The organism is Janthinobacterium longum, from assembly GCF_051380735.1.
GTDB lineage: Bacteria > Pseudomonadota > Gammaproteobacteria > Burkholderiales > Burkholderiaceae_D > Janthinobacterium.
On the sequence record NZ_JBNYXQ010000001.1, the window covers coordinates 396,316 to 510,809 of the forward strand.

Sequence of the window (114,494 nt, forward strand, 5' to 3'; positions counted from 1 at the left end):
GATTGCGTCAGGAACGCCGCCCATGTCCTTGATGCCGCCGATCGATTTTTGCAGCTTGATCATTTCGCGCGAGAACATCAGCGCTTCTTTTTTCGACAGCTTTTCGATCGAACCGTCTTCAACCATGACTTCCATGTCTTTCAGACGCTTGATCGACGTTTTGATCGTCTTGAAGTTGGTCAGCATGCCGCCCAACCAGCGTTGATCAACGAAAGGCACGCCAGCGCGTTGTGCTTCAGCAGCGATGATTTCGCGAGCTTGACGCTTGGTGCCAACCATCAGAATGGTGCCACGGTTTGCAGCCAGTTGACGCACGTGCTTCATTGCGTCCTGGTACATCGCCATGGTTTTTTCCAGGTTGATGATGTGGATCTTGTTGCGATGGCCGAAGATGAACGGTGCCATTTTTGGATTCCAAAAACGGGTTTGGTGACCAAAGTGGACACCGGCTTCCAGCATTTCGCGCATTGTTACGGACATTATTAACTCCAGGGTTGGGTCTGGAATCCGATCAGTCACCATACAGGCACCCTTGTCGACCGGATTCGCTTGTTTAAATAATCAAATTCAGCCCAGCTACAGGCTGCTTGTTGCATTGCCAGAAAGGGAATTCAAGCAACCCGGGATTCTACACCGGAATGCCCGGCACATCAAGGACACTCTGGCAAATCGCGCACCCCAATTGAAAAAGCCCGCCAGGCGAACCTGGCGGGCTTTGCTCAGACCTTCAATCTCGCGCCCCTTGCGGAGCGGTCAATCAGAACGACTGGTTGTAGCGAACGTAGACGAAACGATCGATAGGCACGTCTGGATCCACCACACTGCTCGAAGCCTGGCCACGACGAACCACGCGTGGTGCCTTGTCGAACACATTGTTGGCGCCAACAGTGATCTGGCCTTTCCAAGGCGTCTTGTAGCCAACGCTCAGATCGCTATAGGTCAGCGAACCGATCTTGTTGTAGCGACCGAATGTGGCATTGCCGTTCGGGTTGCTGCAATCCTGAGTGGCGGAGTAGCAACCGTCTTTCGTGCCACTGACATAGCGCGAGGTGAAGGTTGCATTCCAGTTACCCAGAGCCCAGTCCAGCGACAGGTTCGATTTCAAGCGGTTGTACAGGTATTCACCGTTGTACTCGTCCCACTCGGCGCCTTCTTCACTCTGGATGCGGTACGACTTGACCCAGGTCGAATCGGAGCGCAGCGTGAAGTTACCGTACGACGAACGTGGGAAGCGGTAGTTGAAGCCGAAGTCGACGCCTTCAGTTTCCAGCTTGCCCAGGTTGGCGTTGCCGAGGCTCATGTTGATGATCTCGCCGCTGGCGTTACGCTGCAGTTGGTTGCAGAACGAACCAACGTTGTTCAGGTAGCACTGGCCCAGAACGTAATCGGCATCGATCGCGGTGATCTTGTTGTTCACCTGGATGTTGAACCAGTCGATCGTGGCGGTCAGGCCTGGCACGAACGAAGGGCTGTACACCAGACCAACGGTCTTGGTTTTCGCGGTTTCAGGCTGCAGTGCATTGTTGCCCGCACCTTGACGGAAAGCCACGTTGGACTGACCACCGGTAGCATCGACTGGCTGGCCCGACTGATTCACCTGGCGATAGTTAGCTGGCACACCAGCATTGGCGCAATTGGTGCGGACGGTGGCATTGGTAGCCGCCTGGCCGTTGACCGAATCGCAGATATCCATGTAGTCGACGAACGACTGCGAACCGCCACCGAAGGTATCGCCCAGCGACGGAGCGCGGAAGCCCTCTGCCCAAGTGCCGCGTACCAGCAGGTCGTCGACCGGCTTCCACATTACGCTGACCTTGCTGTTGGTGGTCGAACCGAAGTTGCTGTAGTCCGAATAGCGCGAAGCGATATCGAGCGACAGGTGCTTGGCCAGGAAAACATCCTTGAGCAGCGGGATGTTTGCTTCGAGGTAAGCCTCACGCACTGTGTAGCTGCCGTAGGTAGCGTTCGATGCCAGGTCGGTCGAATAACCGGACTGTTCGAACAGGCCTGGCTGGTCAAACCCGCGCACCGTACGGTGCTCCAGACCACCGGCCACGCCTACCGAGCCGGCTGGCAGCTTGAACAACTCGCCCGACAGGTCGGCGGTAGCGCTGTTGATGGTGCTGCCGTAGGTCGACAGGCCGGTTGCATTGACATAGGCCAGTGCTTCAGGAGTCGAAGCCGATGGACCGCCGAGAATGTTGAACGGGGTGCACGAGTTCAGCGCGATCGGGTTGGCAGCGGTACCACACTGTACCTGACCGGAAGCGTTCATGAACGATGGACCCAGCGCCTTTTTCAAGTTCAGCAGATTGAGGTTGCCGGTGCTTTTCTGGGTGCCGCTGACGCGGTTGTGATTATAGGCAACGCTCCAGTTCCATGGCAGGCCGCGCAGGTTGAAGTCGCCTTCAATTGCAGCATCGACGTGGAAGGTCTGGCTGGTGTTTTCAGTAATACGCGGCATTTCGATGGTACGGCGGTAGAAATACATGTCCTGGCCATTACCAGCGCCGGCGACCGAGTTGCCGTAAGGATTGAAGTAGCTATCCTTGTCGATATAAACAGGGTAGTCAGCCTGCGATTCGCTGTTCAGAGGGTAACCGGCGATCTGGCGGCTCGATTTACGCTCGGAGTACATTGCCGTCGACTTGAAACGCAAGTCCCAAGGCAGCGCAATCTCGCCTTTGGTGAAAGCGGTAGTCAGCTTGTTCGGCGACTGGAACATCATCTGGCTTGCCGAGTTGAAATTGTCTTCGGCACGACCATCGTAGTCGTGGTAGTTGGCAGGGTTGCGCGAATCGGCGCCAACGCCTACGCCGTTCGGGCCGCCAGTGTGATTGAGCACTTTGTCAATCTTGCCGTCCAACGAGGTGATTTCACCCCAAGGGCCAACGCCCAGGCCGGCGGTCGGGTTTTTCGGTCCGCGCGGGAACGAGGTGATGGTACGGTCGCGCGCCCATACTGGCGCGGTATTGCTGTGCGACAAACCGAACATCAGCGAGGCTTTTTCGTCGCCAGCGCCGTATGCAAAGTTGTAATCGTTAGTTTCGCCGTCGCCTTTGGCGTTCTGGCCGGTGTAAGCGCTGAAGCTGCCGCCTACCATGGTTTTCTTCAGAATAATGTTGACCACGCCTGCGATTGCGTCCGAGCCGTAGATCGAGGAAGCGCCATCTTTCAGGATTTCGATGCGCTCAACCATCGAGGTTGGCACGGTCGAGATGTCGGTGTAGCCGTCAACCGATTGGGTCCAGCGCTTGCCATCAACCAGCACCAGCAGGCGGTTCGAGCCCAGGTTGCGCATGTCGATGTACTGGCCGCCCTGCTCGGCGTTCGAGGTCAGGGTCGCGCCCTTGCTGAACGATGGGGGCGCCATGCCGGTCATCTGATTCAGCACGTCGCCGATATTGACCAAGCCGGTAGCCTGAATCTGCTGCGAAGTCATTTTGAACACTGGCTGTGCAGTTTCCAGGTCCACTTGACGAATGCGCGAACCAGTAACCTCTACGCGCTGCGGCGCTTCGGCTTCAGCCTGGGTCTGGGCGAAAGCGGTCAGCGAATTCAATGCCATTGCCACTGCGACGGCAATCTTGGTGCGTTGATGCATAATTTCTCCGGTTTGATATTTTTACCGACCGATTTGGTCAGCCTCTTGTAAACATAGGTATGTTTAATGTCTTATCGAATCAATACTGCCGGCCATGTGCCTGACCGTTGTTCGCTTTGTAAGCGAGCCAGCTGGATTGCCCTGGACATGACGACATCAAACCATTTTAAAAGTGGCACTGTCAATGTTGTGCAAAACTAAATTCAACAAAGAAACAACACTTTCGATACGCAGGAATATTTCGATTTCCATATCAAAAGAACGTTGTTATTCTTCAATGCAGAGATGCGTGCCATTCTTCGGTGCAATGGCCTCGCTGCCGCATGGCGCAATGCGCTTTTCCGGTGCATGCACCATTGAAACTGTGCAGATGCCAGCCACGCCAGTACGGGCCGCAAAAAACACGGCGGATGACACAGAAAAAAACGGTTTATTTCGTTTGCCTGTTTCTCCTGATGCACCAATCTGGCGCATTTCGCGATTACCTCCTCCCCCACTCTGAAAGCGCCGCCGCGCAGCGCTACTGCCTCGTTTATAATTTCGGCATATTTGCAGATTTTTTTTGTCCACCAGGACTGTTCTGCGCTTTTTCACCGAATATCTTGCAGATTGCGATACCCATCATGTCCACTATCCGTATCAACTCCGCCGCCGACATCGAAGGCATGCGCGTCGCCGGCAAGCTGGGCGCCGAAGTGCTCGACTACATCACGCCGTTCGTCAAGGTCGGCGTCACCACCGGCGAACTCGATCGCCTGTGTCATGAATACATGGTCAATGTGCAAGGCACCATCCCGGCCCCGCTCAATTACTGTCCGCCTGGCTACACGCCTTATCCAAAGGCCATTTGCACCTCCGTCAACGACGTGATATGCCACGGCATTCCGGGCGACAAGGTGTTGAAAAGCGGCGACTCCGTCAATCTCGACATCACCGTCATCAAGGATGGCTACCACGGCGACAACAGCCGCATGTTCCTGCTCGGCACGCCCACCATCCTCGCCAAGCGCCTAGCGGAAATTACCTATGAATGCATGTGGCTGGGCATCGACCAGATCAAGCCGGGCGCGCACCTCGGCGATATCGGCCACGCGATCCAGCAGCACGCGGAAAAAGCCGGCTACAGCGTGGTGCGCGAATTTTGCGGCCACGGCATCGGCACGGTGTTCCATGAAGAGCCACAGGTGCTGCACTACGGCAAGCCGGGCACCCTGGAACGCCTTGAAGCGGGCATGATCTTCACGGTCGAACCGATGATCAATGCGGGCCGCCGCGAGATCCGCGAAATGAACGATGGCTGGACCATCAAGACCAAAGACCGCAGCCTGTCGGCGCAATGGGAGCACACGGTACTGGTGACCGAAACCGGTTACGAGGTGCTGACAGTCTCGCCGCAAATGCCGCCACCGCCGGCCTTTATCCTGAACAAGGCCTGACCTTCCCTTTCCCGCAGCAACCCAGGGCACCGATGAAAAAGCACGTACGCGAAGAGCTCAAGCAGCAACTGAAAGCCGACCGCCAGGTCGTCATTGCCGCCTTCCAGGCCGACGGCAAGCCCGAAAAGCTGCTGCGCAGCTTGCGCCAGAGCGTCGACGGCGTGCTGGCGCAAGCGTGGGCAGAGGCGGCGCTGCCAGCGGGCACGGCGCTCGTTGGCGTGGGCGGCTATGGGCGCGGCGAACTGTTTCCATATTCCGATGTCGATCTGCTGATCCTGCTCGAACGGGCACCCGATGCGCCGACCACGGAAAAACTCGAGGCACTGGTGCAACTGCTGTGGGACCTGGGCCTGGAGATCGGCCACAGCATCCGCACCGTCGATGAATGCCTGAGCGAATCGAAGGCCGACATTACGGTGCAGACCAGCCTGCTCGAAGCGCGTCTGGTGTGCGGCAATGAGACGTTGTTTGCGCAACTGCAGCAGCGCTATGCGGCAGCGATGGACCCGCAGGCGTTTTTCCAGGCCAAGACGGCGGAAATGCGCCAGCGCCACGCCAAATATGAGGACACGGCCTTCAGCCTGGAACCGAACTGCAAGGAAAGCCCCGGCGGCCTGCGCGACTTGCAAGTGATTTTATGGGTCGCCAAGGCGGCCGGCCTGGCCACATCGTGGCGCACCCTGGCCACCGGCGGCCTGATCACGCTGACGGAGGCGCGCCAGCTGATGGAAAAGGAGCGCGCCTTCAAGGATATCCGCGTGCGCCTGCACCTGCACGCGGGGCGGCGCGAAGACCGGCTGGTGTTCGACGTGCAGACGGCAATCGCCGAATCGCTGGGCTTGCAGGCCACCGGCAGCGGCCCGCACATGCGCCGCGCCAGCGAATTTTTGATGCAGCGCTATTACTGGGCCGCCAAGACCGTCACGCAACTCAATACCATCCTGTTGCAGAACATCGAAGCGCGGCTGTTTCCGCAAGACGACGTGGCCATCGCCATCAATCCACGCTTCAATGAAGTCAACAGCCTGATCGACATCAGCGCCGACGACACCTTCGAGCGCTACCCGTCGGCGATGCTGGAAATTTTCGTCCTGATGACGGAACGCCCGGCCCTGAAAGGCATGACCTCGCGCGCCACCCGTGCGCTGTGGCATAGCCGCTTCAGGATCGACACGGCGTTCCGCCATGATCCGGGCAACCGCGCCCTGTTCCTGCGCATCATGAAGGCGCCGGTAGGCATTATCCATGCGCTGCGCCGCATGAACGAGATGAGCATTCTGGGACGCTACCTGCCGAACTTTCGCCGCATCGTCGGCCAGATGCAGCACGACCTGTTCCATGTGTACACGGTGGACCAGCATATCCTGATGGTGGTGCGCAATATGCGCCGCTTCACGATGAGCGAACATGCGCATGAGTACCCGTATTGCAGCCAGCTGATGGCCAATTTTTCGCAGCCCTGGCTGCTGTACGTGGCGGCCCTGTTCCACGATATTGCCAAGGGCCGTGGCGGCGACCATTCGAAGCTGGGCGTGGCCGACGCCACCCAGTTCTGCGAAGAGCACGGCATGTCGGCGGAAGACACGGAACTGGTGGCCTTTTTGGTCGAAAACCACCTCGCCATGTCACAAGTGGCGCAAAAGCAGGATTTGTCCGACCCCGACGTGATCGAAGCGTTTGCCAGGGTGGTCAGGGACGAGCGCCACCTGACGGCGCTGTACCTGCTGACGGTGGCCGATATCCGTGGCACCAGTCCGAAAGTATGGAATGCCTGGAAGGGCAAGCTGCTGGAAGACCTGTACAAGGTGACCTTGCGCGTGCTGGGCGGCGAACCGCATTCGGCCGACCGCGAACTGAAGAACCGCCAGCAGGAAGCGCTGTCCACCCTGCGCCTGTACGGCCTGCCGCCGGACGCGCACGTCAAATTGTGGCAACAGCTCGACGTCGCCTATTTCCTGCGCCACGACGCATCCGACATCGCCTGGCAGACGCGCTCGCTGTACGACAAACTCGACAGCAAACTGCCGGTGGTAAAATGCCGCCTCGCACCGATCGGCGAAGGCTTGCAGGTGGCCGTGTATGTGCCCGACCAGCCCGATTTGTTCGCGCGCATCTGTAGCTATTTTGACAGGAAGAATTTCAGCATTCTCGACGCCAAGATCCATACGACGCGCAACGGCTACGCGCTCGATACCTTCCTGGTGACGGAGCAAAGTTTTGCCAAGAGCTACCGCGACATCATCAGCCTGATCGAGCATGAACTGGGCGAACTGCTGCTGTCGCAGTCGCCGCTGCCGCCGCCCGGCAAGGGACGGCTGTCGCGCCTGTCGCGCACTTTCCCGTTCCAGCCAACGGTCGATCTGCGGCCCGACGAACGGGGCCAGTACTACCTGCTGTCCGTGGCCGCCAATGACCGCACGGGCTTGTTGTATTCGATCGCCAATGTGCTGACCAAATACCGCGTCAACCTGCATACGGCGAAGATCATGACCTTGGGCGAGCGGGTCGAAGATGTGTTCCTGGTCGATGGCCCTGCGCTCAACAATGCCCGCAACCAGATCTTGCTGGAAACCGATTTACTCGATGCGCTGAAAGTGTAATGAACTGACATCTCCAGCGCCTCGCTTTCCCTTTACCGAAACAAAGACCATGACCGAAGAATTATTACGCCTGTCCAAACGCATGTCCGAACTGGGCTTGTCCTCCCGCCGCGAAGCCGATGAATGGATCGCCCGCGGCTGGGTACGCGTGGACGGCAAGGTGGTGTCCGAACTGGGCAGCAAGGTGCACCCGAGCCAGCGCATCACCGTCGAGCGCCAGGCGGCCGCCGAGCAGTCCAAGCGTGTTACCGTGCTGATCAACAAACCGGTCGGCTATGTCAGCGGCCAGGCCGAAGACGGCTACACGCCGGCCGTGGCACTGATCAAGGACGAGAACCGCTGGGCTGAAGACCGCAGTCCGGAACAGTTCCACCCGACCCAGCTGCGCAGCCTGGTGGCGGCCGGCCGGCTCGACATCGACTCGGTCGGCTTGCTGGTGCTGACCCAGGACGGCCGCGTGGCCAAACAACTGATCGGCCACGATACCGATGTCGACAAGGAATACCTGGTGCGTGTGCAATATACCAAGGGCGACAAACTGCCGGACAGCGAATTGAAGCGGCTGAACCACGGCCTGTGGCTAGACGGCAAGCCTTTGCTGCCGGCCAAGGTGCGCTGGCAGAATGATGACCAACTGAGTTTTACCCTGCGCGAAGGCAAGAAACGCCAGATCCGCCGCATGTGCGAACTGGTCGGCCTGAAAGTGCTGGGCCTCAAACGGGTACGGATCGGCAAGGTCAAGTTGGGCGACCTGCCCACCGGCCAGTGGCGCTACCTGAGCGCCGACGAGCAGTTTTAAGCGAATAGACGGCGCGCATGGTGTCATGGCGACAAGTGCAATATTTACTTAGTAAATATTGCCGTAAACCTATACACTGTTGCCCAATAGAACTCAAGAGATAGCCGTTGTGAACGATCCCATTCCCAATCCCCTGCGCAAAGGTGCGCCCAGCCTGGCCGATGTCGCCGAACTGATGGCGCCAGGCACCAAGCCGCACCACATGAGCGACCCGTGGGATATCGGTGAAACACTATGCAGCCTGGCCGACAATGGCGACGCCATTTCGGTGTATGCCAATGGCAGCGAACAGGCCATCATGGCGCGCGTGCTGTCGGTCGACGATGACCTGCCGCAATTCGTGCTGGAACTCAATGAAGGGCAAAGCTTGCCGCCCGGCAGCGCCACCTTCGTGTCGTGGGTGCAAAGCGCCAAGCTGCAATTTACCATCAATGGCGAGTGGGAGGCCTATCCCGAGCGGCCCAACGTCTACCTGGTCAATTTCCCCGCACACTGCCTGGTGCTGGAACGACGCGAATCGGCGCGCCTGGAAACGCCGCTCGGTGTCTACTACCTTGCCGCCTTCGTGCTTGAAGGCCGGCCGTATGAACTGCAGCTGTATGACTTTTCGGCCGGCGGCATCGGCATGCGCGCCCACCCGCGCGACAGCATTGGCCTGTACGTGGGCCGCAAGCTGTCGCGCGTGCGCCTGGAGCTGGGACCAAACAAGGTCATGATCGCCGACCTGGAAATCCGCCTCTCGCGCACCTTCCGCTCGTTTTTGCTGGGCGAACAGGTACAGATCGGCTGCCGCTTCCTGAACCTGTCCGACACCATGCGCGACGAGCTGGTGGCCTTGCTTGACACAATGGGCAGCGGGCGCAAAGTGCGCTAGACTCACTGCTGGGGTCAGACCCCCTCGCCCGCGTGCGCAAGCCTATGAGTTAGCGGCATTGAGGGTCTGACCCCGGACTTCGACTGCTTTGCCCCTCAATCGTCGTCGTTCGGATCCATATCCGGGAACATCACCTCGGTATAGCCAAACTGCGTGAAATCAACAATCCGCATCGGATACAGGATGCCATGCAGATGGTCGACTTCATGCTGCACCACCCGTGCATGAAAACCGTCGCAGTCCCGGCTGATGGGCTTGCCGAACTGGTCAAAGCCTTCATAGTGCAGCTCGCTCCAGCGCGGCACGCTGCCACGCAGGCCAGGCACCGACAGACAGCCTTCAAAGCCCTCTTCCTTGCGCTCCGACAGGGGCGTCAGTACGGGGTTGATCAGCACCGTTTCCGGCACCTGCGGCGCGTCGGGATAGCGCAGATTCTGCTTGAAACCATAGATCACCAGCTGCAGGTTGACGCCGATCTGCGGCGCCGCCAGGCCCGCGCCATTGGCAGCGTGCATGGTGTCGAACATATCGGCGATCAGGGCGTGCAACTCGGGCGTATCGAAGTCACGCACCGGCTCGGCCATCCGCAGCAAGCGCGGATCGCCCATTTTCAGAATTGCCCTTACGGTCATTTTGCTTCCAGGTTCGCCGCTTCCAGCTTCGATTGCATTTGGTCAAGGTAGGCACGGAAAGCAGGGCCCGTTTCCGGATGCTTGAGACCCATGGCGGTCATGGCCTTCAGGTAGCCCAGCTTGGAGCCGCAGTCATAACGCTGGCCCGAATAACGATAAGCGAGCACGCGTTCTTCGCGCATCAAGGCAGCGATGCCGTCGGTCAACTGGATCTCGCCACCGGCGCCGGTGCCGATCTTTTCCAGATGATCGAAAATGTGGCTGGTCAACACATAGCGGCCCACCACGGCCAGGGTCGATGGCGCTTCTTCGGGCGCCGGCTTTTCCACGATGGCCGATACCAGTTCCAGATCTGGCTGGTAGTTGCGAGCGCTGACGATGCCATATTGTTTGGTTTCCGCACGCGGCACATCTTGCACGGCCAGCAGCGAACAGTTTTCATACTGGAACACGTCAGTCATCTGCGCCAGTACCGGACGCACGCCCTCTTCCACATCCATGAAGTCATCAGCCAGCAGCACGGCGAACGGCTCGTCACCAACCACCGGGCGGGCGCACAGCACCGCGTGGCCGAGCCCCAACGGTGCCGACTGGCGGATATAAATGCAGTTGATATGCTTCGGTATCACGTTCTGCACCATCTCGAGCAACTGACGCTTGCCGGCTGCCTCCAGTTCTGTTTCCAGTTCATAAGCCGTGTCGAAATGGTCTTCGATGGCGCGCTTGTTGCGGCCAGTAATGAAGATCATTTCCGTAATACCGGCTGCTACTGCTTCTTCGACCGCATACTGGATCAAAGGTTTGTCAACGATGGGCAACATTTCTTTTGGTTGCGCCTTGGTGGCAGGCAAAAAACGACTACCGAGGCCCGCAACGGGGAAAACTGCTTTTCTGATTTTTTTCATGGTTTTCTAAAAATATTGGATAAGTAAATTATTCTGGAATATCGCGGCAACTGTTACTGCTCCAGCATGGCCAGCAGCGCCGCTTCGTCGAGCAATGCCACCCCCAGTTCCTGTGCCTTGGCCAGCTTGCTGCCCGCATCGATGCCAGCTACCACGTAGCTGGTTTTTTTCGATACGGAACCACTGACCTTGCCGCCGGCCGCTTCGATCAGCGCCGCCGCCGCATCGCGGCTCATGGTGGGCAAGGTGCCGGTGAGGACGAAAGTCTTGCCTTCGAACTTGCCGCCGGCCGCTGGCAGTTGTGGTAATTCTGCCAGCAATTGCTCGCGCATGCCGTTCAATTGGCGCAGCAAGTCCAGATTCGCCGGCACCTGCAGCCAGGAAGCCAGCGCCTCGGCCACGCCGACCGGCAAACCGGCCTGGAAACCACTACCCTGTTCTGCCAGGGTGGCGAGGGTGGCGCCGCGCTCGACCAGTTGGCGGCTGCGCGGCTCGGTCAGTTTCGGGATACGGATGGCGGCCAGCAGTTTGACCGGGTCGAGCTGCTCGCGCAGCTTGGCGCTGGGCGCGTGTTCGCCCTGCGGCGTGACGCCGGCGTCGAGCAAGGCTTGCAAGGCTTGCTGGTTTTTCTCTTCTGCAAAAAAATCGGCAATCGACTCGGCCACTGTGCCGCCGATATCGGGCAGCACGCGCAGCAGGGGGGCCGGCGCATGGCGCACGCGCTCCAGGCTGCCCAGCCATTCGGCCAGGGTCTTGGCCGTCGATTCGCCCACGTGGCGGATACCGAGCGCAAACAAAAAGCGTTCCAGTGGCGGGCGCTTGCTGGCCTCGATGCCGGCCAGCAGGTTTTCCGCCCACTTGGTGGGCACTTTTCCCTGCTGCACGGTCTCTGGCGTGGAACCGTCGCGCTCGTCTGCGCGCACCTTCATTTCCAGCAGTTTTTCCAGGCTCAGGCCGTACAGGTCGGCCAGGCTGTGCACATAATCGAGTTCAACCAGGGTGTCGATATAACGCTCGCCCAGGCCGTCGATATCCATCATGCGCCGGCCGGCGAAATGGCGAAATGCTTCCTTGCGCTGTGCCGAGCAGAACAGCCCGCCCGAACAGCGCGCAACCGCCTCGCCCTCTTCGCGCACCACGTGCGAGCCACACACCGGGCAAGTATCGCGCATTACGAAAGCCACCGTGCCTGCCGGCCGCTTGTCGGGCACCATCGCCAGCACCTCGGGGATCACGTCGCCGGCGCGGCGCACGATAACGGTATCGCCAACGCGGATATCCTTGCGCTGCACCTCACCCTCATTGTGCAAGGTGGCGTTGGTGACCGTCACGCCGCCAACCGAGACAGGCGCCAGGCGCGCCACAGGCGTCATCGCCCCCGTGCGTCCAACCTGGATATCGATGCCCTGCACTACCGTCAGCGCTTCTTCGGCCGGGAATTTGTGCGCCAGCGCAAAGCGCGGCGCACGCGACACGAAACCCAATTCCAGCTGGTCTTCGGTGGCATCGACCTTGTACACCACGCCATCGATTTCATACGGCAGGCCGGGACGGCGTTCGCCGATGTCCTTGAAGTAGGCAAACAGGCCCTGTGCGCCGCGCACTACCTTGCGCTCTTTCGAGACCGGGATGCCCAGCGTCACATACCAGTCCAGCAGGGCCGAGTGCGAGGCGGGCATGGCGGCCCCTTCCAACGCACCGATGCCATAGGCGTAAAAGCGCAGCTTGCGCCGTGCCGTAATGCGTGCGTCAAGCTGGCGCAGGCTGCCGGCGGCTGCGTTGCGGGGGTTGGCGAATTCTTTCTGGCCTGCTTCGCGCTGGCGCTCGTTGAGGCGCGCAAAGTCGCTCTTGAACATCATCACTTCGCCACGCACGTCGAGCAAGGCGGGAATCTGGTCGCCATGCAGGCGCAGCGGGATGCCGCCGATGGTGCGGATATTGGCCGTCACGTCTTCGCCGGTGGCGCCGTCGCCGCGCGTGGCCGCTTGCACGAACAGGCCGTTGACGTAACGCAGGTTGATGGCCAGGCCATCGAATTTGACTTCGGCCGCGTAATCGACCTCGGCGCCGTCGTGGTCCAGCCCCTCGCGCACGCGGCGGTCGAAGTTGACAATGTCGTCGTCCGAAAAGCCATTATTCAAGGACAGCATCGGCACCGCATGCGTCACTTGTTCAAAGTAAGGCAGCGGTGCTGCGCCCACGCGCAAGGTCGGCGAGTCGGGCGCGCGCAGCTCAGGGTGCGCCGCTTCCAGCGCCTGCAGCTCGATAAACAGCTGGTCGTAGACGGCGTCGGGAATGGCGGGATTGTCGAGCACGTGGTAAGCGTGCAAGTGCTGGTTCAGTTCGGCAGTCAGCGCCAGCACGCGGGCGCCGGCATCGGTGGTGATATCACTCATTGCTGGCTACTTTTTCAGCTGAACAGGCGCAGCGCGCGGGTGGAACCGGCCGGAATATCGGCCGCTTCCATTTCCTGGTAAAACTCCAGCACCTGGCCGGCGATTTCGGCCAGGGCCGCATCCGACAGGGCCTGGTTGTAATCGTCGACGATGGTCGCATCGAGGCGGCCCACCAGCGAACGGGCGCAGGCGACCATGGCGCCGAAACCGTCACGCGCCGGCGCCACGCAAGGCACGTCAAGCAGCAGGGTCAGGCGCGGCGTGGTTTCTTCGGCCAGCGTGACATTGGTCGACAGCGAGAACAGATGGCCGCCCTGGCCGTCTGGCATCACGAAGCGGCCGTCGGGGCGCACATCGAAGCCCTGCTTTTCCAGCGCCACCAGCAAGGTGGAAATCGCCCATGGCGCGCCGTTGGTGTGCAGGTTCACGCCCAGCTGGGCGTCGTGACCGGCAACAAAGCGGTGCAGATTGCGCGCTTCGGCCATCACTTCCATCATGTCGGGCACTTCCGGTTCGGCACCGATATCGTCGGCCACCACGCGCAGGCGCGTGACCAGTTCCGAGTATTCCAGTTCATTCAGCGCCGTGGTGCGGCTGGCCAGCTGCACCCCGCCCTGCATTTTGGTGTACACGCCGCCGTGCGTGATCGGCTCCCAGTCGCCGTTGACGTGCAGGCCGATGAAGTGCACAGGCTTGTTGCCGACCAGGCGCAGGGTTTGCAGCACCGGCAGGATTTTTTCGCCGCGCACCGGCGCTTCGAGCGACAGTGGCAGCAGGCAGTCGATCAGCGGGTCGACCAGGCTGGTGGCCAGCTCGCTGGCGGCGCTCGGTTCCTGCGAGGGCGAGGCCACGGTTTCGGCGCCGTAGCTGGTGTCGCCCTGGCCCGCTTCGTCGGCAAACACTGCCGGCGCCGGCGCGGCGCCGAACGACGGCTCGGTCTTGGCGTGGGGTGCAGTGGCGGGCGTGGGATCGAAGCGCGGTTCCTGGCGCAGAACAGGTTCCAACGGCGCGCCAGGCACACCGGCCTGCGCCTCGCCTTCGCGCATCAGCACGTCGTCGTGGTCATTTGAAAAAGCGCGTTCGACGCTTTTCTTGGCTTTGTATTCCTGCCATTTATTGTAGGAAAATACGGCGACGATAAAGACGCCGCCGGCGCCGAACAAGGTAATTTGAAGGTCTGTCATGCTGCTTGTGCCTCGGTAGCAAAATTTGCGGCGGACTCCATGTCCACCGCCACGATGCGCGATACGCCCTGCTCCTGCATCGTCACACCGATCAATTGATGGGCCATTTCCATCGCAATCTTGTTATGCGAAATGAAAAGGAATTGGGTCTGGTCGGACATGCGCTTGACCATGCGGCAAAAGCGTTCCGTGTTCGAATCGTCCAGCGGCGCATCGACCTCGTCGAGCAGGCAGAACGGCGCCGGGTTCAGGCGGAACATGGAAAACACCAGTGCGGTCGCGGTCAGCGCTTTCTCTCCACCTGACAGCAGGTGGATGGTGGCATTTTTCTTGCCGGGAGGCTGCGCCATTACTTGTACACCGGAATCGAGAATTTCGTCGCCCGTCATGGTCAGCCTGGCTTGCCCACCACCGAACAGAATCGGGAACAGCTCCGAAAAATGGTGGTTGACCTTGTCGAACGTGTCTTGCAGCAAGTCGCGCGTTTCCTTGTCGATCTTGTGAATGGCGTCTTCCAGCGTGTTGATCGCTTCGGTCAGGTCGGCATTCTGGGCGTCTAGGAAGTTCTTGCGCTCGGACGCCTGCGCCAGCTCGTCCAGCGCTGCCAGGTTGACGGCGCCCAGCGCCGCGATGGCATTGGTCAGACGCGTCACTTCGCCTTGCAGGTAGGACGGCCGCATGTCGGGGTGCAGCTTTTCCGTCAATGCCGCTTCATCGGCGCCGGACTCCAGCAGTTGCTGGGCGAACTGTTCCTGGTTCAGGCGCGCGGCCTGTTCCTTCAGCTGCATTTCCATGATCTTGTCGCGCTGCGGCTGCAAGCTGCGCTCGGACTGGGTGCGCCCGTCTTCCAGCAGGCGCAGCTGCTGGGTAACCTGGTCCAGCTCATGGCGCGCATCGGACAATGCCTTTTCCTGACTGGTGCGCCGTTCCAGCAGATCTTGCAAGCCGTCATTGGCCGCGCCGCTTTCCAGGTTGGCCAGTTCCAGCTGGCCCGCCTCCAGGCTGGCCGTTACTTGCTGCGCCTGGGTGCTGGCGGTGGCGATATTGCGGCGCAATTCCTCGATGCGGGTGCGCTGCGATTTTTCCGCGTATTCGATATCCTTGGCGGCGCGTTCCAGGTCGCGCAAGGCATCGCGCGCCTCGGACAAAAGCTGCTCTTTACGCAGGAAGTCGGCCTGACCGTCTTCATGCTCTTGCTGCAAATCGCCCAGTTCCATGTCGAGCTGTTCGAATTTCTCTTCCGACTCCGCCTTGATCTGCTGCTGTTCGGCTTCCTGGGCAGCGATTTCCGCTAGGTCTGCGCCGATCTGCGTGCTGCGCTGGTTGAAGCGTGCCTCGACTTCGGACAGTTTCACCACATCCAGCTGCAAGGTATGCACGGAGGAAGTCAATTGCTGTATCCGCAGGCGCAGATCGGACAGGTTGCGGCTCAGGGCCGCCACCGCCGCATCGGCGCGTACCGAACGGGCGCGCGCTTCTTCGGCCAGCAGTTGCTGGGCGCGCAACTGCTTGCCGATATTGTCGATTTCCTGCTGGCGTCCCAGCATGCCTTCCTGTTCCGAGTCGGCCGCGTAGAAACGCACGCTGCCGGCGGTCACCACGTGACCGGCGCGGGTGACAAAATAGCCGCCCGGCGGCAGCTTGCTTCGTTCCGCCAACGCCTCGGCGGCGTCTTCCACCGCGTAAGCATTGTGCAGCCAGTCCTGCAGCAGGCCGCGCAAGCCGGGATCATTGAGTTTGAGCAGATTGATAAAAGGCTTCAGGCCAGGCACGCTCGCCTCTGGCTGCGGCGGCACCGTCGATGGCGCATACAGGGCCAGCTTGGCCGGCGGCGCATCGGCAAAGAAGGCCTTGGCCCAGTCGATATTCGACAGCTGCAGGGCCGACGTGCGCTCACGCAGGATGGACTCCATTGCCGCTTCCCAGCCCGCTTCGATCTGCAGCTTTTGCCACAGGCGCGGCAGGGTATCGAGTTCGTGTTTTTTCAGCCAGGGCTGGACCTTGCCCTGCGTTTGCACCCGTTCCTGCAGCTGCTTCAAGGCCGACAGGCGCGCTTCGAGCTGGGCGTTGGCGGCGGTTTCGGCATTGACCTGGGCTTGCGCTTCGCTGCGTTCCTGCTCCAGCTTGGGCTGCTGCTCCAAGGCTTCCTCCAGGTAAAAGCCCTGCTCCTCCAGCGCCTGCTGCTTTTCTTCCAGCTGTAGCTTGAGGTTTTCCAGGTGGCTGCTGTCGGGCAGGCTCAGGCTGTTTTTTTCCTGCTGCAGGCGTTCGCGCCGCGTCAGCAGGCCGTTCAGGATATTCGAGGCGTTGCGCTGGTGTGCCGATTCCAGTTCCAGCTGCTGCTGCGCCTGCATGATTTTCGCGCGCGATTCCGTGCTCTTGTGCTGGGCTGCGCGCCAGGCGGCGTCCAGCTCGGGCAACTGCTCGCCCTTCTGCTCGGCCATCATCTGCGACTGCTCGACCTTGGCCGCCAGTTCTTCGAGCTGGAATTCGGCTTCCTCGATCTGCTCCTGGTATTCACCGCCTTGGCTGCTCCACTGGTCACGCTGGGCGGTCAAGGTGGCCAGCTGCGCCTGCAGGCGCGCGCGCGATTCGATCACGAACTTGATCTGTGCTTCCAGGCTGCCGATTTCCGCATTCGTCTGGTACAGGTGGCCTTGCGCCGTATGCAGGCGGTCGCCGACGGCAAAGTGGGCCTGGCGCATCTGTTCCAGGGTCAGCTCCACGTTGCGCAGCTTGGCCGTCTGCTCTTCCAGGTCGGTCTGCGCCTGCTCGACTTCGCGGAAATAGCGCGTCTGCTCGTTTTGCGCTTCGTTCTTGCGCAGCAGCCACAGCAGCTTTTGCTTTTCTTCCTGGTCCGCCTGCAAGGCATGGAAACGGGTCGCCACGGCGGCTTGCGCTTCGAGCTTTTCCAGGTTGGCGTTCAGTTCGCGCAGGATATCTTCCACCCGCAGCAGGTTTTCGCGCGTATCCTGCAAGCGGTTTTCCGTCTCGCGCCGGCGTTCCTTGTATTTCGACACGCCGGCCGCTTCTTCGAGAAACACGCGCAGCTCCTCCGGGCGCGATTCGATAATGCGCGAAATCATGCCCTGGCCAATGATGGCGTAGGCGCGCGGCCCAAGGCCAGTGCCAAGGAAAATATCCTGAATATCGCGCCGGCGTACCGGCTGGCTGTTGATGTAGTAAGTAGAGGTGCCGTCGCGCGTCAGGGTGCGCTTGACGGCGATCTCGGCGTACTGGCCCCATTGGCCCGAGGCCTTGCCGTCGTTATTGTCGAACACCAGCTCGACCGAGGCGCGCCCGGCTGGTTTGCGGTGGGTGGAGCCGTTGAAGATCACGTCCTGCATCGATTCGCCGCGCAATTCCGACGCCTTCGATTCGCCCAGCACCCAGCGCACGGCGTCGATGATATTCGACTTGCCGCAGCCATTCGGCCCGACCACGCCCACCAGCTGGCCCGGCACCTGGAAATTGGTGGGGTCGACGAAAGACTTAAACCCCGACAACTTGATGGAAGAGAGACGCACGTGTTTTAAAGTTCCTGCCTATGCTGGCGGTTATCCGCGGCGGCCGCGCGGAGCAGCTCCGCGCAAGATCGCCGTTGTAAAAAAGTGGCCCATCATACCATTTGCCATGGTTTCTCTGGCCAAAAAACCGCAGTGTGTGCTACGGGCTCAGGGGTGGCCGGCCAGCTTCCAGTCGTTGCGTGAAAAAACCCGTTCATGACCCGACAAATGCAAGGCGATTTTCTGCAGCCAGTCTTCGGTCGGCATCGGCTCGGCCTTGAAGGTAATGAGCACCATCAGGGCCAGGCTGGCCAGCGCCAGCGCATGGCTGACGGCAAAATTGACGGCGCCGCGCGCCTGCCACATAAAGCCGAAGGCCATCGCCAACCCCAGCACGCAGCCGCTGACCGCTTCGGACACGCTGTGCGCCTGCACCACTACGCGTGAAATGGCCACCAGCACGGCATACGCCACGCCAAACAGCACGCCGGCCTGGCGCCAGGAGCGCGGCGCACGCTGCAACACCACATACATCAGTACGGGAAAGACGGCGCCAGCGCGCATGGCGTGCCCGCTGAAACCGGTAAAGTCCAGCCTGGCGCTACCGAGGCCCCAGCCGATAAAGGCCAGCTTCGACAGCACCACCAGCAACATGCCGCCGCCGTACCACAAGCTCCAGCCAAGCACCAGGCGCCACTGCCTGGACACCAGCAACCAGAGCGCGATGGCCACCCCGGCCGGCCCGAGAACCGACATGTCGGCCGTAAATGAAACTGCATTCCACCAATTCATCATCACTGCGTATATTTATGATCAGACTGCACTATGCCACGGCTGGCCGCTGCCACAACGGGCTTTTCAGGGCGTGAACCGCGACTATTACATCTGATTACATTTGATCGATATATTTCCATCAAGAAAGCAAGCCAATTCCTACACGACGTCAAGTGGTGTTCCGATGGTCGGGCTGATGCTTGCCGCGCATCATGCATCTACCGGCACACATCAGCCAAGGGGAGCCAGGCCAGCACCAACTGGCGCCTCTTTACCGATGCGCTCCGGCCGATGACTTTTTTCGTGACTCTTTCATTTCTAAAAGGAAATATTATGAACTCGAATCAAAAAGGCGATCAAGGCAACAAACAATCGGGCAGCGGCTCCTCCAGTGGCAACAAGCAGTCGAGCGGCACGCAGGGCGGCACCCATGAGCAACATGTGGAAGCGGGTCGCCAGAGCCACAAAAACGACGACAACAAACAGTCGGGCAGCGGCGGCAGCAAACAGTCGGGCGGTGGCGGCAAAAGCGGCAAATAATTAGCTAACCTGACGGCGTTTCGCCGCCGGGCACAACAAGAAACAGGGCCTGATCCGGCATGCCGGGCCAAGCCCTGTTTGCATTGTCAGATATTCGTCAGGCGCTTGCCCTTGGGAATTTCAAAATCGCGGATCGCCTCGACCAGGCCTGCTTCTCGCGCCTGCTCTGCCGTCAGGTGCAAATCGGAATAGGCGTGCACCAGCCACTGCTCTTCGTTCAACGCCACGTGGCTGCGCAGGATGCGTTCGGTGCGCTGGTCGTCGGCGCGCAAGCCCTCGACAATGATGCTGAGCGCGTCAGGCCGGGCGCCGGGCGAGGCTGTGGCATGCGACTTGTGCAACATGAAGCGCGCCGTCTCGCTGGCGTAGCGCTGCTGGCCCGCCAGAAACAGGGTGACGGCGATCGAGGCCACGGCGCCGGTGTTGTAGGTAACCAGCCTGATCGGCAACTTGCTCAGGAAGTTGTACAGACAGATGCCGTCGCTGACATAGCCGCCGTTCGATTGAATCAGGATGTGCGCGGTGGTCAGCCTGTCTTCAGTCATGTCGGCCACGGCATTGAAGATGCGGCGCACCATGTCGCTGTTGACGTCGCCGGACAGGGTAAACCAGCCGTGCTGTTCGATGCTGTTTTGGGTTTCGCTCATGGTAATCAATCTACGGCAAGGACGGTGATGGTGGAGTTGAGCATAGCAAACTTCTCTGCCCGCCGCCGGTCTTGCTGATTGTGCGCAAGAGACGATGCCATATATTCTTACAAGCAGGAAACATCAGGCCGCAAGCCCTGTTTTGGTGCACGCTGGCCGACTGTTTACAGATTGACAGAAACCCCCTGCTGGCATATATTCCCCACACTTGATCGGGAGAGGGCAAACTCGCATTGCCGCCGAAGGGGCACTACCCAAAAACTCTCAGGCAAAAGGACCGATCAGGCGAGGCGCAACGATGGCAATGGCCATGCTGCGGCTCAACTCTGGAGAGCGACCGCGGCAATGCCGGCGGTCCACCGAAGGGGCGCACGGAGCCAATTCTCCGTAATCTCTCAGGTACCAAGGACAGGGGGGTGATGTTCACGCTGGAAAGCCGTGTCGGCTGCCATGCTGTGTGCCGTTAACTGTACTGATTGTACTGCTTGTACTGTTAACCGTCCCCTTCCACCTTCGTCCCGAGGAATCAATGCCGCTCAACGCAACCCCACTCAATAACGCCCACCGTGCCAGCGGCGCCCGCATGGTCGATTTCGGCGGCTGGGACATGCCTGTCAACTATGGTTCGCAAATCGAAGAGCATAACGCCGTGCGCAGCGACGCCGGCATGTTCGACGTGTCGCACATGTGCGTGGTCGACATCGAAGGCCCGAACGTGCGCGCTTTTTTGCGCGGCCTGCTGGCCAACAACGTCGACAAGCTGCAGGTATCGGGCAAGGCGCTGTACTCGTGCATGCTGAACGCCGAAGGCACCGTCATCGATGACCTGATCGTCTACTTCTTCAACGAAAACTGGTTCCGCCTGGTGGTCAACGCCGGCACGGCCGAGAAAGACGTGGCCTGGATGCAGCAGCAGAACATCGCCACCAACAGCGGCCTGACGATCACCGAGCGCCGCAGCGCGAACAATCCGATGGCGCTGGTCGCCGTGCAGGGTCCGAACGCGCGCGCCAAGGTATGGCAGGTGTTGCCGGAAACGCAGGCTGCGTCCGAAGCGATCAAGCCGTTCAACGTCGTGATCGTCAAAGACACGCCATTTGGCGAAGTGATGCTGGCGCGTACCGGCTACACGGGCGAAGACGGTTTTGAAATCGGTGTGGCGGCAACCCAGGTCGAGGCGCTGTGGAATGCACTGGCAGCTGCCGGCGTCAAGCCGGCCGGCCTGGGCGCGCGCGACACGCTGCGCCTGGAAGCGGGCATGAATCTGTACGGCCAGGACATGGACGAAAGCGTCAATCCGCTCGACGCCGGTCTGGCCTGGACCATCGACCTGGTCAGCGAGCGCGACTTTATCGGCAAAGCGGCACTCGTGGCCAAGGGCCAGAATGCGCAATTCGTCGGCCTGATCCTGCGCGAAAAAGGCGGCGTGCTGCGCGCCCATCAAAAGGTCATCGTGGCTGGAAACGAGGCCACCGGCGAGATCACCAGCGGCACCTTCAGCCCGTCGATGCAGGAAGCCATCGCGCTGGCACGCGTGCCCAATGGCGTCAACGTGGGCGACACCGTGCACGTGGAAATCCGCGGCAAGCAGCTGGCGGCCTCGGTCGTCAAGCTGCCTTTCGTGCGCAACGGTAAAATCCTGGTTGCGTAAGCGACCGGAGCCGCCCGCAAGACCGATCAAACATCACCAACAACCGAACATTTACCCTCTGGAGCCACACATGAACATTCCTGCAGACCTGAAGTACACCGCCTCCCACGAATGGGTACGCCTGGAAGCGGACGGCACGGCCACCGTCGGCATCACCGAGTACGCACAGGATGCACTGGGCGACATCGTGTTCGTCGAACTGCCTGATGTCGGCGCCACCTTCAACGCTGGCGACGACGCCGCCGTGGTCGAATCGGTCAAGGCCGCCAGCGATATCTACGCGCCAGTCTCGGGCGAAGTTACTGCCGTCAACGACGACGTCGTCAACGCGCCGGAATCGATCAACGCCGACGCCTACGCCAACTGGCTGTTCAAGATCAAGCCAGCCGATGTGTCGTCGCTGGACGGCCTGCTGGACGCCGCCGCGTATGGCGCCGCCACCGGCGAGTAATCACGTTTGATCCACGGGCCGCGCTTGCGGCCCGTTTGCATTTTTTCTGCGCAGCGCCCGCGCGCCGCACCCCGGTTTTTTCAGTCTTTTTGGCCTCTATACCATGACCCGCACCAGCCTGACCCAACTCGAAGCACGCGATGCCTTTATCGCCCGCCATATCGGCCCCTCCTCTTCCGAACAGGAAGCCATGCTGTCCACCTTGGGCTACGCCTCGCGCGCCGCGCTGATCGATGCGCTGGTGCCGGCCAATATCCGCAACCAGGGCACACTGCCATTGGGCGCCTACTCGCAGCCGATGCCGGAACAGGAAGCGCTGTCGCGCCTGAAAGCCATCGCCGGCAAGAACCAGGTACTGAAATCACTGATCGGCCAAGGCTATTACAACACTTTCACCCCAGGCGTGGTGTTGCGCAATATCTTTGAAAACCCGGCCTGGTACACGGCGTACACGCCTTACCAGCCAGAAATTTCGCAAGGCCGCCTGGAAGCGATCCTGAACTTCCAGCAGGTGATCACCGACCTGACCGGCATGGGCATCGCCAACGCCTCGATGCTGGACGAAGGCACGGCCGCTGCCGAAGCGATGACCCTGATCCAGCGCGTCGGCAAGTCGAAATCGAACGTGCTGTACGTCGCCAGCGACGTGCTGCCGCAAACGCTGGAAGTGGTGCAAACGCGCGCCCAGCCGATCGGTGTCGACGTGCGCGTGTTTGACCCTGCAGAAATGGAAGCGCTGGGCGACTGCTTCGGCGTTCTGCTGCAATACCCGGGCGTCAACGGCGTGGTGCGCGACTACCGCGCCGGCGTCGAAAAACTGCATGCCAACGGCGCGATGGTGATCGTCGCGGCCGACCTGCTGGCCCTGACGATGCTCACGCCACCGGGCGAATGGGGCGCGGACGTGGTAGTGGGCAACAGCCAGCGCTTTGGCGTGCCGCTCGGTTTCGGCGGCCCGCACGCCGGTTATTTGTCCACCCGCGACGCCTTCAAGCGCAATATGTCGGGCCGCCTGGTCGGTGTAACCGTCGATGCGCAAGGCAACAAGGCCTACCGCCTGGCGCTGCAAACGCGCGAACAGCATATCCGCCGTGAAAAAGCCACCTCGAACATCTGCACCGCGCAAGTGCTGCTGGCCGTGATGGCCTCGATGTACGCCGTCTACCATGGCCCGGTCGGCCTGCTGCAGATCGCCAAACGCGTGCACCGCTTTACGGGCGTGCTGGCGGCCAACCTGAAAACGCTGGGCTACAAGGTGGTCAACGAGACCTATTTCGACACCCTGACGATCGAGGTCGCCGACGCCGACGCGCTGCACGCCACCGCAGTTGCCCACGGCGTCAACCTGCGCAGGATCGACGCCAGCCACGTCGGCCTGTCGCTCGATGAAACCACCACGCGCGACGATATCGCGCTGCTGTGGACCGTGTTTGCGCACGGCGTGGCCAACGCGCCTGCCGCGCCGAACCTGGACCAGGTCGAAGCAGCGGTGGAAAGCGCCCTGCCGGCCAACCTGAGCCGGACCAGCGCCTACCTGACGCATCCGGTTTTCAACAGCTACCACTCGGAACACGAAATGCTGCGCTACCTGCGCAGCCTGGCCGACAAGGACCTGGCGCTGGACCGCACCATGATTCCATTGGGTTCGTGCACCATGAAGCTGAACGCGACGTCCGAGATGATCCCGGTCACCTGGCCCGAGTTCTCGAATATCCACCCGTTCGCGCCCGATGCGCAAACCGTCGGCTACCGCGAAATGATCGCGCAGCTGGAAGAAATGCTGTGCGCGCTGACCGGCTACGCAGCAGTCTCGCTGCAGCCGAACGCCGGCTCGCAGGGTGAATACGCGGGCCTGCTGGTGATCAAGGCCTACCACGAGTCGCGCGGCGAAGGCCACCGCAATATCTGCCTGATTCCTTCGTCGGCGCACGGCACCAACCCGGCCTCGGCGAATATGGTCGGCATGCAGGTAGTCGTCACCAGCTGCGACGCAAACGGCAACGTCGACCTGGCCGACTTGAAAGCAAAAGCGGAAAAACACAGTGCCAACCTGGCCTGCGTGATGATCACCTACCCGTCCACCCACGGCGTGTTCGAAGAAGGCATCCAGGAACTGTGCGAGATCATCCACACGCACGGCGGCCAGGTGTATATCGATGGCGCCAACATGAACGCGCTGGTCGGCGTGGCCGCTCCCGGCTCGTTTGGCGGCGACGTCTCGCACCTGAATCTGCATAAAACCTTCTGCATCCCGCACGGCGGTGGCGGACCAGGCGTGGGTCCGATCGGCGTCGGCGCCCACCTGGCAAAATTCCTGCCCAACCAGCGTTCGTTCGGTTACGAGCGCAACGCCGCCGGCATCGGCGCCGTCAGTGCCGCGCCGTTCGGCTCGGCCAGCATTCTGCCGATCTCGTGGATGTATATCGCCATGATGGGCGCCGAAGGCCTGACGGCAGCAACCGAGACAGCCATTCTTGCCGCCAACTACATCGCGCGCCGCCTGTCGCCGCACTACCCGGTGCTGTACACCGGCCACGACGGGCTGGTCGCCCACGAGTGCATCCTGGACCTGCGCCCGATCACCGACGCCACCGGCATCAGCAACGAAGACGTGGCCAAGCGTTTGATGGACTTCGGTTTCCATGCGCCGACCATGAGCTTCCCGGTACCGGGCACCTTGATGATCGAGCCGACCGAAAGCGAATCGAAGGTCGAGATCGACCGCTTTATCGACGCCATGATCGCCATTCGCCACGAGATCGCCAAGGTCGCCAGCGGTGAATTCGACCATGACGACAATCCGCTGAAAAACGCACCACACACGGCGCAGGTACTGCTGGCCGACGACTGGAACCGCAAATACAGCCGCACGGTGGCGGCCTATCCGGTCGCCTCGCTGCGCGAGCGCAAGTACTGGCCGCCGGTGGGCCGCGCCGACAACGTCTACGGCGACCGCAACCTGTTCTGCGGCTGCGCACCGATCAGCTCGTACGAAGAAGAGTAAATGAGCAGCGCCCGTCTTGACGGGCCTCTCGATCCACACGAAGGCAGGCCACGCGGCCTGCCTTTTTTATTGCTGGTCCGCCGTTGTAAAACGGCCAATATAAAAAAATAAATATATTGCATGAGCGCATGATCGCTTGCATCGCGCTAATATGAAACATCGGCATACAAATCGGTGCCAACTTGTCGCACCGGCCGGTGCCGGCTTTCCAATACGTACCATCAAGGAGACTGCAATGTCCAAGTTAGCCCCTGTTGTTTGCCTGTCCTTCATCCTTGCCACCAGCGCGCTGCCGCAAGCCGTTAGCGCTGCCGAAGGCGGCGCCACGCGCGCCGATGCCGAAACCATGGTCAAGAAAGGCGTGGCGTACATCAAGAGCGCTGGCGACGCCAAGGCATACGCGGAAATCACCGCCAAGACGCCGCAATTCATCAATCAAGACTTGTATCTGGTGGTCTACAAGCTCGATGGCACCGTCGTCGCGCATGGCGCCAACCCCAAAATGGTGGGCAAGAATTTGATCGAACTGAAGGACATCGACGGCAAGGCCTTCGTCAAGGAGCGCGTTGACCTGGCAAAGAGCAAAGGCAGCTTCTGGCAAGAATACAAATTCACGAATCCCGAAAGCAAGAAGATCGAGCCGAAGGCGATGTATTGTGAAAAGCTGAGCGAAACCGTGGTCTGCGGCGGCATCTACCTGTAACCGGCCACCACGCCGCCATTGCCGGGATCACGCACCGCTCTTTTAACAATATGGGTTTCCTGTGAAAATAGCAAACAAGATGTTGATTGTCCCGGTGGTGGCGCTCGCTTGCCTGCTGGCCATGGGGGCGATGTCTTATTTCGCCATGCAGCAGAACGAGCGGCGCATGCACGAATTGAAAGGTGTCACCCTGGCGGCGGAACGACTGGCCACCCGGCAAGCCATCGCCCTGGGCCAGGTGCATGCCGGGGTGTATGCCAAGATCGCCATCGCCGCCAGTCTTTCCGAAGAACAATTCAAGCAATTCGGCACGCAAACCGATAGTCAGCTCAACACCATTGCGCACGGTTTGACCGAGCTGAAAAGCTATGCGGGCGCCGCCACCGAAGCGGCGCAAGCGCTGCCCGCAGTCGAACGTTACCGGGCCAGCATCGCGCAGGCCCTGGACCTGGCGTCGATGGACCCCAATACGGGTGTGGCGGCCATGCAGGGTGCCACCACGCACTATCAGCTGGTGAGCAAGCAACTCGATCAGGTGTTGCAGAACCTTGACCAGCGCACGGGCGATGCACTGCTGGAGACCAAGAATGCGGGCCAGCGCGCCGCCTGGTTTTCGCTGGGCACGATGGCCATCGGCTTTGCCGTGCTGGCGGCAATCGCCATCTGGGTGGCGCGCGCCGTGGTGCGCCCCATCGACGAGGCCTGCCGCGCGGCCGAGTCGCTGGCCGCTGGCGACCTGACCATGCGCATCCATGCCGGCGGCGACGACGAAGTGGGCAAGCTGTCGCGCGCACTGGCGACAGTCGTGCAAAACTGGAATACCTTGCTGAGCGACATCAAGCAGGCCGGTTCCACCATCACGGTGGAGGCGAGCGAAATCGCGCTGGGCAATGCCGATCTGTCGGCGCGCACGGAATCGCAAGCCCATTCGCTGCAGGAAACGGCATCATCGATGCATCAGCTGACCGATACCGTGCGTGAAAATGCCAGCCATGCACACCAGGCCAACCAGATGGTGCTGTCGACCTCGGGCGTGGCGCTGGAGGGCGGCCGCGTGGTCGGCCAGGTGGTCGAAACCATGGGCTCGATCAAGGCCAGTTCGGGGCGCATCGTCGACATTATCGCCGTCATCGACGGCATCGCTTTCCAGACCAATATCCTGGCCTTGAACGCAGCCGTGGAAGCAGCGCGCGCCGGTGAGCAGGGACGCGGCTTCGCCGTCGTCGCCACCGAGGTGCGCGGCCTGGCCCAGCGCTCGGCCACGGCGGCGCGCGAAATCAAGCAGCTGATCGAAGATTCCGTGGCCAGGATAGAAACTGGCAGCCAGTTGGCCGACAGCGCCGGGCGCACCATGGGCGATATCGTCGCATCGGTCAGGCAGGTGACCGAGATCATGAACGACATCACGGCTGCCAGCCAGCGCCAGAGCAAGGGCATCGAGGAAGTCAACAGTGCCATCACTGAAATGGATGGGCTGACACAGCGCAATGCCGCCCTGGTCGAGCAATCGGCCGCCGCCGCGCAAAGCATGCAGGACCAGGCGCATGAACTGCTCAGGGTGGTAGACGCCTTCCGCCTGAGTGACGGGGCGCCGCAGTTGCCGCAGCATCAGCTGCGGTGTTGAACCCTTTACCGTCCGCAGTGGATTTTGCTGCTGACATAACATCGACTGGAGTAAGCACTTGAAAGTGTCCATGAAATCCGCCCTGCTTGCCGCGCTGTTGTTGAGCGCTTTCAATGTACAGGCCGCAACAACGCAAACCGACCGCCAGCAACTGGAGCAAGTGGTGGAAACCTTCCGCCTGTCCCTGATCAACAAGGACAAGGCCAGCTTCATGAAGCTGCTATACAGTGAAAACATCCCCTGGATCGGCGTGATCAAGGACAAGAGCATGAACATGCTCGAAGACCGGGGCGACAAAGTCAACAAGATCACGCCGGGCGCCAGCGCCGTCAAGTTCATCGATTCCATCGTCAGCGACAAGGAAGCCATCGAAGAAAAATTCGATAATGTGCGCATCGACAGCGACGGTGATATCGCCCAGGTGTACTTCGACTACAACTTTAACCGTGGCGACTATCGCTCCAACTGGGGTCAGGAAGCGTGGCAACTGGTGCGCACCACGCAAGGCTGGAAGATCAATTCGGTGATCTGGTCGATGGATTTCAATCCGGAAAAGCCGCCTAAAAAGACACCATGACAGGCTCGCGCCAGCGCGTACATTACGCTTTGGTAATGTAACCGATATTTGCTTGACCTTGCCAAGCTGCACTTTTATGATCCGTGCATTATTCATTTTACGGAGTTCCACGTGGGTACTTGTTCCAGTGACAGTAGTCGATCTTGCATCGACAATTAATCCCGGCAAATACGCGTCCGCTCCCCCGCCGCGCCTTGCCGAGCAAGGTGTGGTCTGCGCCAGTGTTCACTGGCGCGCACTTCCTCCCTGACCATTGATTGTCCTGACTGACGGCTACTGAGCCCGACCGCGGTAACGGCATCTTGCCTGCGCCCGGCGACAAGTCTCGCCTGACCTCCCTGCCTCGACAGGAGAACGGTGATGATCTGCCATCAAACGCTACAACGCACTACCGCGTCCGCACGGCCTGCATATCTGTTCCTGCCGCAACCATACTTCGCCTGAAAGGAAGAGCCATGACCCTCTTCACCCGCCTGTTCGAATCGTTCCTGCGCAAGCGCCACACGGCCGGCCATTTCCGCCGCCAAACTATGCCACTGGAAAACAGCACCTCGCGCGCCGTGCCCGACCACCTGGCGCGCCAGTTGCTGGCGGCCGCCACCGAAGCCTTGCCCGATGCCATGGCACGGTTGTCCACGCGTGAAGCGGGCTTGTCCGACGACGAGGCGCAGGCCGTGCTGGCGCAGACCGGCCCGAATGAAGTCGAGCACGAAAAGCCGCTGGCCTGGTACCAGCATCTGTGGCTGTGCTACAAGAACCCGTTCAACCTGCTGCTCACCGTTCTGGCGATTGTTTCCTACCTGACCGAAGACGCCAAGGCGACCATCGTCATCGGCAGCATGGTGATACTGTCGACCCTCTTGCGCTTCGTGCAGGAAGGCCGCTCGAACCGCGCCGCCGAACGCCTGAAAGCCATGGTCGGCAATACCGCTACCGTGCTGCGCGATGGCCAGCAGCAGGAACTGGCCATCCGGCAACTGGTGCAGGGCGACATCATCGTGCTGTCGGCCGGCGACATGATACCGGCCGACTGCCGCTTGCTCACCGCCAAGGACCTGTTTGTCAGCCAGTCGGCGATGACGGGCGAATCCTTGCCGGTGGAAAAGATGGTCGAGCTGGCCGATGGCGAAAACAAAAACCCGATGGACCTGGCCAACCTGCTGTTCATGGGCACCAATGTCATTTCGGGCGCAGCCACGGCGCTGGTGCTGGCCACCGGCAACCGCACGTATTTCGGCGCAATTGCCACCCGCGTCACGGCCACCGAGCGCACGCCGACGGCGTTTGAAGCGGGTGTCAACAGCGTCAGCTGGCTGCTGATCCGCTTTGCGCTGGTAATGGCGCCGCTGGTGTTCCTGATCAATGGCTGGACCAAGGGCGACTGGATGGAAGCATTCCTGTTCGCGCTGTCGGTGGCCGTCGGCCTGACGCCGGAAATGCTGCCGATGATCGTCACCAGCACCCTGGCCAAGGGCGCAGTGAAACTGGCGAAAAAGAAAGTGGTGGTCAAGCGCCTCGATGCCATCCAGAACTTTGGCGCCATGGATGTGCTGTGCACCGACAAGACCGGCACCCTGACGCAGGACAAAATCGTGCTGGAGCGCCATACCGATGTGTTCGGCCAACCGTCCGACGAGGTGCTGCGCTTTGCCTACCTGAACAGCCACTACCAGACCGGCCTGAAAAACCTGCTCGACCGCGCCGTGCTCGACCATGTGCAACTGCAGACGGAAATGCAGCTGGCGCGCGACTATGTGAAGGTCGATGAAATCCCGTTTGATTTCGTGCGCCGCCGCATGTCGGTAGTGGTGTCCGAGCGCAATGACCACCACGAGCTGATCTGCAAGGGCGCGGTCGAGGAAATGCTGGCCGCTTGCAGCCATCTGCGCCTCGATGGTGTAGACGTGCCGCTCGACACCACCCTGCTCGACCGCGTGCTGGCCACCACCCATGGCCTGAACGCCGAAGGCTTGCGCGTGGTGGCCGTGGGCGTCAAGGAAGTGCCGCCGCATAAAACTGTGTATGGCGTGGCGGACGAAACGGCGCTGACCCTGATCGGCTATGTGGCGTTTCTCGACCCGCCGAAGGAATCGACGGCGCCGGCCCTGCGCGCACTCAAGGAACACGGCGTGACGGTCAAGGTGCTGACAGGCGACAATCACCTGGTGACGGCGAAGATCTGCCGCGAAGTGGGCCTGGCGGTGCGCGGCGTGCTGCAGGGACCGGAACTGGACGACATGGACGATGCACAAGTGGCGCAGGCGGCAGAAAGCCACACGGTGTTTGCCAAGCTCAGCCCGCTGCACAAGGAACGCCTGGTGCGCGCCCTGCGCGGCAACGGCCATATCGTCGGCTTCATGGGTGACGGCATCAACGACGCGCCAGCCCTGCGCGCAGCCGATATCGGCATCTCGGTCGATTCCGCCGTCGATATCGCCAAGGAGGCGGCCGACATCATCTTGCTGGAAAAAAGCCTGATGGTGCTGGAAGAAGGCGTGCTCGAAGGCCGCCGCACTTTCAGCAATATGCTGAAATACATCCGCATGACGGCCAGCTCGAACTTCGGCAATGTATTTTCCGTGCTGGTAGCGAGCGCCTTTTTGCCCTTCCTGCCAATGCTGCCGCTGCATCTGCTGGTGCAGAACCTGCTGTACGATGTGTCGCAGATCGCGATTCCGTTTGATAACGTCGATGCCGAACTGATACAGCAGCCCCTGAGCTGGAACCCGCGCGATATCGGCCGCTTCATGGTGTTTTTCGGCCCCTTGAGCTCGATCTTCGACATCAGCACCTTTGTGTTGATGTGGCATGTGTTCGGCGCCAATACGCCGGCCCAGCAGACTCTGTTTCAGTCGGGCTGGTTTGTCGTGGGCCTGTTGACGCAGACCCTGATCGTGCACCTGATCCGCACGCCCAAGCTGCCCTTTATCGACAGCATCGCCTCGGTGCCGCTGCTGGTGGCGACCACGGCCATCATGGCGGTGGGCGTATTCCTGCCGATGGGACCGCTGGCCAGCTACTTCAAGCTGCAGGCGCTGCCGCTGGCCTACTTCCCGTGGCTGCTGGCCATCCTGGTGGCCTACACGGTGCTGACAACCCTGATGAAACGCGTATATCTGCGCAAATTCGGCTGGCAATAGTATGATGTGCCGCTTGTAACCACCGTGAAGGCGCGCATGAGCGGCACACTCTCTTCCAAACGGCCCAAGGCCATTTTGCTGTCGACCCTGGTGTTTCCCGGCACCGGACATTTGCTGCTGGGCCGCAAGGCGCGCGGCGCGCTGTTCCTGGTGCCGTCCTTGATCGCGCTGCTGCTGGTGATCAACAACATCATGCAGCGCACCGGGCAGATCATGGACCAGATCAACAGCGGCGCCCTGCCGCTCGACGTACAGCTGATCACGGAAAAAGTGGCGGCCCTGTCCGCCAACGACGGCCCCGGCATGCAAGTGGCCGTCGGCGTGCTGGTTGCCTGCTGGATCGCGGCGCTGGTCGACCTGCTGTTCATCAAGTAATGGTATCGGAAGTCTCTGCGCGCAAGGCGCAGCTGCGGCGCGAGCAGCATGCGGCAAAGCGCCAGGATGACGGTGGGCCGCTGGCCTGGCGCGGCTGGTTCGACGGTTCGGCCCACCCGAATCCGGGCCGCCTGGGCATCGGCGCCCTGCTGCTGGGGCCAGGCGGAGAACGCATCGAAATCAGCGAAGCGGCCGGCGAAGGCGACAGCAGCGACGCCGAATATGCGGCCCTGACTGCCTTGCTGCACGCGGCCGTCAAGCTCAGGCCGGCACAGCTGCTGCTGTTTGGCGACAGCCAGGTAGTGATCAATGATGTACTGGGCACCACCGTTGTCAAAGGATTGGCCACGCAGCGCGCCGGGGTGCTGGCGCTGATGGAACAATTGCCGCAAGCAAGCTTGCGGTGGGTGCCGCGTCACCGCAATGGCGAGGCGGACCGGTTGTCGCAGATGGCAATCGCCAGCTTACCTTAGGACCAGCGCCCTGCTGCCATGCAGCTTGAATACACTGACCACCTCGGCCAGCCGCTGCGCCTGGTTCTGCATCGATTCGGCGGCCGCCGCCGCCTCTTCCACCAGCGCCGCATTTTGCTGCGTCACGGCGTCCATCTGGCCGATGGCACGGTTGATCTCGTCGATGCCCACGCTTTGCTCGCTGCTGGCGGCCGTGATTTCGGTAATGATGTCGCTCACGCGCTGCACGCTGGCAACGATATCGTTCATGGTCGAGCCGGCCTCGGCAACCAGCATGCTGCCCGCATTGACTTGCTCGACAGACGCGCCAATCAGGGTCTTGATTTCTTTCGCCGCAGATGCGGAGCGCTGCGCCAGGCTGCGCACCTCCGACGCCACCACGGCAAAGCCCCGGCCCTGCTCGCCCGCGCGCGCCGCTTCCACCGCCGCGTTGAGGGCCAGGATATTGGTCTGGAAGGCAATCCCGTCAATCACGGCAATAATGTCGACGATCTTGTTCGACGAGCTGTTGATCGATTCCATGGTACCGACCACCTGCGCCACCACTTCGCCGCCCTTGACCGCCACTTGCGCGGCCGAGGCCGCCAGCTGATTGGCCTGGCGCGCGTTGTCGGCGTTCTGCTTCACGGTCGAGGTCAGTTCCTCCATTGACGACGCAGTTTCTTCCAGCGAACCGGCCTGCTGCTCGGTGCGGCTCGACAAATCCTGGTTGCCGGCCGCAATCTGCGTCGACGAGGTGGCGATGCTGTCGGTGCCGCCGCGCACTTCGCCGACGATGCGCAGCAAGCTGGCATTCATTTCCTTCAGGGCCAGCAATAATTGCCCGGTTTCATCTTTGGCATCGGCGTCGATCTGCGCCGTCAGATCACCATCGGCCACCCTGCGCGCCACCTCCACCGCCGTGCGCAGCGGGTGGACGATGCTGGTGGTCAGCAACCAGGCGCAGACGGTGCCGAAAGCCAGCGCCAGCACGGCCAGGCCCAGCAGCAGGTTGCGGCTGGAAACAGCCATGGCGTCGATCTCATGGGCCGTGGCGTCAATGCTGGCGCGCTGGTGCAGCAGCAAGTCCTGCACCAGTTTCTGGAATTTGGCAGAGCCCGGTACAAAAGTGCCTTCAAACACCACTTTCGCCTCGTCCAGCTGGCCGTCCGCCTTCATCTTGTAAATCTGGTCGCGCGAACTGAGGTAGACCTTGCGCATCTCGCCGACCTGGCGAAAGATCTCCTTTTCTTCCGGCGACGACAGCAAGGCTTCGATTTTCTTTTGCAGCTCGCCCGAGACGACTGACGAGGCCTTCGATTCTTCCGCAAAATAGGTGCTCAGCGAGGTGTCGCTGCTGCGCGCGATCGCCGTGGTACGGCGGATGCCACTGTCAATCTTGCTGTACCAGTCGGAAATATAGCGCTCCTTGGCCAGCGGCTGTTCCATCATGGCGCGCGTGTCGGTCGCCACATTGTGCAGACGCCACACGCTGATGCCGGTGATCAGCATGGAAAACAACAAAATGCCGGCAAAGCCCAGGCCCAGGCGCATACCGATGCTGATGTTTCGTAAAAAATTCATATATTTATCCCGGAAAACGACGAAAATTGCGTCCTAGCAACACGGTATAAGAAAAACAAGAAGAGAGCAAGGCGGAATGTGACAGCGTTGCAGCGGCGCGCATGGACTGCGAGTGATGCTGGTGATCAGCATTGATAACAACAAGATGACGGCAAAAACGCCGCCCAAGGGCGCGCCGGCTTGCTGCTGGAGGAATCGGGCCTTGATGAAAAGAAGCGCACGGTTTGCATGCAAACCGTGCGCCTGTCACGCTGGAAAAACGGGGCAAAGCAAGGTAGAAGCCAGCCGATCAGGCTGCCAGTTTTTCGATCAGGCCCATGTCGGCGCTCGACATCAGCTGATCGATATCGACCAGTATCAGCATGCGCTCGTCGATGGTGCCCAGGCCGATCACGTATTCGGTATTGATCGAGCGACCCATGTCGGGCGCCGGCTTGATCTGTTCCGGCAGCAAGGTCGTCACGTCGGAGACGCGGTCGACCACCATGCCAACCACGCGGTTGCCGATATTGAGGATGATGACGACGGTAAACTGGTCATAACTGGGCGTACCCAGGTTGAACTTGATGCGCATGTCGACGATCGGCACGATGATGCCACGCAGATTGACCACGCCCTTGACGAACTCGGGCGCGTTGGCGATACGGGTCGGCGTTTCATAGCTGCGAATTTCGCTGACTTTCTGAATATCGATGCCATATTCTTCCTGGCCCAGGGTAAAAGCCAGGTATTCGGCAGCCTTGGCGACGCCGCCTGTTTCGCTGGTGGTGGTGTTCATGTTATTCCTTTGGAGAAGCGAAAGACACAACGGCTCATGGCCTGCTGTGTCGCGCGTGAAAATTATTAAATAATGCATTGTAATTGCAATGGGGCAATATTAACGCATGTAAATTCTCAATGCACTAAAAAAGAACGCCGAATGTCGTGCGATCGCCGGGTGCCACGTTTTATGCCACACTGGCACCTTTGCTTTTCACGATTTCATCACCATGCAAGTTTTGCTGACTCAATGGCAACCTCGTCTGCTGGCGCTCGCTTCGGCCAGCCTGGGCGACGACAGCGCCCACGATATCAACCATCTGCACCGCGTCTGGCGCAATGCGGCTATCCTGCTGCAAGATTACCCACAGGCAGATGCCCTGGTGGTGATGGCCGCCAGCTACCTGCACGACCTGGTCAACCTGCCGAAAAACCATGCTGAACGTCACCTGGCCTCGCGCCAGGCGGCCGCACTGGCTTGCAGTCAGCTGGCCGGAGTCGGTTTCCCGGAAGACAAGTTGCCCGCCGTTGCCCACGCCATTGAAACCCACAGTTTTTCCGCCAACCTGACGCCCACCACCATCGAAGCGCAAATCGTGCAGGATGCCGACCGTATCGATGCGCTAGGCGCGGTCGGCCTGGCGCGCATGTTTTATACGGCGGCCCGCATGGACAGCGCGCTGGCCCACGGCAGTGATCCGCTGGCGCTGCACCGCCCGCTCGACGACAAGGCGTATTCGCTCGACCATATCGTCACCAAGCTTGACAAGCTGCCCGGCAAGATGCAAACGCCAGCCGGGCGCGCGCTGGCCGGGCAACGGCTGCAGATACTGCTCGATTTTCGCGCCACTTTTGCCGAGGAATGGGCTCCGGCACAGCCCGCAACGGCATCGTAGCGAGCAATAGCCAGCGCGGTGGGCGCTGTCTATAATACAAAGCCCAGCGCGCTGCGCCGTCCCGGCACCGGCGCCACGCCAACCATGGCAGAAAGCTTGCATGACCGACCACGCCACCCCCGACTCTTCCCCTGCTACCGCGCCCGCGCGTGCCGGCAATCTCAATTTCATCCTGGTCTGCGTCTTTATCGACATGCTGGGCATAGGCCTGGTGGTGCCGGTGCTGCCGATCCTGATCGGCGATTTTGTCGATGGCAAGGACCAGCAAGCCATGTGGTACGGCATCATGGCGGCCGTGTTTGGCCTGCTGCAATTCATCTTCATGCCCATGCTGGGCGCCATCAGCGACCGCGTCGGGCGTCGCCCCGTGCTGCTGTATTCCATGGCCGGCATGTGCGTCAACTTCCTGGCCACTGGCTGGGCGCCCAACCTGGCCTGCCTGTTTATCGGCCGCATTATCGGTGGCGTCTCGTCGGCCAGCATGTCGGTCGCTTCGGCATATGCCTCCGATATTTCCACGCCGGACAACCGCGCCAAAAGTTTCGGCAAGATCGGCGCCGCTTTCGGCCTGGGCTTTATCTGCGGCCCCATGCTGGGCGGCTTGCTGGGCGATATCAATCTGCACCTGCCCTTCTTTGTTGCAGGCGCGCTGTCTGCGGCAAACTTTATCTATGGCTACTTCATGGTGCCCGAATCGCTGGCGCCCGGGCCGCGCGCACCGTTCACCCTGGCCCGCATCAATCCGTTCTCGGCTCTGGTCAAGCTGGCGCGGCGGGTGGAGATCCGCGGCCTGGTGCTGGCCTTCGGCCTGATGACGTTTGCGCAAATGATGCTCAACACCACCTGGGTGCTGTACACGCACTTTCGCTTCGACTGGACGCCGCGCCAGAATGGCATCGCGCTGTTCTGTGTGGGCCTGTGCGCAGCGGTGGTGCAGGCCGGTTTGCTGGGTATTCTGATCAGGCGTTTGGGCGAAGTACGCTTGTCGCTGCTGGGCATGGCCTCGGGCGCCATCACTTATCTGCTGTATGGCCTGGCGACCGAAGGCTGGATGATGTATGCGCTGATCCTGTGCAACCTGCTGGCGTTCGCGGCCGGACCCGCCCTGCAAGGCATTATCTCGACAGGGTCGGCGGCCGGCGAACAGGGCGAACTGATGGGTTCATTGCAGTCGATCAGCAGCCTGGGCATCATCATGCCGCTGCTGGGCAGCCTTATCCTTGGCGAGGTCAGCCATTTGCCGGCCAATGACTGGCGCATCGGCAGCACCTTTTTTGTCTGCGCCATCATGCAGACTCTGGGCATGATCGTGGCGTGGCGTTACTTCAAGGCACAAGGTGAAACAGGGCCAGCGGTTTCCGCGACAAAATAGCCCACTGGATAACATTACCATAAGGAAACATAAAAACAAAAATACGCTACAATAAGAGACAACTTCACAGATAAACGGCAAAATTGGCTGCGCCTTACCGAGGCGAGAGCCGATGGCAAGCAAGGATGGGGATGACTGATTTTTATTGCAGCGCCTGGCGCGGTACCGCGGCGGCATTGTTGCTGGCCTTGCCCCTGGCGGCATGGGCCGCTTGCTCGCGCGATATCCATGTGCCGGTATCGCAGATCGGAGCCAGCGTGGTCGGCAGCGGCGCCACGGTCAGCGGCATCTATCCGGAGATCCTGCGCACCATGGGCGCCAAAATCGGCTGCAATTTCATCTTCAGCGTGGTGCCGCGTGCCCGCCTGGAAGCCTTGTACGAAACCGGCAAGGCCGACCTGCTGATTCCGGCCAGCAGCACGCCGCGGCGCGACCAGCATGGCCTGTTCGTGCCACTGCTGGGCAACCGCCCACTGCTGATTTCCCTGCAAGGCGCGCGCCAACCGGTTGCCAGCATGCAGGAACTGGTCGAACGGCGCGAACTGCGCGTAGCGCTGGTGCGTGGCTACGACTATGGCCTGCCCTACCAGGCGCTGGCCAAGGAACTGAGCAGCCAGGGGCGGCTGTTCTACGAAGTCGACGCCCTGTCCGTGGCGCGCCTGATGCAAAGCGGCTTTATCGATGCCACCATCATGAACCCCACCATTTTGTCGGGCGCGGTACAAAACGATGCGCGCGTGCTGGGCCTGGCCGACCGGCTGCGCCTGGAAGCGCTGCCGGAACTGCCCTGGGGCCTCTCTGGTGCCTATATTTCACGCAAATCGCTCAGTCCGGGCGACCAGGCGGTATTGCGAGAACTGCTGGAGAAAGCCGCCCGCTCGGGCGCCATCATGGAAAGCTTCCAGCGCGACCACCGGCCCGAACTGCTGTCGGCCAGCATACGGCCGCGCTGACTGTTCAGTAAGGACTCGACGTCGGGCGCACGATGATTTCACTGACATCGACATCGGCCGGCTGCTCGATGGCAAATTGAATTGCCCGGGCGATCGCATCGGGATGAATTGCTCCCTGCCGGAATGTGCGCATCGCTTCGCGCGCGGCCGGATCGGAAATCGACTCGGCCAGTTCCGACTGCGTGACACCGGGCGACACCACGGTAACGCGGATATCGGCGCCCACCTCCTGCCGCAGCCCTTCCGAGATTGCCGCCACCGCAAACTTGGTGGCGCAGTAGACCGCCGCAGTCGGGCTGACGGTGTAGGCGCCGATGGATGCCAGATTGATGATCTGGCCACTGCGCTGCGCCTGCATCGCGGGCAAGGCGCAAGCAATGCCATGCAGCACGCCGCGCACATTGACGTCGAGCATGCGGTTCCATTCGTCGACCTTGCGTTCAGCCAGCATGGACAAGGGCATCACGCCGGCATTGTTGATCCAGACATCGATGCGGCCATGGTGCGCGATAGCGAAATCGGCAAACGCCTGCACATCGTCAAAGTCGGTGACATCGAGCTGCCGGTAGTGTGCCTGTCCACCCTCGGCACGGATGGCGGCGGCCAATGCCTCCAGGCATGGCGTACGGCGCGCACCCAGCACGACGCGCATGCCCCTGCACGCCAGGAGGCGCGCGGTCGCCTCGCCGATGCCGCTGCTCGCCCCCGTGATCAAGACGACTTTGCTGTCATTCATATGCTGTGCTCCCTCGGTTGGTAAATGCACAGTGTGGCGTTCCGGCATGCACACAGGCTGCCTGAAGCTCTGCAATGATTGCCTGAAACTATTCCGTATCGACTTTCCGGCACGGTTACTGGCAAAATAACTGCCTGATCCTTGAACCCGGGTAAGCTCATGCCAAATTTGCAGCACCATGCCAGCTTGCGCCAGTTGCTCGATATGCTGGTACCGCACGAGGGCTATACGGCCTCCGCGCTCGATGCCGTCAGCTTCATGCGCGCCAACAGCGCCTTGCCGCGCATGCCGGTGCTGTACCAGCCGGGCATCGTGATAGTCTGCTCGGGCCGCAAGCGCGGTTTCCTCGGTGGCCGGCAGTATGTCTATGACGCGCGCCATTATCTGGTGCTGGCACTGCCCTTGCCGTTCGAGAGCGAAACCGAGGCCAGTGCCGCTGAACCAATGCTGGCGGTGGTAGTGCGTATCGACATGGAACTGGCAGCCGAGCTGACGCTGGCGCTAGGCCAGGCAGGTGCGCCGCAAACGCAGCAAGGAGACGATACCTCGCCATCCGGCATTGCGGCGACGCCGATGGACACGGCGATGGATGACGCCGTATTGCGCCTGTGCCAAGTGCTGGCGCAGCCGCTGGAGGCAGCCATACTGGGCCCCGGGATTGTGCGCGAGATCGTGTTCCGGGTGTTGCGCGGGCCACAAGGCGGCGCGATCCGCGCGGCGCTGGCGCAGCACAGCCAGTTCGGCCGGATCGGCAAGGCGCTGCGGCGCATCCATGGTAATTACACCGAATTGCTCGACGTGGCCACGCTGGCGCTGGCAGCCGACATGAGCATGCCTGCGTTTCATGCCGGCTTCAAGGCAGTAACCGGCACCACGCCGATGCAATACCTGAAAACCACGCGCCTGCACAAAGCGCGTTTGCTGCTGGTGCAAGATGGCCTGAATGCGGCCAGCGCCGCGCACCGGGTCGGCTATGCCAGCACGACCCAGTTCAGCCGCGAATTCACGCGCCTGTTTGGCCGCAGCCCGCTGCGCGAAGCGGCGCGCATGCAGCATGCGCTGATGCTCCACGCACCATCAGATCAGGCGCAGGCCAGCCTTAGCGTGCCAGGCGAGCAGCCTCGTCGGCCGGGATAATCGGCAACTCGACCGCACTGGAGCTGCCGGCCGCGTGATATACGCGCTGGGTCGCCTTTTTGTAATCCTGCGGATGCGCCAGGAAAATGTTCGGCACGAAGGTTTGCGGATTGCGGTCGTACAGCGGGAACCAGCTCGACTGGATCTGCACAGCAATGCGGTGGCCCGGCAGGAACACGTGGTTGGCGTTCGGCAGCGCGAAGCGGTAGCGCTCGACCTTGCCTGATGGTATCGCGCTGGGGTGCTCCAGGCTGTCGCGGTAGCGGCCACGGAAAATGTCCATCGCCACGCCCAGCTGGTAGCCGCCCATGGCCGGCTGCGAGGGCACTTCGTCCGGGTAGACATCGATCAGCTTGACCACCCAGTCGCTGTCGCTGCCGCTGGTGCTGGCAAACAGATTGACCATCGGTGCGCCGGCGATGCGCACGGCCTCTTTCAACGGCGCCGACATATAGCTGAGCACGTCGGTGCGGTCAGCGTAGCCGCGCTGGTCGCTGACCAGCCATGGCTTCCACACGTCGCCATCGTTCAGGCGCACGGGGCGCGCCACGAACGGCACCGGCTTGGCCGGATCGGCCACGTATTCGTCGAAGGCGCCACTGGCTTCAGGCGCGCCGGCTGGCGCATTGAAGCCCAGCTGATTGCCGTCCTGCAGATAGATCGAGGTCAGTTTCGTGTCGCAGCTGTCGCAGGCCAGCGGCCAGCGCTGCAGCCGCTGCCATTGATTGGTGCCGCTCTGGTAAGACACGACAGGCGCCGTGTTCGCCTGCGGCGCATCGTCCTTCAGGTATTGATTCAGGAACGGCTGCATCACCTTTTCGCGGAACTGGCGCGCCGTGTCGCCGTCGAATTTCAAGGCGCCCAGGCTGGAGCCTTCATAATTGACGCCGCTATGGCGCCATGGGCCGACGGCCAGGTAATTGAGGTTGTTGAGCTTGTCCTTGCCTTCCATCGCCGCATAGGTAGCGTAGGCGCCGTAGATATCTTCCTGGTCCCACTGCCCCACCACGTGCATGGTCGGCACGGTCAACGGCCGTTTGGCCAGGATTTTGTCGAGCGCCTGCTCCTGCCAGTAGCTGTCGTAGGCCGGGTGCTCGAACAGTTTTTTGGTGTAGGTCAGCTTGTCGATGCCGAACTTTTTGGCAAAGTCGCCGGCCGAGCCGATGCGCAAGTAAGCGTCGTAATCGTCATACACACCCAGCACCGGCGACTCGCCGCCGCCGCGCGCGCTGGTCTGCCAGGCCAGGTAAGACAAGCTGGGCATGCGGAAGGCGCCGTTGTGGAACCAGTCGTCGCCGCGCCAGCCGTCGACCATGGCGCTCATCGGGATCGCTACCTTCAGTGCAGGGTGCGGGTCGACCAGCGCCATCAGTACAGTATGGCCCTCATAGGAGGAACCGAGCATGCCGACCTTGCCGTTCGATTCGGGTATGTTTTTCGACAGCCAGTCTATGGTGTCCCAGGCGTCAGTCACATTGTCGACCCTGGTGTTATTGAGTGGACCGCGCACCGGCCGCGTCATCACATAGTCGCCTTCGGAACCATGCTTGCCACGCACATCCTGGAACACGCGGATATAGCCGTTCTCGACCAGGGTGTCATCGCCTTGCGGCAGCATCGCCAGCATGCTGCCGCTGGTGGTGCGCTGGGCCCGCCTGGCCGCGTTGTAGGGCGTGCGCGTGAGCATGATCGGCGCGCGTTTTGCACCCTTCGGCACCACGATCACCGTGTACAGCTTGACGCCGTCACGCATGGGGATCATCACCACGCGCTTGACATAGTCGTTTACATCCGGCATCACCAGTTTGGCGCCGATATCGGGCGTCATCGGCGGCGTCTGCGCCAGCACGGGCGCGGCCAGGGTGGCAATCAGGGCAAGGCAGGCAAGACGGATGGGTGGTGGAACGCGCATGAGACCTCCAAATGATCAGGACAGGCAAGAATAGCCAACAAGCAATAATACCTGTAATACAAAAGGCTATGTCACCGAGAAAAGTGGGAACGATCTGAAATTGCCGACGTCTAACTGAACAGAATTCTTCTTTCAGGAGGCGATCATGCACCTGGTTCAATGGCACACGTTTATCGCACAGTTCTCCCAATTGTCGCAGCGCCAGCGCCTGGCCGGCATCGCGCTGTTGCAGGACAGCACCGGGCAGGATGCCGCCATCGCCCTGGTCGAGCAGACGGCGCTGGCACACCTGCATTGCCCGGCCTGTGGCGCCACGCGTGTCCACCGGCACGGCCATGCCCATGGCTTGCAGCGTTTTCGCTGCGTGTCCTGCCGGAAAACATTCAATGCCTTGAGCGGCACGCCGCTGGCGCATCTGCACCACAAGACACGCTGGCTGGCCTACGCCAGTTGCCTGCTCGAATCGTTTTCCGTGCGCAAGGCTGCCGACCAACTGCAGATTCACCGCAACACCAGCTTCCGCTGGCGCCACCGTTTTCTTGCGCTGGCGAAAAACGACCGGCCGCGATGCCTGCACGGCATTGCCGAAGCCGATGAGATGTATCTGCTCGAATCACAGAAAGGATCGCGGCACCTGACCCGCCCGGCACGGCAACGTGGAGGCGCAGCACGCCAGCGCGGCATCTCGAATGAACACGTCTGTATCCTGGTGGCACGCGACCGCACCGGGCAAACCGTTGATTTGGTGGCCGGCCGTGGCCAGCTCAGCAAGGCGAAACTGCATGCCTGCCTGCCCGCGGTGATCGACCGCGAGATTCTGCTGGTCAGCGATGGCCATCCGGCCTATCCCGTGTTTGCCAGAGAAATTGGCGTCATGCACGCTGCTGTGAACTTGCGGGCAAGCATCCGTGTGCGTGGCACGATCCATGTGCAAAACGTCAATGCCTATCACAGTCGCCTGCGCGGCTGGCTGAGCGCCTTTCATGGCGTGGCGACACGCTATTTGCCCAGCTACCTGGGCTGGCGGTGGATACTCGACGCCAGGAGAATTTTGTCCCCGGAAAGCTTGCTCAAAGCCACCATGGGGTCCTTCCCACACTTGATAGTGACATAGCCATACAAAAGGCTCTCGGCAGATAAATTGCCAGGCAGCTTGACATACCGCTGTCAAACTGCAACCATACCGCCATGAATTTTATCCAGTCACAACACGCTTGCACGAATTGGTGGTCCCGCTCACTCCGCGCGGCCACTGCATAGTGATGTGATTTATGATCAACGCCGCCTCGCTCGGTGGCGTAACAGGCAAATCCTGGATCATCCCGACAAGGCGGCTCGAAAGGAAACTTGATGAGCTTGCCAAATACCCCTGATACGCCAGATACTCCGGAAGCCGCTGCGCCGCTGTCGGCTGCCGCCATCGCTTCGCAATCGGTAATCCTGACGGGCGACCGCCCTACCGGCCCGCTGCACCTGGGCCATTACGTGGGCAGTCTGCGCAACCGCGTCGCCTACCAGAATGATTTCAAGCAGTTCATCATGCTGGCCGACGCGCAGGCGCTGACCGACAATATGGACGATATCGACAAGGTCCACCGCAATGTGGTGGAAGTGGCGCTCGACTACCTGGCCGTCGGTATCGATCCCAGCAAAACCACCGTCTTCATCCAATCGCAGATTCCCGAACTGGCCGAACTGACGTTTTACTACCTGAACATCGTTACCGTGGCGCGCCTGGAGCGCAACCCGACCGTCAAGGAAGAAATCCGCCTGCGCGGCTTCGAGCGCGATATTCCGGCCGGCTTCCTGACCTACCCGGCCAGCCAGGCGGCCGATATCACGGCCTTCAAGGCCGGCGTGGTGCCGGTCGGCGAAGACCAGATCCCGATGATCGAGCAGACCAACGAAATCGTGCGCCGCTTCAACCGCATGTACAACCGCGAAGTGCTGATGGAATGCAAGGCGCTGGTGCCGGAAATCGGCCGCCTGCCCGGCATCGACGGCAAGGCCAAGATGAGCAAATCGCTGGGCAACACCATCAATCTGGGCGCCACGCCGGACGAAATCACGGCCGCCGTGAAAAAGGTCTACACCGACCCGCTGCACCTGCGCGTGGCCGACCCCGGCCACCTGGAAGGCAACGTGGCCTTTATTTACCTGGACGCCTTCGACCAGGAAAAAGCGGCACTGGAAGAAATGAAAGCCCATTATGTACGCGGCGGCCTGGGCGACAGCATCGTCAAGAAACGCCTGGAAGTAGTGCTGCAGGAAATGCTGGCGCCGATCCGCGCCCGCCGCGAAGAGTTCGCCAAGGACAAGGGGCAAGTCATCCAGATGTTGAAAGAAGGCACGTTCCGCGCGCGCGAAGTGGCGGCCCGCACGGCCGACGAAGTTAAGTCGGCGCTGGGCTTGAACTACTTCTGATGCAATCCTCTCATGCAATGAGCGACACCCCTGTCGAACAGCTGCTGCAGCAGCATTTTTCCATCGATGCGCTGCAGCAGGCGCCGGCCCCCCTGCAACAGGCGCTGGCCATGCTCGGTAGCTGGCTGGAAGGCGCGCGCGAGGTGCCGTATCCGCACACACCGTTTGAGCAATTGCTGACGCAATTGTCGGACACGCAGCCGCCGGCCGCAGGCATGCCGGTGGCCGCCTTCCTGCAGGAGCTCGACAGCACGGTGCTGGCCAATACGGCACAGCTGAACCACCCCTGCTATATCGGTCATATGACGCAGGCCCTGCCCTGGGTCAGCGTGCTGGCCGAAGCGTTCACGGCCGCGCTGAACCAGAACCAGGTGAAAATCGAAACCGCCTATGTCTCGACCCTGATTGAAAAGCAGCTGCTGGGCTGGCTGCACCGCCAGGTGTACCGGCACGCGGACGCCGTCTACACGCAGGCCATGGCGGCCACCAGCGGTGCGCTGGGCAATGTCGTCAATGGCGGCACCATGGGAAATCTGACGGCGCTGGCCGTGGCGCTGGAACACCAGTTGCCCGGCACCAGGAAGCGCGGCCTGTTTGTCACCATGCAGGAGTCGGGCCACACCGGCCTGGCTGTGATCGGCTCGGCCCGCAGCCATTATTCGGTCAAGAAAGCGCTGGCCACCCTGGGCCTCGGCGAAGCGGCCTTGCACCTGGTGCCGGTCGACCGTGACAACCGCATCGATGTCAACGCGCTGGAAGCGACGATTGCTGACTTGAAGGCGCGCAGGATCAAAATCGTCGCCATCATCGGCATCGCCGGCACCACGGAAACTGGCGCCATCGACCCGCTGGCAGCGATGGCAGCCATTGCTGCGCGTGAAGCGATCTGGTTCCATGTGGACGCGGCCTGGGGCGGCGCGCTGCTGGTGGCCGAGCAGTTCCGCCCGCTGTACGCAGGCATCGAACTGGCCGACTCGGTGGTAATCGACGGCCATAAACTGCTGTGGGTGCCGATGGCGCAGAGCATGGTGCTGTTCAAGAGCAGCACCAGCCTGAACCTGCTCAAGCACAACGCCAACTACATCTTGCGCGACAATTCCGGCGACCTGGGCCAGACCTCGCTGGAAGGCTCGCGCCGCTTCGACGCGCTCAAACTTTGGACCTCGTTCAAGGTGCTGGGCGTATCCGGCTACACCACCTTGCTGCAGCAGGCCGCTACCCTGAGCCAGCAAATGCAGGACCTGCTGACGGACCAGCAGGATTTCGAGATGATCACGCGTTCCGATACCTTTATCCTCACCTACCGCTACGTGCCGGCGCCGCTGCGCCAGCGCATGGATAGTCTGCTGGCCTGTGGGGACATCGACGCCGCACTCGCGCTGAACCAGCAACTCAACAGCCTCAACGCCAGGCTGCAAAACCGGCAAAAGGCCGAAGGCCGCAGCTTTGTGTCGCGCACCGTGCTCGAATCGACACCGTACCCTGGCCCGACCAATGTGCTGCGCGTGGTGATGACCAACGTCAGGACCCGGCCGCATCACTTGCGCGCCATTCTGGCTGAACAGCGCAGCATAGGCCAGGCACTGGCAGGCGAACTGGCGCTTGAGCCAGGCAACCAGGCCGGTTTGTAGCCCCACCATGGCGGCCGTTGCCATATTTCCTGATATAATTTTCGCCAGGAGATGGCATTCCTCCTTCAACCGCCCCTCGGGCTGATGATGCCTACACGGTTTCCCTGACATGGGGAAGGTGTAGGCGCAGCTGTAAGTGCACGTGAGGCCTTCCACATGTCCGGGTTTGTGCATAACACACAAGCAATAGGGCACGCATGAAACACTACAAATTTCCCGAGCAAATCGAGCTGTTGCCGCATCTGGGCAAATGGCTTTTGTTGTCGGGCACGGTCGCCGCGCTGGCGGGCACCGCATCGGCATTTTTCCTGTTCGCGCTGGACTGGGCAACTGCCACCAGACTCACCCATCGCTGGTTGCTCTGGCTGCTGCCGGTCGCCGGCTTTGCGGTCGGCTGGCTATATCTGCGCTTTGGCCAGAGCGTCGAGGCAGGCAACAACCTGCTGATCGATGAAATCCACGATCCACGGAAAATGATACCGCTGCGCATGGCGCCGCTGGTGCTGGGTGGCACCATTGTCTCCCATCTGTTCGGTGCATCGGTCGGGCGCGAGGGAACGGCGGTGCAGATGGGCGGTGCGCTGGCCGACCAGTTCACCCGCCTGTTCAAGCTCGACAACGAGGACCGCCGCATTATCCTGATGGCCGGCATCAGCGCCGGCTTCGCTTCGGTATTCGGGACGCCGCTGGCCGGCGCGATCTTCGGCCTGGAAGTGCTGGCCATCGGCCGCATGCGCTACGAAGCGCTGCTGCCTTGTATCGTGGCGGCCGTTATTGCCGACCAGGTCGGCTTGCTGTGGGGCGTGCATCACACCCACTATGCGATTGCTGTTATACCGCCCATCGCGGCGTGGCCATTGCTGGCGATGGTGATCGCAGGCGCCTTGTTCGGCCTGACCAGCATGGCATTCGCCAATGCCACCCACGCCCTGGGCGGCTGGATGAAACGGCGCGTCTCCTACGCGCCCTTGCGGCCGTTTTTTGGCGGCATCGTGGTTGCGGCAAGCGCCTGGCTCCTCGGCGCCGACCGCTACCTTGGCCTCGGCGTGCCAACCATAGTCGAGTCCTTCCAGCAGCCACTGCCGGCCTACGATTTCCTGGCCAAGATGGCCTACACCATCGTCTCGCTGGGCAGCGGCTTCAAAGGTGGCGAAGTGACGCCGCTGTTTTATATCGGCGCCACGCTGGGCAACGCCCTCGCCCCCATCTTGCACTTGCCGATCCCCTTGTTGGCCGGCATGGGCTTTGTTGCCGTGTTTGCCGGTGCCGCCAACACGCCGATTGCCTCCACGTTGATGGCGATGGAACTGTTCGGTGCAGAGGTGGGCGTGTATGCGGCAATAGCCTGCGTGGTCAGCTATCTGTTTTCGGGGCACACCGGCATCTATCGCTCACAGCGCATCGGCCATGCCAAGCACCGCCCTACGCCCGAAGGGATGAAGCTGGGGGAAGTGGCTGCTTACCGGAAGCAGCAGGCACAGCAGGCGGCGATTGAAAGCGATGCCCCGCCATTGTGAGCGTGACGGCACGGCGGCGGCACGGACTTTTTCCTGAGTCTGCCCGCTGATTCAAGGCAGGACGTCACTTTTTCCAGAACTCCGATACACTCTCGCAAGAACAGTCCGGCTTGTTCCAGCCACGCTAACGGGAGACCAGTGCATGACCCTAGAAAGACGACGCTTCGGTGTCGCCATCAATGAGCCTCACGCGGTGGCGGCAGAAGACCACGAGGCCATGAAGCGCCGCTTCGAAGAGCGGATGCAGCAACTGCTCGCCGATGGCACCGACATGCTGGGCATGTCCATGCGCGCAGCGGCCCTGGGCGCCGGCAAGCGCCTGCGCCCACTGCTGCTGATGACCATTGCGCGCGACCTGGGCTGCAATTCGCCGGTGCTGATCGACGTGGCCTGCGCGGTGGAACTAGTGCATGCCTCGTCGCTGGTGCTCGACGACATGCCATGCATGGATGACGCCAGGCTGCGCCGCGGCGCACCGGCCATCCACGTCGCGTATGGCGAGGATGTCGCCATCCTGGCTTCGATCGCCTTGCTCAGCCGCGCGTTTCGCATCATTGCCTCGGCCACCGATCTCGACCCGCTGGTACGCACCAGCCTGGTGACCGCGCTGGCCGAAGCGATCGGCGCGCAGGGGCTGGCCAAGGGACAATTCCAGGACCTGCACGGCGGCGCCGCGCGCTCGCCCGACGATATCGCCATGACCAACCAGCTGAAAACCGGTGTGCTGCTGGGTGCCACGGTCGACATGGCCGCCATCATCGCGCAAAGCGATGCACGCGTGACCCAGTCGCTGCGTGCCTTTGCGCTCGCCGCCGGCCAGGCTTTCCAGATCCGCGACGACCTCAAGGACCTGCCCGGCAACGACAGCGCGATTACCGGCAAGGACGTCGGCCTCGATGCGGGCAAGGCCACTCTGCTCACCGCCCTGGGCGTGGACGAGGCGCAGCGCCGCCTGTCGCATCATTTGCAGGAAGCAGACCGCCACCTGCTGGACGCAGTCGGCACGCGCCAGGGTACGCGCAGCTTCCTGCACAGTTTTTTTGCCGCCCCTGCCCCCGCTCACGGCACGGCGCAGGAAATGCTGGCCGGCGCATGAGCCATTTCGGCGTGGTGGCACCAGCCTTTCCCAGCCATTTCAGCGCAATGGAGGCCTTGTCGGCGGCATTGATCGAACGCGGCCACCAGGTCACTTTTTTCCACCGCGCGGAAGCGGCCGGGTGGCTCGGTGACGCGCGCATCGGCTTTCATGTGCTGGGGCAATCCAGCCACCCGCGCGGCACCCTGGCCGCAGCGCTGCAGCGCGCCGCCAGCCCCGGCAGCCCGTGGGGCCTGCGCCGCGTGATCGCCGACATGGCAGGCACCACCGACATGTTCTGCCGCGAGCTGCCGGCGGCCGTGAAAAGCTGTGGCATCGACGTAATCCTGGGCGACCAGATGGAAGCTGCCGCCGGCATGGTGGCGCAAGCGCTGTCGCTGCCCTTCATCTCCGTGGCCTGCGCGCTGCCGATCAACCGCGAAGCGGGCGTGCCGCTGCCAGTGATGCCGTTTGCCGCAGGTCGTGACGAGCGTGCGCTGCGCATGTGCCAGGGCAGCAGCGATGTGTATGACTGGCTGATGGCGCCGCACCGGCGCAGCATCGCCGCAAACGCGCAAGCGCTGGGGCTGCCGGCGCGCGATGGCATGCACGACTGGCTGTCGCCGTTGCTGCAACTGAGCCAGACCGTGGCCGGCTTTGATTTTCCCAGGCAGCAAGCGCCAGCCCAGTTGCATCATGTGGGTCCGCTGCGCGGCGCGCCGGGCAGCGGCCGCAGAATCGACACCAGCGGCGCACCCGACCTGGCCACGGTGGACCCGCAGCGCCCTTTTATTTTTGCTTCGCTCGGCACCCTGCAAGGCCACCGCCACGCACTGCTGCTGCGCATCGCCAGGGCTTGCCGGCTGGCCGGCGCGCAACTGCTGGTGGCCCACTGCGGCGGCCTCGATGCAGGCCAGAGCGAGAAACTGAAACAGGCCGGCGCCACCTGGGTGTGTGCGTTTGCCGACCAGCAGGCCGTGCTGGCACGCGCCGATGCCGTTATCTCGCACGCCGGCCTGAACACCGTGATGGATGCGGTCGCCGCCGGCACGCCGATTCTGGCCGTGCCGATTGCGTTTGACCAGCCGGGCGTGGCGGCGCGGGTCGAGCATGCGGGCATAGGCCTGCGCGCCTCCGCACGCTGGGCCAGGCCGGCGCACATGGCCGCGCAATTGCGCCGCCTGCTCGACGAACCGGCCTTTGCCCGCCGCTGCACCGAGCTGGCCGGCGCCGTACGCACGGCTGGCGGCACGGCGCGTGCAGCAAGCCTGATCGAAGCAGCGCTGCAGCCATCTGGCCAGGGCGCGGGAGCGGCGCATGCGTGAATCCGGGCAAGCAAGCAACGCCGCACACTACGATGTGATCCTGGTGGGCGGCGGCCTGGCCAATAGCCTGATCGCCTGGCGCCTGCGCACGCAGCGCCCGGAACTGCGCATCTTGCTGATCGAGCGCGATGCCCGGCTGGGTGGTAACCATACGTGGTCCTTCCATGACGGCGACCTCAGTGCCGCCCAGCATGCATGGCTGGCGCCGCTGACAGCTGCGCGCTGGCCCCGTTACGAGGTCATCTTTCCGCAGCATGCACGCACCCTGGAAAGCGGCTACGCCAGCATTGCCTCGCAGGATTTTGCGCGCGTGATCGCGCAAGCGCTGGGCGATGCGCTGCGGCTGGACACGCCGATACAGGCCCTCACGCCCACCAGCGTGCACCTGGCCGATGGCGAAATGCTGCAGGCGCGCGCCGTGATCGACGGACGCGGTATGCGCCATAGCCCCCACCTGGCGCTCGGCTACCAGACCTTTCTGGGCCAGGAAGTGCGGCTGGCCGCGCCGCATGGTTTGACCGCCCCCATCATCATGGACGCCAGCGTCGAGCAGCAAGGCGGCTACCGCTTCGTCTACGTGCTGCCGTTCGGCCCGGACCGGGTGCTGATCGAAGACACGCATTATGTTGATACCAGCGCCTGGGAGCCCGAACGCCTGCGCGCCAATATCGCAGACTATGCCGGCGCGCGCGGCTGGCGCATCGCCGAAGTGCTGCGCGAAGAACACGGCTCGCTGCCGATCGTGCTGGCTGGCGATGTCGACCGTTTCTGGAGCGACCTGCAGGGCCAGCCCTGTTCCGGCCTGCGCGCCGGCCTGTTCCACCCGACCACCGGTTATTCGCTGCCGCACGCGGTGCGCCTGGCCGAGCGCATCGCCGCGCTGCCCATTCTGGACGCTGCCACGCTGTTCGACACCATCCGCAGCAATGCCTTGCAGGAATGGCGGGGCCAGCGTTTTTTTCGCCTGCTCAACCGCATGCTGTTCCTGGCTGGCGAGGCGGACCACCGCTGGCGCGTGATGCGCCGCTTCTACCATTTGCCATCGCCGCTGATCGCGCGCTTTTATGCGGGCCGGCTGACCCTGGCCGATCAGGTGCGCCTGGTGTCGGGCAAGCCACCGGTGCCGGTGGTGCAGGCGATCAAGGCAGCACTCCAATTCCACCCTCATCAAATCAGGAAACCTGAATGAACAATGCAAAACAAGCGGTGGTCATCGGCGCCGGCTTTGGCGGCCTGGCGCTGGCCATCCGGCTGCAGGCGGCCGGCATGCAAACGACCTTGCTGGAAAAACGCGACAAGCCGGGCGGGCGCGCCTATGTGTATGAGGACCAGGGCTTCGTGTTTGACGCCGGCCCCACGGTGATCACCGATCCGACCGCGCTCGAGGAGCTGTTCACGGTGGCCGGCAAGAAGATGTCGGACTACGTCGAGATGCTGCCGGTGGCGCCGTTCTACCGTCTGTGCTGGGAAGACGGCCACCATTTTGATTATGTCAACGATCAGGAATCGCTGGACCGCCAGATCCATGCGCGCAACCCGAAGGACGTGGCGGGCTACCAACGCTTCCTGGCCTATTCCAATGCCGTGTTCGAGGAAGGCTACCTGAAGCTGGGCGCCGTGCCCTTCCTGTCGTTTCGCGACATGATTTCCGCCGGGCCGCAGCTGGCCAAGCTGCAGGCCTGGCGCAGCGTCTACAGCATGGTCTCGCGCTTTATCGAAGACGACCATCTGCGCCAGGCGTTTTCGTTCCACTCGCTGCTGGTGGGCGGCAATCCGTTTGCCACCTCGTCGATCTACACCCTGATCCACGCGCTGGAACGACGCTGGGGCGTATGGTTCCCGCGCGGCGGCACCGGCGCGCTGATCCTGGCACTGGTGCGTTTGTTCGAAGACCTGGGCGGACGGATTGAACTCAATGCGTCAGTAGCGCGCATCGACACCAGCGGCAACCAGGCTACCGGCGTGCGCCTGGAGGACGGCCGCGTGTTTCCGGCGCAGATGGTGGCCTCGAACGCCGACGTGGTGCACACTTACGGCTCGCTGCTGGGTCACCACCCGCGCGGCGTGTCCGAAGCGGCGTCCCTGAGCAAGAAGCGCTTTTCCAATTCGCTGTTTGTGCTGTATTTCGGCCTCAACCATCACCATGAACAGCTGCGCCACCACACGGTGTGCTTCGGCCCGCGCTACGAAGGCCTGATCAAGGATATCTTCAAGGGCCAGCGACTGGCCGACGATTTTTCGCTGTACCTGCATGCGCCGTGCGTGACCGATCCGTCGCTGGCGCCACCGGGTTGCGGCAGCCACTATGTGCTGGCGCCCGTGCCGCACCTGGGCAATGCCGATATCGACTGGGCGGTGGAAGGGCCGCGTTACCGCGACCGCATCTTTGACTATCTCGAAGAACGCTATATGCCGGGCTTGCGCAGCCAGCTCGTAACCAGCCGCATCTTCACGCCGCATGACTTCCGCGATGAGCTCAACGCCCACGTGGGTTCGGCCTTTTCGCTCGAACCCATCCTCACCCAAAGCGCCTGGTTCCGGCCGCACAACCGCGACCGCGACGTCACAAATCTGTACCTGGTTGGTGCCGGCACCCATCCAGGCGCCGGCGTGCCGGGCGTGATCGGTTCGGCCAAGGCGACGGCCGGCCTGATGCTGGCGGACGCGGCACGATGAGCGAGGCGCTGCTGGCACACGCTACCAATACCATCGCGGTGGGCTCGAAAAGTTTTGCCGCTGCGGCGCGCCTGTTTGCACCCGAGGTGCGGCGCAGCGTGCTGATGCTGTATGCCTGGTGCCGCCATTGCGACGACGTGGTCGACGGCCAGGAACTGGGTTTTGCTGCGGTGGCGCATGCGCACAAGGATGCTGCCGCCACTGCCCTGGCGCAGCTGGAGGCGCAGACGCGCCAGGCGTACACGGGGGTGCCCATGCAGGAGCCGGCCTTTGCCGCCTTCCAGGAAGTGGCGCTGCGCTGCGCGATCGCGCCGCAATATGCGTTCGACCACCTGGCCGGTTTTGCGATGGACGTACAACAGGCGCACTACGAAACGCTGGACGACACCCTGCGCTACAGCTATCACGTGGCCGGCGTGGTCGGCCTGATGATGGCCACCATCATGGGGGCGAAACAGCCGGCCGTGCTGGACCGCGCTTGCGATCTGGGCATCGCCTTTCAGCTGACTAATATCGCGCGCGACATCGTCGACGATGCGCAGATCGACCGCTGCTACCTGCCGGCGCAATGGCTGCGCGAGGCCGGCATTGCCCACAATGAGCTGGCGCTGCCGCAGCACCGCGCCGCGCTGGCCAGGGTGGCGGCGCGCCTGGTCGACCAGGCGGAACCATATTATGCGTCGGCGAGCGCTGGCCTTGCCGCCCTGCCCCTGCGTTCGGCATGGGCCATCGCTACGGCGCAGCGCGTGTATCGCCAGATCGGCATCGAAGTGAAGGCGCGCGGCGCGAGCGCGTGGGACCAACGGGTGGGCACGTCGCGCGCCACCAAGCTGTGGCTGCTGGTGCGCGGCGGCGTCGACGCGCTGGCCTCGCGCTTCAGGAAGACGGCGTTGCCGCGTCCTGCTGCTTTGTGGCAGCGGCCTCACGCAACGGACCGCCATGCAGCGCCTGCAGTTGCCGTTTGAGTTGCGTGACCGGCGGCGCATACAGGAAGCCGAACGAAACGGCGCCGTCCTTGCCATGCACGGCGTGGTGCATGCGGTGCGCCTGGTACAGGCGCTTCAGGTAGCCGCTCCTGGGCACGTATTGAAACGGCCAGCGCTGGTGCACCAGGCCATCGTGGGCAATAAAGTACAGCATGCCGTAGACGGTCATGCCGGCGCCTATCCATTCGAGCGGATGGCGCCCTTCCGTGCCAAGATAGATCAGCACGACGGCGATGCCGGCAAAGACGACGGCATACAAATCGTTTTTTTCGAACCAGCCGGTACGCGGTTCGTGGTGGGAACGGTGCCAGCCCCAGCCAAAACCGTGCATCACATATTTATGCGCGACCACCGAGAACAGCTCCATGAACACCACGGTGGCCAGCACGATCAATGCATTGATTAACATTTGTTTTTAACAGGAGTGACAAAAAGATGAACAAGCCTACCATAGCAGCGCCCACACACCGCACAATCGCTTCCACCGTGGCCGCCGCAGCCCTGCTGTGCACCACCCTGCTGGCCACCGGTGCGGCGCTGGCCGGCACCATCGAAGTCCACGTGACCAACATCAGCAACACCAAGGGCCAGATCCGCGTGGCCGTCTGCGATCAGGAACGCTTCCTGAAGCAATGCGTGCATACGGCCTCGGCGCCGGCACAAGCGGGCGAGACCGTGCTGAAGGTGTCCGGCGTGCCGGCCGGTACCTGGGCCGTGCTGGCCTACCACGATGAAAACGACAACGCCGAACTCGATCGCAACATGCTGGGTATCCCCAAGGAAGACTACGGCTTCAGCCGCGACGCGGCCAGCCGCTTCGGCCCGCCGAAGTTTGCCGACGCGGCCATCACGGTGGAAGACGGCGACATGGCGGTGAAGATCAAGCTGCACTGATGCGCAAGGCTGCGATGCCGTATTTCGTTCTGGCCCTGTTTGCCTTGCTGTATCTTGCCGCCACGGTGCTGGTCCAGTTGCCGCCGCTGGTCGCTGCCGTGTATGGCGTGATGAGCCTGACCTGCTTTGCCGTCTACGCCATCGACAAGCGCGCCGCGCGTGCCAACACCTGGCGCACGCCGGAAAAAACCTTGTGGCTGCTGGGACTGTTGTGCGGCTGGCCGGGCGCCCTGCTGGCCCAACAATGGCTGCGCCACAAGAACGCCAAGCGCTCGTTCCAGGTGGTGTTCTGGATCACCGTGCTGGTCAATATGATGGGCTTTGCGTGGATGACGCTGCAGTACGCGCAGGCGGTGTAACGTCAGACTGGCGTCTTGAATATCGGGTCCACGATGAACTGCTGAGCTTTAATTCGCAAGGTACGCTCTTCGTCCAGCTCGGCGCGCGTTTCGCCCAGTTCTTCGCGTTCGGCTTCCAGTTCCAGGCGCGCGGTGGCCAGTTCGGTTTCCACGCGGGTCAGGGTTTCCAGTTTCAGCTGGGCCGCGATCAGGTCGGCGCGCGCCGTTTCGGCCGCCGCTTCCAGGCGCGGTATGCCTTCGAGCCTGAACTGCGCCTTGGCCAGGTCCATGCGTGCCTGCTCGGCCGCTTCTTCCAGGCGTGGCAAGCCTTCCAGCCGTAGCTGGGCCTTGGCCAGGTCGGTGCGGGCCTGGTTCGCTACCTGGCGCTCGCGCTCGAGTTCGGCGCGCAAGGTTTCCAGCTCGGCCGCCTGCAAGTCGAGCAGCTCTTGCTGGCGCTCGTTCTCGCTGGCCAGGTCCATCAATTCCTGTTGATTGTCATTCATCTCGGCGTCATGCGCAGTCTGGCTGGCGTTCAGTTCCTGTCCTACGAAATCAAGTATGGCCTGGCGCAGCACGGGCGACAGTTCGGCTGCGGCGGCGAGCTTGCGCTGCGCGCCGGCCTTGCGCCTTTGCCACAGCTTGCTGATGGTGCCCAGGCAGGCGCCGCCACCCAGTTTTTCGCGCAGCGCGCGCACCGTGATGGGCAGGCCCTCGGCCGCCATCGCGTCCATCGCCGCATTGATCTGTTCTGCGCTTGCTTTTGCCATGTTTGTTCTCGTCCGGGTTGCCTGCGGCTGGAAAGCCGCATTGCTCAGGGGCATCATACTATTCCAGCGGGGCACCTGGCGTAAAGTATTTCAGAAAAGAAATTCCAATTACATAACAAAGTCAGATCCAGGCACAGCCTGTGCAATTTAACGCGTAACAAAATCGTAGCGAGCGGCAGCGAGGCTCGGCGCCCCCGTTGGGCTAAAAAGCGCAGCTGTGCGAATGCACGGGGCCGCCGAGGCAGTGAGCATCGCAGGCCGCAATTCGCGACGCGCAGCAGGTTTTGTTAGACGTTAATCTTCCAGCAAGCCATTTTCGGACAAGGTATCCTGGATCAGTTCCAGGCGCAGCACGGGGTTTTCCTGGCTCAGCAGCAATTGCTTCTGCACCGGCGTCAGCGACAGCAGTTCGCACCAGCGGTTGGCGACCCAGCCGCATTCATCGAGCCGGTATGGCGGCTGGATCGGCATCTGGTCAAGCGGGATTTTTTGTTCTTGCAAGGTGCGGATCAGCGCGCCCAGAGCGTCTGCCACGTTTTGCTGTTCCTGCGGAATCGGCACCGCCATGTCTGGCGGCAGCAACGCCACTTCAGCCATCCACAAGCCTGTTTTCAGCTGTTCGCTCGACACAATCTGAAAACGCTGGGTGCCCATGCATTTGATCTGCAGCAGGCCCGACAACGGTGCGGCCCAGTCGAGCACCCTGGCCAAGGTGCCGACCTGGGCCAGGGTTTCATCCTGGCCGGGCTTGCGCACCTCCGTGCCGTCGAGCAATTGCACCACGCCAAACGGCTGCTCGCCGGTGATGCATTTGCGTATCATGTCCAGGTAGCGCACCTCGAAGATCTGCAGCGGCAGATAGCCATCGGGATACAGCACCGTATTGAGCGGAAACAAGGGTATCGAAGTCATGCCTGCATGATGGCATGAATGCGCGGGGCGTGCAGCACGACTCAGGCGCCAGGCCTACTTGTAGAAGCGGCGCTTGGCCGCGCGTTCGGCCGCCTTCGGCGCCAGCACCTTGACCGGCTTTTTCTGGATCGCGCCGCCGGCGGCCGTGCCCGGTACGCGGTGTTCGGCCTCGAAACCCGCTTCCTCGCTACGTTTCAGGGTCTGCCGCGTCAGCGCTTCAACCGCCGACAGCAGCTCCACTTCGTCTGCGCAGACCAGCGAAATCGCTTCTCCGCTGGCGCCGGCACGGCCGGTGCGGCCGATGCGGTGGATATAGTCTTCGGCCACGGTCGGCAGATCGAAATTGACCACGTGCGGCAATTGCTCGATATCGAGGCCGCGCGCGGCGACGTCGGTCGCCACCAGCACTTGCACTTCGCTGGCCTTGAAACGGGCCAGTGCACGCAGGCGGTTCGGCTGGGTCTTGTCGCCATGAATCGAATCGGCACTCACGCCCTGCTCCAGCAAGGTTTTCACCAGCACTTCGACACCCTTGCGGGTTTTCACGAACACCAGCACCTGGCCCCAACGTTTTTTCTTCAGCAAGTGCAGGAACAGTTCCGGCTTGCGCTTCTTGTCGCACACGATCACCGACTGTTTCACCGCTTTCACGGTGCTGTTGCGCGCACTCACTTCCACCGACACGGGATCTTTCAGCATGGTTTTCGCCATGGCACGGATCGCGTCCGAGAAGGTGGCCGAAAACAGCAGGGTCTGGCGCTGTTTCGGCATCGTCATCAACAGCAAATCGAGTTCGCGTTCGAAGCCCAAATCGAGCATGCGGTCGGCTTCGTCGAGTACCAGGGTTTGCACCTGTTCGAACTTGATGGCGCCCTGTGACTGCAGGTCCAGCAGGCGGCCCGGCGTGGCCACCAGCACGTCGAGACCCTTGCGCAGCCTGGCGATCTGCGGCTCGATCGGTACGCCGCCATACGCGACAAAGCTGCGCAATGGCAGGTTGCCACCATAGCTGCGAAAGCTCGCATACACCTGCTCGGCCAGCTCGCGCGTGGGCACCAGCACCAGCACGCGCACGCACTGCGGCGCCACCATGCCTTCCAGCGTCAGGCGCTGCAGCAGCGGCACGGCAAAGCCAGCGGTCTTGCCGGTACCGGTCTGGGCAGCAGCCATCAGGTCGCGCCCGGCCAGTACCGCAGGGATCGCATGTGCTTGCACGGGGGTTGGCTTGGCATAGCCGAGCTCGTCGAGTTTGCGGACCAGGGGATCGATCAGGCCGAGGGAGGAAAACGTCATGGGGAACCTTGCAGCAGTAAAGGACAGCGAATAAGAAGCCGCGATTATAAGACACTGCCCTTGCCAGCTTGCGAAATTAAAATTTCATTTCCATGGTGGCGCGCGCCTGTGGCGAGCTTGGCGATATCGCGTTGCGGGCGATGACGCCGGTCGCGTCGGTATAGATGGTGTTGCTTTCAAAATCCTGTGCCAGCAAATTCGTCACCGCCAGGCGCAGCTGGTTTTTCGGATTGAATTTCCATAGCGCATACAGGTCGAGGTCGCGCCGCGGCGTGGTATAGGCGCTTTGCTGCTGCGTAATGCGCACCGGGCCGCCATTGCGGAAATTGAAGCTGCCGCCGGCCGTCAATACGCCGTCCGCCGTCTTGTAGTCGAGGCCGAAATTGCCGCTGACCGGGGTTTGCTGGTCTAGCCGGTTGTTCGGTCCCGGCACCTGGTCGACCTGCGACCAGTTGCGGCTGATGCTGGCGCGCACATCGATTGCCGGCACCGTAGCCGGCAGCACGGCGCGCAGCGGCAACTTCGCTTCCAGTTCCACGGTTTGCGTATTGGCGCGACCGTCGTTGACGGGCGTCGAGACCCAGCGCTCCTCGATCAGCAGCAAGCCCTGCCGCGTGTAGCCGTCAATGCGGCGCGCCGAGGCACGCGCGCTGATCAAGGCGCCTTCTGCCCAGTAATGCTCATACGAAGCGTCGAGGCCCAGCGCCAGTTCCGGTTTCAGGTTTGGATTGCCTTCGCGGTCCGGGTCGGTCTGGCTGTTGTTGGTCGAGGTATTTCGGCGCGGGATCAGGCTGGCCGCCGGCTGCGCCTTGTAAGTGCGCGTCAAGGCCAGGCGGACCTGGTCGCCTTTGGTATCGGGCAGTTTCCACAGGGTTTGCAACAGCGGACTCCAGACGCTGGTACGCTGGCGCACGGCGTCAAAACTCTCGCCCGTGCTGCGCGTATCGATGCCTTCCCAGCGCACGCCGGCATACATCGACCAGCGCGGCGTGATTTCCCAGTCGTCCTGGGCAAACAGTGCCAGCCGCCGTACCAGCGCATCGAAATCCTCGTCGCTGTTGAACGGTGGGCGGCCGTTGGGCAGCAGCGCTTCTCGCTGGCGGCGCTCTTCCTCGCGCTCGGTATAGGCGCCGTCCCAGCCCATCGACAAGGCATGGCCCGGTACCAGAGGAGTCGAATATTTGCCGGTCGAGCGGACGCCGTTCTCGGTCGACTTCACGTCCACCGCGCGCTCGAGCGCCAGGCCGGCGCCACCGATATAGCCGCGCTGCAGGCTGTCCGAGGTATTGCGCGCGCCGGTCGCGCCGAGCTTGAGTTCCAGCCTGGCACCGCCGTCCAGCTTGTGCATCCACGTCAGGTCGGCGCGGCCCATGGAATTGTGATTGCTGGAGCTGCCCGTATTGGTATCGTAATCGGGGCGCGCCCCCAGTTCCGTCTCGGCGCGGCTAACGTTGCGGTGCTCGCCACGGCCCAGATTGACAAAGAACTGGGCGGTCACCGTGTCGCCGCTTTTCAGGGTCCAGTTCAGGCGCGGCGACAAATTGATGCCTTCCGGACGGCCGTCGCCGCTGCCGGTGGTCCGGCGCAGCAGGTTTTGCCGGCCGTCGGGCAGGTAGCCCAGGTCCAGCGCGGGATTGTCGTAGTGATAGTCGTAGCGGTACAGCGAACCGGCCATCGAGTAGGAAAATTTGCCGTCGCGGTCAGACAACTGCAGATTGACCGTTGGCGAGAAACTGTCGCGACTACCCGCCAGGCCCAGCTTGAGTTCGCGCTGCGCTGTCTTGACGGCCTTTTTCAGTACCACATTGATGGTGCCGGCGATCGACTGGGTGCTGTATTCGGCGCTGGCCGCATGCAGGATCTCGATGCGCTCGATCACGTCAGGCGACAGCGTATCGAGAGAAAATCCGGCCGGCGCGCGCTCGCCGTTGAGCAATATCTGTGTATAGCCGCTGCCCAGGCCACGCATGCGGATCTCGCCGCCAGTGCGGCCGGCCGCGCCCGACACGGTAATGCCGGGCAGGCGCTTGAGCACGTCGGTGACACTGGTATCGCCATACTTGAGGATCTCTTCGCTGCCCACCACCATCTTGCTGGCGGTGTCGTCACGCCGCGGATCGTAGCCGCTGCCCTTTACTTCCACCTTTTGCACGGCAGGGGCTGCATCGGCTGGCGCAGCCGGCGTGGCGGGCTTGGCATCAACCGTGGCTTGCTGGGCACTGGCATTCCAGGCAAACAGCACGGCGGCGGTACACATGGTGAGGCGAAACAGAGGCAAGGACGATGGCATGATGTATGGGCTGCGTGGCGCGATGAAATGGCTGGATGCTGAAGATGGCAGCGGCATTTTGCAGCAAAATTTTGCTCTACGGCAGCGTTTCCAGAAAATAAAGTTTTTATCAAATTAAATGCGGCCATCGACGCAACAGCCCGTCAGAATATGGTCAATTCTGCAAGGCCAACCATCAGAATTTCATTTCCATCGTAGCGCGCGCCTGTGGCGAGGTCGCAGAGATACCAGCGCGCACGATGCTGCCGCTGGCATCCCTGAAGATCGAATTGCTTTCGAAATCCTGCGCCAGCAAATTCGTCACCGCCAGGCGCAGCTGGTTTTTCGGATTGAATTTCCATAGCGCATACAGGTCGAGGTCGCGCCGCATCGAGGTGTAGGCGAACTGCTGCAGCGTGATGCGCACCGGGCCGCCGCTGGTCAGTATCAGGCTGCCGCCGGTAGTGAGCATGCCGCCGGGCGACTTGTAGTCGATGCCGAGATTGCCACTGAACGGTGTCTGCTGGTCGAGCCGGTTGTCGGGCCCCGGCACGTGCGCCACTTGCGACCAATTTCGGCTGAGGCTGGCACGCAGGTCGATCGCCGGCGCGTTAGCCGACAGCACTGCGCGCAGCGGGAACTTCGCTTCCAGTTCCACGGTTTGGGTGTCGGCGCGGCCGTCGTTGATGGGCGTGGACACCCAGCGATCGTCGTTCAAGAGCAAGCCCTGGCGCGTGTAGCCGTCGATGCGGCGCGCCGAAGCGCGCACGCCGAGCAAAGCGCCTTCGGCCCAGTAATGGTCATACGACGCATCGACGCCCAGCGCCAGTTCCGGTTTCAGGCGGGGATTGCCCTGGCGGTCAGGCTCGGCCTGGCTATTGTTGGTCGAGATGCTGCGGCGCGGTATCAGGTTCGAGGTAGACGGCGATTTATAGGTGCGCGTCAGGGCCAGGCGCAGCTGGTCCCCATGGGCAGAGGGCAATTTCCACAAGGTCTGCAGCAGCGGGCTCCAGACGCTGCTGCGCTGGCGCACGGCATCGAAGCTGTCGCCGGCGCTGCGCGTCTGGCCACCTTCCCAGCGCAGGCCCGCATACATCGACCAGCGCGGCGTGATGTCCCATTCGTCCTGCGCATACAGCGCCAGCAGCTTGACCGTGGAATTGTAGTGTTCATCGCTGTAGCGTATTGGTGCCCCCGGCACGCTTGCTTCGCGCTGGCGGCGCTCTTCCTCGCGCCGGCTGAGCGTGCCATCCCAGCCCATCGACAGCGCATGGCCCGGCATCCAGGGCGACGAATACTTGCCGCTCGACGAGATCGTATCGTAGTTGGTTTCCAGCCGTACCCGGCGGTCCAGCGCCAGCCCTGCGCCATCGATCAGGCCCAGAGTATCGTTATCGTTTGCGCTGCTGTTGGCCATGCCGCGCACGCCCAGTTCGAGTTTCGCGCCACCATCGAGCTTGCGTGTCCAGTTCAGGTCGGTGCGGCCGAATACCTGGTGGTTGCCGCCGCGGCTGTCGTTGCTGTCGTACTCCGGTCGCTCGCCCAGCACGGTATCGGTATGGTAGCTGTTGTGATTGTTGCCGCGACTGGCATTGAGGTAAAGTTGTGCCGTCAGGCTGTCGCCACCGGGATAGTTCCAGTTCAGCCGTGGCGCCAGGTTGATGCCTTCCACGCGGCCACCGCCGCCACCGGCGATGCGGCGCAACAGGTTCTGCTGGCCGTCGGGCAGGTAGCCGAGATCCAGCGCAGGGCTGTCTTGCGGGCCGCCGAAATCATAGTCGTAGCGGAACGCCGACGCGGCCAGCGACCAGGAAAATATGCCGTCCTTGTCCGATAGCTGCAAACTGCCATTGCCCGAGTGCGCGTCACGCCCGCCCCCCACGCCCAGCTTGAGCTCGCGCTGGGCCTTTTTCACCGCTTTCTTCAGCACCACGTTGATGGTGCCGGCTATCGACTGGGTGCTGTATTCGGCACTGGCCGCACGCAGGATTTCGATGCGCTCGATCATGTCCGGCGAGACGGTATCGAGCGAAAAACCGGCCGGCGCGCGCTCGCCGTTGAGCAATATCTGCGTGTAGCCGCTGCCCAGGCCACGCATGCGGATTTCGCCGCCAGTGCGGCCGGCCGCGCCCGTGACGGTAATGCCGGGCAGGCGTTTGAGCACGTCGGTAACACTGGTGTCGCCATACTTGAGGATTTCCTCACTGGACACCACCATCTTGCTGGCGGTGTCGTCGCGGCGCGGATCATAGCTGCTTTTGACTTCCACCTGCTGCAGCGCCGGCTCGGCCGGCTTCTGCACCTGCTCTGCTTCCTGCCCGGCCCCCTGCTGGGCCTGCGCCTGACAGGCAACGATCAGGGCGGTGGCGGTAATGGTCAGGTGCAAGGCAGGCAAACGGAATGGCATCATGGCTGGGCGGCAGGGTAACTGAAACAGGGACTGGAAAACAGGCGCTCGTATTTTGAGGCAATTTTGTCGTTATGACACGGCGATCAGAAAATATTTCTTATAAAAAATTAACTTCCGTGGAAACTTGCCTGTACGCCGCCGCACGCCGCCCGGTATCCCTTGCCATCCTTCGCCGCTATAATGCTTGTGCATCATTGTTTCAATCCAATCAAAGGCTCCCTATCGTGTCCCGTCTCGCCGTCCTGCCCCAATATCTGCTGCCCAAGAGCGCGTTGACCAATTTCGCCGGCCGCGTGGCCGGCGCCAAAGGCGGCGCCATGACCACGCGGCTGATCCGCTGGTTTGTCGGCCGCTACAACGTCAACATGGCCGAGGCGCTTGATCCGGACATCACGCATTACACCAGCTTCAACGATTTCTTCACGCGCGCGCTGCGCCCCGGCGTGCGCCTGATTGCGCAAGCCGACTATGTTTGCCCGGTCGACGGCCGCATCAGCCAGTTCGGCAGCATCGACAAGGACCAGATCTTCCAGGCCAAGGGTCATAATTTCACCACCACCGCGCTGGTCGGCGGCGACGCTGCACTGGCCGCCCAGTTCGAGCACGGCAGCTTTGCCAACCTGTATCTGAGCCCGCGCGACTACCACCGCATCCACATGCCGTGCGACGGCCGTCTGACGCGCATGATTTATGTGCCTGGTGAATTGTTTTCCGTGAACCCGACCACCGCGCGCGGCATCCCCGGCCTGTTTGCCCGCAACGAGCGCGTGGTGTGCGTGTTCGACACCGCCAACGGTCCTTTCGTGATGACCCTGGTGGGCGCCACCATCGTCGGCAGCATGGCCACCGTCTGGCACGGCGTAGTCAATCCGCCCCGCTCGGGCCAGGTGCGCGACTGGAGCTATGCCAACGACAATATCGTGCTGAAAAAAGGCGAGGAACTGGGCCGCTTCCTGCTGGGATCGACCGTCGTGATGCTGTTCCCGAAAGACACGGTACAGTTCAACCCGGGCTGGCAACCGGCCGGGCCGGTGCAGCTCGGTGAAGTGATGGGTAATTTACCCAAGTAATCCAGTCAGACAGGCATGTCCATCTGGTACATTTCCTCCATCAGGTCGAGAAACGCACGTGTCTTGGCCGGCATCAAGCGCCTGCCAGGAAACACGGCCCAGCCCGTAACCAGCGGAAAGCTCCATTCCGGCAGCACGCGCACCAGCTCCCCCGTTTGCAGATAAGCGTTGGCGAAGCGGTCGGTGCTGGCCGCAATCCCCACCCCGGTGCAAGCCATGCGTACCAGCAATTCCGGTGAATTGGCCAGCAGGCGCACCGGCAGGTCGCGCTCCCAGGTGGTCTTGCCGCGTATCAAGGTCCAGCGCACCATGCCGTGCAAGGCCGGTGGCAAGCTCAGCAAATCGTGCCGGAACAGATCGTCGGGATGTTCTGGCAGGCCATGCAAGCTCGTGTATCGTGGCGCAGCATACAGCGCCAGGGTGCTGAAGGCCACGCGGCGTGCCGCCAGGCTGGCGTCGTCGGGCAGCTTGCCCATGCGTATCGCCAGGTCAAAGTTTTCCTCCAGCAAATCCACGCGGCGCGCCGACAAGTCAATTTCCAACGAAATGGCCGGATAGCGGCGCACGAATTCGGCCAGCACTTGCCGCATCAGCGTATCGGCAAAATCGGCCGGCATCGAGATGCGCAGCAAGCCGCTGGGTCCGGCCTGGCGATGCTGGGCCAGCGCGCCGGCCGCCTCGGTTTCCTCCACCACCTTGCGCGCGTGTTCGAGCAGGCTGGCGCCAAATTCGGTCAGCACCAGCTTGCGCGTGGTTCGCTGCAGCAGGCGTTCGCCCAGTTTTCCTTCCAACAGCGCAATACGGCGCGACAAAGTCGATTTGGGCAGGTCGACGCGCTCTGCGGCACGCGAAAAACTGCCGCACTCCACCACGCGGGCAAACAGCAGCAAATCGCCGGGATCGATGTCCATGGTGTCCTCATTGTTCCATGAGTGGATTAATGTTATCCATTTTAACGGCTTCCGCATCAATTTTGGAATTGCTATAGTTCATTCATCGCAAGACACCTCACTCACACGGAGAAAACCAGATGAACATCCTGCAAATCAATTCCAGCGCCCGCAGCACCGGCTCCGCATCCACCCGCCTGGCCGACGCCCTGGTCGCCCGCGTTGTCGCCGCCCATCCTGGCGCTGCCGTGGTGCGCCGCGACCTGGCTGCCGAACCGCATCCGATACTTGACGAGCCGACCCTGCAGGCACTGTTCACGCCAGCGGACCAGCGCAGCGCCGAACAGGCAGCCCGCATCGCCCTCGACGACGCGCTGATTGCCCAAGTGCAGGCGGCCGACGTGATCGTGGTCGGCGCACCAATGTACAACTTCGGCATCACCGTGCAACTGAAAAGCTGGTTCGATGCAATTGCGCGCGCCAACGTCACGTTCAAATATACGGAAAAAGGCCCGGTCGGCCTGCTGACCGGCAAGAAAGTCCTGGTAGGCCTGTCGCGTGGCGGCCTGCATCGTGGCGGCGCGACCGACAGCCAGGTGCCTTACCTGAACACCATGTTCGGTTTCCTGGGCCTGAGCGACGTGCAGTACGTGTATTCGGAAGGCATGGGCATGGGTCCCGAAGCTGTGGCCAAGGCGCAAGCCCAGGCGGACGCCGAGATCAACGCTATTCTCGTATAAGCGTTTCACACTGAACACTGGAGAGCATCATGGACGATATCAATACCGCCACCACGGTCACCACCGCACGCACCGTCGAGCGCGTGATTGCCGGCCAGGCCGTGATGGATGGCGCCGGCGTGAAGATCAACCGCGTCCTGACGCAGCAATTGCAGCGTCGCCTCGATCCGTTCCTGATGCTCGACAATTTTGCCAGCGACCAGCCGAACGACTATATCGCCGGTTTTCCCGAGCACCCGCACCGCGGCTTCGAGACCGTGTCCTATATGATCACGGGCCGCATGCGCCACCGCGACAGCGCTGGCCACGAAGGCTTGCTGAGCTCGGGTGGCGTGCAATGGATGACGGCTGGCAGTGGCGTGATCCATTCGGAAATGCCGGAACAGGAAGCGGGCGTAATGGAAGGTTTTCAGTTGTGGCTGAACCTGCCCGCCAGCGACAAGATGCGCACGCCCTGGTACCGCGATTTCGACAGCAGCGCCATTCCGCGCTACACCACCAGCGCAGGGGTGGCGGTACAAGTAATCGCCGGCAGCAGCCATGGCGTGGCGGGCGCAGTGCAGCGCGAGCGCACCGAGCCGCTGTACCTCGATATCGAGCTGCCGGCCGGCAGCACCTTCGAGCAACCGTTACCGCCGGGCCATAACGCTTTTTTATATACTTTCCGGGGCGCTGTCGAGGTCGATGGCAAGGAGGTACCGGCGCTGCGCATGGCCATTTTCAAGAATACGCCCGGCAGCGACGGCGTGCGCATCACCGCACCACAAGGCGGCCGCGTCATCCTGGTGGCAGGCCAGCCCTTGAACGAGCCGATCGCGCAGTACGGCCCGTTCGTGATGAATACCCAGGCTGAAGTGTTCCAGGCGGTGCAGGACTTCCGTGAAGGCAAGTTCGGCGACAGTGTCAAAGCCTGACGGCTGATCGGCCTTTCCATTACACTGGCGGCAAGATCATTCTACAAAGCACGCCATGCACGACAAGAACGACCATGACCACGACCACGCCCACCTGCATGCTCACCTGAAAGGCGACGCCAAGCACACGCACTCGTTCACGGGGCGCAAGCAGAGCGTGCTGGCGTGGGCCTTGGGCTTGACGCTGTCGTTTGCCGGCGTCGAAGTGGCCTTTGGCGTCCTGTCCAACTCGCTGGCCCTGATTTCCGACGCCGGCCATATGGTTACCGATGCGGCGGCGCTGGGCCTGGCACTGCTGGCGCAAGTGATCGCCCGCCGCCCGCCCTCGCCGCGCCACTCGTTTGGTTTTGGCCGCGCCGAAGCGCTGGCCGCCTTTGTCAACGGTCTGGCCATGCTATGCGTGGTGGGCTGGATTTGCATTGAGGCCGCGCTGCGCTTTTCCACGCCGCAAGCCGTGCATGGCGATACGGTAGTGGTGGTGGCAGTCATCGGCCTGGCGATCAATCTGGTGGTGGCATGGGTGCTGTCGAAAGACAAGGACAGCGTCAATACGCGTGCCGCGCTGGTGCACGTGATGGGCGACCTGCTGGGGTCGGTGGCCGCCATCGTCGCCGGCGCCGTGATCTACTTCACGGGCTGGATGCAGATCGACCCGCTGCTGTCGGTGCTGGTGTCCTTGCTGATCCTGAAATCGACGTTTGGCGTATTAAAAGACTCCTACCACTTCCTGATGGAAGGCGTGCCGCAGCAGATCGATTATTTGCAAGTAGGCGCCGATGTCGAGCAGGTCGATGGCGTGCTGTCGGTGCACGACCTGCACGTATGGGATATGTCGCCTGGCCAGCCGGCGTTGATCGGCCACGTGCAGATCGAGCACCTGGACCAGTGGCCCGCCGTGCTGCGCGCCATCAAGGCCATGCTGCTGGCCAGCCATGGCATTGACCATATCACCTTGCAGCCGGAGACGACTGCGATGGCGGGATTGCATGGGGGTGACCAAACCCACAAGCAAGGGCTGGGGTCAGACCCCCGCACCCACTAGCGCAAGCTTCCGAGTTAGCGGCATTGAGGGTCTGACCCCGGCAGTTCAGCTGCGCCGCGCTTCCATCACCCCGCTGACATCCTTGATCACATTCAAAGCTTTCAGCAACTGCGCCGTCGAGCTGATCTCGGCCGTAAATGTCATGCGGGCCTGGCCCTTGGCGCTTTGCGTATTGACGCCGATCACGTTGATTTTTTCACGCGAAAAAATCTCGGAGATATCGCGCAGCAGGCCCTGGCGGTCGCCGGCCAGGATAAAGATATCGACCGGGTAGACAGTATCCTGGCCGCCGGTGCTGCCCCATTCGGTGAAGATCACACGCTCGGGCGCCTTGGCGCGCATTTCCTCGAAGTTCTTGCAGGTGGCGCGGTGAATCGAGACGCCCTTGCCGCGCGTGACAAACCCGACGATGCTGTCGGGCGGCGCCGGCTTGCAGCATTTGGCCAGCACCGTCATCAGGCCTTCCGTTCCGACCACCAGCACGCCGGACTTGGCTCCCTGCTCCACGCTGGAGGCGCGGCTTTTGCCGACCAGTACCGCGTCTTCCGGCTCCACCACTTCACCATTGTCGTGCAGCGCCTGCTCCACGTGGCGCAAGCTGAATTCGTCCTTGCCGACAGACAGGAACAGTTCATCGACCTTGCCAAAGCCCAGTTTCTGCGCCAGCGCTTCAAGATTGACGGCCGTCTTGCCTTCGCGCTGCAGCGATTTTTCCACCAGCGCGCGGCCGTGGCCTACGGTTTCCTGGATGTCGATCGCATGGAACCACGCGCGGATTTTCGAACGGGTACGGGTGCTGGCGGCGTAGCCGGCGCTGAGCCAGTCGCGCGACGGCCCGGCCGTGCCAGGTGCGCCCTTGGCGGTAATGATTTCGCAGGTCTGGCCGTTTTTCAGTTGGGTGTTCAGCGGCACCATCACGCCGTCGACCTTGGCGCCACGGCAACGGTGACCGACATCGCTGTGCAGGTGATAAGCAAAGTCGACCGGCGTGGCGCCGACCGGCAACTCCAGCACGCGCGCCTGCGGCGTCATGACGAAAATACGGTCGTCCAGGGTGGCGGACTTGAGTTTTTCCACCCATTCGCGCTGGATTTCTTCCTGGCCGACAACGGCGTCGGCCACGTCGGTTTTCCAGGCCAGCAACTGGCGCAGCCATGCAATTTTTTCGTCGTATTTTTGGCCGGCAAAGTTCGACCCGCCCTCTTCCTTGTAGCGCCAGTGCGCGGCCACGCCGTATTCGGCAAAGCTGTGCATTTCATTGGTGCGGATTTGCACTTCCAGCGGCCGGCTGTCGTCAGCCATCACCACCGTGTGCAGCGACTGGTAGCCGTTCGGTTTCGGGCGCGAGATATAGTCGTCGAATTCCTTCGGGATCGGGGTCCAGATATTGTGCACCACGCCCAGCACCGTATAACAGGTCTTCACATCTGCGACGATCACGCGAAACGCGCGCACATCGTACAGGGCCGTGAAGTCGAGTTCCTTGCCGCGCATCTTGTTCCAGATGCTGTAGATATGTTTCGGGCGGCCGAACACTTCGGCGGCAATGCCGGCCGAAGCCAGCTCGGTCTGCAGACGCAGGATCGCCGAGGACACAAAGCCCTCGCGCATCATGCGTTTTTCTTCCAGCATCTTGGCGATGCGCTTGTAGGCCTCCGGTTCGATAAAGCGGAACGACAGGTCTTCCAGCTCCCACTTCAGCTGCCAGATACCGAGCCGGTTGGCCAGCGGCGCGTACAGGTCGAGGGTTTCCCGGCCGTAATCGCGCGTCATGTCATTGAAGAGTTTTAATTCGGCAAAATAGCGCAAGGTGGTCACGCACGAGGCCAGGCGCACCAGTACCACGCGCATGTCCGATGCCATAGCCAGCAGCATTTTGCGCAGGGTTTCCACTTGCGCCACGGCCTGCTGGGCCGCATTCCTGCCGCGACCACCAGCGCCGCCCGCATACGAGGCCTGGTTCAGCGCGCGCAGCCGGATCAGCTGGCGCACGCCGGTGGCCAGGTCGCATACCTGCTTGCCGAAGCGCGGCTCGATATCGGCCGCCGTATCAGGTTCGAGCAAGGTCAGCTCGAACATCAGGCCGGCAATGCGGGTTTCCGCATCGCTGCGCAAGAACGCCAGGGTGGTGGCCACGCCGATGGCGAAGTCGAGCGCCGGGCGGCCGGCAAAGGTCAGCTTCTCACCATAGGCTGCGGTCGCATAGGCCAGCGCATCGAGCACGCGCGCGCTGTCCGGCCCACTCAGGCCCTCGACCAGTTGTTCCGTGGTGGCGCTATTGGGGGCCGAAGTGGAAACCATGGGGACCTTAGCGCTCTGCAGCGATGATGACGATTTCAACCAGGCATGCCGGATTGGCCAGTTTCGCTTCGACGGTGGCGCGTGGCGGCGTATGGCTGGAGGCCACCCAATCATCCCATACTTCGTTCATGCCGGCAAAGTGCTGCATGTCGGCGATATAAATCTGGCACGACAGGATGCAGGTCTTGTCGCTGCCCGCTTCGGCCAGCAGGCGGTCGATATGGCCCAGCACTTCGCGGGTCTGGCCAACGATATCCTGAGTAGTGTCTTCGGCGATCTGGCCGGCAAGGTAAATGGTGCCATTGTGGATGGCAACTTCGGACAGGCGTTTGCCTACGTGCAAGCGGGTAATTTCCATGCTGTTTCTTTCGTTTGTTTCAAAATCGGTAAAACTTTACTTGTTCAACAAAAACTGTCGCACGATGGCAATCTGCTCGTCGTGGATAAACGTGGGCGCATGGCCGACGCCGGCAATTTCCACCAGTTGCGCTTTTGGGCCACGCTGCAACATGGCTTGCGCCGTGTCGTGCGTCAGCAGGTCCGAATCGGTGCCGCGCACCAGCAGCGTCGGGCAGCGCACGGCATCGTAGGCGGCCCACAGCATGGCTTCGTCGCGCGCGGCCGAGTCAAGCGTGGCGGAACGGAACGGCAGCGCCAGGCCCATGTCGTAATGGCGGCGCCAGCGGCCGTCCTGGCCCTGGCGCAGCACGTCACGCGCCAGTTTGTGCCATTCGGCATCGGTGTGCGGGCCGAAACTGGCCGACACGGCGCGCACGAAATCAGCGCCCTGTTCGAACGTATCGAAGCGCAAATCCTGGCCGATATAGTCGCCGATGCGCTGCAAGGCCTCCGGCGCCAGGGTCGGGCCGATGTCGTTCAGGATTAACTTGCTGACCGGGCTGTGCGGCAAGGACGCCAGGCCCAGGCCAATCAGGCCGCCCATCGAGGTACCGAACCAGTCCACCGTCTGCCGCTCGCCATTGGCCAGCACGCGCGCCAGCAGGGTCACCATGTCGCTCACGTATTGCGGCACGCGGTAGAACTCCGGGTTGGCCAGCCAGCCGGAACGGCCGCGCCCCACCACGTCGGGGCAGATCACGCGGTAGTCGCTGGCCATCGCTTGCGCCAGGCTGTCGAAGTCGTCGGCCACGCGCGTCACGCCATGCACACACACCAGTACGTTTGGGTTGTCGGGCGCGCCCCACTCTTTATAGGACATGCGGTGCAAACCGGCCGGGGAAATACACTGGACGGACTGGATACGGGCTTCGATCATGCTAATTCCGGTGGTGGAGTCGGTGGAAAAACAGCAGCGCGCCTTGCCCGGTGACGGGTATATCGCGCTAGCCTCTGGCGAAGTGTAGCGCAGCACGGGCAATGCTCCAAGCGCACGGCTGAATCGACCCGATATTGCTGCAGCGCAGCATGTCCGGCAACGCATTTCCACTCTTAAATACCCGATATACAAAATGTGCATATCTGCGGTTATCCACAATTGAGCGGGCGATCCATTACGCGGATGATCGCATCCATCAACCCGCAAGAGGAGACTTTCCGTGAAAAAACCATTCTATAAAATCCTGTACGTACAGGTGCTGTTCGCCATCGTGGCGGGCGTGCTGCTGGGGGTGTTCTATCCAACGAACGCCGTCGACATGAAGCCGCTCGGCGACGGCTTCATCAAACTGATCAAGATGATCATCGCACCGGTGATTTTTTGCACCGTGGTATCGGGCATTGCCGGCATGCAGGACGTCAAGAAAATCGGCCGCGTTGGCGGCAAGGCCCTGATCTACTTCGAAGTCGTCTCCACATTCGCCCTGGCCATCGGCCTGGTGGTTGCCAACGTGCTCAAACCGGGTGCCGGCTTCAACGCCGATCCGGCCCACCTTGATGCCAAGTCGATCGAGCAATACACGCATGCCCAGGGCATGACGACCACCGACTTCATCATGAACATCATTCCGAAGACCTTCGTTGATGCGTTTGCCAAGGGCGATATCCTGCAAGTGCTGCTGATCGCCATCCTGTTCGGTTTCTCGCTGTCGCTGCTGGGCGAGCGCGGCCGTCCGGTCACCAAGCTGATCGACGAACTGTCGCATGCCATCTTCGGCATGGTCAACATCATCATGAAAGTCGCTCCGATCGGCGCGTTCGGCGCAATGGCCTTCACCATCGGCAAATACGGCCTGGCGTCGCTGATCCCGCTGGCCAAACTGATGGGTTCGTTCTACCTGACCTGCTTCCTGTTCGTATTCGTGGTGCTGGGCCTGATCGCCAAGTACACGGGCTTCTCGATTGGCCGCTTCCTGCTGTACATCAAGGAAGAGCTGCTGATCGTGCTGGGCACCAGCTCGTCGGAATCGGCGCTGCCGGCCCTGATGAAGAAACTCGAACGCCTGGGCTGCTCCAAACCGGTGGTTGGCCTGGTGGTTCCTACCGGCTACTCGTTCAACCTGGACGGTACCAACATCTACATGACCATGGCCGCGCTGTTCGTGGCACAAGCGACCAACACCGAGCTAACCATCTGGCAGGAACTGACCATCCTGGGCGTGGCAATGCTGACCTCGAAAGGCGCGTCTGGCATCACCGGCGCCGGCTTCATCACCCTGGCCGCGACCCTGGCCGTGGTGCCGACAATTCCAGTGGCCGGCATGGCGCTGATCCTGGGCATCGACCGTTTCATGAGCGAATGCCGCGCGCTGACCAACTTCGTCGGCAACGGCGTAGCCACCATCGTGGTGTCGAAATGGGAAAAAGAACTGGACATGGACAAGCTGCACAGCGAGCTGGCCCATCCGACCCACCCTGCCGATGACGCGATCATCCCACCCGCAGTCAGTATCGTGAAGTAATCGTTCCCCCTTCAAAAAGCCCCGCCGATCTGCGGGGTTTTTTTTCGCTCGTCAACATTGGGGAAATGATGCATCAACATCAGCACTGATGATCAACCATGAAAAAAGGAATACAGTGCAGCCATCCTTGGGCAAGCTGATGCATCGGCGCCAAGGCAACCTGACTCAACTTTTGAACGGAGTACGCCATGTCCACTTCCCCCTCGCCCGCCCTGCTCGCCGCCTGGACCCCGCGCCTGCTGGGTATCCTGCGCATCATCACCGGCTTCTTGTACCTGCAGCATGGCACGGCCAAGCTGTTCGGCACACCGCACGTGGCCATGTTCGACGGCGTGCAGCTACTCTCGCTGATGGGGGTGGCGGGCATACTGGAACTGGTGGGCGGCGCCCTGCTGTTGCTGGGCCTGTTCACGCGCCCGGTAGCCTTTATCTTGTCCGGGCAAATGGCCGTGGGCTACTTCATGATGCACGCGCCGCAAGGCTTCTTGCCGATCCTGAACGGCGGCGAGCTGGCGGTGCTGTACTGCTTTACCTTCCTGTATTTCGCAGCAGCCGGTGGCGGCGCATTCAGCCTGGATGGCTTGCGCGGCAAGGCACGCAGCTGAAAAAAAGGGCGGGCATCGCTGCCCGCCCCTGTCTTGCCTGCCTGCACAGATCAAACAGCGGAGACGTCCAGTTCCGCTCCGGTGGCGGCCTGTACCTGCTCCTTGGTCACGCCAGGGGCCAGTTCGACCAGTTTCAGGCCGTTCTCCGTCACCTCGATCACGCCAAGATCGCTGATGATGACGTCGACCACGCCCACGCCCGTCAACGGCAGGTCGCACTGCTTCAGCAGCTTGTGCGAGGTGGTGCCGTCCTTGGCGGTGGCGACGTGTTCCATCAGCACTACCACGCGCTTGACGCCGGCCACCAGGTCCATCGCACCACCCATACCCTTGACCATCTTGCCTGGAATCATCCAGTTCGCCAGGTCACCCTTTTCCGACACCTGCATCGCGCCCAGGATGGCCAGATTGATCTTGCCGCCACGGATCATGCCGAAGGAATCGGCCGAGCTGAAATAGGCAGCGCCCGGCAAGGCCGTGACGGTCTGCTTGCCGGCGTTGATCAGGTCGGCATCGACTTCGGCGTCCGTCGGGAACGGGCCGATGCCCAGCAAGCCGTTTTCCGACTGCAGGAACACTTCGATATTGTCTGGCACATAATTGGCCACCAGGGTCGGCAAACCGATGCCCAGGTTCACATAAAAACCATCCTGCAGTTCTTTTGCGGCACGCGCCGCCATTTGATCTCTCGTCCAAGCCATAATCATCTCCATTTATGTTAGTGGCTCGCCTGGTAAAACCTACTGCGCGTCGCGCTTTGCGGCCTGCGATGCTCACTGTGCATCCGCACAGCTGCGCTTCTCTGCCACAAATCACTGCCGCTCGCGACGGTTTTACCAGGCGTGAATACTGCTTATAATCAGTCGGTGCGCACGGTGCGCTGTTCGATGCGTTTTTCTGGATGCCCGTTGACCACGATGCGGTGCACGAAAATGCTCGGCGTGTGCACGTCATCCGGATCAATCTCGCCCACTTCGACCAGTTTTTCCACTTCGACGATGGTGATCTTGCCGGCCATCGCCACGTTCGGATTGAAGTTGCGCGCCGTCTTGCGGTACACCAGGTTGCCGGCGCGGTCCGCCATATAGGCCTTCACCAGCGACACATCGGCCACCAGGCTGTGTTCCATCACGTACTGTTCGCCGTCAAATTCACGCAGCTCCTTGCCGTCGGCGACGATGGTGCCGACGCCGGTCCTGGTGAAAAAAGCAGGAATGCCGGCGCCGCCGGCACGCAGTTTTTCCGCCAGGGTGCCCTGCGGCGTAAATTCCAGTTCCAGTTCGCCGGCCAGGTACTGGCGCGCGAATTCCTTGTTTTCACCGACATAAGAAGCGATCATCTTCCTGATCTGGCGCGTTGTGAGCAGCTGGCCCAGGCCGAAGCCGTCGACGCCGGCATTGTTGGAAATGGCGGTCAGGTTCGTCACGCCGGAATCGCGCAAGGCGCCAATCAGCGCTTCGGGGATGCCGCACAGGCCGAAGCCGCCGACGGCGATGGTCTGGCCGTCCTGGACGATGCCTGCCAACGCCGCAGCGGCGTCAGGATAAACTTTGTTCATGGATGTCCCTCTGGTGTGTTTGAGTTTTTTGTGAAATTCTTTGCAGCATCTTGGCATGGATTGCTGATGCCGGCAGCAACTGAGCATAAAATACGCCGGTGGAAAGTACAATACCGTAGAACTACCGGCACCGTGCCGCATGGTCCCCTGTGAGAGCGATCCCCGCCAGATGAATGCCGCACCCGCCGTCGACTACGAAAGCATCTTCCTGCACGCGCCGGTCGGCATGTGCATGTCGGAGAACCGCATCATGCGCCGCTGCAACGAAGCGCTGGCTTCCATGTTCGGCTACACGCGTGCACAGCTTGACGGCCAGTCCTTCGAAGTACTGTACCCTACCCACGACGAGTTCCTGCGCACTGGTGAGCGCATTATCCCCATCATGAACGCCAAAGGGCGCTACTCGGACGAACGCATCATGCGCCGCAGTGATGACGAATTGTTCTGGTGCCATGTGACGGGCCACGCCATGCTGCCGGGCCAGCCGCTGGGCGCAGGCATCTGGACCTTCGAGGATGTCAGCGAACAGCGCCCCGTGACGGCGCAGCTGACGCCGCGCGAGCGCGAAATCGCCGCGCTGCTGGTGGAAGGCAAGACCAGCAAGCTGATCGCACGCCAGATCGACCTCAGCCCGCGCACGGTGGAAATGCACCGCGCCAAGCTGATGCGCAAGTTTGCAGCAGCGACCTCGTCGGAGCTGGTGCACAAGCTGGTGGGCTTGCGCCAGCAACCTTAAAAAGCCGTCATGCCGCCATCGGCCGAGATGATCGCGCCATTGATGAAGTGCGAATCCTCGCCAGCGAGCAATAACAACAAGCCGTCGAGGTCTTCCGGCTTGCCCGGGCGCTTGTTCGGCAGCATCTCGATCAGCTTCTTGCCCTGCTCGGTGGCAAAATAATCCTCGTTGATCTCGGTAGAAATATAGCCCGGGCAAATGGCGTTGGTATTGATGCCATACTTGCCCCATTCAGCCGCCATGGCGCGCGTCATGTGCACCATGCCGGCCTTGCTCATGCAATACACACCGATCTGTGGCAGCACCTGCAAGCCGGCCATCGAGGCGATATTGATGATGCGGTGCTGTTTTTTCGGATCGCCCTTGGCGCGCGCGATCATCCGCTTGGCCGTCTGCTGGGCTACGAAGAAAGAACCGCGCAAATTGGTGTCCATCACAAAGGCATAATCCTCGGGCGTGACGTCGACCAGGCGCTGGGTGGTCGACACGCCGGAATTGTTGACCAGGATATCGATCGGCCCTGCCTCGGTTTCCGCGTGGGCGATGGCCGACTTGATGCTGGCAAAGTCGGTCACGTCGAGCGCCACCACGTGGGCGGCGCCGCCGTCGGCTTCGATCTCGGCGCGCAGTTCTTTCAGGCGCTCGGTGCGGCGCGAGGCCAGCACGACCTGGGCGCCGGCCTGCGCAAGCACTTTGGCAAAGCGCGCGCCGAGGCCGCTGGACGCGCCCGTAATCAGGGCGATCTTGCCCTCGAAATTGACTTCTATGCCCACGAGCTACTCCTGTTTTGTTTTGATTAACACTTTGCCCTCGACATGGCCAACAGGACATGTTCCTGACAGCAACGGCTAGGCGAAAGTAAACGCCATCATTACACAAAATGCCCGGATTTAGATTGCGGCGAGGGGCATTGTCACGCAAAATGGCGCCGAAGTTGCAATCTGCGCCAAAAACAAGCACACTCGTGCTTAAATTTTCCCGCGATTTCCGCTCACCGAATTCAGTAACCATAAAACGAGACCATGACACAGCCAAATAACTTAGTTGAACAGTACGGACCGCGCGAGGCCATGGAGTATGACGTGGTGATCGTCGGCGGCGGCCCTGCCGGCCTGGCTGCAGCCATCCGCCTGAAACAGCTGGCCGCTGAAAAAAACCAGGAGGTGTCGGTTTGCGTGCTGGAAAAAGGCGGCGAACTGGGCGCGCATATCCTGTCGGGCGCCATCATGGACCCGAAAGCGCTGACCGAGCTGATCCCGAACTGGAAGGAACTGGGCGCGCCGCTCAATACCGCCGTGACGGAAGACCGCATCCTGTTCCTGACCGAAACCAAGGCCTACAAGACGCCAAATTTCGCCGTGCCGGCCTGCTTCGAGAACCACGGCAACTACATCGTTTCGCTGGGCAATGTGGTGCGCTGGCTGGGCCAGCAGGCGGAAAACCTGGGGGTGGAAATCTTCCCGGGCTTCCCGGCCGCCGAGATCCTGTACAACGACGATGGTTCCGTGAGAGGCGTGGCAACCGGCAACATGGGCGTCAAGCGCGATGGCGAACCGGGTCCCGACTTCCAGTTGGGCATGGAGTTGCACGCAAAATACACCTTGTTCGCCGAAGGCGCGCGTGGCCACCTCGGCAAGCAGCTGATGGCCAAATACGACCTGAACGCGGGCAAGGACCCGCAATCGTACGGCATCGGCATCAAGGAACTGTGGGAAATCGACCCGGCCCAGCATCAACCCGGGCTAGTGATCCACTCGACCGGCTGGCCGCTGGACGCGAAAACCTATGGCGGCTCCTTCCTGTACCACCTGGAAAACAACCAGGTGATGGTCGGTTACGTGGTTGGCCTGGCGTATGAAAACCCCTACCTGTCGCCGTACGAAGAATTCCAGCGCTACAAGACCCACCCGGAAATCCGCAAGTTCTTCGAGGGCGGCAAGCGCATTTCGTATGGCGCGCGCGCGATCACGGCCGGCGGCCTGCAGTCGTTGCCGAAGCTGGTATTTGCCGGCGGCGCGCTGATCGGCTGCGATGCGGGCTTTTTGAACATGAGCCGCATCAAGGGCAGCCACGCCGCCATCAAGAGCGGCATGCTGGCGGCCGAAGCGGCGTTTGGCGCGCTGGGCGAGCAGCGCCAGCACGACGAACTGGCCAGCTACCCGGTCGCGTTCGAACAATCGTGGCTGCATGAAGAGCTGCACGTGGCGCGCAACGTCAAGCCATGGCTGTCAAAGGGCCTGTACCTGGGCAGCCTGATGACGGGCATCGACCAGATCATCTTCCGCGGCAAGGCGCCGTGGACCCTGCACCACACACATGGCGACCACGAATGCCTGAAACCGGCGGCACAGTCGAAAAAAATCGTCTATCCGAAGCCGGACGGCAAGCTGACCTTCGACAAGCTGTCGTCGGTGTTCATCTCGAACACCAACCACGCGGAAGACCAGCCGATCCACCTGACGTTGAAAAACGCCAGCGTGCCGGTCGATGTCAACCTGGCCACCTATGCCGGCCCGGAGGCGCGCTACTGTCCGGCCGGCGTCTATGAGTTCGTGAAAAACGACGACGGCGCCGATCGCCTGCAGATCAATGCGCAGAACTGCGTGCACTGCAAAACCTGCGACATCAAGGATCCGACGCAAAATATCGTCTGGGTCACGCCGGAAGGCGGCGGCGGGCCGAATTATCCGAATATGTAACTGCTGATTGCCTGTAAGCTGCAAATAGAATGGCGTGGACGTCGCAAGACATCCACGCTTTTTTTTCATATTGATGTTTATGACGAAGATATTTCTATAAAGCACTGACAGCCGTTACAATTGAAGACGGCAATCACTCATAATTCCATCCATGCACGCTACCAATTCCGCAGCACCGCCACCCAGTAACGGGCAGCAGCCAACTCAACAGGAAATCGATCATATCGTCGGCCTGTACGAGAGCGGTGAGCATGAGCAGATGGAACATGCCAGCCGTGCCCTGCTCGAGCGCCACCCTGATGCGGCGCTGGCATGGAGTGTGCTGGCCATGGCCTTGCAGCTGCAGGGCAAGGATGGCTTGCCGGCCCTGCAAAAAACGGTGGAGCTGGCACCCGGCGACGCCGAAGCCCATCTGCACCTGGGCAACGCTCATATGGATGGCGGCCACCCGGAACTGGCCATGCCGTGTTTCATGCGCGCACTGGAACTGGCGCCCGGCTTTGCCGAGGCCCTGAGTCGCCTCGGTGATGCACTGCAAGCGCAAGGGCACCTGAAGGAAGCGGCCGAATGCTATCGCGGCGCGCTCGACATCGATCCGGCACTGGTGATGGCGCAGGTCGGCAAGGGCGACATTCAGGTGGCGCAGCAGCAGTTTCAGCCGGCGCTGACCAGCTACCGCCAGGCGCTGGCACTGCAGCCGGGCGGTGCCGATATCCACCGCAAGCTCGGCGACGTGCACGTCGCCCTGAACCGGCCGGAAGCAGCACTAAAAAGTTATGCGGCCGCAATTGAACTTGACGCCGGCAACGCCATGGCGCACGGCGGCATGGGCAATGTGCTGTTCCGTCTCGATCGCAATGCGCAGGCGGCAGCCAGTTATCGCAGCGCCACCGCGCTGCCGGCAGCAACTGCCGCACATTACCTCGGCCTGGGGCGCTGCCTGCATGCGCTGGGAGAAACAGCCGATGCCGAAAGCGCCTACCGGCAAGCGATCGCGCTCGACGCTTCGGTGGCCGCCCCGATGCTGCATTACGCCGACCTGCTGCGCGAAACCCGCCGCAAGGAGCAGGCAATTGCCATCTACCAAGCGGTGCTGTTGCTGGAGCCCGACAATATCGATGCCCTCAACAACCTCGGCATGGCCCAGCAGGACGATGGCCAGCTCGAAGCGGCGCTGGCGTCTTTCCGAAGAGTGGAGCTGCTGGCGCCGAACAATCCGGTCACCCACAGCAATATCGCCGCCATACTGAACTCCATGGGGCGGCGCGATGAGGCGCTGGAAAGCTGCCGGCGCGCCGTCAGGCTGGACCCGAAATTCGCCCCTGCCCACGTCAACCTCGGCACTTGCCTGATGGAAATGGGCCGCCTGACTGAGGCCGTCAACAGTCTGGAGACGGCGGTCAAGTTCGATCCGCATCACCGGCGCGCGTATGTCAACCTGAGTGCCACCCTGACCCGTCTGGGCCGCGTCGACCAGGCCATCGCGCATTCGCGCAAGGCATTGAAACTCAATCCTGACTGGGACGAATTGCACAGCAACCTGCTGTTCTACCTTACCCACAGCCAGGATATCAACGCCGCCAGCCTGTTTGCCGAGCACCTGAAGTATGCCGACCATTTCGAGGCGCCGCTGCGTGCCTCGTGGCCAAAACACGCCAACACGCGCGACCCGGAGCGGCGCCTGCGCATCGGCTTCGTGTCCGCCGACCTGTACAACCATGCGGTCGCCAGTTTCATTACACCCATCCTCGAGCATCTGTCCAAATCGCCGCAGTTCGAACTTATTGCTTATGCAAACAGCTATCATGACGACAATATCAGCCGTCACCTGCATGGTCTGTTCGTGGTCTGGCGCCAGGTGGAAAAATTGACGCATGCGGAGCTGGCACATTTGATTACCCGCGACGCAATTGACATATTGATCGATCTGTCGGGGCATAGCGGCTTCAACCGCCTGCCGGCGTTCGCCCGCAAACCGGCACCGGTACAGGTCAGCTGGATTGGGTATCCGGGCACTACCGGATTGCAGGCGATGGATTATTTTTTCAGCGACAACAAAATCCTGCCTGCCGGAGAATTTGATCATCTATTCCTGGAAAAAATAGTTCGATTACCGATCAGTGCGCCTTTCATTCCTTACAGGGCAGCACCAGAAGTGGGACCATTGCCGGCTTTGAGGAATGGGCACCTGACATTCGGCAGTTTCAATCGTGCCAACAAGCTAAATCGCAAAGTCATTGCTCTTTGGTCGCAAGTATTGCGTGCCATACCGGATGCGAGCATATTGTTGGCGGGCCAAGAGAGTGATGGACAAGACCATTATCTGCGCGAGTGGTTCGCGAAAGAGGGCATCAACGGCAATCGCCTGCATCTGCACCGGCGCAGCGACATGGCTGAGTATCTGCAATTGCACCAGCAGGTAGATATTTGCCTCAATACTTTCCCATACACAGGAACCACCACCATGTGCCACGCGCTGTGGATGGGAGTACCGACACTGAGCGCCAAGGGAAAAACAATACCGTCGCGTGCATCACCAGCTTATCTTGCTCACATGGGCCTCGAAGCGTTTGTTGCGGATAATGACGCCGATTTCGTTGGCAAAGCAGTATTCTGGTCGAACGATATTGCCGCACTGGCCACCCTGCGCGCAGGCATGCGTGAGCAATTCATCCGCTCGCCCATCGCCCAGCCCGAGCTTATCAGCGCGGGCGCGGAACGCGCTCTACGTATCATGTGGCGCCAGTGGTGTCAGCAATTGCATCCGATCTCCTTTGATGCCATGCACCACGATTATCCATTGCCAACGCCGAGAGACTGACTGCAATGAACACAGATAACAGCAAACCCGCAAAAAGCTACCCGGTGCTCGACCATGACGAGTATGCAAGAAGTCGACCGGCAGATGATTTCTGGGGGCAGATCAAACGTACCATCAATGGCAAGCCAGTGACGGAAGAGCAGATCTCGCTGATCGTTACCAGTATCCGAAGCAATTTACAATTGCATCCTGAAGATGTGTTGCTTGACCTTGCTTGCGGTAATGGCGCACTGTCCACCAGGCTATTCGACAACTGCCGCGCATTTCTCGGCGTGGATTTATCAGCCTATCTGATTTCCGTAGCCAGGAAGCACCATGAAGTCCTTCCCGATTACCTCTTTCTCCAGCAGGCAGCTGACCAGTACGTATTGTCCGAGGCACAACCGCAACGTTTTTCGAAGGTACTTTGCTACGGCAGCTTTTCGTATTTTTCGGAAGACGCGGCACACACCGTATTGCAAACGCTGTTTGAGCGCTTCAGTCAGGTACAGAGCATTTACATCGGCAACCTGCCGGACCGAGACAGGCTCGACTTGTTCTACAAGGAGAATCGTCCCAGCGATGCAGAGTTGAACGACCATGCTTCACGCATCGGCATCTGGCGCAGCCAGGAGGAATTCGCCAAGCTCGCCAGCGAGGCAGGATGGCAAGCGCGATTTATTAATGCCAATGCGCAATTCTATGCGGCTCACTACCGCTATGACACGATACTGAGCCGCTAACGCAGAATGCGACAGCCCATGAAAAATACCGCAACCGACCTGGCGCTATTTGGCGGCGACAGCCTTTTTGCTACGCCGAAATCAACCTCGAATCTGGTACGCCCCGATATCGAGAATTTTCTTGCTTATTCGAAGCAATTTTATCGACAGCGCCAATACACCAACAATGGTCCTTTGGTACAACAGTTGGAAAAGCGCTTGGCCACACTGCATCAGACCGATTACTGTGTCACGTTTTGCAGCGGTTTTTGGGCTCTCGCACTAGCGATTTCGGCAATGGCGCGCAAGGGTAAGAGCGAGATTGTCATGCCCTCTCTGACCTATCGCCGCATGGCCGATATCGCGGCCTGGAATCGGCTCAGTCCGCACTTCTGCGATATCGACCCGGCAAGCTTGGCGATGAGCGCCGCCACGGCAGAAACGTGCATCAACGACAAGACTGCCCTGATGCTATGCGTCCATCCGATCGTCAACTGCTGCGATGCCGAGGAACTATGCACACTTGCGCGCCACCACGACATTCCCGTTCTGTTCGACGCGGTGGAGTCAGTGTACGAGACGGTGCCAGAAGGCAAAGTGGGACAATTTGGCGATGCAGAAATTTTTTCTTTGCATGCAAGCAAACTCATCAACGGCTTTGAAGGCGGCTATGTCACCACCAATAACCGCCAGTTGGCCGAGCATCTGTCGCTGGCGCGCGGTTTCGGTTTCAAGCAGGCGGACAATATCACCGTGCCTGGTGGAATGAATGCCAAACTTAACGAAGTGCATGCCGCAATGGCGCTGTCCAGTCTCGACGACCTGGAAGACCAGGTCATCCGCAATCGCGAGCGCTACCGGCTGTATCAGACAATGCTGCAGCCAATTTCAGGCCTGCAACTGCTGGCCTTCGATGAAAACCAGCATACCAGCTACAAAAATATCGTCGTGCGTCTCTGTACCAGCTGGCCGTTGACCCGTGCCGACACCTTGCGCATCCTGCATGCGGAAAAAATCGTGGCGCGCCCTTACTACTCTCCTGCCCTGCACCAGAAAGACATGGCCTACCCGCACATTGCCGCCGATCTGCCAGAAACCGATCAGATGGCAGAGCAGTTCCTGTTGCTGCCGTGTGGCCACCATGTGAACGACCACGACATCAGGCAGATTACCGCACTGCTGGCCATGATGCTGCAGCAAGCGCCAGCCATCAGGCGAAAACTGGAATCCTTATGAACCTGCCCTCCTTTGCCCTGTTGGGTGCAGCGCCTGCCTTTGAACGTCCGATTCCTGTCGGGCAGTTGTACTTTCCGGCATGGGATCGTTACGAGGCCGCATTTCGCGGCATCTTCGAACGCCAGTACTATACCAACCAGGGGCCGCTGGCGATCGAGCTGGAAAGCAGATTGCAAGCATTCCTGGGCGTGCGACATGTCATTTGCGTCAGCAACGCCACCATCGGACTGATGATGGTGGCTGAAGCGATGCAGTTGCGCGGCAAGGTGATACTGCCTGCATTTACCTTCGCCGCCTCGGCGCAGTCGCTGAGCTGGACCGGCCTGGAACCTGTGTTCTGCGATGTCGACAAGCATACGGGGCAGATCGCGCTCGACCAGCTGGCAGGGTTGATTGACGACGATACCAGCGCCATCATGGGGGTCAACCTGTGGGGCGGTGCCTGCGACCCGCTGGCGCTCGAAGCGTTGGCGCGCGAGCACAACGTGCAACTATACTTCGATTCCGCCCACGCTTTCGGCTGCGAAGTGCAAGGCAGGAAAATCGGCAACTTCGGCCAGGCGGAAGTGCTTTCCTTTCATGCGACCAAAGTGCTCAGCGCTGGCGAAGGCGGCTGCATCTGCACCAGTGACGACCAGCTGGCGGCCCGCCTGCGCAATATACGCAGCAGCTACGGTGCCGGCCATGCGGTGCCAGTGGTCAAGACCTCCAACGGCCGCATGTCCGAGGCACAGGCTGCCATTGCGCTGATGAGCCTTGAGGATTTTCCTGCCAATCAGGCCAATAACCAGCAACAGTACGAAGCCTATGCAAGTGGCCTGCGCAATGTTCCAGGCGTCAGCCTGACTGTTCCTGCCGGCGTCAGTTTTTCCAACTACCAATATCTGGTCTGCAACATCGATCCGGCGGCATTCGGCCTGCCGCGCGACATGGTCATGGATTTGCTGAAGGCGGAAAATGTGCTGGCACGTCGCTACTTCTACCCCGGCATCCACCGTTGCACTCCCTACGTTGACGATTTTCCACAATACCAAGACGTTCTGCCGCAAACCGACGCCTTGTGTACCAGCGTCATGCAACTACCCATCGGCGCGCTGCTGACCCTGGACGATATCGCGCGCATTTGTCAGATCCTGGCGCATGCGCAGCAACATGCCGACGCTATCGCACAGGCAATGCAGGTCTGACATGTCGAAAAAAATGACGCTCGGCATCATGCAGCCCTATTTTTTTCCTTACCTGGGCTACTTTGACCTGATCAACCGTACCGACCGCTGGATCGTTTTCGACGTGGTGCGCTATGCGCCGAAGAGCTGGATGAACCGTAACCGCATCCTGCACCCCATTGAAGGCTGGCAATATGTCAGCCTGCCGGTTGACCGGCATGCGGGCGCGGGCCTGATCCGCGACGTGCCGCTGCTGGACCCGCAGGCAGCACATGACAAGATCCAGGGCCAGATACAGCACTACCGAAGCGCCGGCGCACCTTTTTTTCACGCCGTCTCCGCCCTGATCAGCGCAACCTTCGCCGACGCCGCCAGCGGCCTGCTGCGCGATATGAATGTGGCGTCGCTGGCCGCCACCTGTGCCTATCTCGACTTGCCATTCCATCCAGAAAACCTGTCAGACCTGGACCTAGAACTGCCGGAGATTGACCACGCTGGCCAGTGGGCGCTGGAAATTTCCAACGCACTTGGCGCCCAGCGCTACCTCAATCCACCCGGTGGCAAGGATATTTTTCGTCCGCAAGACTGGGAACGGCACGGTATCGAACTGGCGTTCACCAGCATGGTCTCGTTCAGCTACGCCACCGGCCGCCATCAGTTTGTCGAACATTTATCCATCCTCGATGTGCTTATGTGGAACCCGCCCGGCCGGGTCAAGGCTTATCTGGACAGCCGCAAGCAGGTTGAAGCATAGCGTCAGAAAAAATAATTTGAAAATTTCTCAAAAGAATTTAATTTTCCTGAAGCAACGGTCGTCTTGTACTCATGAGAGCGCAAAAATGCTGCTCCACACCGCATTCAACCAACTGGAGTACTTTTCATGCTGAGCCTTCACACCAACGCCGCCGCCCTGTCCGCCCAATCGTCGATCTCGAAAACCCAACAATCGCTGTCGACCTCGATGACGCGCCTGTCCACCGGCTACCGCATCAACTCGGCAATGGATGACGCTGCCGGCCTGCAAATCGCCACCCGCCTGAAAGCACAGACCAGCGGTATGGCCATGGCCATGCGCAACACCCAGAACGCCACCTCGATGATCCAGACCGCCGACGGCGCGTTGGGCGAAAGCGTAAACATCCTGGTTCGCATGAAGGATCTGGCCACGCAAGCTGCCGATGGCTCGTCGACGGCTGATGACCGTGCTGCAATGCAAGCCGAATTCGATACGCTGACCAACGAACTGAGCAATGTTTTGGGCAACACCTCGTTTGCTGGCGCAAAGCTGATGTCAAAATCCGCAAGTCCTGAAGCCTTGGCAAATGCCCTGGTAAACAAAACCGTCGATAAGAAAGCCTTAGGTACCACAGGCACGGGCGGCGATGCAGGTACGACCCAAGATTTGTTTTTGGCGCAAGAGGACTACAATACGGCTAAAGCTGCTTATGAAGATGCTACAACTGGCGGAACGCAATTATTGGCAGATGATCTGGTAGCAAAAAGCGGTTTACTGAAAGACGCAAAAAAATTGGACGATGCAGCAATCGCTAAATCAGCCGCATCAGATGCTTTTTACGATCAAGCACTGAAAAATGGTCCAACAAGCGCAGCAGCAGGTAGCAAATTCTCGACGAAAGTGGAATTCCAAATCGGCGCGTCGACCAGCGAATCGATGACCTTTGACCTGTCTTCGCAATTGGATAGCATGCACGATGCAATCAAAAATGCGACAACAGAATACAATACCTTCGGTGCAGCTTCGTCTATCGTTGGTAAAGAACTGACTACGGACGGCAGTGCATCGGCAGCGATCGACAAGTTGCAAGCTGCCATTGACGCCGTCGGCACTACGCGTTCGGCGCTGGGTGCCGCTGGTAACCGCCTGGACCACGTTGCTACCAACCTGGCCAACGTCAGCACCAACACCGCCGGCGCAGCTGGCCGCATCATGGACACCGACTTCGCGACCGAAAGCTCGAACATGACCGCTTCGCAAATGCTGCTGCAAGCTGGTACCGCCATGCTGAAACAAAGCAACAGCATGTCGTCGATGGTTATGTCCCTGCTGCAATAGTAGTAGTATTCTCCTGACCTGGTTCAGGTCAGGCAGACCAGAGCCAACTGCGCAAGCAGTTGGCTTTTTTTTCATCCCAGGCGGGAGGAACAGCAATGGCCATAGACCGCATTTCCGCAGGCAATGCCCTGCCCCTGATTACGCAGCGCCTCGACGTCAGCCCGGCCACGCCGCTGACGCCCGGGGTGGTAATGCCGCTGGTGCCCGTCGGCCCCTTCATGGCGCCGGCGCCCGATGCCGGCAGCTTGCCGGCGCAGTTGTCGCAGGCGCAAGATGGCCTGGCGTCCCTGATCAAGCCGAATGCCGGCGACCCTGGCCTGGGCGCCACTGCGCGCGACAGCAGCGCGATGCAGGTGAATCAATTATTTTTTACGCGCCAACTGGTATGGCAGCCGCCCGATGCGGCGCAGCTGGCCGCCTCCTGGCGCGTGATGGTGAAAACCTATGGCGAGCAATACGCCGCGCTGCAGGAACACGCGCGTGGCCAGCACCTGCCAGGCAACCTGCTGATGGCCGAGCAGCAGCCGGTGGCGCGCTCTGCGCTGCCGCTCGATACCGAAGCATGGCGCTTTGCCGTCTACGGCTGGGGCGGCCAGCGCCTGCTGCTGCGCGTGCTGCCCGGCGACGAAGAGGACGCCGCGCCGCGCAAGCGCAACGGCAAGGTAGCGCTGCGGGTCGAACTGCTGATCGATGGCGTGGGGCGCGTGGTGATCCAGATGGAGCCGGCCAACGATGGCGTGCTGCTGGAACTGGCGGCCGATGACGAATTGGCCCTGGCCCACCTGCGCCGCGTGCTGCCCGAGATTGCAGAGGCGGTGCGCAGCGCCGGCCTGCGCATGCTGCGCTGCCGCCTGAACCGCGTGCTGCATGCACAGCCGGCGCACGCCGGCTATCCGATGCAGGCGGCCGCCAGCGCGCTGTCGCAGCCGCTGTTCCAGGCGATGGCAGAAGTGGCGCTGCTGCTGACGCGGCCACCGGCGGAAACGGCGCATGATCCGGCCGAACCGGAAGCGGCGCCTGCCGCACCGGAAGAACCGGTCATCGTGTCGAAGGAAGTGGCGGCACCGAAGGATTACTGGGGCGACGCCACGATGGAAGAAATCGTGCTGCCGGCCGACGCGCAGGAACCTGAACTGCTCACGCCCATCGACGAGCAGGATTGATTTACCCGACTGTGCCGATAATGCTCACTTCGCGGTTTTCGGGGATCTCGTTATACGACAGCACGTGCAGGCCCGGCGCGAACAGGCGCGCATAGCGCGCCAGCAGCGGGCGGATCTGCGGCAGCACCAGCAGCAGCGGCGGCGTGGCCTGCTGCTTCATCTGCTCGCGCGCCACCGGCATGTTGACCTGCAGCTGCGACAGCAGGTGCGGATCGATCGGATAATTATCCAGCGTGACCTTGCCGGACTGGCGCGCCTGGTTCAATGACCCCAGCAGCATGTTTTCCAGCTCGCCGCCGAGGTTGAATGCCTGCATTTCCAGCTTCTGGCCAAAAAGGCCGCTGACAATCTGGCGCCGCAAGGCACAGCGCACTTCGGCCGCCAGCAAGATGGGATCCTTGGTGGTCTCGGAACTGTCGAGCAAGGTGGTGGCAATCGGCACCAGGTCCTTCAATGAAACGTTCTCGGCCAGCAACACGCGGAACACGCGCAGCAGCTGCGTGTGCGTCAGCGCCTTGTCGAGTGCTGCGGCAAGCTTGGGCGACAGCGCCGCCAGCCGCTCCATCATGTGCGACACGTCTTCATGGCGGAACAGCTCCGGCAGGTATTCGCGGATCATTTTCGACAAATGGGTGGCGATCACGCTGGGCGCTTCGATCACCTGGTAACCCATGCCCAGCGCATGGGCTTTCGCGGCGGGTTCAATCCAGGTCACCGGCATGCCGTAGGCCGGCTCGATGCCGGGAATGCCATCCAACTGGCCATAGACGTTCGGCGAGGGTATCGCCATCAAACGGTCGGCCTGCACTTCGGCCTGGGCCACCACGGTACCTGACAGCATGATGGTGTACTGCGAGGGTTTCAGCGCCAGGTCGTCGCGCACGCCGATCTGCGGCAGCAGCAGGCCCATCGCTTCGGACAAACTCTGGCGCACGCCCTTGACGCGTTTGTTCAAAGGTTCGCCCTGGGTCTTGTCGACCATGCCCACCAGTTTGTAGCCCAGCATCACCATCAGCGGCTGTACCGCCGGCAGTTGCTGCCATTCCAGTTCAGCCGGCTTGTCGCCCAGCAGCGCCGCTTCGATGGCTGCCATGCCGGAATTGTCGGGCGCCTTGACGCGCTGCTGCGTCAGGCGCCAGGCAACAAAGCCCAGCACTGCCGCAAAGGTCATGAACATCAGCCACGGCATGCCCGGAATCAGGGCCAGCGCCACCATCATGCCCGAGGCACTGAAAAGGACCGTCGGTGAGGTCAGCACCTGGCTCGCCACTTGCTGCTCGAAGTCGCCCGAGTCGCTGATACGGGTCACCAGGATGGCGGCCGCAGCCGACAGCAGCAGTGCCGGGATCTGCGCCACCAGGCCATCGCCGATGGTCAGCAAGGCGTACTGGCGGAAAGCGTCGCCGAACGACAGGTCGTGCATCAGCGAGCCGATGGCCACGCCACCGACCATGTTGATGATCAAAATCAGGATACTGGCGACGGCATCGCCGCGCACGAATTTCGAGGCACCGTCCATGGCGCCGTAAAAGTCCGCTTCAGCCGCCACGTCCTTGCGGCGCAGCTGGGCTTTTTCCTGGTTGATCAGACCGGCGTTCAGGTCGGCGTCGATCGCCATCTGCTTGCCCGGCAAAGCGTCCAGCGTAAAGCGCGCCGACACTTCCGAAATGCGTTCCGCGCCCTTGGTGACGACGGCGAAGTTGATGATCATCAGGATCACGAAGACCACGATACCAACCACGAAGTTGCCGCCGATCACCACATTACCGAACGCTTCGATCACTTTGCCGGCCGCGTCCGCGCCCGTGTGGCCATGCAACAGCACTACCCGTGTCGAGGCCACGTTCAAGGTCAGCCTCAGCATGGTGGTGGCCAGGATCACCGTCGGGAAGACCGAGAAGTCGAGCGGCCTCTTGGCCGAGACGCTGACCAGGATGACGATCAGGGCCAGCACGATATTGAAGGTGAACAGGATATCGAGCAGCACCGGCGGCAGCGGCAAGATGATCATTGCCAGTATCACCAACAGGAACATTGGCGTGACGAACTTGTGGCGGCGCATCTCGGCAACCAGTCGGTTCAGGAAATTCATGACGGTACAACCTCGCTCAGGTGAGATGGCACGACCACCTCGGTGGGTAAGATGGGCTGGGCAGCACGCTGCCCGGACCGGAATGCTTTCAGCTGCAGGATGTAATTGAGCACCTGCGACACGGCCTGGTACAACTGCACGGGAATTTGCTGCTGCACCTGGCTGGTGTTATAGATGGCGCGTGCCAGCGGCGGCAATTCGAGCGTCTCGATATTGTGCTCCCTGGCCACCTGGCGGATATACAGCGCCATCTCGTCGACGCCCTTGGCGACCACGAACGGCGCTTCAGCGCGGTCCTGGTCATACTTGAGCGCGACGGCGTAATGCTCGGGATTGACGATGACCACGTCGGCATCGGGCACCGTCTTGCGCACGCTGCGCCGGCCCAACTGCTGCTGCAACTGGCGGATGCGCTGGCGCACTTCGGGCCGCCCTTCGCTGCTCTTGTGCTCTTCCTTCACGTCTTGCTTGCTCATGCGCTGATTCTTGGCAAAGAAGAAAGCCTGTGCCGGCACGTCGATGATGGCAAACAGGATGAATACCGAAATAAGCGCCATCAACCCATCTATCATCAATGCCGAACCATCGAGCATGGCCTGCTGCAATGGCCGGTGCTGCAAAGCCACGTACTGCGCCAGGCTGGAGCGGCTGACATGCACCAGCACCATGCCCAGCACCACTGCCTTGGCGATCGAGATGCCGAACTCAAACCCATGCTTCGGACTGACCAGCCGGCCCAGGTTCTTGGCTGGGCTGAGGCGCTCCATCTTCGGTGCCCAGTTCTTGGTGCTGATTACCCAGCCACCCGGAATCAGGGAGCCGAGCACGACAAAAAAAGGCACGCAGAACAGCGGCAGTATCATTTTAATCAGCAGGCCCACGGAGGTGGCAAATGCCGTCGACATGGCATTGTCGAGGGCACCGGTGCTGTCGAGGGGCATGAAGGACAGGGCAAACAGCTGGCGGAACGACTCCAGGTAGCTGGGCAGCAAGTACACGAACAGCTTCATGCTGATCAAAATGCCGAGCGCCGTCGACAGGTCGCGCGAACGCACTACCTGCCCTTCCTGGCGCGATTTTTTCAGCTTCTGCTGTGACGCCTTTTCGGTCTTGTCGCCACTGCTGTTATCCGCCATGGGCCACCCGCATCTGTTCGGCTATCATGTCGAGCACCCGGTTGGTCATGGCGATATAGTGCTCGGGAATGAACTTGACGATCTGCACCAGCATCAGCAAGCCAAATACCGTGATCATTGAAAAGCCCAGTGAAAACAGGTTCAGCGACGGCGCCACGCGGTTCAGGAAGCCAAAGCCCATCTGCACCACCATGGTGGAAAACACGATCGGCAGGGCCAGCAGCATGGCAGCGGCAAAAATCCACGCAACATTGTAGGCCACCGTTTGCAGCAACAGTGGCCCGTAACCCTGCCCGACCGGCCAGGCATTGAAACTGGCACCGACCACCCCCGCCAGTACCAGATGGCCGTCGATGGTGAAAAACACAATCATGCACAAGATCGTCAGCAGGCCCGAGATCACGTCCGACGAGGTGCCGTTCAGTGGGTCGTTCATGACGGCCATCGAAAAGCCCACCTGGCTTGACACCAGGAAACCCAGCACCGACATGACCGACATGGCAAAGTGAAACGCCAGCCCCAGCACGAAACCAATCACGGCCTGCTCGAGGGTTGCCACGATGGCGTGCAGCGACAGCGGATCGATGGCAAGCAGTTCGCGCGAAGCGCCCGAGGCCTGCATCACCGGCAACATCAGGATCGCCAGGATCAACGCCAGCAAAATGCGCACCGTGACCGGCACGGTGACGTCGCCTATCACGGGCGAGGCGCTGAGCATGGCCAGGATACGGCAGAACGGCCACCATACGGCCAGCATGAACGGCAGGACCTGGTTGAACATCTCGATCATGGCTGGGCCCTGCTAGCCAACCAGGGTAGCGGCGCGCTGGAAAATCGACACGCAATAATCCATCAGGTAACCCGACATCCAGCGTCCGGCCAGGATCAGCGCCAGCAAGGTGACCAGGAGGCGCGGCAGGAAGCTCAGCGTCTGTTCATTGATCTGGGTGGCGGCCTGCACCAGGGCGACCACCAGGCCCATCAACAAACCGGGCACGACCAATATCACTACCAGCAGCATGACGATGTGCAAGGCTTCGATGACCAGGTCAACGGCGACTTCCGGCGTTAACATTCAATACGCCTGTATGCTGGTGACTAGCGTGTTGACAGTCAGGGTCCAGCCATCGACCAGCACGAACAGCAGCAGCTTGAAAGGCAGCGAGATGACCAGCGGCGAGAGCATCATCATGCCCATCGCCATCAAGACGGAGGCCACCACAAGGTCGATGATCAGGAACGGGATGAACAGCATGCAGCCTATCTGGAACGCCGTCTTCAGCTCGGACAGCACGAAGGCGGCCAGCTTGACGGTAAAACTGTGATCCTGCGGACGCATGGTAGAAGGCTCGCCGGCCAGGTGGGCGATCTGCGCCAGCGCTGCCTTGCTCGTTTGCGCCAGCATGAAGCGGGTGATCGGCACTTCAGCCGTTTTCAGCGCCTGCTGCAGGCCGATCTGGTCGCGGTCGTACGGCACGAACGCCTCTTTCCACACCTGTTCGCCGATCGGCCGCATCACCAGCAAGGTCAGGATCAGGGCGATACCGGTAACGATGCGGTTAGGCAAGCCCTGTTGCAGGCCCAACGCCTGGCGCAGCAGCGACAAGACGATCACGAAACGGGTAAAGCTGGTCATCATCATGACCATCACCGGGAGCAAGCCCAGCAAGGTCATGATGACCAGGATCTGCATCTTGACCGACAGGTCGGTCTTCGCGCCCGGCACCACGCCGGCCAGCAGGTCCTGCGCACCGGCACTGGCGCACGCCATCATCATCAATGGCAACACCACGGCAGCAGCGAGCTTGCCGCGGTGGCCTCGCCAGCCCGCTACCGCCAGCTTCATGCTGTCATCAGGTCAAGATTGAGGCCATCGAGATCGATTACCTTCAGGCCGTAGTTCTCGCCGGCCACCACCACTTCGGCGCGGCCGATCGGCGTGCCGTTGACCTTGATGACGAGTGGCTCGCCGGCCAGCATGTCGAGTTCGAGCACGCTGTCCGGGCCGATGGCCATCAGCTCTTCGAGCGAGATGCGGGCCGAACCCACTTCCAGGGTCAGGGTCACGGGGATCTTGCGCATCATCTGGGGAATGTCTCGCCGCGTGCGGGTGCTGGCCACATCGCTGATATCACCTTGGTCGATGATCATATCGTCGCCCAGCTCTTCCAGCAAGGTTTCGCTCTGATTGGTATCGGTCATATTCATATTATTCAACGTCTTCAAATGAGGTTAGGCAGAGCTTGCCCTTGTGTTCGGAAACAGCCGCCGTAAACAAGCGCGAATCATCAAGCATGACATCGGTGCGGCTCAGGCTGACGGGAATGACGTCACCCACTCGCAGGTCGAACAAGGCACCCAACTGCATCTGCTTGCTGACCAGGCGCCCTTCCAGAGTCACTTGCAAACGCGAAGCGAGTGGCCGCACGCTGCGCAGCGCTTTTTTCGCCTGCGCCCGTTCGGGAAGCAAACCGCGCAGCACGTCGCCCATTAACAACTTGTCGAGAGAAAACCAGACGTGTCCGGAGAGGCCAGCCTCGACATCACTGAGTGAAACGGTGACAACCCAGCTGCCGCGTGCAGGACGCACGCCAGCCTGCACGGCAGGTGCAGCATCGGGATCAATATCGCTTTGTTTGCTGACTGACAGCAGGTTTTTGTGGATACGGGCGAACAGGCAGGTAATCATTTGTTGTCCAAGCACCACAGACAAGCGTTCCTCGGTGGCTGTTACACGCACCAGTGCCGGGTCGACCGGCACGTTTTTCGCACCGGCGCTGCCATAGCGGTAGTTCAATACCTGCAGCAGCACCTGGCGATCCAGCGAAAAGCCAGCGTGGCCCGCGGGCGTGCCGAACGCCAGCCAGCGGTTGCGATTGTCTTCGTTGTCAACGCGCGACAGACTGACGTCATCGATCTGGACGTTTCCCCAGTATCGGCGGCTCATGGGCATGCGCAATGCGCTTGCCAGGTCCTCGCGCAACTGGGCGCCAAAGACGTGCAGCAAGTGAACCGGACGCCCAAGCAGACAGGAATCGAGGACTTGATGGTGCAAAGTTTGATCTGTCTTGGTTTTTATCATGTGGGTGATGTCGGTAATGCGATGGCAGTACAAATTATACGGGATCAGCTCGATTTGCATATCGCTTATATACCGCGGACACATCGCTCGAAATGGCCTTTGTCGGCGCAATCAGGACAGAAAAACCATGCCTTGCAGTGGCGTAGCACGGAGCATCGGCGAGTCCTTGCGGCGCTCACGCAATCTTCGCGCTCCATAGGACTGGAGAATACAGTAAATCTTTGGACATTGCCATGAGACAATATTTTGGCAGTTAATCCGTCCTTTACTTTACAGTTGCCTCAAGGTAAGCTCGCATCCATTAAATATTGGTTTGCAGCAAGCCATTCGACCTTACTGATTTCAGTTTTTGATTGCAGTGGATTTGATCGTCATTAACGCCGCAAGAAACTTTTATCGCTTGAATATTATTGTCTTGGCCTTGCAGATATATTGTATGCAACAGTATGGAGTTGCTTGAAAAGCATTCTCGCATTTTGCGTGGTGTGACAACTGATAAAACTGATGGGTCCGGGGAAATCGGACCAGGCGAGAAGGCAACACCAGTCATTCTGATTGATACCGCAACGCATTTTGAAAGTAGGACACGATGGGCAATCAACTCGCAGGTTTGATCAGGGCTGACCTGGCAGCTTTAAGCAACGATGCGCGTGCTCTGGGCACCAGCATCGCGCCAGCGCCAGCGGCCAGCTTTGGCGGTCAGGAACCGACTGGCTTCTCTTTTGCACAAAGCATGCAGGACGCCTTCAGCAAGATCAACACCGATGACCGCGCAGCGGCACAAAAAATGAGCGACGTCGACAGTGGCAAGAGCGACGACCTGGTCGGCGCAACGCTGGCCAGCCAGGAAGCAAGCCTGTCCTTTTCCATGTTGATGCAAGTTCGCAACAAAGTCATGGGCGCCGTCGATGAACTGATCAAGCTGCCGCTGTAATTGCTGTTGCACCACCCCAATACCTACGCCCAGTACCCAAGCGAAAGTCATTCCAAGTGATTACCCCCATGAAGTCCGCCTTTGCGCGCTGGCGCGCTGGCGCCCAGCCCGCCGTTCCGCCCGCCCTGCTGAAAAACCTGATTCCGATGCTGGTGCTGGCGATCGGCATTACAGCCCTGGTAATGATGTACTTCTGGCGCGACCAGGCCAACTACAAACCGGTGTTCGGCGCGCGCGAAAAAGTGGCCGTCACCGACATGATGGCGACGCTGGACGCCGAGCACATTCCATATCGCTTGCATCCCGACAGCGGCCAGGTGCTGGTGCCAGACGCAATGCTGGGCAAGGTGCGCATGCTGCTGGCCTCGAAAGGCGTGACGGCGCAGCTGCCGGCCGGCCTGGAACTGATGGACAAGAACGACCCTCTTGGCGTGTCGCAATTCGTGCAGGACGTGCGCTTCCGGCGCGGCCTGGAAGGCGAGCTGGCGCAAAGCATCATGACCATGGATGCGATTGCCTCGGCGCGCGTGCACCTGTCGATCGCCAAATCGACCTCGTTCGTCGCCAGCGATGGCGACAAGTCGTCGGCCTCGATCGTGGTGGCGGTGAAACCGGGCCGCACCCTGGCGCCGGAACAGATCGCCGCCGTAATCAATATGGTGGCCGGCAGCGTGGCCAGCCTGGCGCCAACGCGCGTGAGCCTGGTCGATCAGAGCGGCAACCTGCTTTCCTCGCACGTTGATCTGGCCGACGGCTTCGACGCCTCGGCAGCCAGCAACGAAGGCGCCAAACGTTTCCAGGATGATATCCGTCGCAATATCACGGGCTTGCTGGGACCGGTCATCGGCGAAGACAATTTCAAGCTCAGCGTCACGGCCGCAGTTGACAATGACCGGATCGAGGAAACGCTGGAAAAATACGGCGAAGCACCGAAAGTGACCAGCGAGGCGATGCGCGAAGAGCAGGAACGCAACCGTAACGTGGCCGGCATTCCCGGCAGCCTGTCGAACCGCCCGCCCGCAGCCGCCGTGCCTGGGCCGACCGGCGCGGCAGCACCTGCAGACGGCGGCGCACCGAAACCTGAAGACGGCACCGCTCGCAAGAATGCCACCACGCGCCAGTATGCCTATGACCGCAGCATCACGCAGATCAAGCGCAGTCGCGGCCGGCTGGAAAAAATCAGCGTGGCCGTGGTACTCAACAGCGCCGCTGCCCCCGACGCCAAGGCTGGCTGGAAGCCCGCCGAGCTGGCCAATATCGAAAAAATGCTGCGCAGCGGCTTGGGCATCAATGCCCAGCGCGGCGACAGCCTGAGCCTGACCACCCTGCCTTTCCCGGCCAAACAGCCGGTGGCGCAGTGGTGGGAAGAGCGCGATACGGTGGTCGACTTCAGCAGCTGGCTGCTGTACGCCCTTGGCGCCGTGCTCGGCTACTTCCTGGTGCTGCGCCCGCTGCTGCGCCTGTTGACCACGCGCCTGTCGCCGCCGGCACTGAAAACACTCGATCCGGCCATGGCGCTGCCCGGCAATGGCGTGAGCGCAGCCGGCGGCGGCATGCCCGGCACAGCAGCGGCCATGTCGGCGCTCGGTACAGTGCCAGGCGCGCCGGCACTCGAAGGCGCGGCCGCTGCTGCCAGCGGCGACATGCCGGTGGTGCCGCTGCTGGAAAACTATAACCTGCCACCACCCGGTTCGGCCGTCGACGTGATGGTCGACCACTTGAAAGTGCTGGCAGAAAAAGAACCGGAACGTGTCGCCGAAGTCGTCAAACAATGGATGCAGAAAAATGGCCGAACTCAACAACAATAATTTCCCTGACGAGCAGGACGACCAAAACGCCAGCCTGACGCCTGTCGAGCAGGCAGCGATCGTATTGCTGAGCATAGGCGAAGAACAGGCGGCCAATGTGTTGCGCTGCCTGTCGCGCGAAGAGTTGCTGGAAGTGACGCAGGTGATGTCGCGCATGAGCGGCATCAAGGTCGAGTCCGTGAAAACGGCCATGCAGACTTTCTTTGATGACTACCGCCAGCAAAGCGGCGTACATGGCGCCTCGCGCAGCTACCTCAAGCGCTCGCTCGACCTGGCGCTGGGCAGCGATATTGCGAACAGCGTGCTGAACAACATTTATGGCGATGCGATCCGGCCAAAAATGGCGCGCCTGCAGTGGGCCTCGCCGAAGTGGCTGGCAGAATACATTGTCAACGAACACGTGCAGATGCAGGCTGTGTTCCTGGCGTTTTTGCCACCGGCGCTGGCCGGGCAGATCCTCGACGCCCTGCCGGTCGAAGGGCGCGACCTGGTGCTGCTGAACCTGGCGCGCCTGGACGAAATCGACCGTGACCTGCTGGTCGAGCTTGATGAACTGGTGGGCCGCTGCCTGGGCACGCTTGACACCCAGAGCACCAGCGTGGAAGGCATCCGCCAGGCCGCCGAAATTCTCAACCGCATGCCGGGCAACCGCGCCGCGCTGGTCGAATTGTTGCGCGCACACGACCCGGCCGTGGTGTCGGAAATCGAACTGAGCATGTACGACTTCCTGATCCTCGCTACGCAAAGCGAAGTCACCATCACGCGCATCCTCGAAGACGTGCCGATGGAACAGTGGGCGATCGCGCTCAAGGGCGCCGAACCGGCTATCCGCGACGCGGTGCTGAAAACCATGCCGCGCCGCCAGGCGCAAAGCTTCGAAGACATGATGCGCCGCTCTGGCCCCGTGCCGCTGTCGCGCATCGAACAAACACGCCAGGAAATCATGGCCACCGTCAAGGGGCTGGCAGACGCCGGCGAAATCGAAGTCCAGCTGTTTGCCGAGGCGGTAATCGAATGAAGCCTTTTCGCACCTACCGTTTTCCGCCGCTGTCGCAATTCATCGCCGCCGGCCAGCGCTCGAGCACCGAAGATCCCGATGGTCAGTGGCAGGCATCGGTCTCGGAAGGCTTCGAGCAAGGCCAGCGCGACGGCTATGAAGTGGGCCTGGTGCGCGGCCAGCAGGATGGCTACGATGCAGGCCGCAACGACGGCGTGATCCAGGGCCGCGAAGAAGGCCGCAATGAAACCCTGGTGGCGCTCGACAAACTGGCGCGTCCGGTCGACGCGATCCTGCGCGACCTGAAGAAAGTGCGCGCCGACTACCGCGCCGCCCAGCGCAAGGAAGTGGTCGACCTGGTGGCCAAGGTGGCACGCCAGGTGATCCGCGCCGAACTGGCGCTGCAGCCGGTGCAGTTGCTGGCCCTGGTCGACGAAACCCTGGCGTCGATGCCGCCAACGCGCGAAGAAATCGACGTCTACCTTAATCCCGAAGAATTGAAACGCATCAGCGAACTTGATCCGAAGCGCGCCAAGCGCTGGAACCTGATCGCCGACGCCCGCCTCGACGCCGGCGAATGCCGCATTAAGGCTGGCGACAATGAGGTTGACGCCGGCTGTCATCAACGCCTGGCCGCCTGCATGGACCAGGTCAGCAGCCACCTGGCGCTGGCCGCCGAGCACGCCGACCAGGGCGCGCCTGCATGATCGCCGACACGCTGCGCAGTTTTGAGATTGGCAACATCCCGGTTGCCACGCCGACCGGCCGCCTGGTGGGCGCTTCCGGCCTGCTGCTCGAGAGTGCCGGCTGCAAGCTGCACACCGGGCAGCGCTGCCAGATCGAAACGGTGAGCGGCGAATGGCTCGACGCGCAAGTGGTCGGCTTTCGCGAAAAAGTGTCCTACCTGATGCCGTTCAAAAAAGCCGCCGGCCTGACCACCGGCGCGCGCGTGCTGCCGCTGCCCGACAAGGCCAGCCTGCAGATCGGTCCATCCTGGCTGGGCCGCATGGTCAATGGCCTGGGCGAGCCGATCGACGACCTGGGCCGCCTTGGCGGCGAGCATATCCTGGACGTGTCGCCACCGAAGATCAATCCCCTGAAAAAGCAGCCGGTGGTCGAACCGCTCGACGTCGGCGTGCGCGCCATCAACAGCATGCTGACCCTGGGCAAGGGCCAGCGCGTGGGCCTGATGGCCGGCTCCGGGGTGGGAAAAAGCGTGCTGCTGGGCCTGATCACACGCCAGACCGTGGCTGACGTGGTGGTGGTCGGCCTGATCGGCGAACGCGGCCGCGAGGTGCGCGAATTCGTCGAAAAGTCGCTCGGCGAAGAGGGTCTGAAAAAGGCCGTGCTGGTGATCGCACCTGCCGACGAGTCGCCTCTGATGCGCATCATGGCCACCGAACTGTGCCACTCGATCGCCGCGCATTTCCGCGACCAGGGCCAGCACGTGCTGCTGCTGGTCGATTCGCTGACGCGCTATGCCATGGCCTTGCGCGAAGTAGCACTGGCCCTGGGCGAGCCACCGGCCACCCGTGGTTATCCGCCGTCGGTGTTTTCCAACCTGCCGCAACTGGTGGAAAGCGCCGGCAACGGCGCCCACGAAAATGGCAGCATGAGCGCCATCTACACCGTGCTGGCCGAAGGCGACGACCAGCAGGATCCGGTGGTCGATACGGCGCGCGCGATTCTCGATGGCCATATCGTGCTCACGCGCGAACTGGCCGAACGGGGCCACTACCCCGCCATTGACGTGGCCGCCTCGATCAGCCGCTGCATGGCGCAAGTCATCGAACCGGCCCATATGCTGGCAGCGCGCGGCCTCAAAGCAGCAATGGCGCGCCACGCGCGCGTGCGCGACCTGATCCCGCTGGGCGCATATGTGCCGGGCGCCGATCCGATCACCGACCGCGCGGTGCAACTGCATCCGCAAATCGAAGCGTTCCTGTGCCAGGGCACCAAGGAAGAAGCGCCGATGGGGCCCTGCATCACCCAACTTGAACAGATCATGTCATAGGCATACCGATGAGCAACTCGCATACCATCCGCAACCTGACAACCCTGGTCGGCCTTCGGAGCACCGAAGTGGAGCGCCTGCAAACCGACATGGCGGCGCAGACGGCCGTGCGCGAGCGCTACCAGAAAAACCTCGACCGCCTGACCAGCCTGTACACCGATAGCGGCCCCAGCGGCGCCCTGCACCTGGCGCTGTCGGTCAATTGCGGCAACTTCAAGCAATCGGTAATGGAACTGGCGCAGCAACACCGTACCGACCTGCATCTGCACGAGGCCAATATGGCGGTATCGCAGCGCGCCCTGAACACGGCCTGGGCAAAGCGCGAAGTGCTGGACCAGGTGCTGACGCAAAAACAACGGATTGTTGCAACTGAGCAACAGCGCATGGACGTCAAGCGGCAAGATGAACTGGCGACGCAATTCTGGTTTCGTGGACAGGTAAAATAATGTTTTGCAGAAATAACTTCAGGAAAGCCGATATTTGGTCGCCTTGTCATTGTGTAAATCCCGCACGCACATTTTAGGAGTCTGACATGGCCATATCCACCAATGCTTCGAATACCTACGATCCGACCGCTTCGGCGCAGGCGCTGACCGACAAATACACTGCCGATACGCAGGCGCGCATCACGGCGCAGACCAAGGCGGCAACGGCCACTTCGGCAGGCCTGACAAGCATGAAGATGGCGATGACCACCTTCACCTCCAGCCTGCTGGCATTGACGGGTAGCAAAACCATTGCTGCGCAAGGCGCTACTTTCAGCAATGCCGCCATCGGCAGCGCCACGGCAGGTGCAACGGCGGCTGCCGGCACCTATTCGCTGTTCGTGGAAAAAGTCGCCACCAGCCACCAGGTTTCGCTGGGCGGTGTCGGCGGCAGTGCAGTGCCTGCCAGCGGCGATGGCAATCTGAAGATCAAGCTGGCCAACAACAGCGACTTTACGGTTGACCTCAGCAAAGCTGAAACCGATGGCGATGCGACCTTGTCGGCCAAGGAAATCGCCGCCGCCATCAATGCAGAACCGAAAAACAATTCGCGCGTCACCGCATCGGTGATTACCATCGGCGGCATTGCCAAGCTGGTGCTGACGTCGAACGTCAGCGGAGAAGAAGGCGCTTTGTCGTTCGACACCGGCGCCATGGCCGACGGCGACCTGAAAACGGCACTGACGGCCGCACCGCAGGAGCTGGTGAAAGCCGAAGATGCCATCATATGGGTTGGCGGCAAGCCGGCAGACCCGAGCGATACCAGCAACCGCGTCAAGCAGTCATCAAACACGTTCAGCAATATCGATGGCGTAAAAATGACGTTTACCAAGGCGCAGGCCAGCGGCGACGCACCGATCACCCTGACCGTGGCGCTCGACAAGTCGGCAACGGCCAGCAACGCGCAGAGCTTTGTCGATGCCTACAACAAGCTCAAGGCCGTGCTCGACGGCTTGACGGACCCTGGCGATCCGGCCTCGGGCAAAGCGGCCGGCACGTTTTCCACCGACAGCGGCGTGCGCGTGCTGCGCGACCAACTGGTACGCACCTTGCGTGAAACGGCAACAGGGTCGCTGGCCACGTTTGGCATCACCGCGCAGCGCAATGGCACGCTGGCGCTCGATACCACCAAACTGGCGGCAGCGGTCGCGGCCAATCCAACCGGACTGGACAAAGCAATCGGCAACAATTCGGGCAGCGCGCCCAGCGGCATCGCCGGCAAGCTCGACAAATTTGTCGAAATCTGGACCTCGAGCAACGGCCAACTGGCGCAGCGTGAAACCTCGGTTGCCAAGCTGCAAAAGACGCTCGACGAGCGCCAGGCCAAGTTCGAAACTGACTACACCACCATGTATAACCGCTACAAAGCGCAATTTACAAAGTTGCAGGATCTGCAGGCGCGCATGGCGCAAACGACCAGCATGTTCGATGCCCTGTTCGGCGACGACAAGTCCAAATAAGGCTGGCGCCGGTTGCCAGTCTCAGCATTTTAAAGTGAAAGAAAATGATGAACCACGATGCCTACAGTGACTACCACGCCGTCAACCTGGATGCGCAAACCTCGCGCGCCACGCCAGTTGAACTTGTCTTGCTGCTCACCGATGGCTTGCTGGAAGAACTGGCGCGTGCGCGTGCACATATCGTCGGCAAGCGCTATGAACAAAAGGCCGTCAGCCTGAACAAATGCACAGAAATCATCAATGGGCTGTCGAGCTCACTCGACTTTGAACAGGGTGGCGAAGTAGTGGCAAACCTGGGTCGCCTGTATGAATATTGCACCGGCCGCCTGTACTTGGCCGGTGTCAACCTGGACCCGGCGTTGATCGATGAAGTAATCACCTTGCTCACCACCATCAAGCAGGGCTGGCTCGGCGTCCAGGCCAAGCATGGATAACAGCGTCTTGCTGCTGCAGTTCGCGCGTGATATCCAGGCCGCTGCAGGCAAACAGGACTGGGCTGCACTCGATGTGCTGGACCGGAGCCTGGCGCGCCAACTGGCACTGCTGTCCGAACAGGCCGGCATGAACCCGGACGAACAGGCAGCGCTGCGCACGCTGCGCGCGGTGCACGCGCGCGCATTTCAGCTGTGCTCCGATGAAAAGCACCGGCTAGGCCTGCAACTGGGCGAGATCCATTCCAAGCAGGAAGGCTGGGTCGCCTACGCGCTGGAAAGCGATATGTATCAAGATGGAAGTCAAGCATGAATACTGTACTCAATTTCAAGACTGCCGGCCTTAACGCAGCCGATTCGTTCGGCACGATGGCGGTGACCGTGGGCAGCACTCCTTTGAATGGTGGCGGTACCGCCTATGCCGCCAATGGTGCAGGCCCGACAGTGGAATCTCTGCCGCCTGCCCTGCCAGGTATTCCCTCTCCAGCCACGCCGCTGTTTGCGGACGCCTTGGGCGACGCCGCGCATTCCGCCAGGCCAGTTGCCGGGGCACCTGCAAAGATGGATGAACCCGAGCAGCCGTCAACCGATGGAGGGCCTGCGTTACCGCAAGAAGTCCCCTTGCCGTCCATGGCTGCGCCATGGCTTCTGGCGCAAGTGACGGCGACCTCGGCGGCACCATTGCGGGACGGCACTGACCGCGACAGCATCAACGACATGGCGGCGCCCGCCATCATCACCGCAGCCGAGCGCGGCACAGCGCCGGTTGCCGCAAGAGCTGCAACAAACGTTACAACTGCCCCGGTCGCTGCTGCGATACCAGCTCCTGCTGCGCCATCTGAGCTAACCGCTGTGCCTGTTCGGGCTTTGACAACTACGGGAGCTGCGCCAGCGGCCACGACCACCACCGCGCATCTGGCGGTGCGGCCGGTCGCCATACAGTTCAATGCGCAACTGGGCACACTCGTGCGTGCGCCTCAACAGGGCGAGCCATTAGCGGCGGCCATGCCTGCTCCGGCGGGCGAAACGAAGACCGCAGCGCCCGCCGCTCGTGGCAAAGCAATGCCCGCCGCCATGGAGGTGTCGGTTGCCGCCGTTCAGCCTGCTGTTGCCGCGACCCTTATTGCAGGCATCACGCCGGTCGCCGTTGCAACGTTTGCGCCTGGCAGCGTGCCAGCGGTGCCCGCGACCGGCGAGGACGACCTGGCCGCAAGCACCATCCTGTCCATCACCCCTGCCGTATCGTCAGCCCGTACTGTCGGAAATAGCATTGCTGCCGACACTGCAGTCGAGGGCGGGCCGGCGCCACACCCGCATGCCGGGGCAGCAGATACCACCGGCATGCCGGCAAGGGCAGCCACGGTTGGCGCATCGTTTGCCGCCACCATTGCCAGCAACACCGGCAACCTGGACACCGAACGCAACGGTGCTGCCGCCACCGCCTTAGTAACGCCTGCCATCGGCCCGGGTATGACAGCGCCGGCTGCAGCCAATGCGCTACCGGCGCAGGGCAGCGATGTCATCAAGCTCAACGGCCCAGCCCAGCAATGGCAGGAACCGTTGCGCGAAGCGCTGGGCGAGCGCCTGCAGACGCAGATCGGACGCAACAGCGAGCATGCGGTGATACGCCTCGATCCGCCGATGCTGGGGCGGATCGACATTTCCATCCGTCACGCGGCCGGCACGCTGCAAGTAAACGTTTCCGCGTCGAACCCGGAAGTGCTGCGCCAGCTCCAAGGCATCGGCGAGACCATGCGCACCGACCTGGCCCAGCGCCAGTACACCGAGGTGGCCGTGAATATCAGCGCCACGCCGCGCAGCCCGGCTGCGCAGGCGTTTGCCGAGGGCGATGCCCGCGGCCAGCGTCAGCCGGGACGCCAGCAGGATGAGGCCGCACCGGGGCGCGCGCTGTCTGACGACACCCCTGGCGGCAAACCATACGGCGCTACCTTTGCCATGCATGAGCGGGAATACAACTGATGAATACAAAAGTAAAACTGATCGGCGGCTTCGTGCTGGTGGCCCTGCTGGCCGCCGGTGCAGCCGGCGGCGCCATGTGGTACCTGGCCAAGCCGGCGGCCGGTCACGCCGAAGTGGCCGAAGCCAAACCGGCGGCGGCGCCGGCGACGGGCAAGAAGGCGCGCCGCTACGTCACGCTCGACAAGGTCATCGTGATGCTGCGCCACGGTCCTGGCGAGGCCGATACGCATTATCTGTCGGCCGATCTGGTGATTGCCACCACCGAAGAAAATGAAAAGCTGGCGAAATCGCATTTGCCGCTGATGCGCTCGATCGCCGTCAGCACCCTGTCCGGTTTTTCGATGGACAAGGCGCAAGCCATGACGGTCGAACAGTACGCCGAGCAGATCAACAAGGCATTCACTGCCAGCTATGAGCGCGAGCAGATGGAAAAGCCGTTCAGTGAAGTCATGGTAGGCAAGCTGATCATTGAATAAGCCGACGCCAGCAGGCCAGTTCGACTGATGGGAGATACCGTGGCTTATGCCGAGCAATACCAGGAAGCCTACGGCGCCGGCGAATATGCCGCCGCTGGCGCTGCCGCAGCCGTGCTCAGCGTGGCGGAGGAACAGCGCCACCTGGTCGCTTACGCGCCGCTGGTCAAGCGCATCGTGCGCCAGCTCAATTCGCAGGTATCGGGCGCCATCGATCGCGACGACATGGAGCAGATCGGCCTGATGGGCCTGCTTGAAGCGCTGCGCCGCTATGGCGTGCCGGACCAGTCCTTCGGCAGCTACGCCAGCCTGCGCATCCGCGGCGCCATCCTCGATGAGCTGCGGCGCCAGGACTGGCGCCCGCGCGCCGTGCGCCAGGAAAGCCACCGCCTGCGCGACAGCGTGCGCGCCCTGACCCGGCGCCTGGGCCGGGAACCGCTGGAAGCGGAAATCATGGCGGCCCTGAAGCTGACGCCGGAAGCGTACCAGGAATACCAGCTGGCGGAAAACGCCGAGCTGATCGCCAGCTTTGACGATATTTTGCAGGACAGCCTGGGCCAGGCCGACAGCGCACCGAGCCCGGAAGAGCAATTGATGGTGCGGCGCAGCCTGGAGCAGGCCTTGCGCACGCTCGACGAGCGTGAACAGCGCGTGGTGCAGATGTATTACGAGTTCGAACTGAGCTACAAGGAAATCGCCGCCGTGCTCGACCTGAGCGACGCGCGCGTATGCCAGTTGAACAAGATGGCGCTGGGGAAAATGAAAGCCATGCTGCAGGACAAGTAAGAACAGGCACTACTCACAAATTGATGCAGTACACGCAGAAAGGCAGTTGTCATGGTAATTATCGGTATCTTAATCGTACTGGGATGTGTATTTGGAGGCTTTGCCCTGATGGGCGGTACCGTCCAGGCGATCTGGCATCCGGTCGAGTTGGTCATCATTATCGGCGCCGCCGTCGGCGCCCTGGTGCTGGGCAATCCCAAGCATGTGCTCGGTGAAATGCTGCACCAGATGCGCAAGGTCGTCACGCACAAGAAACAAGGTTCGGAATTCCAGCGCCAGTTGCTGCTGCTGATGTATGAATTGCTGCAAACGGCGGCCGGCGGCCTGAAGGCGCTCGACGCCCACGTCGAAGCGCCGCGTGAAAGCCCGCTGTTCCAGCGCTATCCGCTGGTGCTGGAAGAACCGAAACTGCTGGCTTTTATCGTCGACAACTTCCGCCTGATGGCAATGGGCAAGATCAACGCACATGAACTCGAAGGCGTGCTGGAGCAGGAACTCGAAGCGATCCACGACGAGTTGCTGCAACCGTCGAAGTCCTTGCACAAGATCGCCGAAGCCATGCCCGGTTTCGGCATCCTGGCAGCCGTGCTCGGTATCGTGATGGCCATGAATTCGGTGGCCGACGGCGCCGATGCGGCGGAAATCTCGTCGAAAGTGGGCGCCGCCATGGTCGGTACCTTTATCGGTATTTTCTTCTGCTACGGCGTGCTCGATCCGATGTGCAACATGATGAAGCAACTGGTCGGCGAAGAAGGCTCGACGATGGAGTGCGTGAAAGTGGTGCTGGTGACCCACGTCGCGGGCAAGCCGCCACTGCTGGCGATCGACTCGGGCCGGCGCCTGGTGCAGCTCAATATCAAGCCGAGCTTTGCCCAGCTGGAAAGCTGGATCAATGCGCTGGAAAGCGGCGGCGAAGAACCTGAGCAAGGCCAAGGCCGGGGAGGCCGCCGTGCTAAAGCCGCATGAGAAACATGACCAGGCCATCATCAAGCGGGCTGGAAGAAAGCACGATGACGATGGTCACGGCGGCGCCTGGAAAGTGGCGTTCGCCGATTTCTGCCTGGCCTTGCTGTCGCTGTTCCTGGTGCTGTGGCTGATCGCTGCGCGCGAGCAGCAGGCGATGAAGGAAATCATGATGGACGCACTGGCGGGCAGCCGGCAAGGCGAAGGGCAAGGCGTGATGCCGGAGCAGAAAGGCGGCCCGCGCGGCAGCCTGATCGACCGTTTCCCGATGCCGCGCGACGGCATGGGCGACACCCGCACGGAAGGCACCAAGACGAAAGACGGCAAGCCCGATACCGCCGACGCCAAGCCGAAGATGAGCTACCAGACGCCGGAAGACCTGATGGCGCTGTCGCGCGCGCTCGACAAGCTCAGCGACGAAGCAGGCCTGAAAAGCAATTTGCAATCGGTGGTGACGCCGCATGGCCTGCGCGTGATGCTGCACGATACGGACAAGCAAGGCATGTTCGTGCGCGGCAGCGCCGTGCCAACCGACCGTTTCCGCAAGCTGCTGCGTGAAATGGGACCGGTCTTTGCGCAGATGGAAAACCAGATGCTGATCGTCGGCCATACCGATTCGATGCAATACGCCAATACGGGCTATGACGGCTATTCCAACTGGACCCTGTCGGCCAACCGCGCCATGTCGGCGCGCGCACAGTTGCTGGCCGGCAGCATGAATCCGGAAAGCGTGTTGCAGGTGGTCGGCATGGCTGACCGCGCGCCATTGGACACGAAAAATGCCGGCGCCGGCATCAACCGCCGCATTGAGCTGTTAATATTGACGCGTGGCCAGGCTGACAGCATCGCCTCCATGTTCGGCATGACCGGACAGGGGCAGCAAGGCCAGGATATCGAAGTAGGTACGCCGGATCCGGCCACTCTGCAACGTTTACGTGACAAGCTGGGTCTGCCAGCGAAGAAAGAACGAGCCGACTATGCAAATTAAAGGCAAGGGACAACGCATGAAAATCTCTACCGGCAACGCCGGTGCCGCCGCTGCCAGCCCGGCGGTGGCCCCGGCCGAAGCGATCGCCGAGTATGCCAGCGCCGCTGCCGCTGCAGGCGGCTCGTCGGCTGGCGCCGAACTGCAATCGGCCGTGCTGCAACCGGCCATCACGGCGCTGCGTGCCATGCCCGATATCGATCACGAGCGCGTTGCCATGCTGCGCAGCGCGCTGGCCAAGGGTGAGCTGCCGTTTGACCCGGCGAAAATAGCCGGATTGATCCACCGCTTCCACGGCAGCGACGCATGAACGCACCACGCAAGAGCATCACGCGCCAGGAAGCCATGCAACGCGTACTGCAAGGCATCAGCGATGACCACCAGGGCTATGCCGCGCTGCTCGTATTGCTGGAAGAACAGTTCCAGGCCGCCTTGCGGCACCAGACGGAGCAATTGAAGATGCTGGCCGAACAGATCGTCGCTGCCGTGGAAGTGCTGGACGGCCGCCGCGGCCAGCGCATGAGCCTGGTAAATGCCCTGCTCGGCCCGAGGCCCGCGATGGCATCACTGTTCGCCTTGCTGCAAGCTGACGCGCAGGCCCGCAGCATCGCCGAATGGGAGGCACTGGAACAGATGGTTGTCGAATGCAAGCGCCTGAACACGCGCAACAGCCAGCTGTTGACCGAACAATTTACAACCATGCAGCGCGTGCTGCACGGCGAGGACCATATCTATGCGCCAGGCTGATTTTTTTACCAGCAATGCCCGCACCGCGGCAGCCACGGTCCCGGCCAGCGCGACTGCCCCCCTGCAAAGCAATATGCGTGCAACTGGCTCCATTGCATCTACCGCCAGTTTCAGCAGCGTATTCCAGCAGGTACAGGGGGAGGTTTCCACCTTTATCGAGCAAGGCAGCGGCAACGCCGGCACGCTCAATACTGAAGCTCGCGTCTGGTCGGCCAATAGCGCCTCAGCCAATGTGCTGGGCGCGATCAATCAAGGTGGCGACATCGGCGACGTACAGCAGCAATTTCTGGCGTCGATCAAGCCATGGACCGAGGAAACTGGAGCACGCCTGGGCGTGGCGCCGGAAATTGTCGCCGCGCATGCAGCACTGGAATCGGGCTGGGGCCAGCGCCCGCTGCGCCAGGGTACGACCGATACCAACAATCTCTTTGGCATCAAGGCTGGCGGCAAATGGCAAGGCGAAGTGGCGCAGGCACTGACTACCGAATATGTAGGCGATAGTGGCACGGCGCTGAAGAAAACCGAACGTTTCCGCAGCTACCCGGACCAGGCCAGCGCGTTTCGCGACTATGCCCAAATGCTGCTCGACAATCCCCGCTACCGTGGCGCACTGAACGCGGGCAGCGATGCGCATGCGTTCGCGCAAGGGCTGGCGCGCGGCGGTTATGCCACCGATCCCAATTACGCAGCCAAGCTGAGCCAGCTCGCCACGCGACTGCAGCGCAGCACTACGACCAACGCAGAGTAATTGTCCGCCCCTCAGTTCGCCGGCTCGACCACCCCTGCTTCGACGATGCGTGCACGGATTACCGTGCCGCTGGACGTGTTGCGCACACGTATCACCTCCCCTTGCGCTCCGGCATCCATGGCTACGCCATCCATGCTGACGCTGACCTGTTCCTTTCGCGCCACAATATTGACCGGCGCGCCGCGCTTGACCAGCATGGGCGAAGCCAGCTGCGCTTCGCGCAACACCTCACCGGCGCGCAGGCTGCGCCGGCTCGACAATCCTGCCACAGCATCTAGCGACGCCATGCTATCGGCCACCATGGTTACGTCACGCCGGGCCAGTTCAATATCAGCAATTGATATAGGCGTGTTGGCCGTCACGGGCAATCTGGTCACGGCCACCCTGGCCGTGATGCTGGCGCGAACCAGCATTTCATGACGCCAGCCACCTGAGACCGGGCAAGCGGCGACAAAGCGCATGCGCTGCGGCGATCGGCTGTCCAGCGCCTCAATCTCTACCCGAACGGGACAGGCGGGGATGACACGCGTGGTTTTTACAACAGCGACGTCAATCAGCGGTTCGAGCAGTCCCGCAGAGGAAGCCTGCTGCGCCAGTTGCTCGCGGGCCAGTTGTTCGACTCTGGAAAATATATTGTCGGCTGGCAATTCAGCGCATCCTGCACTACTATAGAGGCTGGTCAGTAAAAAAAGGCCAGGGAGCAAGGCGATACGAGCACGGGCCTTGACGGGTGCAACTGCATTATTGGTGAAATAAATCATTGCTAACCTTATTGACGAATCCTGATCACGTACAACGAAACAGCATGACCTTACCATGCGCCAATATGACCAGACAGGCATTTTACTCCTGCATTCAGACTCCAGCCAGTACGACCGACTTCAACACAAAGGATGACCATGGGCATTAATTTCAAGGACGCACTCGGTGTGCACGCCGACACGCTGGCGCTGCGCGCTGACCGTACGCGCGTGCTGGCGGCCAACATCGCCAACGAAAACACCCCGGGCTTCCAGGCCATGGACATGGATTTCGGCAGTGCACTGCAGCAGTTGCAGGACAACGACGCAGGCCTGCTGTCGACGGACGACGACGCTACTTCCCTGTACCGCGTGCCTTACCAGCCCAGCCGCGACGGCAACACGGTCGAGATCGGGGTCGAGCAAGCAGCGTTTTCGCAAAATGCCAGCGACTTCCAGACCAGCCTCAGTTTCGTCAACATGAAACTCAAGGGACTGGCCAAGGCCATTTCCGGACAAGGATAAGCAAGATGGGCTTCCAGGATATTTCCAAGATCGCCGGTTCGGCAATGGCGGCGCAAACCGTGCGCCTCAATACCATCGCCAGCAACCTGGCCAATGCCGATTCGGTCGCCGGTTCGGCAGCGGAGACCTACCGCGCCCGCAAGCCAGTGTTTGCTGCCGTGATGGACGGCGCCTCGGACGCTGGCGGACGCGTGCAGGTGCTTGACGTGGTGCAAAGCGACGAGCCGCTGCGCAAGTTGTATGAGCCGGGCCACCCGATGGCCGATGCGGACGGGATGGTGTTTTATCCCAACGTCAACCAGGTGGCCGAGATGACCGACATGATGTCGGCTTCGCGCGCCTTTGAGACCAACGTGGAAGTTCTGGGCCGCATCAAGTCGATGCAGCAGGCGCTCCTCAAATTAGGCGAAGTGTAATCATGCAAACATCCCTTTTCACTGGCAGCGCCGCTGGCACCAGCAATACCGGTACCGCCGTGGCGTCGCAAAACAACGCCACGCAAGACATGTTCACCAAACTGCTGGTGGCGCAGATCCGCAACCAGGATCCGTTGGCGCCAACCGACCCGAGCCAGTTCGTCAACCAGTTGACGCAGCAGGCGCAGACCGAAGCGATGCAGAACCTCTCCAACCTGACCAGCGCCAACGCCAGTGTGCTGCAAAGCATGCAGGTGCTGGCCTTGGGCGCCCAGGTGGGCTCGGAAGTGATGGTCAACAGCAGCACGGTACAGATCGACAGCAGCAAGGTCAGCGGCAGCGTCGCGCTGTCGTCCAACAGCAGCAAGACCACCTTGACCTTGAAAGACGCCTTCGACAAGGAATACACGGTGGAACTGGGCGCCAGGTCGGCCGGCAACGCCACATTTACCATCGATCCGCAAAAACTGGGCATGCCTGCCGGAACCTACACGATGGCCGTTACCACCAGCAGCGGCGAAAAACCATCGGTCGATATTGCGGGCAAACTGAGCAGCGTTCGCCTGTCCGCCACTGGCAACATGATTTTGAACGTCGTCAACCTCGGTGAAGTCAGCCCTGGCGCCATCACCGGCTTCAATGGCAAGACCTCCTGAACCGCCTTCACGCCGCTTGCTGTTTCGCCCAATTAATCCTGTCCTTCACTAAAGGAAACCTCCATGAGTTTCGACATCGCATTGTCTGGCATCCAGGCCATCAACGAACAACTGACCGCGTCCAGTAACAATATCGCCAATGCCGGCACCTATGGCTTTCGCAGCAGCCGCGCCAACTTCTCGTCGATGTACGCCGGCGACCGCGCAACGGGCGTGGAAATCGGCTCGACGACGCAAAGCATGAGCGTCAACGGCGGCGTACTGAACACCGGCCGCTCGCTCGACGCCGCCATCGACGGCCGTGGCTACTTTGTCAGCCGCGATGCGCAAAATACCCTCAGCTACAGCCGTGTCGGCATTTTCAGTGCCGCCAGCAGCGGCTACCTGACCGATTCCAACGGCAAGCTGGTGCAGGGCTATGCACCGGCAGTCAAAGGCAGCACCACCCTTGGGCCGATGGGCGACCTGAAGATCCCGACCGGGCAGATTGCCGCGCAAGCCACTGAAAACCTGGCGTATGTCGCCAACCTGTCGGCCGAATGGAGCATCAAGGACGGCACCAAATTCGACAAGACCGATATCAATACCTACAACAGTGCCAAGGTATCGGTATTGTATGACTCCCTCGGTTCGAAGCACACCCTGAGCCAGTACTTCGTGAAAACCGGCACTAATATCGTCGAGGTAAATTACACGTTGGACGACAAGCCGATGACGCTGCCAGCGCCGACGCCATCGAAAAGCACGCTTGTGTTTGATGGCAAGGGGCAACTGGAAACCGTCAACGGCGTCAAGGCAAACAACATTCCAGTGCCGCCAGCGGTCGCGGGTGCAGACTGGAAGCCGACATTCGATCCAATCAAAATGGGCGATCCGATTACCCCCTCGGGTGCGGAACCCCTTGCTTTCAACCTGAATTACTCCGACACCACCCTGTCATCGGGTGAAAACACCACCTCGACCAATAAATCGGACGGCTATGCTTCGGGCACCTACACCGGCGTGGAACTGGCCGCCGACGGCTCGATCATGGCTAAATATACCAACGGCGAAACCAAGAACGTCGGCACCATTGCGCTGGCCAACTTTGCCGATGAGGGCGCGCTGACCTCTGTCAACGACACCAGCTGGATTGCCTCGACCGCTTCCGGCGCGCCGCTGTACGAGCGTCCTGGCGTGGGCATGGCCGGCAAGCTGGCCACCAGCGCGCTGGAACAGTCAAACGTCGACATCACCACCGAACTGGTGGGCCTGATGACGTCGCAGCGCAATTACCAGGCCAACTCGAAGGTGCTGTCGACCGAAAACGCCATGCTGCAGTCGCTGATGCAAGCGCTGTAATTGCTGACACGCAAAGGTAATCAACCATGGACGCGCTGATTTATACCGCCATGAGCGGCGCCGACCGTGCCCTGAAGGCACAGCAGGTGCACGCCAACAACCTGGCCAACATCGAGACCGGCGGCTTTCGTGCCAACCTGGAAGTGTCGACTGTCCAGTCGCTGCAGAACGGTTATGGCTATGACGACCGCCACATGACGCAGACGCAATCGAGCGCCATTTCAACCCGTACCGGCACCATCAAGGAAACCGGTCGCGAGCTCGATGTGGCGATCACGGGCAATGGCTTTCTGGCGGTGCAGTGGCAAAACGGCGAGGCTTATACCCGCGCCGGCGCCATGGAGCTTGACGAGACCGGCGCGCTTCTGTTGAACGGGCGCCCGGTATTGGGCGAAGGTGGCCCGATCACCTTGCCTGAACACACCAGCGTGTCGATCGGCTCGGACGGCACGATCTCGATCCAGGTGCCGGGTGCGGCGCAGATGCAGACCGTGGACAAGCTCAAGCTGGTGAACGCCGAAACGGGGGAACTGACCAAGAACGAAGCGGGCCTGATCGTTGCGCGCAGCGGTGAAGATTTGCAGGCTGACCCGGCGGTGCGCATACGCGACCGCCATATCGAAGGCAGCAATGTGTCGGCGGTCGAGGAGATGGTCGCCACCATGAGCCTGAACCGCAGCTTCGAGATGCAGATGAAAGTATTCAAGGCCAGCGATTCCATGACCGAATCCGGTAATCGCCTGCTCGGCGCGTAAGCGCACGCCAACCAAACTCAAGGAGTACACCATGAATCCAGCAATGTGGATCAGCAAAACCGGCGTGCAGGCGCAAGACGCCAAGCTGCAAGCCATCGCCAACAATCTGGCCAACGTCAACACGGTCGGCTTCAAGCGCGACCGTGTGGTGTTCGAAGACCTGTTCTACCAGGTCGAACAGCAGCCGGGCACCCAGCGCGCCGACAACACTCTGTCGCCATCGGGCGTACAGCTCGGCAACGGCACCCATATGGTCGGCACGCAAAAGGTGTTTACCACCGGTAGCCTGCAAACGACCAGCCGTGAATTTGACGTCGCCATTACCGGCAACGGCTTCTTGCAGGTGCTGCGTCCGAACGGCGAAGCGGCCTATACCCGTGCCGGCCAGCTCGGCATCGATGCCAACGGCGTGATGGTCAACGCCCAGGGCTTGCCGCTGGTGCCGCAAATTACCGTACCAAACAATGCCAGCGCGATTACCATCGCTGAAAACGGCATGGTGTCAGCCACCGTTCCCGGCAACGTGGCGGCGACCGAACTGGGCCAGCTGACGCTGACCAGTTTTATCAATCCGACCGGTTTGCTGGCACTGGGCGAGAACCTGTTCCAGGAAACGGCTTCGAGTGGTACGCCGACCGAAGGCCGTCCTGGCGAAGGCGCGTTGGGCAAGCTTAAGCAATACGCGCTGGAAGGCTCTAACGTGCAGGTGGTCGAAGAGATGGTCGACATGATCGCGGCCCAGCGCACCTATGAAATGAATACCAAGGTGCTGTCGGCGGCCGACAATATGCTGCAATACCTGGCGCAAGCGGCACGCTGATGCAAGCGACCAGGCAAGCCATCGCAGTGTTGCTGGCAGCGGTGCTGCTGGCCGGCTGCGCCAGCCGCCCGGCCGCGCCGGTGGCGCCGACGTTCTCGGAAGAACCGCTGGTGGCGCAGCGCGGCAGTGGCCGTGGCGGCGTGGGCGGCGGCGTGTTCAACCCCGATGCGGGGCTGTCGCTGACCTCGGACAGCCGCGCCTTCCGCGTCGGTGACGTGGTCACCGTGGCGCTGCAGGAAACTACCCAGGCCAGCAAAAAGGCCGGCACCTCTTTCAACAAAGGTTCCTCGGTGGGTGTGCAGGCAGCCAATATACTGGGCAAAACCTTCCCCAAGACCGGCATCGACCTGTCTGCCGACCGCAATTTCGCCGGCGACTCGACCAGCACACAGCAAAATGCGCTGTCCGGCGCCATCACCGTGATCGTGCAGGAAGTGCTGCCTAACGGCCTGTTACGGGTGCAGGGCGAAAAGACCCTGACGCTGAACCAGGGCGAGGAATTCGTACGCCTGCGCGGCTACCTGCGTGCGGCTGACATCGATTCGAACAACCAGGTGTCGTCCTTGCGCATTGCCAATGCACGCATCGCCTATTCTGGCCAGGGCACCCTGGCCGAAGCCAATACTCCCGGCTGGCTGACGCGCTTTTTTGTCGGTCCGTGGATGCCGTTTTAAGGTCACATCATGAGATTTCGTTCCGCCCTGCCCGCCACCTTGCTGCTGGCCGCCTTTTGCACCATGTCGCTGCCAGCGTCGGCAGCGCAGGTACTGCGCAATCTGGTCAGCATCGAAGGCGTGCGGGACAACCCGCTGGTCGGCTACGGCCTGGTAGTGGGCCTGAACGGCAGCGGCGACACGACACAGGTGAAGTTTTCCAGCCAGTCAGTGGTCAATATGCTCAAGCAGTTCGGTGTCAAGCTGCCCGACGGCGCCGAGTCGAAAAGCAAGAATGTTGCCACCGTGATGGTCAGTGCCGTGTTCCCGCCCGGCTACCGCCGTGGCCAGGCTATCGACGTCACGGTATCGTCCCTGGGCGACGCGAAAAGCCTGCGCGGTGGCACCTTGCTGCTGACGCAACTGCGGGCTGCCGACAATGAAACTTACGCCCTGGCGCAAGGCAACGTGGTGGTCGGCGGCCTGAACGCCACCGGCAAGAGCGGCGCGTCCGTCACCGTCAATACCCCGACTTCCGGACGCATTCCCAACGGCGCAAATATCGAGCGTGAAATCCTCAGCGATTTTTCCACCAAGCCCACCGTCACGCTCAATTTGCGGCACCCCCACTTTGAAACAGCGATCAATATCGTCGAAGCCGTCAACCGACGCTTTGGCGCCGTCGCCACCACCAGCGACGCCACCAGCGTGGAAGTGATCGCTCCGGAAAACCCGACCCAGCGCGTGGCCTTCATGGCCAAGCTCGAAGCGTTGAGCATCGACGTCGGCGTCGATACGCCAAAAGTGGTCTTCAATTCGCGCACCGGTACAGTGGTCATCGCCGAAGGCCTGCGCGTGAAAGCGGCCGCAGTCACCCACGGTGCACTGAAGGTGGTGATTTCGGAAAGTTCCGCCGTCAGCCAGCCGGCGCCATTCGGCCGCGGCCAGACCACCGTCACGCCGCAATCGAAGGTCACGGTCGACCAGGGCAATGGCAATATGTTCAAGTGGCCGGCCGGCGCCAAGCTGCAGTCCATCATCGACGTCGTCAACAGCCTGGGCGCGTCGCCCGACGATATCATGGCGATCCTGCAGGCGCTCGACCAGGCCGGCGCCATCGAAGGCGAGCTGGTGGTGATCTGATGAGCTTCCCGAT

Annotated in this window: 105 protein-coding genes and 3 riboswitches (2 of these 108 only partly in view); of the genes, 70 read left to right on the plus strand and 35 right to left on the minus strand. The window is 61.4% G+C overall.

Translation table 11 applies throughout. From position 1 onward, the window contains the following. The 3 genes from rpsB to ACQ4WM_RS01830 all read right to left on the minus strand — a co-directional run. A protein-coding gene (rpsB, locus tag ACQ4WM_RS01820; RefSeq protein ID WP_436545005.1) for a 30S ribosomal protein S2 crosses the window boundary here: on the minus strand, positions 1-480 show its 5' portion. 273 nt of this gene lie to the left of the window's left edge; the window shows 480 of its 753 coding nt (coding positions 1-480); the start codon lies at positions 478-480; the stop codon falls past the left edge of the window. Between the two features lie 277 nt (positions 481-757). Then, entirely contained in the window at positions 758-3,604 is a 2,847-nt protein-coding gene (locus tag ACQ4WM_RS01825) for a TonB-dependent receptor plug domain-containing protein (protein ID WP_436545006.1), read from the minus strand. Positions 3,605-3,871: 267 nt separating this feature from the next. Continuing rightward, positions 3,872-4,198 (minus strand): hypothetical protein, encoded by a 327-nt coding sequence (locus tag ACQ4WM_RS01830; protein ID WP_436545007.1) that lies wholly within the window; start codon positions 4,196-4,198, stop codon positions 3,872-3,874. Positions 4,199-4,227: 29 nt separating this feature from the next. Here ACQ4WM_RS01830 and map point away from each other — a divergent pair, with 29 nt between their 5' ends. The 4 genes from map to ACQ4WM_RS01850 all read left to right on the plus strand — a co-directional run bounded on the left by map (position 4,228) and on the right by ACQ4WM_RS01850 (position 9,313). Continuing rightward, entirely contained in the window at positions 4,228-5,040 is an 813-nt protein-coding gene (map, locus tag ACQ4WM_RS01835; RefSeq protein WP_436545008.1) for a type I methionyl aminopeptidase, read from the plus strand. Positions 5,041-5,072: 32 nt separating this feature from the next. Next, positions 5,073-7,640, plus strand: a complete 2,568-nt coding sequence (locus tag ACQ4WM_RS01840) for a [protein-PII] uridylyltransferase (RefSeq protein WP_436545009.1) — start codon at positions 5,073-5,075, stop codon at positions 7,638-7,640. Positions 7,641-7,689: 49 nt separating this feature from the next. Continuing rightward, entirely contained in the window at positions 7,690-8,439 is a 750-nt protein-coding gene (locus ACQ4WM_RS01845) for a pseudouridine synthase (protein WP_436545010.1), read from the plus strand. A 109-nt stretch (positions 8,440-8,548) separates the two neighbouring features. Then, on the plus strand, positions 8,549-9,313 hold the full coding sequence (locus tag ACQ4WM_RS01850; protein ID WP_436545011.1) for a flagellar brake protein: 765 nt from the start codon (positions 8,549-8,551) through the stop codon (positions 9,311-9,313). A 95-nt stretch (positions 9,314-9,408) separates the two neighbouring features. Here the strand turns inward: ACQ4WM_RS01850 and def are convergent, their stop codons facing one another. From def to ACQ4WM_RS01880, 6 genes are all read right to left on the minus strand, one after another. Beyond that, positions 9,409-9,945 carry a peptide deformylase gene (gene def / locus ACQ4WM_RS01855; RefSeq protein WP_436545012.1) on the minus strand — a complete coding sequence of 179 codons (537 nt, stop codon included), beginning with the start codon at positions 9,943-9,945 and terminating at the stop codon, positions 9,409-9,411. Next, positions 9,942-10,850, minus strand: coding sequence for a UTP--glucose-1-phosphate uridylyltransferase GalU (gene galU / locus ACQ4WM_RS01860; RefSeq protein ID WP_436545013.1), 909 nt, complete (start codon positions 10,848-10,850; stop codon positions 9,942-9,944). Before galU ends, def begins: the two co-directional genes overlap by 4 nt. Positions 10,851-10,903: 53 nt before the next feature. Beyond that, positions 10,904-13,246, minus strand: coding sequence for an NAD-dependent DNA ligase LigA (ligA, locus tag ACQ4WM_RS01865; protein ID WP_436545014.1), 2,343 nt, complete (start codon positions 13,244-13,246; stop codon positions 10,904-10,906). Between the two features lie 14 nt (positions 13,247-13,260). After that, positions 13,261-14,430 (minus strand): cell division protein ZipA C-terminal FtsZ-binding domain-containing protein, encoded by a 1,170-nt coding sequence (locus ACQ4WM_RS01870; RefSeq protein WP_436545015.1) that lies wholly within the window; start codon positions 14,428-14,430, stop codon positions 13,261-13,263. After that, a complete protein-coding gene (gene smc / locus ACQ4WM_RS01875) occupies positions 14,427-17,954 on the minus strand; it encodes a chromosome segregation protein SMC (RefSeq protein WP_436545016.1) in 3,528 nt (1,175 codons plus the stop codon). The genes ACQ4WM_RS01870 and smc overlap by 4 nt, the downstream gene beginning before the upstream one ends. Before the next feature lie 147 nt (positions 17,955-18,101). After that, positions 18,102-18,689: a phosphatase PAP2 family protein gene (locus tag ACQ4WM_RS01880; protein ID WP_436545017.1), complete on the minus strand. Its 588-nt coding sequence runs from the start codon at positions 18,687-18,689 to the stop codon at positions 18,102-18,104. 69 nt (positions 18,690-18,758) lie between these two features. On the opposite strand from ACQ4WM_RS01880, the gene ACQ4WM_RS01885 reads away from it, so the two are divergent. Then, positions 18,759-19,247, plus strand: a complete 489-nt coding sequence (locus ACQ4WM_RS01885) for a hypothetical protein (protein ID WP_436545018.1) — start codon at positions 18,759-18,761, stop codon at positions 19,245-19,247. 86 nt (positions 19,248-19,333) lie between these two features. On the opposite strand, the gene ACQ4WM_RS01890 is transcribed toward ACQ4WM_RS01885, so the two are convergent. After that, on the minus strand, positions 19,334-19,894 hold the full coding sequence (locus ACQ4WM_RS01890) for an ATP-dependent Clp protease proteolytic subunit (protein WP_436545019.1): 561 nt from the start codon (positions 19,892-19,894) through the stop codon (positions 19,334-19,336). A 203-nt stretch (positions 19,895-20,097) separates the two neighbouring features. After that, positions 20,098-20,184, plus strand: a riboswitch (glycine riboswitch). A gap of 26 nt (positions 20,185-20,210) precedes the next feature. Beyond that, positions 20,211-20,316, plus strand: a riboswitch (glycine riboswitch). A 107-nt stretch (positions 20,317-20,423) separates the two neighbouring features. Here ACQ4WM_RS01890 and gcvT point away from each other — a divergent pair. From gcvT to ACQ4WM_RS01935, 9 genes are all read left to right on the plus strand, one after another. Further along, positions 20,424-21,545, plus strand: a complete 1,122-nt coding sequence (gene gcvT, locus ACQ4WM_RS01895) for a glycine cleavage system aminomethyltransferase GcvT (protein ID WP_436545020.1) — start codon at positions 20,424-20,426, stop codon at positions 21,543-21,545. 70 nt (positions 21,546-21,615) lie between these two features. After that, positions 21,616-21,996 (plus strand): glycine cleavage system protein GcvH, encoded by a 381-nt coding sequence (gene gcvH, locus ACQ4WM_RS01900; RefSeq protein WP_436545021.1) that lies wholly within the window; start codon positions 21,616-21,618, stop codon positions 21,994-21,996. A gap of 103 nt (positions 21,997-22,099) precedes the next feature. Next, positions 22,100-25,000, plus strand: coding sequence for an aminomethyl-transferring glycine dehydrogenase (gcvP, locus tag ACQ4WM_RS01905; RefSeq protein WP_436545022.1), 2,901 nt, complete (start codon positions 22,100-22,102; stop codon positions 24,998-25,000). A 235-nt stretch (positions 25,001-25,235) separates the two neighbouring features. Continuing rightward, positions 25,236-25,703 (plus strand): cache domain-containing protein, encoded by a 468-nt coding sequence (locus ACQ4WM_RS01910; protein ID WP_436545023.1) that lies wholly within the window; start codon positions 25,236-25,238, stop codon positions 25,701-25,703. A 79-nt stretch (positions 25,704-25,782) separates the two neighbouring features. After that, entirely contained in the window at positions 25,783-27,327 is a 1,545-nt protein-coding gene (locus ACQ4WM_RS01915) for a methyl-accepting chemotaxis protein (RefSeq protein WP_436545024.1), read from the plus strand. A 70-nt stretch (positions 27,328-27,397) separates the two neighbouring features. Continuing rightward, a complete protein-coding gene (locus tag ACQ4WM_RS01920; RefSeq protein WP_436545025.1) occupies positions 27,398-27,904 on the plus strand; it encodes a nuclear transport factor 2 family protein in 507 nt (168 codons plus the stop codon). Between the two features lie 455 nt (positions 27,905-28,359). Continuing rightward, entirely contained in the window at positions 28,360-31,044 is a 2,685-nt protein-coding gene (mgtA, locus tag ACQ4WM_RS01925; RefSeq protein ID WP_436545026.1) for a magnesium-translocating P-type ATPase, read from the plus strand. Between the two features lie 36 nt (positions 31,045-31,080). Further along, positions 31,081-31,419, plus strand: a complete 339-nt coding sequence (locus tag ACQ4WM_RS01930; RefSeq protein ID WP_436545027.1) for a hypothetical protein — start codon at positions 31,081-31,083, stop codon at positions 31,417-31,419. Further along, positions 31,419-31,892, plus strand: coding sequence for a ribonuclease HI family protein (locus tag ACQ4WM_RS01935; protein ID WP_436545028.1), 474 nt, complete (start codon positions 31,419-31,421; stop codon positions 31,890-31,892). Before ACQ4WM_RS01930 ends, ACQ4WM_RS01935 begins: the two co-directional genes overlap by 1 nt. Here the strand turns inward: ACQ4WM_RS01935 and ACQ4WM_RS01940 are convergent. Beyond that, a complete protein-coding gene (locus tag ACQ4WM_RS01940) occupies positions 31,884-33,455 on the minus strand; it encodes a methyl-accepting chemotaxis protein (protein ID WP_436545029.1) in 1,572 nt (523 codons plus the stop codon). The genes ACQ4WM_RS01935 and ACQ4WM_RS01940 overlap by 9 nt on opposite strands. A 289-nt stretch (positions 33,456-33,744) precedes the next feature. Further along, on the minus strand, positions 33,745-34,233 hold the full coding sequence (locus tag ACQ4WM_RS01945; protein ID WP_436545030.1) for a chemotaxis protein CheW: 489 nt from the start codon (positions 34,231-34,233) through the stop codon (positions 33,745-33,747). A 211-nt stretch (positions 34,234-34,444) separates the two neighbouring features. On the opposite strand from ACQ4WM_RS01945, the gene ACQ4WM_RS01950 reads away from it, so the two are divergent. The 3 genes from ACQ4WM_RS01950 to ACQ4WM_RS01960 all read left to right on the plus strand — a co-directional run bounded on the left by ACQ4WM_RS01950 (position 34,445) and on the right by ACQ4WM_RS01960 (position 37,435). Next, entirely contained in the window at positions 34,445-35,110 is a 666-nt protein-coding gene (locus ACQ4WM_RS01950) for an HD domain-containing protein (protein ID WP_436545031.1), read from the plus strand. A 100-nt stretch (positions 35,111-35,210) separates the two neighbouring features. Continuing rightward, positions 35,211-36,482 carry an MFS transporter gene (locus ACQ4WM_RS01955; RefSeq protein WP_436545032.1) on the plus strand — a complete coding sequence of 424 codons (1,272 nt, stop codon included), beginning with the start codon at positions 35,211-35,213 and terminating at the stop codon, positions 36,480-36,482. A gap of 131 nt (positions 36,483-36,613) precedes the next feature. Further along, entirely contained in the window at positions 36,614-37,435 is an 822-nt protein-coding gene (locus ACQ4WM_RS01960) for a substrate-binding periplasmic protein (protein WP_436545033.1), read from the plus strand. A 4-nt stretch (positions 37,436-37,439) separates the two neighbouring features. Here the strand turns inward: ACQ4WM_RS01960 and ACQ4WM_RS01965 are convergent, their stop codons facing one another. Continuing rightward, the gene (locus ACQ4WM_RS01965; protein WP_436545034.1) at positions 37,440-38,171 is read right to left on the minus strand and encodes an SDR family oxidoreductase; all 732 of its coding nucleotides are present in this window, start codon (positions 38,169-38,171) and stop codon (positions 37,440-37,442) included. Between the two features lie 159 nt (positions 38,172-38,330). On the opposite strand from ACQ4WM_RS01965, the gene ACQ4WM_RS01970 reads away from it, so the two are divergent. Further along, on the plus strand, positions 38,331-39,308 hold the full coding sequence (locus ACQ4WM_RS01970) for an AraC family transcriptional regulator (protein ID WP_436545035.1): 978 nt from the start codon (positions 38,331-38,333) through the stop codon (positions 39,306-39,308). Here ACQ4WM_RS01970 and ACQ4WM_RS01975 read toward each other — a convergent pair. Further along, entirely contained in the window at positions 39,271-41,220 is a 1,950-nt protein-coding gene (locus ACQ4WM_RS01975; RefSeq protein WP_436545036.1) for a CocE/NonD family hydrolase, read from the minus strand. The two genes, ACQ4WM_RS01970 and ACQ4WM_RS01975, sit on opposite strands and share 38 nt — an antisense overlap. Positions 41,221-41,365: 145 nt before the next feature. On the opposite strand from ACQ4WM_RS01975, the gene ACQ4WM_RS01980 reads away from it, so the two are divergent. From ACQ4WM_RS01980 to crtB, 9 genes are all read left to right on the plus strand, one after another. After that, a complete protein-coding gene (locus ACQ4WM_RS01980; protein ID WP_436545037.1) occupies positions 41,366-42,334 on the plus strand; it encodes an IS1595 family transposase in 969 nt (322 codons plus the stop codon). A 236-nt stretch (positions 42,335-42,570) separates the two neighbouring features. Continuing rightward, positions 42,571-43,644: a tryptophan--tRNA ligase gene (trpS, locus tag ACQ4WM_RS01985; protein ID WP_436545038.1), complete on the plus strand. Its 1,074-nt coding sequence runs from the start codon at positions 42,571-42,573 to the stop codon at positions 43,642-43,644. Between the two features lie 17 nt (positions 43,645-43,661). Next, positions 43,662-45,275 carry an aminotransferase class V-fold PLP-dependent enzyme gene (locus ACQ4WM_RS01990; RefSeq protein ID WP_436545039.1) on the plus strand — a complete coding sequence of 538 codons (1,614 nt, stop codon included), beginning with the start codon at positions 43,662-43,664 and terminating at the stop codon, positions 45,273-45,275. Between the two features lie 38 nt (positions 45,276-45,313). After that, a riboswitch (Fluoride riboswitch) is annotated at positions 45,314-45,376 on the plus strand. Positions 45,377-45,472: 96 nt separating this feature from the next. Then, entirely contained in the window at positions 45,473-46,792 is a 1,320-nt protein-coding gene (locus ACQ4WM_RS01995; RefSeq protein ID WP_436545040.1) for a voltage-gated chloride channel family protein, read from the plus strand. A gap of 142 nt (positions 46,793-46,934) precedes the next feature. After that, positions 46,935-47,888 carry a polyprenyl synthetase family protein gene (locus ACQ4WM_RS02000; protein WP_436545041.1) on the plus strand — a complete coding sequence of 318 codons (954 nt, stop codon included), beginning with the start codon at positions 46,935-46,937 and terminating at the stop codon, positions 47,886-47,888. Then, complete coding sequence (locus ACQ4WM_RS02005; RefSeq protein WP_436545042.1) at positions 47,885-49,192, plus strand: glycosyltransferase; 1,308 nt, start codon at positions 47,885-47,887, stop codon at positions 49,190-49,192. Before ACQ4WM_RS02000 ends, ACQ4WM_RS02005 begins: the two co-directional genes overlap by 4 nt. Beyond that, complete coding sequence (gene crtY, locus ACQ4WM_RS02010; RefSeq protein WP_436545043.1) at positions 49,185-50,381, plus strand: lycopene beta-cyclase CrtY; 1,197 nt, start codon at positions 49,185-49,187, stop codon at positions 50,379-50,381. Before ACQ4WM_RS02005 ends, crtY begins: the two co-directional genes overlap by 8 nt. Then, positions 50,378-51,868 (plus strand): phytoene desaturase, encoded by a 1,491-nt coding sequence (locus ACQ4WM_RS02015; RefSeq protein ID WP_436545044.1) that lies wholly within the window; start codon positions 50,378-50,380, stop codon positions 51,866-51,868. The genes crtY and ACQ4WM_RS02015 overlap by 4 nt, the downstream gene beginning before the upstream one ends. Then, positions 51,865-52,833: a 15-cis-phytoene synthase CrtB gene (crtB, locus tag ACQ4WM_RS02020; protein ID WP_436545045.1), complete on the plus strand. Its 969-nt coding sequence runs from the start codon at positions 51,865-51,867 to the stop codon at positions 52,831-52,833. The genes ACQ4WM_RS02015 and crtB overlap by 4 nt, the downstream gene beginning before the upstream one ends. Here crtB and ACQ4WM_RS02025 read toward each other — a convergent pair. Then, on the minus strand, positions 52,745-53,263 hold the full coding sequence (locus ACQ4WM_RS02025; RefSeq protein WP_436545046.1) for a sterol desaturase family protein: 519 nt from the start codon (positions 53,261-53,263) through the stop codon (positions 52,745-52,747). The two genes, crtB and ACQ4WM_RS02025, sit on opposite strands and share 89 nt — an antisense overlap. A 26-nt stretch (positions 53,264-53,289) precedes the next feature. Between ACQ4WM_RS02025 and ACQ4WM_RS02030 the strand changes: the two genes are divergently transcribed. After that, the gene (locus ACQ4WM_RS02030; RefSeq protein ID WP_436545047.1) at positions 53,290-53,748 is read left to right on the plus strand and encodes a DUF2141 domain-containing protein; all 459 of its coding nucleotides are present in this window, start codon (positions 53,290-53,292) and stop codon (positions 53,746-53,748) included. Continuing rightward, positions 53,748-54,107, plus strand: coding sequence for a DUF1294 domain-containing protein (locus ACQ4WM_RS02035; RefSeq protein WP_436545048.1), 360 nt, complete (start codon positions 53,748-53,750; stop codon positions 54,105-54,107). The genes ACQ4WM_RS02030 and ACQ4WM_RS02035 overlap by 1 nt, the downstream gene beginning before the upstream one ends. A 2-nt stretch (positions 54,108-54,109) precedes the next feature. Here the strand turns inward: ACQ4WM_RS02035 and ACQ4WM_RS02040 are convergent, their stop codons facing one another. The 5 genes from ACQ4WM_RS02040 to ACQ4WM_RS02060 form a co-directional block, all read right to left on the minus strand. Then, a complete protein-coding gene (locus ACQ4WM_RS02040) occupies positions 54,110-54,853 on the minus strand; it encodes a DNA-binding protein (RefSeq protein ID WP_436545049.1) in 744 nt (247 codons plus the stop codon). Between the two features lie 294 nt (positions 54,854-55,147). Next, complete coding sequence (locus ACQ4WM_RS02045; RefSeq protein WP_436545050.1) at positions 55,148-55,765, minus strand: LON peptidase substrate-binding domain-containing protein; 618 nt, start codon at positions 55,763-55,765, stop codon at positions 55,148-55,150. Between the two features lie 54 nt (positions 55,766-55,819). Further along, positions 55,820-57,058 (minus strand): DEAD/DEAH box helicase, encoded by a 1,239-nt coding sequence (locus tag ACQ4WM_RS02050; protein WP_436545051.1) that lies wholly within the window; start codon positions 57,056-57,058, stop codon positions 55,820-55,822. A gap of 76 nt (positions 57,059-57,134) precedes the next feature. Beyond that, positions 57,135-59,348: a TonB-dependent receptor plug domain-containing protein gene (locus ACQ4WM_RS02055; protein ID WP_436545052.1), complete on the minus strand. Its 2,214-nt coding sequence runs from the start codon at positions 59,346-59,348 to the stop codon at positions 57,135-57,137. A 175-nt stretch (positions 59,349-59,523) separates the two neighbouring features. Further along, positions 59,524-61,737: a TonB-dependent receptor plug domain-containing protein gene (locus ACQ4WM_RS02060; protein WP_436545053.1), complete on the minus strand. Its 2,214-nt coding sequence runs from the start codon at positions 61,735-61,737 to the stop codon at positions 59,524-59,526. Between the two features lie 221 nt (positions 61,738-61,958). On the opposite strand from ACQ4WM_RS02060, the gene asd reads away from it, so the two are divergent. Next, positions 61,959-62,807, plus strand: a complete 849-nt coding sequence (gene asd, locus ACQ4WM_RS02065) for an archaetidylserine decarboxylase (RefSeq protein WP_436546187.1) — start codon at positions 61,959-61,961, stop codon at positions 62,805-62,807. A 5-nt stretch (positions 62,808-62,812) separates the two neighbouring features. Here the strand turns inward: asd and ACQ4WM_RS02070 are convergent, their stop codons facing one another. Continuing rightward, positions 62,813-63,718 (minus strand): LysR family transcriptional regulator, encoded by a 906-nt coding sequence (locus ACQ4WM_RS02070; protein WP_436545054.1) that lies wholly within the window; start codon positions 63,716-63,718, stop codon positions 62,813-62,815. Positions 63,719-63,837: 119 nt separating this feature from the next. On the opposite strand from ACQ4WM_RS02070, the gene ACQ4WM_RS02075 reads away from it, so the two are divergent. The 3 genes from ACQ4WM_RS02075 to ACQ4WM_RS02085 are packed head-to-tail and all read left to right on the plus strand — an operon-like array spanning position 63,838 to position 66,393. Continuing rightward, entirely contained in the window at positions 63,838-64,437 is a 600-nt protein-coding gene (locus tag ACQ4WM_RS02075) for an FMN-dependent NADH-azoreductase (protein WP_436545055.1), read from the plus strand. A gap of 29 nt (positions 64,438-64,466) precedes the next feature. Continuing rightward, a complete protein-coding gene (locus ACQ4WM_RS02080; protein ID WP_436545056.1) occupies positions 64,467-65,351 on the plus strand; it encodes a pirin family protein in 885 nt (294 codons plus the stop codon). 55 nt (positions 65,352-65,406) lie between these two features. Continuing rightward, positions 65,407-66,393, plus strand: a complete 987-nt coding sequence (locus ACQ4WM_RS02085) for a cation diffusion facilitator family transporter (protein ID WP_436545057.1) — start codon at positions 65,407-65,409, stop codon at positions 66,391-66,393. 45 nt (positions 66,394-66,438) lie between these two features. Here ACQ4WM_RS02085 and ACQ4WM_RS02090 read toward each other — a convergent pair whose 3' ends face one another. The 3 genes from ACQ4WM_RS02090 to ACQ4WM_RS02100 are packed head-to-tail and all read right to left on the minus strand — an operon-like array spanning position 66,439 to position 69,970. Beyond that, positions 66,439-68,694 carry a RelA/SpoT family protein gene (locus ACQ4WM_RS02090; RefSeq protein WP_436545058.1) on the minus strand — a complete coding sequence of 752 codons (2,256 nt, stop codon included), beginning with the start codon at positions 68,692-68,694 and terminating at the stop codon, positions 66,439-66,441. Between the two features lie 7 nt (positions 68,695-68,701). Continuing rightward, entirely contained in the window at positions 68,702-69,052 is a 351-nt protein-coding gene (locus tag ACQ4WM_RS02095) for a RidA family protein (RefSeq protein WP_436545059.1), read from the minus strand. A 36-nt stretch (positions 69,053-69,088) separates the two neighbouring features. Next, entirely contained in the window at positions 69,089-69,970 is an 882-nt protein-coding gene (locus ACQ4WM_RS02100; RefSeq protein ID WP_436545060.1) for an alpha/beta fold hydrolase, read from the minus strand. Positions 69,971-70,250: 280 nt separating this feature from the next. On the opposite strand from ACQ4WM_RS02100, the gene ACQ4WM_RS02105 reads away from it, so the two are divergent. Then, entirely contained in the window at positions 70,251-71,552 is a 1,302-nt protein-coding gene (locus tag ACQ4WM_RS02105; RefSeq protein ID WP_436545061.1) for a dicarboxylate/amino acid:cation symporter, read from the plus strand. A gap of 188 nt (positions 71,553-71,740) precedes the next feature. Next, the gene (locus tag ACQ4WM_RS02110) at positions 71,741-72,157 is read left to right on the plus strand and encodes a DoxX family protein (protein WP_436545062.1); all 417 of its coding nucleotides are present in this window, start codon (positions 71,741-71,743) and stop codon (positions 72,155-72,157) included. Positions 72,158-72,207: 50 nt separating this feature from the next. On the opposite strand, the gene ACQ4WM_RS02115 is transcribed toward ACQ4WM_RS02110, so the two are convergent. Both ACQ4WM_RS02115 and ACQ4WM_RS02120 read right to left on the minus strand, forming a co-directional pair. Further along, positions 72,208-72,858, minus strand: a complete 651-nt coding sequence (locus ACQ4WM_RS02115; protein ID WP_436545063.1) for a CoA transferase subunit B — start codon at positions 72,856-72,858, stop codon at positions 72,208-72,210. Positions 72,859-73,016: 158 nt separating this feature from the next. Beyond that, positions 73,017-73,715: a CoA transferase subunit A gene (locus ACQ4WM_RS02120; RefSeq protein WP_436545064.1), complete on the minus strand. Its 699-nt coding sequence runs from the start codon at positions 73,713-73,715 to the stop codon at positions 73,017-73,019. A gap of 169 nt (positions 73,716-73,884) precedes the next feature. On the opposite strand from ACQ4WM_RS02120, the gene ACQ4WM_RS02125 reads away from it, so the two are divergent. Next, positions 73,885-74,451: a LuxR C-terminal-related transcriptional regulator gene (locus ACQ4WM_RS02125; RefSeq protein ID WP_436545065.1), complete on the plus strand. Its 567-nt coding sequence runs from the start codon at positions 73,885-73,887 to the stop codon at positions 74,449-74,451. Here ACQ4WM_RS02125 and ACQ4WM_RS02130 read toward each other — a convergent pair. Then, a complete protein-coding gene (locus tag ACQ4WM_RS02130) occupies positions 74,448-75,224 on the minus strand; it encodes an SDR family oxidoreductase (RefSeq protein ID WP_436545066.1) in 777 nt (258 codons plus the stop codon). The genes ACQ4WM_RS02125 and ACQ4WM_RS02130 overlap by 4 nt on opposite strands. Before the next feature lie 249 nt (positions 75,225-75,473). Here ACQ4WM_RS02130 and ACQ4WM_RS02135 point away from each other — a divergent pair, with 249 nt between their 5' ends. From ACQ4WM_RS02135 to ACQ4WM_RS02170, 8 genes are all read left to right on the plus strand, one after another. After that, positions 75,474-77,150: an electron transfer flavoprotein-ubiquinone oxidoreductase gene (locus ACQ4WM_RS02135; protein WP_436545067.1), complete on the plus strand. Its 1,677-nt coding sequence runs from the start codon at positions 75,474-75,476 to the stop codon at positions 77,148-77,150. 151 nt (positions 77,151-77,301) lie between these two features. Continuing rightward, positions 77,302-79,971: a tetratricopeptide repeat protein gene (locus tag ACQ4WM_RS02140; protein ID WP_436545068.1), complete on the plus strand. Its 2,670-nt coding sequence runs from the start codon at positions 77,302-77,304 to the stop codon at positions 79,969-79,971. Positions 79,972-79,976: 5 nt separating this feature from the next. Then, entirely contained in the window at positions 79,977-80,693 is a 717-nt protein-coding gene (locus ACQ4WM_RS02145; RefSeq protein ID WP_436545069.1) for a class I SAM-dependent methyltransferase, read from the plus strand. 18 nt (positions 80,694-80,711) lie between these two features. Further along, positions 80,712-81,908: an aminotransferase class I/II-fold pyridoxal phosphate-dependent enzyme gene (locus tag ACQ4WM_RS02150; RefSeq protein WP_436545070.1), complete on the plus strand. Its 1,197-nt coding sequence runs from the start codon at positions 80,712-80,714 to the stop codon at positions 81,906-81,908. After that, on the plus strand, positions 81,905-83,095 hold the full coding sequence (locus tag ACQ4WM_RS02155) for an aminotransferase class I/II-fold pyridoxal phosphate-dependent enzyme (protein ID WP_436545071.1): 1,191 nt from the start codon (positions 81,905-81,907) through the stop codon (positions 83,093-83,095). The genes ACQ4WM_RS02150 and ACQ4WM_RS02155 overlap by 4 nt, the downstream gene beginning before the upstream one ends. A gap of 1 nt (position 83,096) precedes the next feature. Beyond that, positions 83,097-83,828 (plus strand): WbqC family protein, encoded by a 732-nt coding sequence (locus tag ACQ4WM_RS02160; protein ID WP_436545072.1) that lies wholly within the window; start codon positions 83,097-83,099, stop codon positions 83,826-83,828. A 126-nt stretch (positions 83,829-83,954) separates the two neighbouring features. Next, entirely contained in the window at positions 83,955-85,148 is a 1,194-nt protein-coding gene (locus tag ACQ4WM_RS02165; RefSeq protein WP_436545073.1) for a flagellin N-terminal helical domain-containing protein, read from the plus strand. Between the two features lie 95 nt (positions 85,149-85,243). Then, a complete protein-coding gene (locus ACQ4WM_RS02170) occupies positions 85,244-86,311 on the plus strand; it encodes a hypothetical protein (RefSeq protein ID WP_436545074.1) in 1,068 nt (355 codons plus the stop codon). 1 nt (position 86,312) lies between these two features. On the opposite strand, the gene ACQ4WM_RS02175 is transcribed toward ACQ4WM_RS02170, so the two are convergent. Genes ACQ4WM_RS02175 through ACQ4WM_RS02205 form a run of 7 tightly spaced genes read right to left on the minus strand, consistent with a single transcriptional unit; the run spans position 86,313 to position 92,681 of the window. Then, entirely contained in the window at positions 86,313-88,403 is a 2,091-nt protein-coding gene (locus ACQ4WM_RS02175) for a flagellar biosynthesis protein FlhA (protein ID WP_436545075.1), read from the minus strand. Then, positions 88,400-89,539 (minus strand): EscU/YscU/HrcU family type III secretion system export apparatus switch protein, encoded by a 1,140-nt coding sequence (locus ACQ4WM_RS02180; RefSeq protein ID WP_436545076.1) that lies wholly within the window; start codon positions 89,537-89,539, stop codon positions 88,400-88,402. The genes ACQ4WM_RS02175 and ACQ4WM_RS02180 overlap by 4 nt, the downstream gene beginning before the upstream one ends. Then, positions 89,529-90,329: a flagellar biosynthetic protein FliR gene (locus ACQ4WM_RS02185; RefSeq protein ID WP_436545077.1), complete on the minus strand. Its 801-nt coding sequence runs from the start codon at positions 90,327-90,329 to the stop codon at positions 89,529-89,531. The genes ACQ4WM_RS02180 and ACQ4WM_RS02185 overlap by 11 nt, the downstream gene beginning before the upstream one ends. 12 nt (positions 90,330-90,341) lie before the next feature. Beyond that, complete coding sequence (locus ACQ4WM_RS02190) at positions 90,342-90,614, minus strand: flagellar biosynthetic protein FliQ (protein ID WP_312439575.1); 273 nt, start codon at positions 90,612-90,614, stop codon at positions 90,342-90,344. After that, positions 90,615-91,385: a flagellar type III secretion system pore protein FliP gene (fliP, locus tag ACQ4WM_RS02195; protein ID WP_436545078.1), complete on the minus strand. Its 771-nt coding sequence runs from the start codon at positions 91,383-91,385 to the stop codon at positions 90,615-90,617. After that, positions 91,382-91,747, minus strand: coding sequence for a FliM/FliN family flagellar motor switch protein (locus ACQ4WM_RS02200; RefSeq protein WP_436545079.1), 366 nt, complete (start codon positions 91,745-91,747; stop codon positions 91,382-91,384). The genes fliP and ACQ4WM_RS02200 overlap by 4 nt, the downstream gene beginning before the upstream one ends. Position 91,748: 1 nt before the next feature. Beyond that, positions 91,749-92,681 (minus strand): FliM/FliN family flagellar motor switch protein, encoded by a 933-nt coding sequence (locus ACQ4WM_RS02205; RefSeq protein ID WP_436545080.1) that lies wholly within the window; start codon positions 92,679-92,681, stop codon positions 91,749-91,751. Between the two features lie 529 nt (positions 92,682-93,210). Here ACQ4WM_RS02205 and fliE point away from each other — a divergent pair. The 17 genes from fliE to ACQ4WM_RS02290 all read left to right on the plus strand — a co-directional run bounded on the left by fliE (position 93,211) and on the right by ACQ4WM_RS02290 (position 107,432). Next, positions 93,211-93,555 (plus strand): flagellar hook-basal body complex protein FliE, encoded by a 345-nt coding sequence (gene fliE, locus ACQ4WM_RS02210; protein ID WP_436545081.1) that lies wholly within the window; start codon positions 93,211-93,213, stop codon positions 93,553-93,555. Positions 93,556-93,623: 68 nt separating this feature from the next. Then, positions 93,624-95,363: a flagellar basal-body MS-ring/collar protein FliF gene (gene fliF, locus ACQ4WM_RS02215; RefSeq protein ID WP_436545082.1), complete on the plus strand. Its 1,740-nt coding sequence runs from the start codon at positions 93,624-93,626 to the stop codon at positions 95,361-95,363. Next, a complete protein-coding gene (locus ACQ4WM_RS02220) occupies positions 95,341-96,381 on the plus strand; it encodes a flagellar motor switch protein FliG (RefSeq protein WP_436545083.1) in 1,041 nt (346 codons plus the stop codon). The genes fliF and ACQ4WM_RS02220 overlap by 23 nt, the downstream gene beginning before the upstream one ends. After that, a complete protein-coding gene (gene fliH, locus ACQ4WM_RS02225) occupies positions 96,378-97,067 on the plus strand; it encodes a flagellar assembly protein FliH (protein ID WP_436545084.1) in 690 nt (229 codons plus the stop codon). Before ACQ4WM_RS02220 ends, fliH begins: the two co-directional genes overlap by 4 nt. After that, positions 97,064-98,374, plus strand: a complete 1,311-nt coding sequence (gene fliI, locus ACQ4WM_RS02230) for a flagellar protein export ATPase FliI (RefSeq protein ID WP_436545085.1) — start codon at positions 97,064-97,066, stop codon at positions 98,372-98,374. The genes fliH and fliI overlap by 4 nt, the downstream gene beginning before the upstream one ends. An 8-nt stretch (positions 98,375-98,382) precedes the next feature. Continuing rightward, entirely contained in the window at positions 98,383-98,820 is a 438-nt protein-coding gene (locus ACQ4WM_RS02235) for a flagellar export protein FliJ (protein WP_436545086.1), read from the plus strand. Between the two features lie 86 nt (positions 98,821-98,906). Then, on the plus strand, positions 98,907-100,319 hold the full coding sequence (fliD, locus tag ACQ4WM_RS02240) for a flagellar filament capping protein FliD (RefSeq protein ID WP_436545087.1): 1,413 nt from the start codon (positions 98,907-98,909) through the stop codon (positions 100,317-100,319). Between the two features lie 44 nt (positions 100,320-100,363). Then, a complete protein-coding gene (gene fliS, locus ACQ4WM_RS02245) occupies positions 100,364-100,753 on the plus strand; it encodes a flagellar export chaperone FliS (protein ID WP_436545088.1) in 390 nt (129 codons plus the stop codon). Then, complete coding sequence (locus ACQ4WM_RS02250) at positions 100,746-101,063, plus strand: hypothetical protein (RefSeq protein ID WP_436545089.1); 318 nt, start codon at positions 100,746-100,748, stop codon at positions 101,061-101,063. The genes fliS and ACQ4WM_RS02250 overlap by 8 nt, the downstream gene beginning before the upstream one ends. Next, on the plus strand, positions 101,060-102,730 hold the full coding sequence (locus ACQ4WM_RS02255; RefSeq protein ID WP_436545090.1) for a flagellar hook-length control protein FliK: 1,671 nt from the start codon (positions 101,060-101,062) through the stop codon (positions 102,728-102,730). Before ACQ4WM_RS02250 ends, ACQ4WM_RS02255 begins: the two co-directional genes overlap by 4 nt. Further along, the gene (locus tag ACQ4WM_RS02260) at positions 102,730-103,206 is read left to right on the plus strand and encodes a flagellar basal body-associated FliL family protein (RefSeq protein WP_436545091.1); all 477 of its coding nucleotides are present in this window, start codon (positions 102,730-102,732) and stop codon (positions 103,204-103,206) included. The genes ACQ4WM_RS02255 and ACQ4WM_RS02260 overlap by 1 nt, the downstream gene beginning before the upstream one ends. A 27-nt stretch (positions 103,207-103,233) precedes the next feature. Continuing rightward, positions 103,234-103,989 (plus strand): FliA/WhiG family RNA polymerase sigma factor, encoded by a 756-nt coding sequence (locus ACQ4WM_RS02265; protein WP_436545092.1) that lies wholly within the window; start codon positions 103,234-103,236, stop codon positions 103,987-103,989. A 51-nt stretch (positions 103,990-104,040) separates the two neighbouring features. Beyond that, positions 104,041-104,955 carry a flagellar motor stator protein MotA gene (gene motA, locus ACQ4WM_RS02270; RefSeq protein ID WP_436545093.1) on the plus strand — a complete coding sequence of 305 codons (915 nt, stop codon included), beginning with the start codon at positions 104,041-104,043 and terminating at the stop codon, positions 104,953-104,955. Further along, positions 104,882-105,940, plus strand: coding sequence for a flagellar motor protein MotB (locus tag ACQ4WM_RS02275; protein WP_436545094.1), 1,059 nt, complete (start codon positions 104,882-104,884; stop codon positions 105,938-105,940). The genes motA and ACQ4WM_RS02275 overlap by 74 nt, the downstream gene beginning before the upstream one ends. Positions 105,941-105,956: 16 nt before the next feature. Further along, positions 105,957-106,247: a flagellar biosynthesis anti-sigma factor FlgM gene (flgM, locus tag ACQ4WM_RS02280; protein ID WP_436545095.1), complete on the plus strand. Its 291-nt coding sequence runs from the start codon at positions 105,957-105,959 to the stop codon at positions 106,245-106,247. Next, the gene (gene flgN / locus ACQ4WM_RS02285) at positions 106,244-106,684 is read left to right on the plus strand and encodes a flagellar export chaperone FlgN (RefSeq protein WP_436545096.1); all 441 of its coding nucleotides are present in this window, start codon (positions 106,244-106,246) and stop codon (positions 106,682-106,684) included. The genes flgM and flgN overlap by 4 nt, the downstream gene beginning before the upstream one ends. A gap of 73 nt (positions 106,685-106,757) precedes the next feature. Then, positions 106,758-107,432 carry a glycoside hydrolase family 73 protein gene (locus tag ACQ4WM_RS02290; protein ID WP_436545097.1) on the plus strand — a complete coding sequence of 225 codons (675 nt, stop codon included), beginning with the start codon at positions 106,758-106,760 and terminating at the stop codon, positions 107,430-107,432. 11 nt (positions 107,433-107,443) lie between these two features. Here the strand turns inward: ACQ4WM_RS02290 and flgA are convergent, their stop codons facing one another. Then, positions 107,444-108,193 carry a flagellar basal body P-ring formation chaperone FlgA gene (flgA, locus tag ACQ4WM_RS02295; RefSeq protein WP_436545098.1) on the minus strand — a complete coding sequence of 250 codons (750 nt, stop codon included), beginning with the start codon at positions 108,191-108,193 and terminating at the stop codon, positions 107,444-107,446. Positions 108,194-108,331: 138 nt separating this feature from the next. On the opposite strand from flgA, the gene flgB reads away from it, so the two are divergent. From flgB to ACQ4WM_RS02340, 9 genes are all read left to right on the plus strand, one after another. Beyond that, entirely contained in the window at positions 108,332-108,697 is a 366-nt protein-coding gene (flgB, locus tag ACQ4WM_RS02300; RefSeq protein ID WP_436545099.1) for a flagellar basal body rod protein FlgB, read from the plus strand. A 5-nt stretch (positions 108,698-108,702) separates the two neighbouring features. Next, positions 108,703-109,113 (plus strand): flagellar basal body rod protein FlgC, encoded by a 411-nt coding sequence (gene flgC, locus ACQ4WM_RS02305; RefSeq protein WP_436545100.1) that lies wholly within the window; start codon positions 108,703-108,705, stop codon positions 109,111-109,113. A 2-nt stretch (positions 109,114-109,115) separates the two neighbouring features. After that, the gene (locus ACQ4WM_RS02310; protein ID WP_436545101.1) at positions 109,116-109,769 is read left to right on the plus strand and encodes a flagellar hook capping FlgD N-terminal domain-containing protein; all 654 of its coding nucleotides are present in this window, start codon (positions 109,116-109,118) and stop codon (positions 109,767-109,769) included. Between the two features lie 63 nt (positions 109,770-109,832). Further along, positions 109,833-111,110 (plus strand): flagellar hook protein FlgE, encoded by a 1,278-nt coding sequence (locus tag ACQ4WM_RS02315; protein WP_436545102.1) that lies wholly within the window; start codon positions 109,833-109,835, stop codon positions 111,108-111,110. 26 nt (positions 111,111-111,136) lie between these two features. Beyond that, a complete protein-coding gene (gene flgF / locus ACQ4WM_RS02320) occupies positions 111,137-111,865 on the plus strand; it encodes a flagellar basal-body rod protein FlgF (protein WP_436545103.1) in 729 nt (242 codons plus the stop codon). A gap of 31 nt (positions 111,866-111,896) precedes the next feature. Then, positions 111,897-112,685, plus strand: a complete 789-nt coding sequence (gene flgG, locus ACQ4WM_RS02325) for a flagellar basal-body rod protein FlgG (RefSeq protein WP_436545104.1) — start codon at positions 111,897-111,899, stop codon at positions 112,683-112,685. Continuing rightward, a complete protein-coding gene (flgH, locus tag ACQ4WM_RS02330) occupies positions 112,685-113,359 on the plus strand; it encodes a flagellar basal body L-ring protein FlgH (RefSeq protein ID WP_436545105.1) in 675 nt (224 codons plus the stop codon). Before flgG ends, flgH begins: the two co-directional genes overlap by 1 nt. A 9-nt stretch (positions 113,360-113,368) precedes the next feature. Then, complete coding sequence (locus ACQ4WM_RS02335) at positions 113,369-114,481, plus strand: flagellar basal body P-ring protein FlgI (RefSeq protein WP_436545106.1); 1,113 nt, start codon at positions 113,369-113,371, stop codon at positions 114,479-114,481. Further along, on the plus strand, positions 114,481-114,494 hold the 5' end (the start) of the coding sequence (locus ACQ4WM_RS02340) for a rod-binding protein (protein WP_436545107.1). It continues 379 nt past the right edge of the window; only the first 14 of its 393 coding nucleotides appear in the window; it begins with the start codon at positions 114,481-114,483; its stop codon lies off the right edge, out of view. Before ACQ4WM_RS02335 ends, ACQ4WM_RS02340 begins: the two co-directional genes overlap by 1 nt.

Coding starts and splice junctions, on each gene's coding strand:
- ACQ4WM_RS01825 (WP_436545006.1), bottom strand. CDS start 3,604: ATGCATCAACGCACCAAGATTGCCGTCGCAGTGGCAATGGCATTGAAT.
- map (WP_436545008.1), top strand. CDS start 4,228: ATGTCCACTATCCGTATCAACTCCGCCGCCGACATCGAAGGCATGCGC.
- ACQ4WM_RS01840 (WP_436545009.1), top strand. CDS start 5,073: ATGAAAAAGCACGTACGCGAAGAGCTCAAGCAGCAACTGAAAGCCGAC.
- ACQ4WM_RS01845 (WP_436545010.1), top strand. CDS start 7,690: ATGACCGAAGAATTATTACGCCTGTCCAAACGCATGTCCGAACTGGGC.
- def (WP_436545012.1), bottom strand. CDS start 9,945: ATGACCGTAAGGGCAATTCTGAAAATGGGCGATCCGCGCTTGCTGCGG.
- galU (WP_436545013.1), bottom strand. CDS start 10,850: ATGAAAAAAATCAGAAAAGCAGTTTTCCCCGTTGCGGGCCTCGGTAGT.
- ligA (WP_436545014.1), bottom strand. CDS start 13,246: ATGAGTGATATCACCACCGATGCCGGCGCCCGCGTGCTGGCGCTGACT.
- ACQ4WM_RS01870 (WP_436545015.1), bottom strand. CDS start 14,430: ATGACAGACCTTCAAATTACCTTGTTCGGCGCCGGCGGCGTCTTTATC.
- ACQ4WM_RS01880 (WP_436545017.1), bottom strand. CDS start 18,689: ATGTCGGTTCTCGGGCCGGCCGGGGTGGCCATCGCGCTCTGGTTGCTG.
- ACQ4WM_RS01885 (WP_436545018.1), top strand. CDS start 18,759: ATGCCACGGCTGGCCGCTGCCACAACGGGCTTTTCAGGGCGTGAACCG.
- ACQ4WM_RS01890 (WP_436545019.1), bottom strand. CDS start 19,894: ATGAGCGAAACCCAAAACAGCATCGAACAGCACGGCTGGTTTACCCTG.
- gcvT (WP_436545020.1), top strand. CDS start 20,424: ATGCCGCTCAACGCAACCCCACTCAATAACGCCCACCGTGCCAGCGGC.
- gcvH (WP_436545021.1), top strand. CDS start 21,616: ATGAACATTCCTGCAGACCTGAAGTACACCGCCTCCCACGAATGGGTA.
- gcvP (WP_436545022.1), top strand. CDS start 22,100: ATGACCCGCACCAGCCTGACCCAACTCGAAGCACGCGATGCCTTTATC.
- ACQ4WM_RS01910 (WP_436545023.1), top strand. CDS start 25,236: ATGTCCAAGTTAGCCCCTGTTGTTTGCCTGTCCTTCATCCTTGCCACC.
- ACQ4WM_RS01915 (WP_436545024.1), top strand. CDS start 25,783: ATGTTGATTGTCCCGGTGGTGGCGCTCGCTTGCCTGCTGGCCATGGGG.
- ACQ4WM_RS01920 (WP_436545025.1), top strand. CDS start 27,398: ATGAAATCCGCCCTGCTTGCCGCGCTGTTGTTGAGCGCTTTCAATGTA.
- mgtA (WP_436545026.1), top strand. CDS start 28,360: ATGACCCTCTTCACCCGCCTGTTCGAATCGTTCCTGCGCAAGCGCCAC.
- ACQ4WM_RS01930 (WP_436545027.1), top strand. CDS start 31,081: ATGAGCGGCACACTCTCTTCCAAACGGCCCAAGGCCATTTTGCTGTCG.
- ACQ4WM_RS01935 (WP_436545028.1), top strand. CDS start 31,419: ATGGTATCGGAAGTCTCTGCGCGCAAGGCGCAGCTGCGGCGCGAGCAG.
- ACQ4WM_RS01940 (WP_436545029.1), bottom strand. CDS start 33,455: ATGAATTTTTTACGAAACATCAGCATCGGTATGCGCCTGGGCCTGGGC.
- ACQ4WM_RS01945 (WP_436545030.1), bottom strand. CDS start 34,233: ATGAACACCACCACCAGCGAAACAGGCGGCGTCGCCAAGGCTGCCGAA.
- ACQ4WM_RS01950 (WP_436545031.1), top strand. CDS start 34,445: ATGCAAGTTTTGCTGACTCAATGGCAACCTCGTCTGCTGGCGCTCGCT.
- ACQ4WM_RS01955 (WP_436545032.1), top strand. CDS start 35,211: ATGACCGACCACGCCACCCCCGACTCTTCCCCTGCTACCGCGCCCGCG.
- ACQ4WM_RS01960 (WP_436545033.1), top strand. CDS start 36,614: ATGACTGATTTTTATTGCAGCGCCTGGCGCGGTACCGCGGCGGCATTG.
- ACQ4WM_RS01965 (WP_436545034.1), bottom strand. CDS start 38,171: ATGAATGACAGCAAAGTCGTCTTGATCACGGGGGCGAGCAGCGGCATC.
- ACQ4WM_RS01970 (WP_436545035.1), top strand. CDS start 38,331: ATGCCAAATTTGCAGCACCATGCCAGCTTGCGCCAGTTGCTCGATATG.
- ACQ4WM_RS01975 (WP_436545036.1), bottom strand. CDS start 41,220: ATGCGCGTTCCACCACCCATCCGTCTTGCCTGCCTTGCCCTGATTGCC.
- ACQ4WM_RS01980 (WP_436545037.1), top strand. CDS start 41,366: ATGCACCTGGTTCAATGGCACACGTTTATCGCACAGTTCTCCCAATTG.
- trpS (WP_436545038.1), top strand. CDS start 42,571: ATGAGCTTGCCAAATACCCCTGATACGCCAGATACTCCGGAAGCCGCT.
- ACQ4WM_RS01990 (WP_436545039.1), top strand. CDS start 43,662: ATGAGCGACACCCCTGTCGAACAGCTGCTGCAGCAGCATTTTTCCATC.
- ACQ4WM_RS01995 (WP_436545040.1), top strand. CDS start 45,473: ATGAAACACTACAAATTTCCCGAGCAAATCGAGCTGTTGCCGCATCTG.
- ACQ4WM_RS02000 (WP_436545041.1), top strand. CDS start 46,935: ATGACCCTAGAAAGACGACGCTTCGGTGTCGCCATCAATGAGCCTCAC.
- ACQ4WM_RS02005 (WP_436545042.1), top strand. CDS start 47,885: ATGAGCCATTTCGGCGTGGTGGCACCAGCCTTTCCCAGCCATTTCAGC.
- crtY (WP_436545043.1), top strand. CDS start 49,185: ATGCGTGAATCCGGGCAAGCAAGCAACGCCGCACACTACGATGTGATC.
- ACQ4WM_RS02015 (WP_436545044.1), top strand. CDS start 50,378: ATGAACAATGCAAAACAAGCGGTGGTCATCGGCGCCGGCTTTGGCGGC.
- crtB (WP_436545045.1), top strand. CDS start 51,865: ATGAGCGAGGCGCTGCTGGCACACGCTACCAATACCATCGCGGTGGGC.
- ACQ4WM_RS02025 (WP_436545046.1), bottom strand. CDS start 53,263: ATGTTAATCAATGCATTGATCGTGCTGGCCACCGTGGTGTTCATGGAG.
- ACQ4WM_RS02030 (WP_436545047.1), top strand. CDS start 53,290: ATGAACAAGCCTACCATAGCAGCGCCCACACACCGCACAATCGCTTCC.
- ACQ4WM_RS02035 (WP_436545048.1), top strand. CDS start 53,748: ATGCGCAAGGCTGCGATGCCGTATTTCGTTCTGGCCCTGTTTGCCTTG.
- ACQ4WM_RS02040 (WP_436545049.1), bottom strand. CDS start 54,853: ATGGCAAAAGCAAGCGCAGAACAGATCAATGCGGCGATGGACGCGATG.
- ACQ4WM_RS02045 (WP_436545050.1), bottom strand. CDS start 55,765: ATGACTTCGATACCCTTGTTTCCGCTCAATACGGTGCTGTATCCCGAT.
- ACQ4WM_RS02050 (WP_436545051.1), bottom strand. CDS start 57,058: ATGACGTTTTCCTCCCTCGGCCTGATCGATCCCCTGGTCCGCAAACTC.
- ACQ4WM_RS02055 (WP_436545052.1), bottom strand. CDS start 59,348: ATGCCATCGTCCTTGCCTCTGTTTCGCCTCACCATGTGTACCGCCGCC.
- ACQ4WM_RS02060 (WP_436545053.1), bottom strand. CDS start 61,737: ATGATGCCATTCCGTTTGCCTGCCTTGCACCTGACCATTACCGCCACC.
- ACQ4WM_RS02070 (WP_436545054.1), bottom strand. CDS start 63,718: ATGGACATCGATCCCGGCGATTTGCTGCTGTTTGCCCGCGTGGTGGAG.
- ACQ4WM_RS02075 (WP_436545055.1), top strand. CDS start 63,838: ATGAACATCCTGCAAATCAATTCCAGCGCCCGCAGCACCGGCTCCGCA.
- ACQ4WM_RS02080 (WP_436545056.1), top strand. CDS start 64,467: ATGGACGATATCAATACCGCCACCACGGTCACCACCGCACGCACCGTC.
- ACQ4WM_RS02085 (WP_436545057.1), top strand. CDS start 65,407: ATGCACGACAAGAACGACCATGACCACGACCACGCCCACCTGCATGCT.
- ACQ4WM_RS02090 (WP_436545058.1), bottom strand. CDS start 68,694: ATGGTTTCCACTTCGGCCCCCAATAGCGCCACCACGGAACAACTGGTC.
- ACQ4WM_RS02095 (WP_436545059.1), bottom strand. CDS start 69,052: ATGGAAATTACCCGCTTGCACGTAGGCAAACGCCTGTCCGAAGTTGCC.
- ACQ4WM_RS02100 (WP_436545060.1), bottom strand. CDS start 69,970: ATGATCGAAGCCCGTATCCAGTCCGTCCAGTGTATTTCCCCGGCCGGT.
- ACQ4WM_RS02110 (WP_436545062.1), top strand. CDS start 71,741: ATGTCCACTTCCCCCTCGCCCGCCCTGCTCGCCGCCTGGACCCCGCGC.
- ACQ4WM_RS02115 (WP_436545063.1), bottom strand. CDS start 72,858: ATGGCTTGGACGAGAGATCAAATGGCGGCGCGTGCCGCAAAAGAACTG.
- ACQ4WM_RS02120 (WP_436545064.1), bottom strand. CDS start 73,715: ATGAACAAAGTTTATCCTGACGCCGCTGCGGCGTTGGCAGGCATCGTC.
- ACQ4WM_RS02125 (WP_436545065.1), top strand. CDS start 73,885: ATGAATGCCGCACCCGCCGTCGACTACGAAAGCATCTTCCTGCACGCG.
- ACQ4WM_RS02135 (WP_436545067.1), top strand. CDS start 75,474: ATGACACAGCCAAATAACTTAGTTGAACAGTACGGACCGCGCGAGGCC.
- ACQ4WM_RS02140 (WP_436545068.1), top strand. CDS start 77,302: ATGCACGCTACCAATTCCGCAGCACCGCCACCCAGTAACGGGCAGCAG.
- ACQ4WM_RS02145 (WP_436545069.1), top strand. CDS start 79,977: ATGAACACAGATAACAGCAAACCCGCAAAAAGCTACCCGGTGCTCGAC.
- ACQ4WM_RS02150 (WP_436545070.1), top strand. CDS start 80,712: ATGAAAAATACCGCAACCGACCTGGCGCTATTTGGCGGCGACAGCCTT.
- ACQ4WM_RS02155 (WP_436545071.1), top strand. CDS start 81,905: ATGAACCTGCCCTCCTTTGCCCTGTTGGGTGCAGCGCCTGCCTTTGAA.
- ACQ4WM_RS02160 (WP_436545072.1), top strand. CDS start 83,097: ATGTCGAAAAAAATGACGCTCGGCATCATGCAGCCCTATTTTTTTCCT.
- ACQ4WM_RS02165 (WP_436545073.1), top strand. CDS start 83,955: ATGCTGAGCCTTCACACCAACGCCGCCGCCCTGTCCGCCCAATCGTCG.
- ACQ4WM_RS02170 (WP_436545074.1), top strand. CDS start 85,244: ATGGCCATAGACCGCATTTCCGCAGGCAATGCCCTGCCCCTGATTACG.
- ACQ4WM_RS02175 (WP_436545075.1), bottom strand. CDS start 88,403: ATGAATTTCCTGAACCGACTGGTTGCCGAGATGCGCCGCCACAAGTTC.
- ACQ4WM_RS02180 (WP_436545076.1), bottom strand. CDS start 89,539: ATGGCGGATAACAGCAGTGGCGACAAGACCGAAAAGGCGTCACAGCAG.
- ACQ4WM_RS02185 (WP_436545077.1), bottom strand. CDS start 90,329: ATGATCGAGATGTTCAACCAGGTCCTGCCGTTCATGCTGGCCGTATGG.
- ACQ4WM_RS02190 (WP_312439575.1), bottom strand. CDS start 90,614: ATGTTAACGCCGGAAGTCGCCGTTGACCTGGTCATCGAAGCCTTGCAC.
- fliP (WP_436545078.1), bottom strand. CDS start 91,385: ATGAAGCTGGCGGTAGCGGGCTGGCGAGGCCACCGCGGCAAGCTCGCT.
- ACQ4WM_RS02200 (WP_436545079.1), bottom strand. CDS start 91,747: ATGAATATGACCGATACCAATCAGAGCGAAACCTTGCTGGAAGAGCTG.
- ACQ4WM_RS02205 (WP_436545080.1), bottom strand. CDS start 92,681: ATGCAAATCGAGCTGATCCCGTATAATTTGTACTGCCATCGCATTACC.
- fliE (WP_436545081.1), top strand. CDS start 93,211: ATGGGCAATCAACTCGCAGGTTTGATCAGGGCTGACCTGGCAGCTTTA.
- fliF (WP_436545082.1), top strand. CDS start 93,624: ATGAAGTCCGCCTTTGCGCGCTGGCGCGCTGGCGCCCAGCCCGCCGTT.
- ACQ4WM_RS02220 (WP_436545083.1), top strand. CDS start 95,341: ATGGCCGAACTCAACAACAATAATTTCCCTGACGAGCAGGACGACCAA.
- fliH (WP_436545084.1), top strand. CDS start 96,378: ATGAAGCCTTTTCGCACCTACCGTTTTCCGCCGCTGTCGCAATTCATC.
- fliI (WP_436545085.1), top strand. CDS start 97,064: ATGATCGCCGACACGCTGCGCAGTTTTGAGATTGGCAACATCCCGGTT.
- ACQ4WM_RS02235 (WP_436545086.1), top strand. CDS start 98,383: ATGAGCAACTCGCATACCATCCGCAACCTGACAACCCTGGTCGGCCTT.
- fliD (WP_436545087.1), top strand. CDS start 98,907: ATGGCCATATCCACCAATGCTTCGAATACCTACGATCCGACCGCTTCG.
- fliS (WP_436545088.1), top strand. CDS start 100,364: ATGATGAACCACGATGCCTACAGTGACTACCACGCCGTCAACCTGGAT.
- ACQ4WM_RS02250 (WP_436545089.1), top strand. CDS start 100,746: ATGGATAACAGCGTCTTGCTGCTGCAGTTCGCGCGTGATATCCAGGCC.
- ACQ4WM_RS02255 (WP_436545090.1), top strand. CDS start 101,060: ATGAATACTGTACTCAATTTCAAGACTGCCGGCCTTAACGCAGCCGAT.
- ACQ4WM_RS02260 (WP_436545091.1), top strand. CDS start 102,730: ATGAATACAAAAGTAAAACTGATCGGCGGCTTCGTGCTGGTGGCCCTG.
- ACQ4WM_RS02265 (WP_436545092.1), top strand. CDS start 103,234: ATGGGAGATACCGTGGCTTATGCCGAGCAATACCAGGAAGCCTACGGC.
- motA (WP_436545093.1), top strand. CDS start 104,041: ATGGTAATTATCGGTATCTTAATCGTACTGGGATGTGTATTTGGAGGC.
- ACQ4WM_RS02275 (WP_436545094.1), top strand. CDS start 104,882: ATGCGCTGGAAAGCGGCGGCGAAGAACCTGAGCAAGGCCAAGGCCGGG.
- flgM (WP_436545095.1), top strand. CDS start 105,957: ATGAAAATCTCTACCGGCAACGCCGGTGCCGCCGCTGCCAGCCCGGCG.
- flgN (WP_436545096.1), top strand. CDS start 106,244: ATGAACGCACCACGCAAGAGCATCACGCGCCAGGAAGCCATGCAACGC.
- ACQ4WM_RS02290 (WP_436545097.1), top strand. CDS start 106,758: ATGCGTGCAACTGGCTCCATTGCATCTACCGCCAGTTTCAGCAGCGTA.
- flgA (WP_436545098.1), bottom strand. CDS start 108,193: ATGATTTATTTCACCAATAATGCAGTTGCACCCGTCAAGGCCCGTGCT.
- flgB (WP_436545099.1), top strand. CDS start 108,332: ATGGGCATTAATTTCAAGGACGCACTCGGTGTGCACGCCGACACGCTG.
- flgC (WP_436545100.1), top strand. CDS start 108,703: ATGGGCTTCCAGGATATTTCCAAGATCGCCGGTTCGGCAATGGCGGCG.
- ACQ4WM_RS02310 (WP_436545101.1), top strand. CDS start 109,116: ATGCAAACATCCCTTTTCACTGGCAGCGCCGCTGGCACCAGCAATACC.
- ACQ4WM_RS02315 (WP_436545102.1), top strand. CDS start 109,833: ATGAGTTTCGACATCGCATTGTCTGGCATCCAGGCCATCAACGAACAA.
- flgF (WP_436545103.1), top strand. CDS start 111,137: ATGGACGCGCTGATTTATACCGCCATGAGCGGCGCCGACCGTGCCCTG.
- flgG (WP_436545104.1), top strand. CDS start 111,897: ATGAATCCAGCAATGTGGATCAGCAAAACCGGCGTGCAGGCGCAAGAC.
- flgH (WP_436545105.1), top strand. CDS start 112,685: ATGCAAGCGACCAGGCAAGCCATCGCAGTGTTGCTGGCAGCGGTGCTG.
- ACQ4WM_RS02335 (WP_436545106.1), top strand. CDS start 113,369: ATGAGATTTCGTTCCGCCCTGCCCGCCACCTTGCTGCTGGCCGCCTTT.